At 63.4% G+C, this 115343-nt stretch carries 98 protein-coding genes, 4 tRNA genes and 9 pseudogenes (2 of these 111 running past the window's edge); 81 read left to right on the top strand and 30 right to left on the bottom strand.

Going from position 1 to position 115343, the window contains the following annotated elements; genetic code table 11:
* Positions 1-1097, bottom strand: the 5' portion of a protein-coding gene (locus tag K414_RS0124345) for an inorganic phosphate transporter (RefSeq protein ID WP_027498304.1). 76 nt of this gene lie to the left of the window's left edge; the window shows 1097 of its 1173 coding nt (coding positions 1-1097); it begins with the start codon at positions 1095-1097; the stop codon falls past the left edge of the window.
* 177 nt (positions 1098-1274) lie between these two features.
* Here K414_RS0124345 and K414_RS0124340 point away from each other — a divergent pair, with 177 nt between their 5' ends.
* Both K414_RS0124340 and K414_RS0124335 read left to right on the top strand, forming a co-directional pair.
* The gene (locus K414_RS0124340) at positions 1275-2603 is read left to right on the top strand and encodes a hypothetical protein (protein ID WP_230591124.1); all 1329 of its coding nucleotides are present in this window, start codon (positions 1275-1277) and stop codon (positions 2601-2603) included.
* A 105-nt stretch (positions 2604-2708) separates the two neighbouring features.
* Positions 2709-3980 carry an EAL domain-containing protein gene (locus K414_RS0124335; RefSeq protein WP_027498302.1) on the top strand — a complete coding sequence of 424 codons (1272 nt, stop codon included), beginning with the start codon at positions 2709-2711 and terminating at the stop codon, positions 3978-3980.
* Here the strand turns inward: K414_RS0124335 and K414_RS0124330 are convergent.
* From K414_RS0124330 to K414_RS0124320, 3 genes are all read right to left on the bottom strand, one after another.
* Complete coding sequence (locus K414_RS0124330; protein ID WP_027498301.1) at positions 3977-4357, bottom strand: VOC family protein; 381 nt, start codon at positions 4355-4357, stop codon at positions 3977-3979. The genes K414_RS0124335 and K414_RS0124330 overlap by 4 nt on opposite strands.
* Before the next feature lie 88 nt (positions 4358-4445).
* The gene (locus K414_RS0124325; protein WP_230592923.1) at positions 4446-5567 is read right to left on the bottom strand and encodes a GGDEF domain-containing protein; all 1122 of its coding nucleotides are present in this window, start codon (positions 5565-5567) and stop codon (positions 4446-4448) included.
* 6 nt (positions 5568-5573) lie between these two features.
* Positions 5574-6467, bottom strand: a complete 894-nt coding sequence (locus tag K414_RS0124320; protein ID WP_027498299.1) for a 1,4-dihydroxy-2-naphthoyl-CoA synthase — start codon at positions 6465-6467, stop codon at positions 5574-5576.
* A gap of 68 nt (positions 6468-6535) precedes the next feature.
* On the opposite strand from K414_RS0124320, the gene K414_RS0124315 reads away from it, so the two are divergent.
* From K414_RS0124315 to K414_RS0124305, 3 genes are read left to right on the top strand one after another with little or no spacing between them, the layout of a single operon-like run.
* On the top strand, positions 6536-7180 hold the full coding sequence (locus tag K414_RS0124315) for a PaaI family thioesterase (RefSeq protein ID WP_027498298.1): 645 nt from the start codon (positions 6536-6538) through the stop codon (positions 7178-7180).
* Positions 7177-8148 carry an o-succinylbenzoate synthase gene (locus tag K414_RS0124310; protein ID WP_027498297.1) on the top strand — a complete coding sequence of 324 codons (972 nt, stop codon included), beginning with the start codon at positions 7177-7179 and terminating at the stop codon, positions 8146-8148. The genes K414_RS0124315 and K414_RS0124310 overlap by 4 nt, the downstream gene beginning before the upstream one ends.
* Positions 8149-8200: 52 nt before the next feature.
* Positions 8201-8644: a hypothetical protein gene (locus tag K414_RS0124305; RefSeq protein ID WP_027498296.1), complete on the top strand. Its 444-nt coding sequence runs from the start codon at positions 8201-8203 to the stop codon at positions 8642-8644.
* Positions 8645-8728: 84 nt separating this feature from the next.
* Here the strand turns inward: K414_RS0124305 and K414_RS0124300 are convergent, their stop codons facing one another.
* From K414_RS0124300 to K414_RS0124285, 4 genes are read right to left on the bottom strand one after another with little or no spacing between them, the layout of a single operon-like run.
* Positions 8729-10126 (bottom strand): DUF2252 domain-containing protein, encoded by a 1398-nt coding sequence (locus K414_RS0124300; RefSeq protein ID WP_027498295.1) that lies wholly within the window; start codon positions 10124-10126, stop codon positions 8729-8731.
* 22 nt (positions 10127-10148) lie between these two features.
* Positions 10149-10997, bottom strand: a complete 849-nt coding sequence (locus tag K414_RS0124295) for a siderophore-interacting protein (RefSeq protein ID WP_027498294.1) — start codon at positions 10995-10997, stop codon at positions 10149-10151.
* Positions 10998-11046: 49 nt separating this feature from the next.
* Positions 11047-12111, bottom strand: coding sequence for an AbrB family transcriptional regulator (locus K414_RS0124290; protein WP_027498293.1), 1065 nt, complete (start codon positions 12109-12111; stop codon positions 11047-11049).
* Positions 12108-12695: a flavin reductase family protein gene (locus tag K414_RS0124285; RefSeq protein ID WP_027498292.1), complete on the bottom strand. Its 588-nt coding sequence runs from the start codon at positions 12693-12695 to the stop codon at positions 12108-12110. The genes K414_RS0124290 and K414_RS0124285 overlap by 4 nt, the downstream gene beginning before the upstream one ends.
* 62 nt (positions 12696-12757) lie before the next feature.
* Here K414_RS0124285 and menD point away from each other — a divergent pair, with 62 nt between their 5' ends.
* Positions 12758-14368, top strand: a complete 1611-nt coding sequence (gene menD, locus K414_RS0124280) for a 2-succinyl-5-enolpyruvyl-6-hydroxy-3-cyclohexene-1-carboxylic-acid synthase (RefSeq protein WP_027498291.1) — start codon at positions 12758-12760, stop codon at positions 14366-14368.
* Here the strand turns inward: menD and K414_RS0124275 are convergent.
* Positions 14365-14868, bottom strand: a complete 504-nt coding sequence (locus K414_RS0124275) for a DUF2505 domain-containing protein (RefSeq protein WP_027498290.1) — start codon at positions 14866-14868, stop codon at positions 14365-14367. The two genes, menD and K414_RS0124275, sit on opposite strands and share 4 nt — an antisense overlap.
* A gap of 55 nt (positions 14869-14923) precedes the next feature.
* On the opposite strand from K414_RS0124275, the gene K414_RS0124270 reads away from it, so the two are divergent.
* The 4 genes from K414_RS0124270 (at position 14924) to K414_RS0124255 (ending at position 17737) form a co-directional block, all read left to right on the top strand.
* On the top strand, positions 14924-15406 hold the full coding sequence (locus K414_RS0124270; protein WP_051365416.1) for a hypothetical protein: 483 nt from the start codon (positions 14924-14926) through the stop codon (positions 15404-15406).
* On the top strand, positions 15399-15824 hold the full coding sequence (locus K414_RS0124265; protein WP_037219537.1) for a glutaredoxin domain-containing protein: 426 nt from the start codon (positions 15399-15401) through the stop codon (positions 15822-15824). The genes K414_RS0124270 and K414_RS0124265 overlap by 8 nt, the downstream gene beginning before the upstream one ends.
* A 63-nt stretch (positions 15825-15887) precedes the next feature.
* A complete protein-coding gene (locus tag K414_RS0124260) occupies positions 15888-17027 on the top strand; it encodes a glycosyltransferase family 1 protein (RefSeq protein ID WP_027498287.1) in 1140 nt (379 codons plus the stop codon).
* 14 nt (positions 17028-17041) lie between these two features.
* Entirely contained in the window at positions 17042-17737 is a 696-nt protein-coding gene (locus K414_RS0124255) for a demethylmenaquinone methyltransferase (RefSeq protein ID WP_027498286.1), read from the top strand.
* 12 nt (positions 17738-17749) lie between these two features.
* Here K414_RS0124255 and K414_RS0124250 read toward each other — a convergent pair whose 3' ends face one another.
* Positions 17750-18997, bottom strand: coding sequence for a geranylgeranyl reductase family protein (locus K414_RS0124250; RefSeq protein ID WP_027498285.1), 1248 nt, complete (start codon positions 18995-18997; stop codon positions 17750-17752).
* A gap of 294 nt (positions 18998-19291) precedes the next feature.
* On the opposite strand from K414_RS0124250, the gene K414_RS0124245 reads away from it, so the two are divergent.
* Both K414_RS0124245 and htpX read left to right on the top strand, forming a co-directional pair.
* Complete coding sequence (locus K414_RS0124245) at positions 19292-20311, top strand: polyprenyl synthetase family protein (RefSeq protein ID WP_037219533.1); 1020 nt, start codon at positions 19292-19294, stop codon at positions 20309-20311.
* Positions 20312-20398: 87 nt separating this feature from the next.
* Positions 20399-21268: a zinc metalloprotease HtpX gene (gene htpX, locus K414_RS0124240; protein ID WP_027498283.1), complete on the top strand. Its 870-nt coding sequence runs from the start codon at positions 20399-20401 to the stop codon at positions 21266-21268.
* Between the two features lie 66 nt (positions 21269-21334).
* On the opposite strand, the gene K414_RS0124235 is transcribed toward htpX, so the two are convergent.
* Entirely contained in the window at positions 21335-21835 is a 501-nt protein-coding gene (locus tag K414_RS0124235; protein ID WP_027498282.1) for a YajQ family cyclic di-GMP-binding protein, read from the bottom strand.
* 175 nt (positions 21836-22010) lie between these two features.
* Between K414_RS0124235 and K414_RS0124230 the strand changes: the two genes are divergently transcribed.
* From K414_RS0124230 to rplA, 11 genes are all read left to right on the top strand, one after another.
* Positions 22011-22093 (top strand) — tRNA-Tyr (locus K414_RS0124230).
* 183 nt (positions 22094-22276) lie between these two features.
* Positions 22277-22349 (top strand) — tRNA-Thr (locus K414_RS0124225).
* Positions 22350-22412: 63 nt separating this feature from the next.
* A tRNA-Met gene (locus K414_RS0124220) sits at positions 22413-22485 on the top strand.
* Positions 22486-22566: 81 nt separating this feature from the next.
* A complete protein-coding gene (rpmG, locus tag K414_RS0124215; protein ID WP_027498281.1) occupies positions 22567-22734 on the top strand; it encodes a 50S ribosomal protein L33 in 168 nt (55 codons plus the stop codon).
* 137 nt (positions 22735-22871) lie between these two features.
* Positions 22872-23384 (top strand): (3R)-hydroxyacyl-ACP dehydratase subunit HadA, encoded by a 513-nt coding sequence (gene hadA, locus K414_RS0124210; RefSeq protein ID WP_045840660.1) that lies wholly within the window; start codon positions 22872-22874, stop codon positions 23382-23384.
* Positions 23371-23796, top strand: coding sequence for a (3R)-hydroxyacyl-ACP dehydratase subunit HadB (gene hadB, locus K414_RS0124205; protein WP_027498279.1), 426 nt, complete (start codon positions 23371-23373; stop codon positions 23794-23796). Before hadA ends, hadB begins: the two co-directional genes overlap by 14 nt.
* 189 nt (positions 23797-23985) lie before the next feature.
* A tRNA-Trp gene (locus K414_RS0124200) sits at positions 23986-24058 on the top strand.
* A 30-nt stretch (positions 24059-24088) separates the two neighbouring features.
* Positions 24089-24559 carry a preprotein translocase subunit SecE gene (secE, locus tag K414_RS0124195; RefSeq protein ID WP_027498278.1) on the top strand — a complete coding sequence of 157 codons (471 nt, stop codon included), beginning with the start codon at positions 24089-24091 and terminating at the stop codon, positions 24557-24559.
* A gap of 60 nt (positions 24560-24619) precedes the next feature.
* Complete coding sequence (gene nusG, locus K414_RS0124190) at positions 24620-25444, top strand: transcription termination/antitermination protein NusG (protein ID WP_027498277.1); 825 nt, start codon at positions 24620-24622, stop codon at positions 25442-25444.
* Positions 25445-25508: 64 nt separating this feature from the next.
* A complete protein-coding gene (rplK, locus tag K414_RS0124185) occupies positions 25509-25943 on the top strand; it encodes a 50S ribosomal protein L11 (protein WP_008713829.1) in 435 nt (144 codons plus the stop codon).
* Between the two features lie 89 nt (positions 25944-26032).
* Entirely contained in the window at positions 26033-26752 is a 720-nt protein-coding gene (gene rplA / locus K414_RS0124180) for a 50S ribosomal protein L1 (RefSeq protein ID WP_027498276.1), read from the top strand.
* Between the two features lie 70 nt (positions 26753-26822).
* Here the strand turns inward: rplA and K414_RS0124175 are convergent, their stop codons facing one another.
* Positions 26823-27734, bottom strand: a complete 912-nt coding sequence (locus K414_RS0124175) for an alpha/beta fold hydrolase (protein WP_032399437.1) — start codon at positions 27732-27734, stop codon at positions 26823-26825.
* 10 nt (positions 27735-27744) lie between these two features.
* On the bottom strand, positions 27745-29691 hold the full coding sequence (locus K414_RS0124170; protein WP_027498274.1) for a CocE/NonD family hydrolase: 1947 nt from the start codon (positions 29689-29691) through the stop codon (positions 27745-27747).
* Positions 29692-29900: 209 nt separating this feature from the next.
* Here K414_RS0124170 and K414_RS29825 point away from each other — a divergent pair.
* The 5 genes and pseudogenes from K414_RS29825 to K414_RS0124145 all read left to right on the top strand — a co-directional run bounded on the left by K414_RS29825 (position 29901) and on the right by K414_RS0124145 (position 36206).
* Positions 29901-31544 (top strand): annotated as a pseudogene (locus K414_RS29825) (Mu transposase C-terminal domain-containing protein).
* A 4-nt stretch (positions 31545-31548) separates the two neighbouring features.
* Positions 31549-32487, top strand: a complete 939-nt coding sequence (locus tag K414_RS0124160) for a TniB family NTP-binding protein (protein ID WP_027498273.1) — start codon at positions 31549-31551, stop codon at positions 32485-32487.
* 24 nt (positions 32488-32511) lie between these two features.
* Positions 32512-33720 (top strand): TniQ family protein, encoded by a 1209-nt coding sequence (locus K414_RS27890; RefSeq protein WP_343294193.1) that lies wholly within the window; start codon positions 32512-32514, stop codon positions 33718-33720.
* Positions 33721-33927: 207 nt separating this feature from the next.
* Positions 33928-35094 (top strand): site-specific integrase, encoded by a 1167-nt coding sequence (locus tag K414_RS0124150; protein WP_027498272.1) that lies wholly within the window; start codon positions 33928-33930, stop codon positions 35092-35094.
* Between the two features lie 368 nt (positions 35095-35462).
* A complete protein-coding gene (locus tag K414_RS0124145) occupies positions 35463-36206 on the top strand; it encodes a recombinase (protein WP_228139277.1) in 744 nt (247 codons plus the stop codon).
* A 135-nt stretch (positions 36207-36341) separates the two neighbouring features.
* Here K414_RS0124145 and K414_RS0124140 read toward each other — a convergent pair whose 3' ends face one another.
* From K414_RS0124140 to K414_RS0124130, 3 genes are all read right to left on the bottom strand, one after another.
* Positions 36342-37367: an AraC family transcriptional regulator gene (locus K414_RS0124140; RefSeq protein WP_027498270.1), complete on the bottom strand. Its 1026-nt coding sequence runs from the start codon at positions 37365-37367 to the stop codon at positions 36342-36344.
* A gap of 219 nt (positions 37368-37586) precedes the next feature.
* Complete coding sequence (locus K414_RS27885) at positions 37587-38249, bottom strand: TetR family transcriptional regulator (RefSeq protein ID WP_045840684.1); 663 nt, start codon at positions 38247-38249, stop codon at positions 37587-37589.
* Positions 38250-39362: 1113 nt separating this feature from the next.
* A complete protein-coding gene (locus tag K414_RS0124130; RefSeq protein WP_230593375.1) occupies positions 39363-40595 on the bottom strand; it encodes a helix-turn-helix domain-containing protein in 1233 nt (410 codons plus the stop codon).
* Positions 40596-41046: 451 nt separating this feature from the next.
* Here K414_RS0124130 and K414_RS0124125 point away from each other — a divergent pair, with 451 nt between their 5' ends.
* The 8 genes and pseudogenes from K414_RS0124125 (at position 41047) to K414_RS28730 (ending at position 50747) form a co-directional block, all read left to right on the top strand.
* On the top strand, positions 41047-42798 hold the full coding sequence (locus K414_RS0124125; RefSeq protein ID WP_027498267.1) for a GMC family oxidoreductase: 1752 nt from the start codon (positions 41047-41049) through the stop codon (positions 42796-42798).
* A gap of 225 nt (positions 42799-43023) precedes the next feature.
* Positions 43024-43344: a 2Fe-2S iron-sulfur cluster-binding protein gene (locus K414_RS0124120; protein WP_027498266.1), complete on the top strand. Its 321-nt coding sequence runs from the start codon at positions 43024-43026 to the stop codon at positions 43342-43344.
* 24 nt (positions 43345-43368) lie between these two features.
* Positions 43369-44757 carry a cytochrome P450 gene (locus K414_RS0124115; protein WP_027498265.1) on the top strand — a complete coding sequence of 463 codons (1389 nt, stop codon included), beginning with the start codon at positions 43369-43371 and terminating at the stop codon, positions 44755-44757.
* The gene (locus tag K414_RS0124110; protein ID WP_027498264.1) at positions 44754-45962 is read left to right on the top strand and encodes an FAD-dependent oxidoreductase; all 1209 of its coding nucleotides are present in this window, start codon (positions 44754-44756) and stop codon (positions 45960-45962) included. Before K414_RS0124115 ends, K414_RS0124110 begins: the two co-directional genes overlap by 4 nt.
* A gap of 69 nt (positions 45963-46031) precedes the next feature.
* Positions 46032-46772 (top strand): transglutaminase domain-containing protein, encoded by a 741-nt coding sequence (locus K414_RS0124105; protein WP_027498263.1) that lies wholly within the window; start codon positions 46032-46034, stop codon positions 46770-46772.
* Positions 46773-47166: 394 nt separating this feature from the next.
* Positions 47167-48003 carry an SDR family oxidoreductase gene (locus K414_RS0124095; RefSeq protein WP_027498262.1) on the top strand — a complete coding sequence of 279 codons (837 nt, stop codon included), beginning with the start codon at positions 47167-47169 and terminating at the stop codon, positions 48001-48003.
* Between the two features lie 46 nt (positions 48004-48049).
* Positions 48050-49114 carry a BtrH N-terminal domain-containing protein gene (locus K414_RS0124090; RefSeq protein ID WP_027498261.1) on the top strand — a complete coding sequence of 355 codons (1065 nt, stop codon included), beginning with the start codon at positions 48050-48052 and terminating at the stop codon, positions 49112-49114.
* A 437-nt stretch (positions 49115-49551) separates the two neighbouring features.
* Positions 49552-50747, top strand: a pseudogene (locus tag K414_RS28730) (IS110 family transposase).
* 146 nt (positions 50748-50893) lie between these two features.
* Here the strand turns inward: K414_RS28730 and K414_RS29700 are convergent.
* Positions 50894-51227: pseudogene (locus K414_RS29700) on the bottom strand (integrase core domain-containing protein); the annotation flags it as partial.
* A gap of 257 nt (positions 51228-51484) precedes the next feature.
* Between K414_RS29700 and K414_RS0124065 the strand changes: the two are divergent.
* The 11 genes and pseudogenes from K414_RS0124065 to K414_RS27870 all read left to right on the top strand — a co-directional run bounded on the left by K414_RS0124065 (position 51485) and on the right by K414_RS27870 (position 61369).
* Positions 51485-52192 carry an ABC transporter permease gene (locus K414_RS0124065; RefSeq protein WP_228139276.1) on the top strand — a complete coding sequence of 236 codons (708 nt, stop codon included), beginning with the start codon at positions 51485-51487 and terminating at the stop codon, positions 52190-52192.
* Positions 52193-52202: 10 nt separating this feature from the next.
* Positions 52203-53066 carry an ABC transporter permease gene (locus K414_RS0124060; RefSeq protein WP_027498257.1) on the top strand — a complete coding sequence of 288 codons (864 nt, stop codon included), beginning with the start codon at positions 52203-52205 and terminating at the stop codon, positions 53064-53066.
* A gap of 8 nt (positions 53067-53074) precedes the next feature.
* Entirely contained in the window at positions 53075-54112 is a 1038-nt protein-coding gene (locus K414_RS0124055) for an MlaD family protein (RefSeq protein ID WP_027498256.1), read from the top strand.
* Positions 54109-55116: an MlaD family protein gene (locus K414_RS0124050; RefSeq protein WP_027498255.1), complete on the top strand. Its 1008-nt coding sequence runs from the start codon at positions 54109-54111 to the stop codon at positions 55114-55116. Before K414_RS0124055 ends, K414_RS0124050 begins: the two co-directional genes overlap by 4 nt.
* Positions 55113-56108, top strand: coding sequence for an MlaD family protein (locus K414_RS0124045; RefSeq protein WP_027498254.1), 996 nt, complete (start codon positions 55113-55115; stop codon positions 56106-56108). Before K414_RS0124050 ends, K414_RS0124045 begins: the two co-directional genes overlap by 4 nt.
* The gene (locus K414_RS0124040; RefSeq protein WP_027498253.1) at positions 56102-57151 is read left to right on the top strand and encodes an MlaD family protein; all 1050 of its coding nucleotides are present in this window, start codon (positions 56102-56104) and stop codon (positions 57149-57151) included. The genes K414_RS0124045 and K414_RS0124040 overlap by 7 nt, the downstream gene beginning before the upstream one ends.
* On the top strand, positions 57151-58188 hold the full coding sequence (locus K414_RS0124035; protein WP_032375375.1) for an MlaD family protein: 1038 nt from the start codon (positions 57151-57153) through the stop codon (positions 58186-58188). Before K414_RS0124040 ends, K414_RS0124035 begins: the two co-directional genes overlap by 1 nt.
* Complete coding sequence (locus K414_RS0124030) at positions 58185-59144, top strand: MlaD family protein (protein WP_027498251.1); 960 nt, start codon at positions 58185-58187, stop codon at positions 59142-59144. The genes K414_RS0124035 and K414_RS0124030 overlap by 4 nt, the downstream gene beginning before the upstream one ends.
* A 48-nt stretch (positions 59145-59192) precedes the next feature.
* A complete protein-coding gene (locus K414_RS0124025) occupies positions 59193-59888 on the top strand; it encodes a hypothetical protein (RefSeq protein WP_027498250.1) in 696 nt (231 codons plus the stop codon).
* Positions 59872-60039 carry a hypothetical protein gene (locus tag K414_RS29225; protein ID WP_155288583.1) on the top strand — a complete coding sequence of 56 codons (168 nt, stop codon included), beginning with the start codon at positions 59872-59874 and terminating at the stop codon, positions 60037-60039. Before K414_RS0124025 ends, K414_RS29225 begins: the two co-directional genes overlap by 17 nt.
* Positions 60040-60088: 49 nt before the next feature.
* Positions 60089-61369: pseudogene (locus K414_RS27870) on the top strand (IS3 family transposase).
* A gap of 221 nt (positions 61370-61590) precedes the next feature.
* Here K414_RS27870 and K414_RS29000 read toward each other — a convergent pair.
* The 3 genes and pseudogenes from K414_RS29000 to K414_RS27860 form a co-directional block, all read right to left on the bottom strand.
* A pseudogene (locus K414_RS29000) lies at positions 61591-61957 on the bottom strand (IS30 family transposase); the annotation flags it as partial.
* Between the two features lie 51 nt (positions 61958-62008).
* A complete protein-coding gene (locus K414_RS27865; protein WP_045840685.1) occupies positions 62009-63784 on the bottom strand; it encodes an IS481 family transposase in 1776 nt (591 codons plus the stop codon).
* Between the two features lie 109 nt (positions 63785-63893).
* Positions 63894-64919 (bottom strand): annotated as a pseudogene (locus K414_RS27860) (helix-turn-helix domain-containing protein); the annotation flags it as partial.
* 107 nt (positions 64920-65026) lie between these two features.
* Between K414_RS27860 and K414_RS29695 the strand changes: the two are divergent.
* Positions 65027-65200 (top strand): annotated as a pseudogene (locus K414_RS29695) (IS3 family transposase); the annotation flags it as partial.
* Positions 65201-65415: 215 nt separating this feature from the next.
* Here K414_RS29695 and K414_RS0123975 read toward each other — a convergent pair.
* A complete protein-coding gene (locus K414_RS0123975) occupies positions 65416-65757 on the bottom strand; it encodes a DUF4873 domain-containing protein (protein WP_027498244.1) in 342 nt (113 codons plus the stop codon).
* A 132-nt stretch (positions 65758-65889) separates the two neighbouring features.
* Between K414_RS0123975 and K414_RS0123970 the strand changes: the two genes are divergently transcribed.
* From K414_RS0123970 to K414_RS0123950, 5 genes are all read left to right on the top strand, one after another.
* Entirely contained in the window at positions 65890-66858 is a 969-nt protein-coding gene (locus K414_RS0123970) for a diiron oxygenase (protein ID WP_027498243.1), read from the top strand.
* Positions 66859-67016: 158 nt separating this feature from the next.
* A complete protein-coding gene (locus K414_RS0123965; RefSeq protein WP_027498242.1) occupies positions 67017-68531 on the top strand; it encodes an NAD(P)/FAD-dependent oxidoreductase in 1515 nt (504 codons plus the stop codon).
* Between the two features lie 39 nt (positions 68532-68570).
* Positions 68571-69440 (top strand): SDR family oxidoreductase, encoded by an 870-nt coding sequence (locus K414_RS0123960; RefSeq protein ID WP_027498241.1) that lies wholly within the window; start codon positions 68571-68573, stop codon positions 69438-69440.
* Positions 69437-70507: a ferredoxin--NADP reductase gene (locus K414_RS0123955; RefSeq protein WP_027498240.1), complete on the top strand. Its 1071-nt coding sequence runs from the start codon at positions 69437-69439 to the stop codon at positions 70505-70507. Before K414_RS0123960 ends, K414_RS0123955 begins: the two co-directional genes overlap by 4 nt.
* A complete protein-coding gene (locus K414_RS0123950; protein ID WP_027498239.1) occupies positions 70497-71420 on the top strand; it encodes an alpha/beta hydrolase in 924 nt (307 codons plus the stop codon). Before K414_RS0123955 ends, K414_RS0123950 begins: the two co-directional genes overlap by 11 nt.
* Positions 71421-71459: 39 nt before the next feature.
* On the opposite strand, the pseudogene K414_RS29690 reads toward K414_RS0123950, so the two are convergent.
* Positions 71460-71817 (bottom strand): annotated as a pseudogene (locus K414_RS29690) (AMP-binding protein); the annotation flags it as partial.
* 106 nt (positions 71818-71923) lie between these two features.
* Between K414_RS29690 and K414_RS0123940 the strand changes: the two are divergent.
* Positions 71924-72676, top strand: coding sequence for a TetR/AcrR family transcriptional regulator (locus K414_RS0123940; protein ID WP_027498238.1), 753 nt, complete (start codon positions 71924-71926; stop codon positions 72674-72676).
* Between the two features lie 31 nt (positions 72677-72707).
* Here the strand turns inward: K414_RS0123940 and K414_RS27850 are convergent.
* Positions 72708-73223 (bottom strand): annotated as a pseudogene (locus K414_RS27850) (transposase); the annotation flags it as partial.
* Between the two features lie 572 nt (positions 73224-73795).
* On the opposite strand from K414_RS27850, the gene K414_RS0123930 reads away from it, so the two are divergent.
* A complete protein-coding gene (locus K414_RS0123930; protein ID WP_027498237.1) occupies positions 73796-74350 on the top strand; it encodes a PaaI family thioesterase in 555 nt (184 codons plus the stop codon).
* Positions 74351-74366: 16 nt separating this feature from the next.
* On the opposite strand, the gene K414_RS0123925 is transcribed toward K414_RS0123930, so the two are convergent.
* Positions 74367-75860, bottom strand: coding sequence for an MFS transporter (locus K414_RS0123925; protein WP_080736373.1), 1494 nt, complete (start codon positions 75858-75860; stop codon positions 74367-74369).
* Between the two features lie 186 nt (positions 75861-76046).
* On the opposite strand from K414_RS0123925, the gene K414_RS0123920 reads away from it, so the two are divergent.
* From K414_RS0123920 to K414_RS0123900, 4 genes are all read left to right on the top strand, one after another.
* Positions 76047-76751 (top strand): TetR/AcrR family transcriptional regulator, encoded by a 705-nt coding sequence (locus K414_RS0123920; protein WP_027498235.1) that lies wholly within the window; start codon positions 76047-76049, stop codon positions 76749-76751.
* 344 nt (positions 76752-77095) lie between these two features.
* Complete coding sequence (locus K414_RS0123910) at positions 77096-78334, top strand: SDR family oxidoreductase (RefSeq protein ID WP_027498234.1); 1239 nt, start codon at positions 77096-77098, stop codon at positions 78332-78334.
* Between the two features lies 1 nt (position 78335).
* Positions 78336-78533, top strand: a complete 198-nt coding sequence (locus K414_RS0123905; protein ID WP_027498233.1) for a hypothetical protein — start codon at positions 78336-78338, stop codon at positions 78531-78533.
* Positions 78533-79273, top strand: a complete 741-nt coding sequence (locus K414_RS0123900) for a phosphatidylserine decarboxylase (protein ID WP_027498232.1) — start codon at positions 78533-78535, stop codon at positions 79271-79273. Before K414_RS0123905 ends, K414_RS0123900 begins: the two co-directional genes overlap by 1 nt.
* 86 nt (positions 79274-79359) lie before the next feature.
* Here K414_RS0123900 and K414_RS29685 read toward each other — a convergent pair whose 3' ends face one another.
* Entirely contained in the window at positions 79360-79917 is a 558-nt protein-coding gene (locus tag K414_RS29685) for a hypothetical protein (RefSeq protein ID WP_228139273.1), read from the bottom strand.
* A 1-nt stretch (position 79918) separates the two neighbouring features.
* On the opposite strand from K414_RS29685, the gene K414_RS29680 reads away from it, so the two are divergent.
* Together K414_RS29680 and K414_RS27845 are read left to right on the top strand one after the other, a co-directional pair.
* On the top strand, positions 79919-80419 hold the full coding sequence (locus K414_RS29680; protein ID WP_027498230.1) for a hypothetical protein: 501 nt from the start codon (positions 79919-79921) through the stop codon (positions 80417-80419).
* A complete protein-coding gene (locus K414_RS27845; protein ID WP_032375379.1) occupies positions 80420-82639 on the top strand; it encodes an MMPL family transporter in 2220 nt (739 codons plus the stop codon).
* Here the strand turns inward: K414_RS27845 and K414_RS28380 are convergent.
* Entirely contained in the window at positions 82621-83337 is a 717-nt protein-coding gene (locus tag K414_RS28380) for a hypothetical protein (RefSeq protein ID WP_027498229.1), read from the bottom strand. The genes K414_RS27845 and K414_RS28380 overlap by 19 nt on opposite strands.
* Complete coding sequence (locus tag K414_RS0123875; RefSeq protein ID WP_045840763.1) at positions 83334-83867, bottom strand: sigma-70 family RNA polymerase sigma factor; 534 nt, start codon at positions 83865-83867, stop codon at positions 83334-83336. Before K414_RS0123875 ends, K414_RS28380 begins: the two co-directional genes overlap by 4 nt.
* A 144-nt stretch (positions 83868-84011) precedes the next feature.
* On the opposite strand from K414_RS0123875, the gene K414_RS0123870 reads away from it, so the two are divergent.
* From K414_RS0123870 to K414_RS0123795, 16 genes are all read left to right on the top strand, one after another.
* Complete coding sequence (locus K414_RS0123870) at positions 84012-84788, top strand: CHRD domain-containing protein (protein ID WP_027498227.1); 777 nt, start codon at positions 84012-84014, stop codon at positions 84786-84788.
* Between the two features lie 155 nt (positions 84789-84943).
* Complete coding sequence (locus K414_RS0123865) at positions 84944-85420, top strand: class F sortase (protein ID WP_228139272.1); 477 nt, start codon at positions 84944-84946, stop codon at positions 85418-85420.
* Between the two features lie 328 nt (positions 85421-85748).
* Entirely contained in the window at positions 85749-86330 is a 582-nt protein-coding gene (gene rplJ / locus K414_RS0123860) for a 50S ribosomal protein L10 (protein WP_008713855.1), read from the top strand.
* 90 nt (positions 86331-86420) lie between these two features.
* Positions 86421-86807: a 50S ribosomal protein L7/L12 gene (gene rplL / locus K414_RS0123855; protein ID WP_008713856.1), complete on the top strand. Its 387-nt coding sequence runs from the start codon at positions 86421-86423 to the stop codon at positions 86805-86807.
* Positions 86808-87250: 443 nt separating this feature from the next.
* Positions 87251-88426, top strand: coding sequence for an ABC transporter ATP-binding protein (locus K414_RS0123850; protein ID WP_094718929.1), 1176 nt, complete (start codon positions 87251-87253; stop codon positions 88424-88426).
* A 5-nt stretch (positions 88427-88431) separates the two neighbouring features.
* Positions 88432-89226 (top strand): ABC transporter permease, encoded by a 795-nt coding sequence (locus tag K414_RS0123845; protein ID WP_027498224.1) that lies wholly within the window; start codon positions 88432-88434, stop codon positions 89224-89226.
* A 5-nt stretch (positions 89227-89231) separates the two neighbouring features.
* Positions 89232-90092 carry an ABC transporter permease gene (locus K414_RS0123840; protein ID WP_027498223.1) on the top strand — a complete coding sequence of 287 codons (861 nt, stop codon included), beginning with the start codon at positions 89232-89234 and terminating at the stop codon, positions 90090-90092.
* Positions 90089-91444 carry an MCE family protein gene (locus tag K414_RS0123835; RefSeq protein ID WP_008713865.1) on the top strand — a complete coding sequence of 452 codons (1356 nt, stop codon included), beginning with the start codon at positions 90089-90091 and terminating at the stop codon, positions 91442-91444. The genes K414_RS0123840 and K414_RS0123835 overlap by 4 nt, the downstream gene beginning before the upstream one ends.
* Positions 91441-92508 carry an MlaD family protein gene (locus K414_RS0123830; RefSeq protein ID WP_027498222.1) on the top strand — a complete coding sequence of 356 codons (1068 nt, stop codon included), beginning with the start codon at positions 91441-91443 and terminating at the stop codon, positions 92506-92508. Before K414_RS0123835 ends, K414_RS0123830 begins: the two co-directional genes overlap by 4 nt.
* Positions 92505-93503 carry an MCE family protein gene (locus tag K414_RS0123825; RefSeq protein ID WP_008713869.1) on the top strand — a complete coding sequence of 333 codons (999 nt, stop codon included), beginning with the start codon at positions 92505-92507 and terminating at the stop codon, positions 93501-93503. Before K414_RS0123830 ends, K414_RS0123825 begins: the two co-directional genes overlap by 4 nt.
* Positions 93503-94786, top strand: coding sequence for an MCE family protein (locus K414_RS0123820; protein ID WP_027498221.1), 1284 nt, complete (start codon positions 93503-93505; stop codon positions 94784-94786). Before K414_RS0123825 ends, K414_RS0123820 begins: the two co-directional genes overlap by 1 nt.
* Positions 94787-94815: 29 nt before the next feature.
* On the top strand, positions 94816-96084 hold the full coding sequence (locus tag K414_RS0123815; protein ID WP_027498220.1) for an MCE family protein: 1269 nt from the start codon (positions 94816-94818) through the stop codon (positions 96082-96084).
* Positions 96081-97328, top strand: a complete 1248-nt coding sequence (locus tag K414_RS0123810; protein WP_027498219.1) for an MCE family protein — start codon at positions 96081-96083, stop codon at positions 97326-97328. Before K414_RS0123815 ends, K414_RS0123810 begins: the two co-directional genes overlap by 4 nt.
* Before the next feature lie 84 nt (positions 97329-97412).
* The gene (locus K414_RS0123805) at positions 97413-98162 is read left to right on the top strand and encodes a hypothetical protein (protein WP_027498218.1); all 750 of its coding nucleotides are present in this window, start codon (positions 97413-97415) and stop codon (positions 98160-98162) included.
* Between the two features lie 58 nt (positions 98163-98220).
* Positions 98221-99150 (top strand): hypothetical protein, encoded by a 930-nt coding sequence (locus tag K414_RS0123800; protein WP_027498217.1) that lies wholly within the window; start codon positions 98221-98223, stop codon positions 99148-99150.
* Between the two features lie 223 nt (positions 99151-99373).
* Positions 99374-101950, top strand: a complete 2577-nt coding sequence (locus tag K414_RS0123795; protein ID WP_027498216.1) for an aminotransferase class III-fold pyridoxal phosphate-dependent enzyme — start codon at positions 99374-99376, stop codon at positions 101948-101950.
* Here the strand turns inward: K414_RS0123795 and K414_RS0123790 are convergent.
* Positions 101944-104115 (bottom strand): MMPL family transporter, encoded by a 2172-nt coding sequence (locus K414_RS0123790; protein WP_027498215.1) that lies wholly within the window; start codon positions 104113-104115, stop codon positions 101944-101946. The two genes, K414_RS0123795 and K414_RS0123790, sit on opposite strands and share 7 nt — an antisense overlap.
* A gap of 656 nt (positions 104116-104771) precedes the next feature.
* Here K414_RS0123790 and rpoB point away from each other — a divergent pair.
* From rpoB to K414_RS0123775, 3 genes are all read left to right on the top strand, one after another.
* Entirely contained in the window at positions 104772-108278 is a 3507-nt protein-coding gene (gene rpoB / locus K414_RS0123785) for a DNA-directed RNA polymerase subunit beta (protein WP_027498214.1), read from the top strand.
* Positions 108279-108373: 95 nt separating this feature from the next.
* A complete protein-coding gene (locus K414_RS0123780; protein ID WP_027498213.1) occupies positions 108374-112330 on the top strand; it encodes a DNA-directed RNA polymerase subunit beta' in 3957 nt (1318 codons plus the stop codon).
* 167 nt (positions 112331-112497) lie between these two features.
* Positions 112498-112887, top strand: coding sequence for a VOC family protein (locus K414_RS0123775; protein WP_027498212.1), 390 nt, complete (start codon positions 112498-112500; stop codon positions 112885-112887).
* A 16-nt stretch (positions 112888-112903) separates the two neighbouring features.
* Here the strand turns inward: K414_RS0123775 and K414_RS0123770 are convergent, their stop codons facing one another.
* Positions 112904-114289, bottom strand: a complete 1386-nt coding sequence (locus K414_RS0123770; RefSeq protein WP_027498211.1) for an MFS transporter — start codon at positions 114287-114289, stop codon at positions 112904-112906.
* 67 nt (positions 114290-114356) lie between these two features.
* On the opposite strand from K414_RS0123770, the gene soxR reads away from it, so the two are divergent.
* Entirely contained in the window at positions 114357-114794 is a 438-nt protein-coding gene (gene soxR / locus K414_RS0123765; protein ID WP_027498210.1) for a redox-sensitive transcriptional activator SoxR, read from the top strand.
* 275 nt (positions 114795-115069) lie between these two features.
* Here the strand turns inward: soxR and K414_RS0123755 are convergent, their stop codons facing one another.
* On the bottom strand, positions 115070-115343 hold the 3' portion of the coding sequence (locus K414_RS0123755) for a VOC family protein (protein ID WP_027498208.1). 149 nt of this gene lie beyond the right edge of the window; the window shows 274 of its 423 coding nt (coding positions 150-423); the start codon falls outside the window, past its right edge; it ends in the stop codon at positions 115070-115072.

The raw sequence follows: 115343 nt of genomic DNA, 5'->3' as shown, positions 1-115343 counted from the left end.
GGATCGACGGGTTCGCGGCGCGAGCGGATGTACATGACGGTGGCCAGGCCGACGAGGATGGCGAAGACCACGAGGATGCCGGGCAGACCGCCGATCGTGTGGGCGAGCAGCCAGCATGCGGCGCCGACCACGCCGGCGAGCGGCAAGGTGATGACCCAGGCGACGGCCATGCGTCCTGCGACGTTCCAGCGCACGGCGGCACCGGGCTTTCCGAGTCCCGATCCGAGGATCGAGCCGGTCGCGACCTGCGTGGTCGAGAGCGGGAGGCCGAGGTGGCTCGACGTCAGAATGATTGCGGCAGAAGAGGACTCGGCTGCCATGCCCTGCGGGGATGCGATCTCCACGAGGCCCTTACCGAGGGTGCGGATGACGCGCCAGCCGCCGAGGTAGGTGCCCAACGCGATGGCGAGGGCGCACGTGACCTTGACCCACAGGGGCATCTCGGCGTCCGGCGAGACAGTCCCGTAGGCGACGAGCGCCAGGAAGATCACGCCCATCGTCTTCTGGGCGTCGTTGGTGCCGTGGGCGAGCGAGACGAGTGAGGCCGAACCGATCTGGCCCCACCGGAATCCGCGCTCCTTGGACTTCTCGGGAACTGCGTTGGTGATGCGGTAGATGATCCAGGTACCGACGGTGGCGACGAGGCCGGCGACGATGGGGGCCAGCACGGCGGGCAACACGATCTTGCTCCACACCCCGTCCCACACGACGCCGCTGGTTCCCAGGCCCGCCATGGTGGCACCGATGAGGCCGCCGAACAGTGCGTGCGAGCTGCTCGACGGGATGCCGAGCAGCCAGGTGGCGAGGTTCCACAGGATGCCGCCGACGAGGCCGGCGAAGATGATGGTCAGCAGGGCCTGGCCGCCGGTGTCGCCGAGATTGACGATCCCCTTCGCGACGGTGGCTGCGACCTCTACGGACAGGAAGGCGCCGACCAGGTTGAGGACGGCAGACAGGGTGACCGCGACCTTGGGCTTCAATGCCCCCGTTGCGATCGACGTCGCCATGGCGTTGGCGGTGTCGTGGAAACCGTTGGTGAAGTCGAAGGCCAGGGCCGTCACGACCACCACGAGAAGTACGAGAAATTCAGCGCTCACGGTGGAAAGTGTGGGACACGAACGGCCATTCGCGGAAATTTCTTGCGAAGTGTTCTTCTCGGGTGCCGCGAAGTCGTCTCCAGTTCACCTCCAGTTCACCTTTTTGCCTTATATGTCCACTTCGTCTGTGGCGTAGCGCACGACGGTGGTCTCCTCCGGTCGAAGCATTGTGGAACAGTGGACGACGTGAAGGGATCCGGTATGGATGATGCGGTGTCGGCCGCCCTGTCGTACTTCGATTCCGTCGATCCGGCTCTTGCCGCCGACGCCCGGCTCGGGTGGGACGGACTGGCCGCGGTGTCGCCGCCTGCGGGGCCGACACAGCATTCCGTACAGACATTTCTGTGGATCTATCTGCGCCACGCGGCCGAGGGCCCCGATCGGGCCGTCGACATCGCCCGAGCGCTCGGGGATCTGCTCGAGCGGCTGGGACGCGTCGCGTATGCGGAGATCGCACGCAGCGGCGTGACGGACGAGCTCGTACGTGCCACCGACGATGCGATCTGGCTGCAGCAGTATCGCGCCGCCACCGAGCAATCCGGTATCGGAGCAGTCGACACCGAGTTGGTGACGTGGCAGGACGCTCCGACCGGGGTCGAGCGGGCCATCGTCGAAAAGATCGGTGAGACACTCGAAGTGGCGACCATTGCCGGTGAGTTCGAGCCGTCGAAGCCCGGTGGCAGGCCGCTGGGAGTCACCGCACGGGCGACGCGTCGCCGCGGCGTGACCGACGCGGTGCTGACCTCGGATCAGGGCAAGAACGGCACCGACGACGTTCTGCTCGAACAACTTCTCGACCACCGCATCGAACTGTGGAGCAGTTACAGCGCTCCACGCGCCGAGCTCTACCTGGGCTTGCGCGAGGCGCTGCACGAGGCAGTCGAGCCGGTGTACGGGTGCGTGCGCAGACTCGAGAGCTTCATCGGGTGCATCGGCGACGGCGTGGCGCTGACCGATGCCGGGTATCTGCCGGACGATCTGGTGGCGCGGATCGCTCGCACCGTCTTTCCGGTAGCCGAGCGTCCGCAGTTCGTCGGACGCGAACTCGATACCGACAAGGTTCTCGCTCTCCGGCGCCTGGTGATGCGACTTCGGTTGATGCGTCGATCCGCAGGCAGGCTGGTTCCGACGACGCGCACCCGGCAGCTGAGCTCGGACGGATTGTGGCGCGTGCTCACCGGGGGAATAGTCGGCAGTGACTACCACCCCGACTCGATCGCGGCGGAGGTTCTCCTGGCCCGGATGATCCTGGGCAACGACATCGCCGACGCGCAGGCGACGGCCGACGATTCGGCTCGACTGTTGCGTGCGGAGGGATGGACCCATGCGGGGGAGGAGCCGGAGTCGGAGCACGCCGAGACTCTGGCGGACACGTTGATCGCAGAACTCGACGCTCTCGGAGCGTTCCGCTCGGCCGACAACCGCGTCGCAACCGACGAAGGCGCACGGGTGGCTGCGGCTGTGTTGCGTCATCGGCTCCTGCACACACGCTTCCCGGCATTGTGACGAGCTCGAGATGGGGTTTGCCTGCGGTCTGCCGTTCGTGCACGGTTAAACTCGGTTCCACCCGGGTCGAGAGCGTGCCCGGATGTCGGCTGCGAGGAGATGCTGGTGGACGGTGAGGTGCACGACACCGCACGCTCCCAGTCCCGGCGGCAGAGCGACTCGGCTCGCCGCTACCTCGATCTGGAAGCAACCACACCCGCGTTGCGCTCCACCGTCGAATTCGCGGCACGCAGTGTCGGATTCGCCATCGCCCAGCTGAACGTGTTGGACGAGGACACCCAGTACACATTGGTCAACATCGGTGGTCCACCGATGTCCACCGTGGTGCGGGCCGACACCCTGTGTGACGACGTGGTGCGCACGGGAGTGCCTGCGGTCGTCGCCCACGGCCGGGTCGATGCCACCACCCGGCAACGCGCGCTGCTCGACGAGAACGGCATCGAGTCCTATGCCTCGGTTCCGCTTCGCGGACGAGAAGGTCTGGTGATCGGCACTCTGTGCTTGCTCGACCGCACCTCGAGGCCCCTCTCCAACGACCAGATGCAGGAGCTCGAACAGTTCGCGTCCGTCCTCGAAGAGCAGCTCGATCTGCATCGGCGGGTCGGCTCGGGATCCACCCGACTCGGCAGCGACAACGACATCGCCGACTCCCTCGCCGACGGTCACATCGTCCCGTGGTTCCAGTCGATCGTGGACCTACGGACAGAGGAGATAGTCGGCTTCGAGGCATTGGCGCGCTGGCACCATCCCACTCGGGGTCTGGTGGTGCCCGCGGACTTCGTGCCGTTCGCCGAGGCGAGTGAACTGATCATCGACGTGGATCTGAGCGTGCTCGCGCAGGCAGCCGCGGAGATGAAGAAGTGGCACGTACACCGACCGGACCTGCGGCTGACCGTCAACATTTCCGGACGTCATCTGGCGCATCCGGACGGCGTCGGCCAACTCGAACGCGCGATCGCGTCGACCGAGGTGTCCCCGAAATCCATTTCGCTCGAACTCACCGAGACCTCGTCGGTGACGCCAGGGCCGTTGCTGCGCAAGCACATCGACGACGTGCACCGGCTGGGTTTCCGCGTCCTGCTCGACGACTTCGGCTCCGGCTGGTCGTCTCTCGAACGCTTGGTGACGTTGCAACCGGACGGCATCAAGATCGACGGACATCTGACGCGGTTCATCGACACCGTGGCCGGTCGGGCGATGATCAAGTCGTTGGCCTCGGTCGCCAAGGATTTGGAGCTGACGATGATCGTCGAGGGGATCGAAAGTCGAGCTCAGGCCGACGCCGCTCTCGATCTCGGATGCACTCTGGCGCAGGGATATCTGTGGTCGAGGCCGCAATCGGCGTCGGCGGTACTGCGAACCGTCTCGGGTGGCTAGCGAGTATCCCGGCGGAGTGGGTGGTCCTGCGGAATCTGCACCAGCACGATGGGGATTCCGTCGGGATCCTCGATCCACATCTCGATGAGCCCCCAGGGTTCGGTGGTCGCCGCCCGCACGATCGCAATGCCGGCCTGCTCCAATTCCGCTGTGGCAGAATCGATGTCGCGAACCTGCAGCCACAGTGCCCCGGAGAACGATCCCGGCTCCTCGGTGCCGCCGTGCGCTGCGATCTCGATCAACCCTTGGCCTGCGAACAACACCGTGCCGCCGGGATATTCACGGCACACCGCAAGAGACAGGCCGTCTCGATAGAACTCGAGGGTCTTCCGGTAGTCGACCGGGCGCAGGATGGTACGTGCAGCGAGGATGTCCACCACGCATGGATATCACGCAACCGACCATCACTGCCGCAGGATGGTCACAGCGAGAGTGGAGCCTGCGGAACGACCCGGATCAGTGGCGTCACAGCACCGTCGTGACGATCCGGTTTCCGCCGGCTGCCTTGGCCTCGTACATCATCGAGTCCGCCACCCGCATCGCCCGCGTCACGAGGTCGAGGTTCTGCTCCCACAGGGGTGAACTCGCGTGCAGGATGGCTGCCCCCACACTGACCGTCACGGCGACGCCGTCGTCGGGATCGCGCATGGCTCGTCGAACACCGTGGATCAACGCATCGATGTGCAGGCGCGACGTCGAGACCACGGCGAGGTATTCCTCGCCGCCGGTGCGCGCGATCACGCCGTATCTACCCATGTGTACGCCCAGACGCTCGGCGACGCGAACGATGACGGCGTCTCCCTCCTCGTGCCCGTAGTCGTCGTTGACGGCTTTGAAGCGATCGATGTCCACCACCACGACGGCCGAGCAGCGATCCTCCTCGCGGCCGAGCAACCAGACATCGTGGATCACCGATTCGAGTCCGCGCCGATTCAGCAACCCGGTGAGCGGGTCGAGCAACGAACTACGGGCGTCGTCGGTCAACACGGTGACCAACAGATGCGAGGTGAGCGGCACCCCGGCGATCGCGAGCAACACCACGTCGGTCCGGAAGATCAGTGACGCGACGTCCACGTCGCCGGTGCGGTATGTCGCCGCCGCGGCAGCGACGGTGCACGCCACCGAGAAGATCAGGTGAGCCACCAGCCACCGTGGGCTGACGAAGAACGTGCAGAAGGTGCCGATGACGGCGAACAGCGCGCACGTCAGGATCGCGTCGGCGATCGGGTTGACGAGGATCGACGACGCGGTGCCCAGATCGGCGAACACCGCGAATGCCACCACCCCGAGGCGACCCGGGAACGGCTTGGCGATCCACGCGGCCGCGACCGCCACCGCCATGACGACCAGGAATGCCTTCCAGCCGATTGCCGCGGCGTTCCGCGTGGCACCGTCGGAGAAGAGGGCCACCACCGCCAGAGCGCCGTAGTTCAGCGTCAGGATCGCCATCACCCATCGGATGAGCTTTCCGGTGGGCCGCGAGTTCTGGAAGTCCGCCATCCAGCGGTAGTCGTACGGCTGCGTGAACCAGGCCCACAGAGCACCCGCGGCAGTACCGCGATCGCGGTGATGTGAGTTCGGGGTCACGAAGCGTCAGAAATATCGAGGAAACGGCGACCAGTCGGGCTCGCGCTTCTCCAGGAACGCATCGCGTCCCTCGACGGCCTCGTCGGTCATGTATGCCAGCCGGGTGGCTTCACCGGCGAACAACTGCTGGCCGACGAGACCGTCGTCCTGCAGGTTGAACGCGTACTTGAGCATCCGCTGCGCCTGCGGCGACTTGGCGTTGATCTTCGCGGCCCACTCGATGGCGGTGTTCTCGAGTTCGGCGTGATCGACCACCTTGTTCACCGCGCCCATGCGGTGCATTTCCTCGGCCGAGTACGTCTCGCCGAGGAAGAAGATTTCTCGGGCGAACTTCTGCCCGACCATCTTGGCCAGGTACGCACTGCCGTAACCACCGTCGAAGCTGCCCACGTCGGCGTCGGTCTGCTTGAAGCGAGCGTGCTCGCGGCTCGCGAGCGTCAGATCGCACACCACGTGCAAGCTGTGCCCGCCACCCGCTGCCCACCCGTTGACGAGGCAGATGACGACCTTGGGCATGAAGCGGATCAGCCGCTGCACCTCGAGAATGTGCAGTCGGCCCGCGCGAGCCTTGTCGACCGTCTCGGCCGTTTCACCGTCCGCATACTGGTAGCCACTTCGTCCGCGAATGCGCTGATCGCCGCCGGAACAGAACGCCCAGCCGCCGTCCTTGCTGCTCGGCCCGTTGCCGGTGAGCAGCACCGTTCCCACGTCCGAACTCACGCGAGCGTGTTCGAGCGCGCGGTACAGCTCGTCGACGGTGTGCGGCCGAAAAGCGTTGCGAATCTCGGGACGATCGAACGCCACCCGCACGGTCGCGTCGGACACGTGGCGGTGATAGGTGATGTCGGTCAGATCTTCGAAGCCGGGAACGGGACGCCACAGTGCGGGAGTGAAGGTCACGTGGGCCAGCTTAACGGTGGCGAGGGCTGAATCCGCTGCGGCCGGGCGATGCAGCTAGCGTGCAGGTCATGACCGATCCGATGCAGCTCGACCGCAGTTCCGACCCCGATTACGACCACCACGGCGGCTTCCCGCGTTTCGTTCCGGCGAAGGTGGGGCCGGAATACGGGCAGTTGCTCGAGGCACTGCGCACGGTCCAGGATCTCGCGGTGTCCACGTCGCTGCCCGCAGACGTCACCGAGGCAGCCGCGAGCAAGACTCGGGAATTGATCGAGTTGTTGGAGCCGCACGTGGTCGCCGAAGGCAAGCAGACCGCGGGGCGGGTACCTGCTCTGCCGGGCCGTGGTTCGCTGCTGCTGCCGCCGTGGATCATCGAGAAATTCGCAGCCGACGGCGTCCGTAGCCGTGGCATGTTCCGTCGCTTCCACCTCGGTGGCAACGCCGCCGCGCACGGCGGCACCCTTCCGCTGCTGTTCGACGACCTCTTCGGCCTGATCCAGCACGCCTACGGTCGGCCCATCAGCCGGACCGCATATCTGCACATCAACTACCGCAAGGTGACCCCCCTGAACACCGAGTTGGTCGTCGAGGGTGCCGTGGACAAGGTGGAGGGTCGTAAGACGTTCATCAGCGCGAGGCTGACGGATCTGGACGGCAACCTGCTCGCCGACTGCGAGGCACTGATGGTGCAGTTGCTCCCGGGGCAGCAATGATTCCCCCGATCGACGATCTGCTCGACGGTGCGCACGTGCTCTCGATGCCGATGCGGACGAAGTTCCGTGGGATCACCACCCGTGAGGTGATGTTGATTCGTGGTCCCGGTGGGTGGGGTGAATTCTCTCCGTTCCCCGAGTACGACGACGTCGAGTCCGCCCCGTGGTTGGCGTCGGCGATCGAGGCCGCGTGGGAGGGCCCACCGAATGCGGTGCGTCGACGCATCGCGGTCAACGCGACCGTGCCCGCGGTCGACGCCTCCGATGTGGCGGGCGTGCTGAGCCGCTCACCCGGGGCCGAAACGGCGAAGGTGAAAGTGGCCGAGAAGGGGCAGAGCCTGGCCGACGACGTGGCTCGCGTTCGTGCGGTGCGCGAGCTGGTGCCGCGGGTGCGGATCGACGCCAACGGGGGCTGGACCGTCGACGAGGCAGTCACTGCGTTGGTTGCTCTCACTGCGGACGGGCCACTCGAATACGCGGAGCAGCCGTGCGCCACGGTTGCCGAGCTCGTCGAGCTGCGCCGCCGGGCTCCGGGAGTTCGGGTGGCCGCGGACGAGAGCATCCGTCGGGCCGAGGACCCGATGAAGGTCGTGCGGGCCGGCGGCGCGGACATCGCGGTACTCAAGGTCGCTCCGCTCGGCGGCATGCGCGCACTGCTCGAACTGGCCGGCGAACTGGGGGAGTACGGCGTGCCGGTGGTCGTGTCGAGTGCACTCGATTCGGCTGTGGGCATCGCCTCCGGGCTCGCCGCTGCCGCCGCGCTGCCGCATCTCGAATTCGCCTGCGGACTGGGGACGGGCAGCCTGTTCGTTCGCGACGTCGCACCGGCACCCGAGGTGGTCGACGGAACGTATCCGGTCCAGAGCGTCGAGCCGGATCCGCACGCGTTGATCGAACTCGGTGCCGACGCCGAGCGCACCCAGTGGTGGATCGAGCGAGTGCGGCGCTGCCACGCACTGCTGCGGTAGTGTTGCGCCCGGTCCGCGTGGGGCCGCCGACACATCTGGGAGGAAGTTCGAAGTGGTTGCTGCACTGAAGGATTCGCTGCTCGACGAGTCGAAGGCCGACGCTCTGCGCGTCGACGTATTGGCATTGATCGACGCCGAGGTAGCCGACAAGAAGGGCGCGAGTGGCCTCGCGGTCAAGGGGGGCTACGGCGCAGTGAAGAAGGTCGGTCCGTCCTACATCGACAATGCGGTCTCGGCTCTGTGGCCCGATTTCGTCGACAAGCTCGATCCGTTCTGGCAGTCGTACAACGCTGCCCCGCAGGGCACGTTCGGTGAGTACCTTGCTGCCAACGGAGATGCCGCGTCCGACGCTTTGCTCTCGGTCACCGATGCGCGCATCGAGGAGACGGACAAGTCCGTCGTCAAGAAGTTCTACGGCAGCCTGCGTGGCTCGGCGAAGAAGAACGTCACCGAGGCACTGCCGCGCGTCGGCGATCTGGTCGCCAAGCACGCCTGAGCGGCTTCGCCGCATGTGAGTGGAAACTCGTAGCAGGCTACGAGGTGGGAGTGGAGCCCGCGGAACGACCCGAGGGCTCCACACTCACATGCGCGTAGCGCTCAAACGCTCCCAATCGGCCTCGGTTTGGTCGGCGTAGAGCCGCGCGAAGCGGCACAGTGCGACGTCGAGTTCATCGGAATCGCCCGTGTATCCCGAGATCATCGACGCGCCGCTGGTGCGAGCGTGTCCCTTCGCGAGCAGTCGCCCCACCACCCGCGCATAGTCCACCAGCGCGGGTGCATCGATCGACGAGAGATCGATCGTCCCCTTCATGTTGCGGAACTGCCGCACGTAGTACTGCCGTCCGGCGATCGTGCACCACCCCAGCAGTGGATCGCTGACCGTCTGCAGATCCTGCTGGTACTCCACCACGCGTTGTCCCTGATGGTCGTGCCAGGCCGATTCGCCGTGCACATACGGGGCGAGCACCGACCGTCTGGCCTGCTTGAGCTGCAGGAACACCACGTCGTCCGCGCTGGTGCCTTCGAGCAGTGCCACGTACGCCCGGAGCCCGACACTGCCGACTCCGACGACGCGATGCGCGACGTCGATCAACGTGTATCCCCCCAGTACCCGACGCCAATGCGGGGTGAGGGTGAGCAGGTATTCGTCCAGTCCGACGGCCAGCAATTCCTCGTCCTCGGCCGAGATTCGGGTGGTGATCGGCGGCTCCTCGACGATCCTGCGAGTGCCCTCGTGTTCCTCGGTGAATCGCGGCAGGACGCGGTCACTGGTGCGTCGACGCGCTTTCTTGGTGGCGCGTTTGATCTCCTTGCGCAACGATCCCGCGGTGGCGTCCCGTTGCAGTTTCTCGGCCGTCAACCGTTGGAACGACCGCGACATCAGCGGTTCGTCGGCGAGGCGCGCGACCTCGATTCGATACGCGGACACGCAGGCGGCGACGGCATCGCGGCACCGATCCTCGCTGCGTCCGTTCTGTCGGCCGGCCACCCAGATGCTCGCGGCGAGGCGTCGTAGATCCCATTCCCAGGCACCCGGGTGTGCTTCGTCGAAGTCGTTGAGGTCGATGACGAGGTCGCGTTCGGGGGAGGCGTAGAAGCCGAAGTTTCCGAGGTGGGCGTCGCCGCTGATCACCGGGTTGATGCCGGTGGACGGCAGCATCGCGACGTCGCGGGCCATGACGATCGCGGTCCCGCGCAGGAAGCCGTACGGGGATTCGACCATGCGCTCGAGGCGCGTGGGGATGAGCCATTCGATCCGGCCCTGGTGCGAGTACTCGATCTGCTGCACCGGGTCCGGGCGATCCGGCGGCGGTGTCCAGTCGCCCAGCGATGCGATCGGGACCTTGTCGCGCAGGCGTCGACCCAGCTCGTATCGTTCGGCTCGGGGGAGTGGCCGCGCACGTAACGATGCGTACGGCGCGCTGTCGACTGCTGCCGAGTCGGTGACGACGGTATGACCTTTTCCGGAGCCGGGCATGTGAAGTCACACTAATCGAGGGCTACGGGGCGGCTTTACCGAACTTCCAGTATCCGGTGAAGCAGATCCGAGACTTGGGTACGGAACGCTCGTTCACCAGGTATCTACGCAGACCCGTCGCCAGCCCCTGTTCCCCGGCCACGTACACGTACGGATCGCCGTCCGGAAGCTCGGCTTTCTGCACCGCGGCCAACGCGGCCTCGCCCGGCTTGGCCAGGGGGTTGGGGCGCACGATCCATTCGATCTCGACGCCTGCGTGCACGTCCTGCTTCTGGATGTCGGCCTCGGTGGGCACTTCGACGAAGGCCTTGACCCGAACGTCGGCCGGCAACGACCGCAGAATGCCGAGAATCGCCGGGGCAGCACTCTCGTCGCCGACGAGCAACTGCCAGCTCGATTGTCCCTCGAACGTGTAGATGCGGCCTTCGTCGAAGATCGCGACGCGATCGCCTGGGACCGCCCTGGTAGCCCACGACGACGCCGGACCACTGTGACCACCGGTTCCGCCGGCTCCATCTACTTCGCCGTGCGCCACGAAGTCCACATCCAGCTCCGGGCCGTCGCCGTACGTGCCCTCTCCCGCAGCGCGGTATCGGCTGACCGTGTAGTTGCGGACCGCCGGCTTGGTGTCCTTGGAGAACGTCAGATACTGGGCGTACCAGAGCATCGAGGTGGCGCTGGGGATGCGCGGCTCGTCTTGGCCCGGCTGCGGCAGGAACAGGCGAAACCAGTGGTCGTAGCCCATGTAGCGGAAGTTCGACAACGAATCGCCGCCGAGGGTCACCCGGATGAAGCTGGGGCTGATTCGGTCGCTCCCGAGCACGGTCAGGCGGTAGAACGCGGGGTTCTCCGGTTTGAGGTACTTACCCATGCCGCACAGGTTAGCCGACCCTAAGCTGCGATGGGGTTCCGTCGATCTCTCACTCGGGCCGACCGCGCCGGTAGCGCTGGACCACCTTGGCTCCGACGGGTACTGCGAACAACATCATGAACACGCGGATCACCTGGGCGGCCACGACGAAGGTGACGTTCGCCCCGGTCGACGCGGCGATGGCCAGCACCGCGTACACCCCGCCGGGAGTGGTCGCGAGGTATCCCTCGTAGCCGCTCGTCCCCGTCGCGGACGCCAGCCACAGGCCGAGCATCGCGCAGCAGACGGTGACGGCGATGATCAACATCAGCGATGCGGGCAGGACCCGCGAGATCGACTTCAAGCTGGCGACGGTGAACCGCAGTCCGGCCTGCCAGCCGATGACGATGTACGCCGCCCACAGCAACAGCGTCGGGACGGACGCGTCGAACGAGACGCCGAGCACGTCGGCGAGCGTGGCGATCATCAGCGGGCCGAGCAGGGCGGGGGCGGGCAGCCGGATCATCTTGGCCAGCATCACGCCGATGACGCCGCAGATCACGACGAAGGCGAGGTCGATCCACAGCGCCTCGTGCACGTCGGCGGTGACCGACGATTGTCCGGGTTGGGCGTCGAACACCAGGGTTGCGACCAGCGGCAGCGTTGTGGTCACCAGCACGACGCGCAGGTATTGCACCACCGCGACCACGCGTTCGTCGCCGCCCAACTCCTGGGTGATCGCCACCAGTCCCGAGGCTCCGCCTGCGACCAGCGCCAAGGAGCCGGTCAGTGAATCGATGTCTTTACGAAGCCCCAACAGCGCGCCGGCCGCGATCGACAGCAACAGGGTGCCGATGCATGCCAGCAGTACCGGCAGCCAGGTATCGCCCAGCGAGCTCAGAGTGTCGCTCTGCACCAGCGTGCCGATTTCGACGCCGAGGATTGCCTGCGCCGCCATGCCGAGTCTGCGGGGGAGCGGCGCTCGCTCGGTTCCGGTCGTCGGAGCCCATCCGGCGAGCGCGAACACGATCGCCACCAACAGTGCAACGAACAACGCAGCCGACGGCACGCCGAGCGCATCGGCCCCGACGGTCAGTGCGACCGTGACGAGAACCAGCAGCAGCCAGCGAATCAAGAAGGTCGCTCGATCTCGCGAACCTCGGGCGGCAGTCCCCACTCGGTACGGCCGAGTCGACTGAGCGGAGCGATGGTCTCGAACTCGGGCAGGCCGTCCTCGGCGAGAAATTCCGGTCGAACCGACACCGCGACGACGCTCCCCATGACGACGAAGCAGTTTCCCACCTCGACGACGCGGTGCAGGGTGGCTTCGATGGCGATCGGGGCGGCAGCTACCCGCGGCGGCGTGACGATCGCGCTGGGTTCGCTCTCGATGCCGACGGCCTCGAACTCGCTGACGCCGTGCTCGAAGCTCGCCGAGCTGCCGTTGACCTGATCGACCAACGGTTCCGTGGCCAGATTGACGACGAACTCACCGGTGGCCTCGATGTTGCGCAGACTGTCCTTGCGGGTCACGGACGTGAACTGGACGACCGGCGGTTCCACGGACGAGACGGTGAAGAAGCTGTAGGGCGCGAGGTTCGCCACACCGTCGGCCGAGACCGTGGAAATCCACGCGATGGGCCTGGGCACCACCGACGCGGTCAGTAGCTGGTAGAAGCGGCGGGGGGTGACCTCATCGGGTCGGAAGACTGTGCGCACCACTCAATACTGTCAAAGCCCGGTTGCGGCGGCCGACCGGAGAGTCTGACACTCTGGAATCTGTGAACCCGTCCACCGCTCAGGCCACTGCTGTTGTCGACGAACTGGCACGCAGCGGTATCGAAGACGTCGTGCTCTGTCCCGGCTCGCGCAACGCACCGTTGGCGTTCGCGTTGCAGGAAGCCGATGTGGCCGGACGCCTGCGGTTGCACATGCGTATCGACGAGCGCACCGCCGGATTTCTGGCCATCGGACTGAGCCTGGGCAGCGGCCAACCCGTCCCGGTGGTGATGACGTCGGGAACGGCGGTGGCGAACTTGGGGCCGGCCGTGCTCGAAGCGAACTACGCTCGCATCCCGTTGATCGTCATCTCTGCCAACCGGCCGTACGAGATGCTCGGCACCGGTGCCAACCAGACCATCGAGCAGCTCGGTCTGTTCGGATCACAGGTGCGCGCAACCATCAGTCTCGGACTCGCCGAGGAAGGCCCCAAGCAGAACAGTCAGTGGCGCAGCGCGGTCTCGCGGGTCATCGCAGCAGCCAGGGGTGCGCGCTCGGGCAATGCCGGCCCGGTGCACTTCGATATCCCTCTGCGCGAGCCGTTGGTTCCCGCGCTCGGTGATCCGGGGGCGTGCCCCGAGGGACGCCCCGGCGGGTTGCCGTGGACTTCGACCACCCAGGCGACGCTCGACGTACCGGTCGAACTCGATCTGTCGGTCGACACCGTCGTCGTGTCCGGGCACGGCGGAGCCGTTCGTCCGGAGTTGGCCGGGCTGCCGACCGTTGCCGAGCCGACCGCGCCACTGCACGGAATTGCGTTGCATCCCTTGGCTCTTGCGCAGTTGAAGCCGCGTCAAGCCGTCATCACTGGTCGCCCGACCCTGCACCGGCAGGTGTCGGCACTGCTCGCGGATCCGGCGGTGGACGTCATCGCGCTCACCACCGGCCCGCGCTGGCCCGACGTCTCGGGCAATGTACTGGCCACCGGCACGCGTGCCGTGACCACCGGCGCACCCGATCCCGCGTGGATCGCGCGCTGCGCTGCCCTATCGGAACGCGCCGAAAAGGCTGTGCACCAACAACTTCGAGAGCACCCCAAGCCGACGGGTCTGCATGTGGCCGACGCGGTGATGTCGGCATTGCAGCCCGGAGACCAGCTGGTGCTCGGAGCCTCCAACCCCGTGCGCGACGCGGCCCTGGTCTCGACTCCGATCCCGGGCGTGAAGGTTCTGTCCAATCGTGGCGTGGCCGGCATCGACGGCACCGTCTCGACGGCCATCGGTGCGGCAATGGCCGGAAAGCGCCGCACGGTGGCCCTTCTCGGTGATCTGACGTTCCTGCACGACGCGGCCGGTCTGCTCATCGGCACCGGCGAGCCGCGTCCGGACGATCTGACGATCGTCGTCGCCAACGACGACGGCGGCGGCATCTTCGAGCTTCTCGAACAGGGCGACCCGCAGTACGCGGGTGTGTTCGAGCGGGTGTTCGGAACACCGCACGGAATGGATCTGGGGGCGTTGTGCGGGGCCTACCGCGTGGAGCACCACCTGGTCGACTTGGCCGATCTGGCAACCGAACTCACCGGCCACGCCGACGGAATCCGCGTGCTGGAAGTGACCACGGAACGGTCCGGGCTGCGCGACCTACACGCAGCGATCCGGGCCCGTCTCTAATTCTGTTGCGCAGCAACCCATTCGAGTGTTTCGCCGGTTTCCTGATCGATCATGTCCTTGATCATCTTGTTGATCAGGTCTTCGATCTTGCCGCCGACGAGCGGAATCTTGACCGTCGACTCACCCTTGACGACCAGTTTCGCTCCGGTGCCGTCGGGGCGAAGCGAGAGGGTGCCGTTCACCTTCGCGGGGAGACCCGTGGTGCCGCCGACCAGCGTGCCCTCGGCGTGGTCGCCTTCGAGCGGACCCCAGTGGTCGGTACGCGAGACGATCAGCTTGCCCTTGATGACTTTCGTGACGAACCCGGGCAGTTCGGACGTGCCGACCTCCTCGGTGATGTCCACGGTCAAGCCGCCGTCGTCGTGCTTGGTCATCTCGTACCCGTCCGTCTTCTTCGCCTTGGCGAAGCGAGCGGCCCACTGGTCTTCACTGGTGAGTGCGGCGTGCACGTCAGCGGGCGGATTGGACGATTCGACGGTGAACTCGAAGCTGCGCGACATGAGCACAGAGGCTACCGGAGCGGAGGCGAACCGGCCGCGAAGTAACCTGAATGCTGTGATTGACACCGAGAGGGGCAGCCGAACTCTGCACAGAATCCGGCTGGTCGTGCTCGTGGTCGCGGTCGCCATCTCGGTTCTGTCGGTCCTCTTGGTGGTCGGTGCCTGGCGAAACGACGTCACCATCGACTCCGACAAGGGCGTCGCGACGGCCGAGGTGCTCTCGGCGGGCAAATTGCGTTCGGCGGTCAGTTTCATCACCCCCGACGGCGTGACCCACAACCCCAGACTCGGCGTGCTGTACCCCACCAATCTCGTCGTGGGTCAGCGCATCGAGGTCGAGTACTACAAGGCGGACTCCGACGACAACGACAGCGACCTGCTGGTGCGGGTAGCCGGCCGTGACGCCACCGTGGCCATCGTCCCCGCTGGATCGGTCATCGTCGTCACGTGGCTGATCGCCCTGCCGGCCCTGTTCTGGTTACGTCGCAAGGAGACCCAGCGTATGGGGGCCCAGCGCACGGAGGTACAGAATGCGTAATGCCAGGCAGTGGGTCATCGCTGCTGTCGCCGCGGTGGCCGGGTTCGCGTTGGTGAACTTCGGCAACGTCGCGTCCTCGATCGTGATCATGGTGCTCGTGGTGGTGTTTCTGCTCGTCCTGACGACTCCGGTGCTGTATCCCCGTTCTCTGTCCGACGACGCGTCTCGAGTGTTCGCGACCGAGAAATCGGTGCCGCTGATCTACTGGCGGCCCGGTTGCATCTTCTGCCTTCGGCTGCGGGTTGCGCTGTTGCTCCGCGGAAAGAAGGCCGTGTGGACGAACATCCGCGCAGATGCTGCTGCCGCAGCGCGGGTTCGGTCGGTGAACGACGGGAACGAGACGGTTCCGACGGTGTTGATGCGCACCGAACACCGCACCAACCCGAGTCCGTCGTGGGTCGCCCAGCAATTCGTGTGACGTTGGCCCACACGTAACGTCGTCCATGCCTGGGCGACCGCGTGGCCACCCACACTGAGGACCGTGCGAGTAGCCATCGTTGCGGAATCGTTCTTACCCAACATGAACGGCGTCACCCACTCGGTGATCCGTGTCCTCGAACATCTCGAGAAGACCGGGCACGACGCCATCGTCGTCGCCCCGGACAACCCGTCGGGACCGCGAGCGGCGACCTGGCACAACGGCGTCCCGGTCCACCGAGTGCCGTCCGTGATGGTGCCGAAGGTCAGCTCCCTACCCGTCGGTGTTCCTGGCCTCGGGATGGTCTCGGCGCTAAGGACCTTCGCGCCCGACGTCGTGCATCTGGCGTCCCCGTTCCTGCTCGGAGCGGGCGGCCTGGCCGCCGCCAACCGCCTCGACGTGCCTGCCGTCGCCGTTTACCAGACCGATGTCGCAGGATTCGCCGCGAGCTACGGCCTCGGCTTGACCTCGAAGGCCGCGTGGCGTTGGACCAGGAGACTGCACCGCGGAGCGGCCCGCACTCTGGCACCGTCCACCTCGGCCGTCGACGCTCTCGAGCAGCACGGCATCCCGCGCGTACACCGGTGGGCCAGGGGAGTGGACGCGGTTCGGTTCGCGCCCTCGGCCGCGTCGGCCACCCTTCGCGGCCGATGGGGAGCAGGCGAAAAGTTGATCGTCGGGTTCGTCGGCAGGCTCGCGCCGGAGAAGCACGTCGAGCGGCTCGCCGTGCTGGCCGCAGATCCGTCGGTTCAGCTGGTGATCGTCGGCGGCGGACCCGATACGGCAGCACTGCAGGCGTTGATGCCGAATGCGATCTTCACCGGGCAACTCGGCGGAGACGAACTCGCGCAGGCCTACGCCAGCTTCGACATCTTCGTCCACCCCGGCGAACACGAAACCTTCTGTCAGGCAGTCCAAGAAGCCCTCGCCAGCGGAGTGCCCGTCATCGGGCCCGACGCCGGCGGACCCCGCGATCTGGTCTCGCACTGCCGCAACGGCTACCTACTGCCGGTCGACAAGTTCACCGAGCTGCTGCCCAGTGCAGTCGGCGCTCTCGCCGAACCCACCACCCGCGCCCGCTTCGGCAACGCCGCCCGCCGTTCGGTTCTGCACCGCACCTGGCCGGCCATCTGCGACGAGCTGATCTCCCACTACTACGACGTGCAAGGCATCACAGCGCCACGGGTGACCGAAGCAGCCTGAGTAAGCTGGAGTTCGTGGCCACGACATCGCGCGCAACCCTGGAAAAAGAGCCCCACGAGGTGGCGTCGATGTTCGACGGCGTCGCCCGACGCTACGACATCACCAACACCGTTCTGTCGTTCGGCCAGGACCGCAGCTGGCGCAAGCTGACCCGCCGAGCCCTCGACCTGAAGCCCGGCGAGCGGGTCCTGGATCTCGCCGCCGGCACCGGCGTCTCCACCGTCGAACTCGGACGCAGCGGGGCCTGGTGCGTCGCCACCGACTTCTCCAAGGGCATGCTCCGAGCCGGACTCTCCCGCGGAGTGCCGATGGTCGCCGGTGACGCGATGGCGCTTCCGTACGCCGACGCCAGTTTCGACGCCGCCACCATCTCGTTCGGTCTTCGCAATGTCTCCGACTTCGATGCAGGTCTGCGCGAAATCGCCCGAGTCACCAAACCCGGTGGGCGTCTTGTGGTCTCGGAATTCTCTACCCCGGTCTTCGGTCCGTTCCGCACGGCATACATGGAGTACCTGATGAAGGCGCTCCCCAAAGTCGCTCGCGCAGTGAGCAGCAACCCCGACGCCTACGTCTATCTCGCCGAGTCGATCCGCGCGTGGCCCACGCAGGAACAGTTGGCTCAGCGCATCGCCGACGCCGGCTGGACGGACGTGCAGTGGCGCAACCTCACCGGCGGAATCGTGGCTCTGCACAAGGCAATTCGGCCCTGAGTCCGCGCGCGGCTACGAAAACGGCGGCCGCGAATCGATTTTCAGTGACGTGGTTCCTGCGGTTCGCCACGTACGAGCGACGAGGTCGCTGTCGGCCTCGGTGACCAGGTTGCCCATGCACCGGACGGCAACTTTCATCAGTGCCCGCGAGCGCATGCCCACCGGACCCGCTGCGGGCAGGAACCTCGGCACGGTCAGCAGTCCGGCGAGGCGTCGAGCAATGGAGAAGGCTTGACCGTAGTGCTCACGCAGCAGGGTCGGCCAGGCGTCGGTCAGGTCGGCGTGATCGAGAAGGCCGACGACCATGCGGCCGCCTTCGAGTCCGTAGTCGATGCCCTCACCGTTGAGTGGGTTCACGCACGCTGCGGCGTCACCGATGATCGCCCAGTTCACCCCCGCGACGCCGGAGACCGCCCCGCCCATCGGCAGCAGCGCCGACGCGACCGACCGTAGCTCGCCGGTCAGTTCCCATTCCGACCGCCGCTGCTGGGTGTAGAGGTCCAGCAGGGGACGCAGGGCTCCCGGTGCGGGCCGGGTGGCGGTGGCCAGCGTGCCGACGCCGATGTTGATGTTGCCGTCGTTCAGGGGGAAGACCCATCCGTAGCCGGGCTGCAGCGTGCCTGCGCCGTCGCGCAGTTCGAGGTGTGAGCTGATCCATTCGTCGTCGCTGCGCGCAGACGTGATGTACGCGCGGGCGGCGACGCCGAACGCGGTGTCGCGGTGCCACTGGCGTCCGAGTTGCTTGCCCAGCGTGGACCGGACTCCGTCGGCGACGATCAGAGTGCGGCACGCGACCTCGTGGCTGCCTTCGCCGGTCTGCAGCGTCACCGTTCGGACCGCATTTCCGTCGCGGGTGACGGACACCGCTTTGGCACCCTCGGCCATCACAGCCCCGGCCTCGACGGCGACGCGGCGAATACGGTCGTCCAATTCGGTTCGCGGGACGGCGCTGCCCACCGCCGGGAAAGATCTGCTCGGCCATTCGAGCTCGAGTTCCTGGCCGAACCCACTCAGGCGCAACCCGCGATTGCGCGCGGTACCGCGAACCCATTCACCCAGGCCCAACCGATCGAGTTCGGCGACCGCGCGCGGAGTCAGCCCGTCGCCGCACGTCTTGTCCCGGGGAAAGACGGCCGCGTCGGCGAGTACGACGTCGCGGCCCGAACGCGCTGCCCACGCTGCCGCGGACGATCCTGCGGGGCCCGCGCCCACGACCAACACATCGGTCGAGGAGGGCAGGGCCGGGTTGGATGAGGTCACAGATCCCAGTATCCCGATTGCCGCGGTGCTGCGCCGTCAGGGCCTTCGGTCGACCGTTGTCGAGGCCCTGCTCATCGGGGGTGTTCACCGTCGGAGCGGTGACGTCGTTCACTCATCGGCCCTGCAGGCCGCGTCGGGAAGCGACTCGGGCTCGGTTCGGTGAGGGAATAGTCACCTGTGGTGGGCGGCACCGTCGTGCGAGTGTGCACACTAGGTTCACTACGGTAGTACCCGAGCAGCAGTTTCCGTCATCCATCGCCGCTCGACGCCGACGACAGGACAGGGATCAACATCGTGAGTACAGACGACGCGACCGCAGTAACGGTCGTTGCCGGAGTCGACCTGGGTGACCCGGAGCTCGCTCGATCCGTCGCCGACGGTCTCGCGCGCGTCGAAGAGCTGATGATCAGCGAACTGTCCGACGGCGAAGAGTTTTTGACCGAGGCTGCTCTGCATCTGGCGAAGGCCGGCGGCAAGCGATTCCGACCCCTGTTCACCGTGCTGACCGGCCAGCTGGGGCCGTCGCCGACAGATCCGGCGATCGTCACCGCCGCCACCGTGGTCGAGCTGGTGCACTTGGCGACGCTTTATCACGACGACGTCATGGACGAGGCGTCGATGCGCCGCGGAGCCGAGAGTGCGAACTCACGCTGGGGCAACAGTGTGGCGATCCTCGCCGGCGACTACCTCTTCGCACACGCGTCGCGTCTGGTGTCCACCCTCGGACCCGACGCCGTCCGCATCATCGCCGAGACCTTCGCCGAGCTGGTCACCGGGCAGATGCGCGAAACGATCGGGGCCAAGAGCACCGACGATCCCATCGCGCACTACCTGAAGGTCGTGTGGGAGAAGACCGGGTCGCTGATCGCCTCCTGTGGGCGCTTCGGCGGCACGTTCAGTGGCGGCGATGCCGAGCACGTGGGACGCCTCGAGCGCCTCGGTGACGCTGTCGGCACCGCGTTCCAGATCTCCGACGACATCATCGACATCTCCTCGGCCACCGAGCAGTCGGGTAAGACTCCCGGCACCGACCTGCGGGAAGGCGTGCACACCCTGCCGGTGCTGTTCGCGCTCCGCGAGGAAGGTTCCGACGGCGACCGCCTGCGCGAGATCCTGGCCGGCCCGGTCACCGAGGATGCGCTGGTCACCGAGGCCCTGGAGTTGTTGCAGCGATCACCCGGCATGGTCGCGGCCAAGAAGACCCTCGGCGAGTACGCCGACCGCGCCCACGCCGAGCTCGCACTGCTGCCGCAGGGACCGGCCAACGACGCCCTGGGCCGACTGGTGAACTACACCGTCGAACGCGTGGGGTAGTCGCCCACTCGGTGGTCGGGAACTGCACGTCGGGGTGCCGTCGTTGGATCGGGTAGGAACACCCGGTACGAGGAGGCACCCGTCACGATGAACAGTTACGCCAACGGTGCGAAGACATTCGGCCTGCTGGTCGGGATGTCTGCGCTGATCGTCTTCATCGGTTCGTTGTTCGGTAACTCGATGATTCTGATCGGGTCGATCGTGCTGGCCGTCGGCGTCAACGGCTACGCGTACTTCAACAGCGCGAAGATGGCTCTGAAGTCGATGCACGCGGTGCCGGTGAGTGAGCTCGAGCAGCCGGCGATGTACCGGATCGTGCGGGAATTGGCGACAACGGCGCATCAGCCGATGCCCGCGCTGTACGTGAGCCCGACCAACAATCCCAACGCGTTCGCCACCGGGCGGAACCCGCGCAACGCAGCCGTGTGCTGCACCGAGGGCATTCTTCGGATCCTCGACGAGCGGGAACTGCGAGCGGTGCTCGGACACGAACTCTCGCACGTCTACAACCGCGACATCCTGATTTCGTCGGTGGCCGGTGCCATGGCCTCGGTCATCTCCGGCCTGGCGAACCTGGCCTTCTTTGCGAATGTGTTCGGTGGACGCGGCAACGGGGGACCGAACCCGCTCGCGCTGCTGCTGGTGTCGATGCTGGGACCCATTGCGGCCAGCCTGGTTCGCCTCGCGGTCTCTCGGTCTCGGGAGTATCAGGCCGATCAGTCCGGTGCCGAGCTGACCGGTGATCCGTTGGCTCTGGCGTCGGCACTGCGAAAGCTCGAGCAGGGGGTGCAGCTGGCACCGCTGCCGCCCGAGCCGCGGCTGGCCGCGGAGTCGCATCTGATGATCGCCAATCCGTTCCGTATCGGCGACAAGGCGGGCGCACTGTTCGCCACCCACCCGCCGATGGCCGACCGAATCGAGCGGCTCGAGCGGATGGCCGGCCACCGGCCGTACTGACCGGAGCCTGCGGCATGTGAGTGGAACTTCGTAGCCTGCTACGAGGTTCCACTCACATGCGGCGCTCTACCGGTAGTTGACGAACTGCAGGGCGATGCCGAAGTCCTCGTTCTTGAGCAGCTGCTGGATTGCCTGCAGGTCGTCGCGCTTCTTGCTGCTCACGCGCAGCTCGTCGCCCTGGATCTGGGCCTTGACGCCCTTGGGGCCGTCGTCGCGGATCTTCTTGGAGATCTTCTTGGCGTTCTCGGTGCTGATGCCTTGCACGAGTTTGCCGGTGACCTTGTAGACCTTGCCGGACGCGGCCGGGTCGTTGGTCTCGAAAGCCTTGAGCGATACGTCGCGTCGGATCAGTTTCTCCTTGAAGACGTCCAGAGCTGCCTTGACCTTCTCCTCGGATTCGGACGTGATGACGATGGTCTCGGACTCGCCACTGCCGGACCACTCGATGCTGGTGTCCGATCCTCGGAAGTCGAAGCGGGTCGCCAGCTCCTTCGCGGCCTGTCCGAGAGCGTTGTCCACTTCCTGCCGGTCGACTTTGCTCACTACGTCGAAGGACGAATCAGCCACTTCTCACACTCTCCAGTCGAATCGAAAATTTGTTTCTGCGGTGGTGTCGGTCCACATCCCGCTGGGACTTTATCGGCCCGCTACCGACCGTATCCACCCGGTTTGCGTTCCGGGGGGACGTTCGTTGTATTCTTCTCACCGCGCCGAAGACCAGCACGGACTTCGATCGCAGCACGGCAGATTGCCCGAGCGGCCAATGGGAGCGGACTGTAAATCCGTCGGCTTATGCCTACGTAGGTTCGAATCCTACATCTGCCACACCTGGAACCCCGGCGAGAAATTTTCTCGCTGGGGTTTCCATGTGAAGAGGACATATCAGGGCCGCTGACCTCGCAATTTGGCAGTCGGTGCTCGGAATGTGTAACCTCTTGAAGGCTTCAGCGCACGGCTTGTTCGTGTTCTGAGGTGGAGCCTGCGGAACGAGAGTTCCCGTAGTCACCCGCCCCCTTAGCTCAGTCGGTAGAGCGTTTCCATGGTAAGGAAAAGGTCAACGGTTCGATTCCGTTAGGGGGCTCGCTGGATTGGATGGCTCGACGTCGCGCTCCCGTTCGTGGGATGGTGGACGATGAGCACCTGAGGCGGTGTAGCTCAGTTGGTAGAGCAAACGACTCATAATCGTTGCGTCGCCGGTTCAAGTCCGGTCACCGCTACACAGTAGGCAAGCACGGCAAGTAGCACGCATGAACAGTCCTGATTGACCCAGATCAGATTTACCCGAAAGTAGGCGTCCAGTGGCCTCCTCCACCGATGTGCGGCCCAAGATCACCTTGGCCTGCGAGGTTTGCAAGCACCGCAACTACATCACCAAGAAGAACCGTCGGAACGATCCCGACCGCATCGAGCTGAAGAAGTTCTGCTCCAACTGCGGAACGCACCGGGCTCACCGCGAATCTCGCTAGATTGCACGGCTCGCTGGTTCGCAGTTCCGATCTCTAGTCGGCGCCCGGCGTTAGGTCACTTTTTCTCCCCCTAACGGCTCTTGCGTCCAGGGTAGAAAAGGTTTTCCGTGTCACAAGCTCCACACGATGTCCCGACCATGGATGCATCCGCACACGCGGCGTCCATGGTCGGTTCTCATTTCCGCGTCGACGACTTCTACGAGGTCGGCCGCGAGAAGGTTCGTGAATACGCGCGTGCCGTCCAGGATTTTCATCCCGCGCATCACGACGAGGACGCAGCGAAGGGCCTCGGTTACGACGGTCTCCTCGCGCCCTTGACCTTCGTTTCCCTGCTCGGGATCATGTCGCAGACCCGGATGCTGCAAGAGGTCATCACCGGTTACGACCCGAGCCAGATTCTGCAGACCGACCAACGACTGGAATTCCATCGCCCGATTCAGGTCGGCGATCGAATCTTCTGCGACGTGTACCTCGAGTCCTTCCGGCAGATGAGCGGCAGCGACATCATGACCACGAAGAACATCATCACCGACCAGAACGGTGATCTCGTACAGACCACGTGGACGACCATCGTGGCGCGGACCGGCGGGGAGATCGACGAGAACATCGCCCATGCGGTCAAGGAAGTGATCAGGCATGGCGCTTCGTAGTTTCGACGACGTGTCCGTCGGCGAGGAGCTGCCCGAGCGAGTCGTGTCCTTGACCCGCGGCGACCTGGTGAACTACGCCGGTGTGTCCGGCGATCCCAACCCGATCCACTGGAGTGACGAAGTTGTCGCGCTGGCCGGATTGGACAACGTGATCGCGCACGGAATGCTGACGATGGGCCTCGGTGCCGGCTTCGTCACGTCATGGCTCGGCGATCCGGGTGCGGTCACCGAGTACAACGTGCGCTTCACCAGCTCGGTGTTCGTCCCGGCGGATTCGGCGGCGCAGGTCGAGTTCACCGGCAAGATCAAGACGATGGACGTCGAGGAGCGAACTGCCGTGATTGCCATCGTGGCGAAGTTCGAGGGCAAGAAGATTTTCGGGCGAGCTACCGCAACGGTACGTTTGGCCTGAGCATGTCGATCCGGCAGAAGTAGTTCGTGGCCGGGACGACGGGATTTATCTGTTCCGAAGAGTGTGCAGTACACTGAGATTTCTGGGGTAATCCGGCGCTCTGCGCTGCCCGCGTCCTCTTTCCGAGGTGACGTGGGCTCGAGCGTGTGAGTCGGATCGACACCAGAGCGGCCGAGAAGTTTCGGCCGAAGGGGCGTAGCTCAATTGGTAGAGCAACGGTCTCCAAAACCGTAGGTTGCAGGTTCAAGTCCTGTCGCCCCTGCCCAAGGTGTCAGCAACTGAGAGGAACGACGTGAGCGAGGAGCGCGGTAAGCGCGACGGTCGATCGGGGGAGTTCGAGGACTCTTCGGCCCCAGACGACGTCGTACCTGGCTCCGAGGGCCGTCTCTCCGATGCTGATACGTCTGCCGGTGGATCTTCTGCGGAGGCTGTCGTACCCACCGGTAAGCGATCGTCGAGCAGGGCACGCAGCACCGGTGCTGCCTCGGTGTCGATGACGAAGACTGCGACCGCGTCCACGAAAGCCACGTCCGGCAAGGGACGTTCGGGCAAGGCCAAAGCAGACAAGCGGCCCAACGTTTTTCTGCGGCTGCTGCAGTTCTTCCGCGAAGTTGTTGCCGAACTGCGCAAGGTCATCTGGCCGAACAAGAAGCAGATGGTCACCTACACCACCGTCGTGCTCGTCTTCCTGACGTTCATGGTCGCGTACATCAGCGGTCTCGACGTGTTGTTCATCAAAGGCGTCGGCTGGCTGTTCGGCTGACCGAGACGGCCGACTTTTCGACGATCGAACCGAGCAGGAAACTAGAGAAAGGGTGCTGACGTGAGCACGCCGCACAACGACGCCACCGAAGTGGCCGCATTCGACGCCGATGTCGAGGCGACCAAGCAGGGCCTCGAAGCGGAGCAGGCCGCTCAGGACCGCGAGACCGACGAAGCAATCAAGGCCGACGTGGCCGCTGCCGCCGGGGACGACGTTGCCGCCGAAGGCGACGAGGCCGCTGACGCCGACGTCACGGCAGAGCCCGAGGATCCCGTCGCCGAGATGAAGGCGGCTCTGCGTCGCGCTCCCGGCGACTGGTACGTCATCCACTCGTACGCCGGATACGAGAACAAGGTCAAGGCCAACCTCGAGACCCGTGTGCAGAACCTCGACGTCGGCGACTACATCTTCCAGGTGGAAGTTCCCACCGAAGAGGTCACCGAGATCAAGAACGGCCAGCGCAAGCAGGTCAACCGCAAGGTTCTGCCCGGCTACATCCTGGTCCGCATGGAACTCAACGACGAGTCCTGGGGCGCAGTGCGCAACACCCCCGGCGTCACCGGATTCGTCGGTGCGACGTCGCGTCCGTCACCGTTGACCATCAACGAGGTCGTCAAGTTCCTCATGCCGCAGGAAGGCGCCAAGAAGGACGCGAAAGCGACCGCAGGCGCAAGCGACCAGAGCGGCGACACCACGTCGAAGCCGACCATCGAGGTCGACTTCGAGGTCGGCGAGTCGGTCACCGTCATGGACGGCCCGTTCGCGACTCTCCCCGCCAGCATCAGCGAGGTCAACGCAGAGCAGCAGAAGCTCAAGGTGTTGGTATCGATCTTCGGCCGTGAAACCCCGGTCGAGCTCGGCTTCACCCAGGTCTCCAAGATCTAGAAGCCGCGCGCACAGACTTGCAGTAGCAACCGCAAGAAACCCGAGCGAATACAAGGAAAAAGAAATGCCCCCGAAGAAGAAGAAGCTAGCCGGGATCATCAAGCTTCAGATCCAGGCCGGTGCCGCCAACCCGGCACCGCCCGTCGGCCCCGCATTGGGCCAGCACGGCGTCAACATCATGGAGTTCTGCAAGGCGTACAACGCCGCGACCGAGTCGCAGCGCGGCAACGTCGTGCCGGTCGAGATCTCGGTCTACGAAGACCGCACGTTCGACTTCAAGCTCAAGACTCCTCCCGCTGCCAAGCTGCTGCTCAAGGCTGCAGGCGTGGCAAAGGGCTCCGGCGAGCCGCACAAGACCAAGGTCGCCAAGGTGACCATGGATCAGGTGCGCGAGATCGCCAAGACCAAGCAGGAAGACCTCAACGCCAACGACATCGATCAGGCCGCGAAGATCATCGCCGGCACTGCTCGCTCGATGGGCATCACGGTCGAAGGCTGATTACCAGCTCTCTGCAGTAACCGAAGTACACGTGGGAGAGCCGGCCAGGCTCGTCAACCACACTGAACTCGAACGAAGGACAGCAAGACATGGCAAAGCGCAGCAAGGCCTACCTCGAGCAGGCCGCAAAGATCGACCAGGACAACCTCTACTCGCCTCTCGAAGCCGCCAAGTTGGCCAAGGAGACCGCGTCGAGCAAGTTCGACCCCACCGTCGAGGTTGCAGTGCGACTCGGCGTCGATCCCCGCAAGGCGGATCAGATGGTGCGCGGCACCGTCAACCTTCCCCACGGCACCGGCAAGACCGCTCGGGTTATTGTTTTCGCCGCTGGTGAGAAGGCTGCAGAGGCCGAGGCAGCAGGAGCCGACGTCGTCGGAGCAGAAGATCTGATCGAGCGCATCCAGGGCGGATTCCTGGACTTCGACGCCGCGATCGCCACCCCCGATCAGATGGCCAAGGTCGGCCGCATCGCCCGTGTCCTCGGACCGCGTGGCCTGATGCCGAACCCGAAGACGGGCACGGTCACCAACGATGTGACCAAGGCCGTCAACGACATCAAGGGCGGCAAGATCAACTTCCGCGTCGACAAGCAGGCCAACCTGCACTTCGTCATCGGTAAGGCCTCGTTCGACGAGACCAAGCTGGTGGAGAACTACGGCGCTGCGCTGGACGAGATCCTGCGTGCGAAGCCGTCGTCGGCCAAGGGTCGTTACGTCAAGAAGGTCACCGTCTCGACCACCACCGGACCCGGCGTCCAGGTCGATCCGAACCGCACGCGCAACCTCCTCGAGGACGACGCGAACGCGTAATTTCGTAACTGCGAACGAAGGCCGGTCTCCCCAGGGAGGCCGGCCTTCGTCGTAGGGTCTTGCCGAGGATCTAGGCCGCGTTCGCGCGAGCGAAGTTGGCCAGGACGATGCCGCTGATGCGGTCGAGCAACGCGGCGGGTAGGTCGTGGGCCATGCCGTCGATCAGCGTCAGCTCGGCACCGGGAACGGCGCGGGCGATGGCCTTGCCGCACGAGGGTCGGACCAGTCTGTCGGCGGTCCCGTGAATGACGGTGGTCGGCGCGGTGATCTTCTTCGCGTACGGCCGCAGGCTGCCGGTGCCGGTGATCGCAGCCATCTGCCGCACGACGCCCGAGGGGTTGTAGTTCCGCTCGTACATCACCTGCGCAATCTCCAGTTGTTCCTCGAGCGGAGTGCGGAAGCCGGGAGAGCCGATGGTGGACAACGTCTTTGCCGAATGCGCGATGATTTCCTCTTTCGTGGCGTCCTTCCCGACGCCACCGAGCAGGGGCAGCAGGGCGCGTGGGTCCGGCGGAGGTAGGAACGGCTCGTTGGTGCTCGAGAAGAGAATGCCCACCGATTCGGTTCGTTCGGGGTAACTACCGGCGAAGACTTGAGTGATCATGCCGCCCATCGATGCACCGACGACGTGCACGGTGTCGACCCCGAGGTGATCGAGTACTCCTACGGCGTCGGCGGCCATGTCGACGATCGTGTAGGGCACGTCGGAAGACATCCCGAGCTCGTGTCGGATCATCCGGAGGATCTGGGATCCCCGCACCTTCTGCCCGGTCATCTTCGTGGACAATCCGATGTCGCGGTTGTCGATGCGGATCACTCGGTATCCCGCATCGACGAGGCGGGTACAGAAATCCATGGGCCACAACGTCAATTGCGCGGACAGGCCCATGATCAGCAGGACCGCAGGGTCATCGACCGAACCCATGTCCTCGTACGCGATCTCGACGGAGTTCGCCGGCGCGATGCCTTGTTCGATTCTCATGGTGTCGTTCCTACCAGCCCGGCTCACCGAGTATGGGCACCACCAGGTAGCTCGGGCTTTCCGGGTCGATGCTGATGTCCTGTTTGCGTAGTCGAGTGCGCAGTAGGTCCGGCAAGATCGGGATGAACCGTGTTGTGTCGGTGGCGAATACGTCGACCCGGAGTCGGTGGCCAGTGGCGATGACGGCCTCGGTGGTGAGAATGTCGATATCGAGAACGATGGGTTCGCCGATGGGTACCGGAAGCAGCGCCGCTTCGGTGAGCGGGTGGTAGGGCCGGGTGTAGTCGCCGTTCGGCGCGAACAAGGAACGTTCGTCGTCCACGGCTCGACGCGAGGCCAGAAGAGCGCCGTTGCTGAGCACCGTCGAGGTTCCGTCGGGAGCGACGTCGCAGATCATGATGGCCCACAACGCTTCCCGTGCGTGGCAGATCACCCGAAGATGCAGATTCATCGGACCGGACAGGACGGCGTCCGACTCGGCAGCATCGGTGGTGAAGGTGACTGCGGCGCCCTCGGCGAATCGGTTGTCGTAGGTGAATCCACCACCGAACACGGCCGTCACCCCGGCCAGCACCTGCGTGGTGTCACGCGAGACGACGGCCCGCAACGAGGGCCGCACCGTCAGGACGTCGCGGGCTGTGGCAGGTTCGGTGGTGAGGCTGCCGTCGGCGACGGCATGGGCCGCGGTGCCCGAGGACGCTGCCGACAGGTACAGCCTTCGTGGCTGGGCCCGAGGTGCCGGAAAGCGGCCGTGCGCAGTCCAATTCCCGCCCTGTTGCCGCAGTGTGACGGGACCGTAGTTCTCTATTCCGTTGTCGACGTCGCGCAGCCACTTGTCGAACCAGGCCCGCTCGAGTACGTCGAGGCGCGGTGGAAATCCTGGTTCGCCGAATCCGATACCGGGGTTGCCGTGGTAGCCGTCGCCGACGAGCAACTGCTTCGATCCACGTTCGAGGGGGAGCCGGTTGTAGATGTCGGGAGCGGATCCGCCGAAGATGTCGTGCCAGCACCCGTACAGAAAGGTCGGTACCGCGATGTCCTCGATGACGGCGTCGATGGTGTCGTAGTACTCGTTGTCGTAGATTCGCGGATCTCGGCCTGTGACAAAGCCTTTGGCCAGATCGAGCAAATTGGTGGCGGGGGATCGCACGCGATCGCGGAGCCAGGTGAACGTATCGACTCCGCCGACGGCCGGTGCCCACTTCAACCCGTTGACGGCGGCGAGCCACAGCGGGATGAACGCCGATGTCGCGCCTCCGGTCGCGAAGATTTCGCGGACGATGTCCACCGAGCCCTCGACGGCGAAGATGGCGTCGAGCCCGGCGGGTTGCTTGGCCGCGGCCTGCAGCGAATTGATCGCGGAATACGAAATTCCGGCCATTCCCACCCTGCCGTTGCACCAGTACTGGCGTCGGGCCCACTCGATCACCTCGAGCGAATCGAGTTGTTCCCTGGGTCCCAGCACATCCCAGGTGCCCGAGGAACTACCGGTGCCGCGGACGTCGACGATCATCTGTACGTACCCACTGCGCACGAGGTGACGGTTCACCGAGAAAAGGTCCGCCGCCCCGCCTGCCACCACACGGGTGATTTCGGTGATGCCGTCGAATGCCGTTCCGGTGAGATCGAAGGCGGCCGAGAAGGCTCTGACAGCACGGCCGAGAACCGGCGTTTCGAGGATCGTGTCGATCCCCTTGATGAGCAGTTTGTTGTAGGGCGTGAGATTGAGGACGGTGGGAAAACTGCCCTCCACCGCGTGACCCGCTGCGTCCGCGGGGCGGATGACGTACGCGCGCAGCGCCGTGCCGTCGCTCATCGGGATACGAACGTTCGCCGAGACGGAGACCCTCGGAAAGCGCGGTTGTTCGCGCACGATTTCCGCCCACGCCGCTGCTGCGTCGCCGCCGCTGGGATCGCGTACGGGTTGCAGGAGGGGGTGGGGCTGCACGGCAGTCATGAACGTCGACTAGACCGTCGAACGACCCTGTTTGTCCCGAGGTGTCAACTTCAGAAGACGGCTGCACTCTTTGCAGGCGTTTCGAGGGTGAGTGCACGTGTCTTCTGACATTCTGATGTCAGAAGTGCGGTGCACGGTCGCACGTTCGGCTCTCGGTGACAGGGAGGCTTGTGGTGGACCCCGACAAGCTCGACGTCGTGGAGACCGGTGTGCTGACAGCGTCGGGGGAGCGGTGGTCCCAGGCCGAGGCCCGTTTCGCTGTCCTGGCTCCCTTGCTGGAGATGCATTCGGTGCGTTCGGAAGCGGTCGACGATGCCGCGCAACGGTTGGGATTGTCCAGGCGGCAGGTCTACACGTTGGTCGGCAGGCTCAGGAACGGGACGGGGACAGTCACCGATCTTCTGACGAAGGTCTCGTCGGGAGGGCGTGGCCGCAGCCGAGTAGCGGCTGAGGTCGAGGAAGTGATCGGCGATCATCTCACCCGCTATTTTCTTCACCGCCAGAAGCTGAGTGTCGCTGCGCTGCACCGACGTATAGCACTGGCGTGTCATCGCGCGGGTTTGCCGGTGCCGGCCAGAAATACCGTCACTGCGCGTATCGCCGCGCTCCCTCCGGCATCGGTGGCCAGGTCAGGCGGAGGACCCGATGCCGCCCGCCCACGTCAGTCCGCCGGCGACGTTCCACCGACGGTTTCGGGGATTCTCGATCAGGTCCAGATCGACCACACCGTCGTCGATCTGATGGTCGTTGATGAGTAAGAGCGGTAACCGATCGGCCGCCCCTACCTGACGATCGCCATCGATGTCTTCAGCCGTTCCGTACTCGGGTTCGTCGTCACTCTGGAGCCGCCGTCGTCGATATCGGTCGGGTTGTGCCTGGGCCGCGTGTGCTGCGGGAAGCAGACGTGGCTGGAGGCATGCGAGCTGGCGGAGCAGGTGCAGTGGCCGATGGCAGGGAAGCCGAAACAGTTGTATCTCGACAACGCCTCCGAGTTCAAAAGCGAAGCGCTGCGCCGCGGATGCGCCCAGCACGCCATCACCCTCGAGTACCGTCCTCCGGGTCGACCGCACTACGGCGGGATCGTCGAACGCATCATCGGAACGGCGATGACGGCGGTGCACGAGCTGCCTGGGACCACCTTCTCGAACCCAGCGGACCGAGGAAGTTACGACTCGGACAAGCACGCGGCGTTGACATTGCGTGAGTTGGAGCGCTGGCTGGTCCTGGCCATAGCCTCGTATCACGCGAGCGTTCACGCAGGGATCGGGAACACTCCGGCCGCCGTGTGGGCCGGTGGGGTCGCCGCAGTTGGTCATGCCCCTCGTGTGGTGCTCGGCGAAACCGCGTTCCTGGTGGACTTTCTTCCCGTCATCCGGCGACGTCTGACGCGCACGGGCTTCGTTCTCGATCACGTGCACTACTTCTCGAACGCGCTCAAACCGTGGGTTGCGCGGCGAGAGGATTTGGGGCGGTTCGTGATACGACGTGACCCACGCGATTTGAGCAGAATCTGGGTCCTCGAACCAGACGGTGCCGGCTATGTCGAGGTGCCGTACCGGACGATGTCACATCCCGCGGTGACACTGTGGGAGCACAGAGCTGCTATCACTCGTCTCCGCGAACAAGGTCGGTCGAACGTCGATGAGAGCGCACTGTTTTCGATGATCGAGCAGATGCGCGAGGTCACCGACCGCTCGCAGAAAGCCACCCGCAAAGCCCGGCGCAACCGTGCCCGCCGCACGCATCTCACCGGCGCCGCGTCTGCACCGATCCCCGCGATCCACCCGCCGGTGGAGCCTCGAGCGGACGGCGGCACCGCAACGCCTGTCTTCAGCGACATCGAGGAATGGTGACGCGATGACCGCATCGACAGGAAGCAGCGACGAACCCACCGAGTCGTCCAGCGAGGATTTGGGGCACCTTCGGGAGTCGGTTCGACCGCTCACCGCACTCGACGACGCGGACCGGATCCGGTCGATCCGGTCGGAGAGGTGGATCGGGCATCCGCAGGCCCGTACGGTCATCGACCATCTGGAGTCGTTGCTGTCGTGGCCGGACCGACAGCGTATGCCGAACCTACTGTTGCTCGGTCCGACGAACAACGGCAAGTCGATGATCATCGAAAAGTTCCGGCGCACTCATCCGCCGATCAGCTTGTCCGACCGCGAGCAGATACCGGTGTTGTGCATGCAGATGCCCCCGGACCCGTCACCCGGCCGGTTCTACCTCGCACTGCTCACAGCGTTGGGAACACCGACCAGGCCCCGCAATCGGGTCCACGAACTCGAACAGCAAGCATTGATGCTGCTCCGCGCCACCGGCGTACGGATGTTGATCATCGACGAGCTTCACAATGTTCTCGCCGGCCGCGACAACGTCCGCCGCGAATTCTTGAACGTGCTGCGGTTCCTGGGCAACGAACTACGCATTCCTCTTGTCGCTGTCGGAACCCGCGACGCCTACCTCGCCATCCGGACCGATCCCCAGTTGGAGAACCGATTCCATCCCATGACTTTGCCGGTCTGGACCAACACTGCCGACACCAGATCACTGCTGGCCAGCTTCAGCACGAGCTTCCCCCTCCGCAAACCCTCGCACCTGACATCACCGGAGATGACCGACTACCTCCTTACTCGCTCCGAGGGCACCATCGGTGAACTGACAACGCTGCTCACTGCCGCCGCAGTGACCGCCGTCGACAGCGGAGAGGAAGCGATCACCTCATCGGTGCTCACACGCACTCCGTACGTCGGTCCCACGGAGCGACGCCGCCAGTTCGAGCGCCACCTCGCGTGAACGCGCGGCTCGCTGCGATGCCCGATGATGCGTACGTTCGCCCGTGGCCGCTGCACCCGCAGCCACTGCCAGGTGAGGTCCTCTCGTCCTGGTTGGCCCGGATATGCGAGCTGTATCCGCACATCAAGCCTTCTGACCCTGCTAGCAGACCTCGATATCGATTGTGCTGTCGAGGATCTCGACCGCTACACACCGGAGCCGATACTTATCGAGCTGGCCGGTCGCGGCGCGGTCCCGGTGGAGAGGGTGCGGATGATGACGTTGGCGGGGTGGACACCGTGGCTGCTCGACAGCACCGACCCCGCCGACTGCGACTTCGACACCTACGTCCACCAATTCTCGATCCTGCTACCGGCCGACCTCGCGAGGGAGGATCGACGACGCCGCACACCCACGAGCGAAGCATGGTTGCCGTGGGCGAGCACTCCGCGCAGTCGGGCATGCCCGGCATGTATCGACAGCCTCGAATCCACTGCTGATATGAACATGACTCTGCTGCATCAATATCCGGTGCTGAGCAGCTGCCTCGACCACCGTTGTCGACTCGAACCCTGCTCTGCTTTGCCTGGTCATGCGATTTTCTGGGATCAGGTCCGGTTCGGTTCGGACGAACGGGTCTCGCCCGTTCCGGTTCCCTCAGCGGTCACGGACCTCGATCGGCGCAGTACCGAGGCTCTGACGACGGGATGGGTGGAGCTCGGCCCGGGCCGGGTACATGCCGCTGTGTGGTTCCGGCTTCTGCGCACCGTCGTCGACGAAGTGTCCTCGCCGCTGGTTCGCACCGGACGGTGGGCGACGAGGCTCGTTGCGATCTGGAGGGCCGCCGGTCGTTCTCGCCCGTTGCGGACAGCGTGGGTTCCGTTCGAGGACCTGCACTGGGACGAGCAGGCGAAAGTTCTCGAGGCTGCAGCGATCGGCATTGCGATGGTCGAGAGCGGTGAGATCGATGCCGGCGGTGCGCACGCATCTCTGCTGCGCCCACGACCCTACGAGCCGGTCGATCCCGGGACAGCTCCGACGCGCTCGTCTTATCCCGCACCCGAGGGCGATCTGTGGGCTGACGCGCACGCTGCGGCCGAGGCCGCCATCGCGGCGGCGCGCGTCGATCCTGCATCCGCCAGTTCGTTGTACAACTTCCTGCGCTGGGGGTGGTGCCGCACCGCGGCGGAGCTGGATGAGACGGTGCAACTGTTCCTCGACCACGGGATCCCGCTGCGCCATCCGCCGACGTAGTTCTCGCCCGATGGAGGGGGGTCGTCCGCGATGCACGCGCGGCGACAGCCGAGAAGCGCCGTTTTCGCGGCGGGGTCATAGTCACCAACGTTATTTGTGCGGTGACCGACGAGAATTTTCCTTCCCGCACCGTAGACCCGCAAACCGCCAGCTGAGCGTGGTTTCGAATCCAGAAATGTGTCGGAGCTGCCCGATACAGTCCACCCCATGACAGAACGCCAGCCAGCAGCCGGCTCGAACGCTGTCCCAGCTGTCGTGTCGGGTGGCGCTGCGGTGTTTCCGGACCTGACACCCGAGGTTGCCGCTCGGATCGAGCGGTCGATGGCTGCATCGCGGTCCGCCGGTACCCGCCGGGCTTACAGCTCGGCGTGGCGACGCTTCGAAACCTGGTGCATCGTCCTCGGGCACCAGGCTTTGCCGGCGCATCCCGCAACGGTGGCGGCGTACCTCGTCGGCGCCGCCGACACGCTCACCGTCGACGGGACGCGGGCGTATGCGCCGTCGACGTTCGACAAATGGATCGCGGCGGTCGCGGACCGCCACCGCGCTACTGGACACGACAACCCGTGCGGGCACGAGATGGTCCGCGCCACCCTCTCGGGTATCCGGCGGGATTACGCGTCTGCGGGGGAGCGGCCCCGCAGACCCCGTGCCCCGCTCCTCACCGCTGACATCACTACGATCGTCGACCACGCCCGACGCACTGCAGCGGGCTGGGCGTCGGAGGTCCTCGAACGCCGCGACACCGCGCTACTGCTGATGGGCTACACCGGCGCATTCCGCCGCAGCGAACTCGTAGCGCTCGAATGCCGCGATGTCCACCGCGACCGCCTCGATGGTGCGCATGTACGTATCCGGAAGTCGAAGACCGACCAGGACGGCACCGGAACCGTGAAAGCACTCCCGTTCACCGCCCGCCACGAGTCATGCCCGGTCTGCGCGTGGGTGCGATGGCTGCAGATCGTCGCAGCGTTCGACACCGGCGGCAGAGTTGCCGTCATCCGAATACTCTCCCGCGCAGTGGAATTCGACTCCCATATTTGTCGCGGCACCCTTCCTGTGGTCGAGAAACGGTCCCCTCTGTTTCGGTCCGTCCGCAAGAACGGCAACCTCTCCGACACAGCCCTGTCCGGAGCCGCGGTGCACGCGGCGATCCGCCGCCGCGCTACTCGAGCTGGATACGACCCCGTCACCGTCGCTCAGCTCGGCGGGCATTCCCTCCGTTCCGGCTTCGTCATGCAAGCCTTCCGCAACGGAGCTGACGCGCACGCCATCATGCGCCAAACCGGGCACACCACACCCGCAATGGTCGAAACATACGCTCACGAGAATGCGCCACTGATCGGCAACGCCGTCACCGAGCTCGGCTTATGACCAGGCACCCGACCGAGCCAGTGACCGGCGACGGGACGACCGGGGCAGATGCTGACCACGACGACCGCCCTTGTCCGATACGACCAGCGGACATCACGAACACGTCGATACCGAGGCGGGATCGGCACACGTGGTCACTGTTCGAGGACTGGTGCACCGCCCATGGCGAACCCTCACTGGCGGCCTCTCCGGAGTCGCTTGCTCGGTTTCTTCACGCGCACCCCGCCGCGCCGACGACCCAACGCCGTCGGATCGCGGTGATCGACATCGCTCATCATCGGCATCTATTACCTCCTCCGGGGTGTGCTGAGATCGTTCGGGCTGCGCTGGACGTGGCGCGTACGTCGCGCCTGCAAGAGGTGGCAGCCGTGATCGGCGGAATCATCGCGCGGCTTCCCGAATACGGTTGGCCGTCAGCGTTGTTCGCACGCAGAGACGTACTGATCCTCACGCTCGCTACGACAGGTCTGCCGTACACGCAGATCGCGGCCCTGCGGGCATGCGATGTCACCGCCGATGCCTGTCTCGACGCCCTTCGCGTCGAGGCAGGCCGCGGCGTCCGCACTGTCACTTCCCTCGCGCTGGCGGGGACGGGCATTTCTCCGCGCACGGTGTACCAGCGCTGGTGTGAGGTACTCGGCCATCGGACCCGGTATCCGAGCACCCGAATGCTCGCCGACGCTCTCGATGCCGTGGACGGCACCGGGCTCGGCGGATACGACCGGTATTTCGACCCGGCCGGGAAACAGCCGCTGTCGATTCCTATCGACCGGTGGGGCCACACCCCGTTGGCTGCGACCCCGCTGACCGCCCGTGCGGTCGCGGGCATCGTGCGAATGCACCTGGACGGACGGGCACCCACCCACCTGCAGCCCACTGCGCGGTCACAACATCCGGAGCAGATCGCGGCACCGGATCCAGTACCGCGGGTCCTGCTCGACCCCGGCTACTACGAACGCGGAACGCTTGCGCGTAGACACGCCCACGGTCTTCTCGACGGCGTGGACTCCGTCCTCGCCGATGTCGAAACCCGCGCGGACAGCCTGTTGGAAGCACTCGTCGACTTTCTCGAATCGGAGACCGCACGCGTACCGGCCGACACCGTCGAGTGACAAGTGGTTCGTACTCGGGTCTGCACACACTCTTCTTCTCACGGCAGGGAGGCGGTGACGTCTCCGAAATCTCCGAGACGAAGATCGACCAGGCCGCGAACGAACGATGCATCGATCTGACCCCGTCTGTGTGGTCTACGTCGAATCCGGGTCGTCCGAGAGTCGTGGGTTTCGGAAATCTCTCGGAGAGCGCCCGGTCCAGCGTTTGAAGGCATGAGAGAAGTTGGCGAGGTCGCTGTATCCGAGTTCAGAAGCGATCTCGCTGACCGAAACCGAGCGATCGAGGAGCCGTAGCATCGCGCGTTCGTACAGCAGCGATTGGCGCACCTTTCTGTAGGTGGTTCCTTCTTCGGCAAGCCGCCGTTTCAACGTGCTGCTGGACATCGACAATGCTTGTGCAACATCATGGTTGGTTCGCTGTCCGAGGTCCTTTTCCAACAGTTGCCTCACCTTCTCGGCGGATGACATGGACCCACTCCGATGGGCGAGTGTCCGCTGCAGATCAGCGATAGCGAGACGATATGCGAGAGGGTCCGAGAACCGACAAGCCTTGTTTAGTGTGTCCTCGGGTACGTGGACGAAGGAAATCGGAGCGTCGAAGAACCGGCGATTCGCCGGACCTTTGTCGTGGCTCACCTCGGTCGGCTCCGGCCAGCTCAGATGGAGTGTCACCGGCGATATGTCACCGGCGAGCATGTCCAGCAGTCGTAACAACGCCGACCCGCCGTAGGTGATGACCAAGCAGTCCAGTGCGGAATCGCCTGTGTGCGCAGTGAGCCCGACGATCAGACCGTAGTCGCCAGTGTGGAACTGCGATTTCAACGCCGTGGAGATCAATGGCAGGTATGTCAGGAGATCGACGATCTCGGCGACCGAACCAGCGCTGATCAAAGGTGAACTCAGGGGCCCGAACGATGTCAACTGGGCCTGCTCGGCAAACGCAAATCCGAGTCGAGTGGCCTGGGCGATATCGAGTTCGGGATAGACCTCCCGAAACCACCGTATCGGCGCCTGGACGTCATGCTGAATGAGCGTCGCTTCACTGGTTCCTTCGCGGTGCATGATCGCGCGAAGGCGCGCGGCGGCGTCAGGGTCGAGTGCGCGGCGTTCGAGCAGCTGCACGAACGCAAGCGGTGGCACGCCCTCATCGCTCAGCTTCACGGTGATTCCTTTGACCCGAATTCACAAGTTTATGACTCCACCGAACATAGCCGTCACCCGCGTTTGCGACGACACTTTCGTCAATCACGCCGGAAAACGAGGTGGTGGCAAGCTGGACGGATTCTTGTCCGGAAGTTCGTTTGTCTTGAGAATGGGAATATTGCGTGACACCGACGCTAGCGGCGCTACACCGACGCTAGCGGCGCTACACCGCTGTCGCTACGGTCGACCGAATCGAGTCGTCTTGCTCAACTCTGGATTGGCTTGAAAATCTTGGAACCCCTCGATGTACGGAGCGAGTAGGTCTGCGATATCGGTGGCGGTCTGGGCTGCGTCAGTCGGGGGCCGTGAGACATACGCCAAGGCCATCTGAACGATGGACGTGCTCAGGATATCGGCTTGGCGTTTCGGGGCTTGCACCCAGCATCGCTGAAATGTGGCAGAGAGGTGATCTGCGGCTCGCTCGACAAGCTGGGTGCTGTGAACAGTAATGAGCCGCAGGAGGTCTGCGGATGCGTCTTCTTCTCGTAGCGATCTGACCAATGGGTCACGTTCGGAGACGGCGAAAAACGCAGCCAAACCTCGGCCGAGCGCCAATCTGATATCACCAACGCAAGTGTAGAGTCCATCGTCCACCACACTGACCAGCTGATCGGTCAGTCGTATCGCGTAGCTCTCCGCCACACCGCGCCGGGACCCGAACTCGTTATAGATGGTCTGTCGAGACAAACCGGCTTCCTTCGCGACCTCGGACATGGTCACGGACTTCCAGCTCTGCCGCAGCAGGAGAGCGCTCAATGCGTCTAACGCGGTCGCACGAAGGAGAGTGCTTGCCGCTGTCCGGTAGCCACCATCAGGGCGCGCAGTGTGGACGGAACTCATGAATAGAAGTCTAGGCGCGTTCGGACATTGGTGGTGGGGGATGATGTCGCTGTCGCCAGCGCGTCGATGCTGCCAGAGATGCGACCAGTGGCGTTATCGGCGGGCGAACGAACCAGGCGCAGCGGTGAGCCGAACACCTACGAAGAACTCATCTGTTCTTTCGGTAGGTTTCCCGAGCGGCGTACAGCGAACGCAGAGCATGCAACTCGGCACAACTGCCGGCGTGTGGCGTCAGAAAAGCTCTCCATTGCAGAGGTCGGCTACGCACACCCCTCGTCTGCGTAGCTCGACCTACATCTGGCTGGTTTTCACGTCGCGAATATTTCGGCGTTCGATCAGACTCGCGCACCCATGGTAAGTCAACGAAATCCACGCGGGTGCCAACATGAACAGTAGGAGCGGTGTCAATGTGAAGAATACAAAATCCAGCACGATACCTCGATTTCCACTGCATTCATGGAGGCCTGAAGAAGCCGTCGTCGTGGTGTCGATCGTACTGGATCGGCACCGTTCTGTGATATGTCCAAGTTGGCCAAAGTCGCAAGGAGTCCTTGTTCTTTATGCACAACTCATCCTTCCCTCTTTGACACATGAGGAATGGCTATCGTACAACTAGGTCGTATCGAGTTCGCTCCCGTACTTAAAGGAATCAACCTTGAATCGAGCATTGGACCGTCTCGCAGTTCGTGGTCGGGTGCTGGTCACACCCTGCCAGGGGGAGCCCGAACTGTGGGACTACGAATCCGATCCACCCTACGAGACGGTTGCTCAGCGAGCTGCGCGTCATAAAACTGCAGCGGACTCTTGCATGAAATGTCATATACTGACCGACTGCGAGCAGTATCTTGCTACTGATCCTTCGCCAGTCGGAGTGTGGGCCGGTCGAATCTTGGAGACGTCCGAAGGATCTGTCGAATCAAATGCGGCGAACATTGCGACAAGTGAAGGAATCGAGGGCAAAGAAATGGATATCAATGACCGAATCAAGTCGCTTTCACCGAATGCGGCATTCGATATTCTGATAGCAACAATCGTGAATCAGCATGGCAATGGAGTCTGACGAACGTGGCGCTGGAAACCTGGAAGGTTTGAGCCGGGTCGCAGCCACCCTGCTCAAACCGTCAACCGTGCGTCTACTGAGCCGAGCGGTATGGGTAATTTGAGTACTGTGCTGGGTGTCCACCACGCGGCATCCAGCGCAATCCTGAGGTTCATGAGGATGCTGGCATCGTCCAGCTTGCAACCGCACTCTTTCGCTGCTTGTCGGATGCGGTATTTGACCGTGTTGCGATGGATCGTCATGTCGTGAGCGGTCGCGGTAACGCTACAGTTGTTTGCCAGGTAGACTCGCAAGGTCTCGCGGAGCCAGCGGTTCCGCGCACTGTCCAGAAGCAAGCCTCCGAGTGAGTCTTCCGCTAGATCCCTTAGGCTTTCCGGATCTTCGAGCAGAAGAGTGATGGCTGCAACTTCCTCGAAAGTTACCACCGGACTGATATCGACCTTGCCGTCCGAAACCACGCGGGCCGCGCGCTCTGCCTGCCTGGCTGTCTTCCGAAAACCATTTTCACCACTCTGCACGGTTCCAATTGCTGCTCGAATTCGGCCGTACTTCTGAAGAACGTCTGTAACGCTTTCAAGGCAAATCCTTCCGGCGTGAATTATCGGAAACCAAACCAGGGATCGGGCATCGCCTTTACTGTTGACTTGCGGTCGACCGATCGTACCGAGTCTGACGTTAACGGTATCTACGAGCTGGTGCCAGGACTTGCTCGGGAATGGTTCCCGGTCATTCGTCCAAAACTCAATGGCAATATGGTTTCCTGTGAGATTGTAATATGAATCGATTTTGTATGCGTCCAAAGGATCTGTGCATGATGGCGACATTGCGCGTTCGAGTTCCGTGTTTACAGAACTATTTTCTTCACGTATCTTCGATTTCTCCGCTTCGTATTCTGAACATGCGTCCTGACACACGCGGTCTATGAAGACGGCAGACCTGCTGACCAGATGCGCAAGTTGATTCGCGGCCAACGTGTGCGTAGCTCGCGAGAGCGAGAACAGGACATGCTCAAGAAATCTCGATTGGCCCAGGTGATAAGCGCGGGCGAGCGCCGTCAGCGGGACATGCGTGTGTGCGAGAACGCGAGCATGGCACAGGGCGGCATGCGGAGCTCGCAAGTTGTCGTGCTCAGTCCTGTCGGCCAGGAAGTCGATAGCCGCATTGATGTTGGCTTTCACGCTGGTGTGTAGAAGTCCGGTTGCGTCTGCATTGCCGTTCATTTCATGGATTGATGCACTTATGAATGAAGAGATATTCTCGGTCAACTCTGCCTTCCTGTCCTCCATCTCGTCCACAAGTGTTTCCATCAAATGAGTCGATACCATTTTAGTGTCATACCTACCCTGGTAGTTCAATTCTGGAGCGGCACGCCATTTCGGTGACGATCGCTGCGGATCTAGCTTGTCGATCTCGGGGCTTGCCCCGCCGCCTGTGCACCTCGGCTTCTCGTCAGAGCCCTCCTTGCTGGCTTCTGACGCACCGGCTCCTTTCGGTTCGGCTCGCCGGTGACGGAAGCGTCAGCGGCTTGTGGTTGATGAGCTGCATCACTAGTATCTGTACACGCAGGCTGCATCTGTCAATTAATTGGACAAAAAGCCATCGTCTGTATAGTAGTGTGCCTGTGTAGGCAGGCGGTCGGCTTTGGTCTCACCGTCGAGGGGGCGCACTCTTGCGCTGGGGTCCAGGCCCCTGGGGCGAGGAGCAGTTATCCGGTTTGAAGAACCAGAAGGAGACGCCATGGCGACGCCACCGAGCAGTTCAATCGATTACGACGTTCTGATCGTCGGTTCGGGCTTCGGCGGAAGTGTCACCGCGCTGAGGCTGGTGGAGAAGGGGTACCGCGTTGGGATCCTGGAAGCCGGGCAACGCTTCGAGGACAAGGACTTCGCGAAGAACAGTTGGGATCTCAAGCGTTTCCTGTGGGCACCGAAACTCGGTCTGTACGGCATCCAGCGCGTACACCTGCTGCGCGATTGCCTCATCCTCGCCGGTGCCGGAGTGGGCGGTGGATCGCTGAACTACGCGAACACCCTCTACAAGCCGCAGACACCGTTCTTCGAGGACAAGCAGTGGGCGCACATCACCGACTGGAGCAGTGAGCTCTCGCCGTTCTACGACCAGGCCACCCGCATGCTGGGCGTGGTGCGCAATCCGCACATGACCCCTGCCGACGAGGTGATGAAGTCGGTCGCCGAGGACATGGGCGTCGCCGACACTTTCATTCAGACACCGGTGGGCGTGTTTTTCGGTGACGAGCCCGGCAAGACCGTCCCGGACCCGTACTTCGGCGGCGCAGGCCCCGAGCGCACCGGTTGCATCGAATGTGGTGAGTGCATGACCGGTTGCCGCCACGGAGCCAAGAACACCCTGCTCAAGAACTACCTCGGTCTCGCCGAGCGCGCAGGAGCCGAGATCGTGCCGATGACGACGGTGTCCGGCCTGCGCCCCCGATCCGACGGCACCTGGGATGTCGACACCGAGCGCACCGGCGCTCGGCTCCGCAAGGGCAAGAAGACGTACAGCGCGGCAAATGTCGTTCTGGCAGCCGGTACCTGGGGCACCCAGAATCTGCTGCACAAGATGAAAGACACGGGCGCTCTGCCCAAGCTGTCGGACACACTCGGCGAACTGGCGCGTACCAACTCCGAGTCGATCGTCGGAGCGACCAAATACGAGGTGGACCCGTCGATGAATCTCACGCGTGGCGTTGCCATCACGTCCTCGTTCCACCCCAGTCCCAACACCCACATCGAGCCGTGCCGCTACGGCAAGGGTTCGAACGCGATGGGCATGCTGCAGGCCCTGATGACCGACGGCGGAGGAAAGATTCCGCGTTGGCTCAAATTCGTGTTCGCGATGATCGCGCATCCGATTCAGTTCGTCCGCGTCGTCAATGTCCGGCACTGGAGCGAGCGCACCATCATCGCGCTGGTGATGCAGAACCTGGACAACTCGATCACCACGTTCACCAAGCGTGGGCCGTTCGGCCGCACGATCTCCAGCAGGCAGGGCCACGGGGAGCCGAATCCGACGTGGATCCCCGAAGGCAACGACGCCACCCGGCGGATCGCCAAGAAGATCGGCGGCCTCGCGGCCGGTACCTGGGGAGAGCTGTTCAACATTCCGCTCACCGCCCACTTCCTCGGCGGCTGCGCCATCGCCTCGGATTCGGCGCACGGCGTCATCGATCCGTACCACCGCGTCCACGGCTACCCGACGCTGAGCGTGGTGGACGGGGCGGCCGTGTCGGCAAACCTCGGGGTCAATCCGTCGCTGACCATCAGTGCGCAGGCCGAGCGGTCCGCCGCACTGTGGCCGAACAAGGGCGAGCTGGATCTTCGTCCGGCACAGGGGCTTCCGTATCAGCGGCTCGATCCCATCGCCCCCAACTCGCCCGTTGTTCCGGTGGACGCTCCGGGTGGACTGAGATTGCCTATCGTCGAGATCCGAAATGGCCATCTGGTCGCCGGTGAGACGGCTTCGCGGTGAAAGAAGTACTTGGTGAGCGCGCATTTCGAAACAGGAGCCCATCCGCTCGATGCCTTCGTGCGGAGCGCAGAGTTGTCGCACTCCACATCTGGAGTGGACTCAGGTCGGATCTCTGGGGCGAACCGTCTGACCCGAATTCACAAGTTTTTGACTCTACGTAACATGGCCGCCATTCACGTTTGCGGCGACACTGTTATCAATCGCGAAGAAAATTGAGGAGTTGACATGGCAGTTGTAACTTTCGTCGCCCACGATGGTGGGAAGCACGAGGCGGGCTTGGTCGAAGGTCGATCGTTGATGCAGATTGCAACCGACAATGCTGTGCCGGGGATCGATGGAGACTGTGGGGGCGAAACGGCCTGTGGCACCTGCCATGTGATCGTCGACCCGCAGTGGTCAGGAGAGGTGGGTCTGTCCGGTGCCAACGAGGAGGAGATGCTGGCTATGAACCCCGAGCGTGAACCCACGTCTCGGTTGTCGTGCCAGATGGTGGCCTCGGAAGCGTGGGATGGCCTGATCGTTCGAACACCTGAATTCCAATTGTGATGTGTGAAAGGCAGGCACGACAGCATGAAAGTTTCTGAGTCGATCACCGACAAGGTCCAGTCGACCATCCCTATAGGGCTGCAGATCCAGGGCGCTCATCTGTACGACAAGACCCGACGGTGGGTGACTGGCACGAATGGCAAGAAGATCTTCGTCGAAAGTCCCATTCCACCGGTCGAGGATGTCGAGCTCGCCGACATCGACCTCAGTAACCCCTTTCTTTACAGACAAGGGCGGTGGCAGTCGTACTTCGAGCGCGTGCGGAACGAGGCACCGGTTCATTACCAACCCAACAGTCCGTTCGGCCCGTTCTGGTCGGTCACGCGCCATGCCGATATCGTGGCCGTCGACAAGAACCACGCTGTGTTCTCGGCCGAACCGTTCATCGTCATCGGCGTCCCGCCCCGGTTTCTCGATATCGAGATGTTCATCGCGATGGACCCGCCACGCCACGACAAGCAGCGCGCTGCCGTCCAGGGGGTTGTCGCACCGAAGAACCTCCGGGAGATGGAGGGACTGATCCGATCGCGGGTACGGGAGGTATTGGACGACCTCCCCCTGAACGAGCCGTTCGACTGGGTGCAGAATGTCTCGATCGAGTTGACAGCTCGGATGCTCGCAACTCTTCTGGATTTCCCCTACGAACAACGCCGCAAACTCGTCTACTGGTCCGATTTGGCAACCTCGATGGAGCAAGCCAACGGTGGGCCCTCGGACAACGACGAGGTGTTCGAGGGCATGCGTGACATGGCCCGTGGCCTCAGCGCTCTCTGGCATGACAAAGCAGCCAGGAGGTCTGCAGGGGAAGAGTCCGGTTTCGATCTGATCACCATGTTGCAGAGCAACGAGGACACCAAGGATCTGATCGATCGTCCGATGGAATTTCTGGGCAACCTCGTCCTGCTGATCGTCGGTGGGAACGACACGACGCGTAACTCGATGAGCGGTGGCGTTCTTGCGTTGAACCAATTCCCCGACCAGTTCGAGAAATTGAAGGCCAATCCCGATTTGATCCCCAACATGAACTCGGAAATCATCCGATGGCAAACACCCTTGGCGTACATGCGCCGAATTGCCAAAGCCGACACCGTTCTGAACGGACAATTCATCCGCAAGGGTGACAAATTGGTGATGTGGTATGCCTCGGGTAACCGCGACGAACGCGTTTTCGAGAATCCTGATGATTTCATCATCGATCGTGCCAATGCGCGCAATCACATCGCGTTCGGATTCGGTGTACACCGGTGTATGGGCAATCGGCTGGCCGAAATGCAGCTGCGGATTCTGTGGGAGGAGTTGCTTCCCCGCTTCGAGAACATCGAGGTCGTCGGCGACCCCGAGTATGTTCAGTCGAATTTCGTGCGGGGCATCAGCAAGATGATGGTGCGCCTGACGCCTACTTCCAGCGCATGACATCGCAACGGGCGATCATCGTCGGCGCAAGCCATGCTGGGGCACAACTGGCAGCTAGTTTGCGCCAAGAAGGTTGGGCAGGCGAGATCGTCCTCATCGGTAACGAGTCTGCCGCTCCCTATCAACGCCCCCCGCTGTCGAAGGCATACCTGGCGGGCAAATGCGTACTCGACGATATCGCCATTCGCAGCACGGACTTCTACTCCAAGCAAGGTATTCAGCTCCTGAACGCGCAGGTGGAGGCCATCGTTCGGTCGGAAGGCAACGTCGTTCTCGACACCGGGGAGAAGCTGGCCTACGACAAGCTCGCGCTGTGCACGGGAGCCCGCCCTCGTCGGCTCACCGTTCCCGGGGCCGATCTCCACGGGGTCTACTACCTGCGCACCGCAGCGGACGTCGAGAGGATCCGTATGGCCACCGGCCCTGGCCGGCGGGTGGTGATCGTCGGAGGCGGCTACATCGGACTCGAGACAGCGGCATCGCTGCGCGCACTGGGCGTACAGGTCACAGTCCTCGAGGCAACTGGGCGTGTGCTCGAGCGGGTCACTGCTCCCGAGGTATCGACGTTCTTCGAGCGGATACATCGCGAGCAGGGAGTCGACATCAGAACGAACGCGATGGTCGAAGGCCTGTCCGGTGACCGTGAGGTTCGTGAAGTCAGTTTGGCCAGCGGGGAATCGATCCCCGCAGATCTGGTCATCGTCGGTGTCGGCGTCGAGCCGAACACCGACCTCGCCGCCGATGCGGGTCTTGTCATCGACAACGGCATCGTGATCGACGATCACACTCGGACCAACGACCCCGACATCATGGCGGCGGGGGACTGCGCGAGCCACGACATGGCCCGTTACGGCCGTCGACTACGGTTGGAGTCCGTCTCGAGCGCAGGAGAGCAGGCCAAAGTCGCGGCCTCGACCGCCTGCGGGAAGTCCAGAAAAATCGAAGCGTTGCCGTGGTTCTGGTCAGATCAGTATCATTTCAAGCTGCAGATCGCCGGCCTCAACACTGGATACGACGAAGTGGTTCTCAGTGGTGACCCCAGCCGCGACAGTGATTTCAGTTGCTTCTATCTCCAGGCCGGTGAGCTCATTGCCGCCGACTGCATAGGTCGCCCGCGCGAGTTCATGTACAGCAAACGGGTGATCGCCCAGCGACTCCCCGTCCAACGCGAAGACCTGATGCTCGGCGGACTCGCGCGCAACTGACCGATCCTTCGGTCGTTGTGCACACAACAGCAACCGGTTTGCTCAGAATAGGGAACATCAGCGATGACCATGACAGACCGCCCGCCCGGGGCACATACTACGCAGACACCACACGCGTACCTGGGAGCAACGGACTTCCTCGACATCGAGCACGAATCCGTGCGGGCGTTCACCGCCGCGGCAATCGGGGATGCGAGCAGCGACCGTGACAAGGCCAGACGCCTCTTTGCCGCCGTCCGCGACCGGATCTGGTACGACCCGTACACCGTGTCGGACGATCCGGCCCACTATCGGGCGAGCTTCGTCCTCGAGACTGGGCGCGCTTACTGCGTCCCGAAGGCGGTGCTGTTGACCGCAGTGTGCCGGGCGGCGGGTATCCCGGCACTGCTCGGCTTCGCCGACGTCCGAAATCACCTGCAGACCGAGACGTTGCGCGCGCTGATGGGCGGCACCGATCTGTTCGTCTACCACGGCTACAGTCGCCTCTACATCGAGGGCCGGTGGTTGAAGGCCACGCCGGCATTCAATGTCGAGTTGTGCGCTCGTTTCGGCGTGCCGCCAGTGGAATTCGACGGCGATCGCGATGCTCTCATGCATGCCTTCACCGCAGACGGAGCTCAGCACATGGAGTATGTCCGCGAGCGAGGAGTCTTCGACGACCTACCCTTGAACGCGATCTTGACGGTGCTTCGGCACGCCTACGGCCCCACGATCTTCACGGGCGCTCACCCACTCGATGATGTTTTCACCGGCCGCACCCGGCCGGACGAAACTCCCGGGGATCGAAACTCGCCGCGGGAGTCTCGATGAACACAAGCGGTGAGAACATACGCGCCGAACCCCGTATCGCGGCCGACTGCCGATCGGTCGGAGCTCTCTCCGCGAACAATCGCGATCGTGAACACTCGGACCGCCTCGGACACCTTCGAATCGGGTGAGCCGATACCTGCTGGCAGAGCTGTGCCACATGACTGTCTCGTCGCCGCGGCCGTGGTAAGGCCGACACCGGAAGTTGCACCGAACAGACGAGACCCGTTCTGCCGCTGGGGTTGCGGCTGCGGGCGATGAACGACCGATCCGAACGCCTCCCCGGGCACGAGACGACGCGCGATACCCATATCCCTCTCCCGTGTGCGCAGCCGCTACCGCGAGAGCGGGCCGACAGGCGTCTACCGACGTCTCTCATCTATGCAAGGAGCGCAGCATGACGAACAACGCACCTCACACCCCCGCCAGGACCGTGGCGATCACAGGTGGAGCTCGCGGCATCGGCTATCAGACAGCGAAGGAGTTGATTCGACGAGGCCACCGGGTCGCCATCGGCGACATCGACGAGGCACGTGCGAAGGAGGCCGCCGCCGAACTCGGGGTGAAGGTCGTCACCCGACTCGACGTCACCGAACCTGACTCGTTCACAACGTTTCTGGACCTGGTCGAACGTGAACTCGGACCCCTCGACATCCTGATCAACAACGCGGGCATCATGCCTACCGGCCACGCCCACGAAGAGGACGATGCAGTAACCCGGCGGCAAGTCGAGATCAACGTCCTGGGGGTCATCTTCGGGACCAAACTGGCTCTTCAGCGCATGCTGCCGCGCCGCACCGGACACATCATCAACACTGCGTCATTGGCCGGCGAGCTCGCGGTACCTGGTTTGGCGACCTACTGCGCTACCAAGTTCGCAGTCATCGGATTCACAGAGGCCGCACGACTGGAGTACCGCAAGTCAGGGGTTCGACTGTCCACAGTCCGCCCGACGTTCACCAACACCGAACTCGTCGCCGGAACCGCCGGCGCAAAGGGATTACGCAACGCCGAGCCGGAGGAGATCGCCCGCGCGACAGCAGATCTGATCGAGAATCCACGCCCCTTCGTCCGCGTCACCCGTCTCGCCGGCGCAATGGTCGCGGCGGTGAAATTCGTCCCCCGGCGTCTGGCGACCGGACTGGGTGCGGCCCTGAACACAGATTCGGTGTTCCTCGCGGACGTCGACATGGCTGCTCGCCGAACGTATCTCGACAGAATCCGGAACAGCTGAGCGTGCCGACAAGCGCGCTCGACCAACCACCCGAAAGGCAGCCACAGTGACCCACACGACTCTGATCGAGAACTATCCCCACCGGATGGGAGGGCACTGCGGGTCAGGTGCAATGCGAGACCTTCTCCAGTGGCACGGTCTGGGATGGGACGGACCACCCGACGAGGGGTTGGTGTTCGCACTGGGTGGTGATCTGGGTTTGTCCTACCTGCGATCGGACGACCTGGTCCCACCGATGTACCTGGTCGGCCGCGGTGCCGACTTCGAGATCGACTTACCGCGCAGGCTCGGCGGACAAGTCGAGGTTCTCACGACCGACGATCCCGCTGAGGGATGGTCATGGGTTCGCGACGACATCGATGCGGGACGACCCAGTCTGGTCTGGGCCGATATCGCTGAGCTGCCCTACCTACGGGTGAAACTGCAGATGAGTCGTCACGACATCGTGGTGATCGGCTACGACGAGATCGGGGGGACTGCCTCGGTCGTCGACAACGATCGGGCCGATGTGCAGGAGATCCCGCTCGACGCGCTCGCTCGGGCGCGATCTTCCACCTCGTTCCCGCAACCGACACGTCACTGCACGTACCGAATCACATGGCCGCAGACACTGCCGCCCGTGTCGACTGCCGCGGCCGCGGCCTTCGCCCGATCCGCCGCCAGCATGCGCGCCCCATCGACACCGGGAATAGCCGACCACGTACCAGCGGCCGGTGCCGAAGGATTGGCCGCGGTCGACCAGCTGGCAACCGACGTCAAGAGCTGGGTCGACCTTCCGCCCGATGACCTCGAGACGCTGCTGTTCAGTCTCGGTATCTTCATCGAAAAGGCCGGAACCGGAGGCGGGCTCTTTCGTCGGCTTCTCGCCGACGGCTGTACCGAGATTGCACGTCTGACCGGTGATCCCGCTACCGCAGACCTCGCGGTGGCCGCCGATCACTGCGCCCAGGCCTGGACCGAAACTGCCCGCGCCGGAACACAACGCGGTCTCGATGTGCGAACACGCGCAGCTGCGGTGGCCGTGTCGGCTGCCGAACTGCCTGCACTCGAGCTGATCCTGGTGGAGTCCCTGGAGTCTGCTTCACGCTCGCTGTCCGCCATCACGAGATGATGCCCATCGTCGTTCGACGGCGCGCGGTAGACGGTGCATCGCACTGTGCTGCAGCCGCTCGTGCCGGATCGCCGCAGGCGTGCGGAGGCACCGAACGACCGAAGAGTTGCCGGACGGAACGGTCGAACGCCTCTCGGTGGACGCTGCATCGATGCCGTGTCGTTGCTCGGCAACAGACCCTGATCCCTGCCCCGCGCCGACAACAATTCAGCCGCCAACGGAAGCCTTCGATGTTCGCGGTCACCGTTTTCGGCTCGACGGCCGCGTCGTGTGCGCTATCGGGCCAGGCCCGTTATCTTCTAGCTGATACTTGAAACCGAGGGCTACGGTAGCCAGACCCGGTATGACTTCTCGCCCCTGTCATCGATGATCCGGGGGGTGGGGGGGCTGTCGCCGGGTGTTGACGTCGGATCGGTGACCGGACGAAGGACTGCTTCATGGCCACGAGCTACGCCGTGTTTTGCGGCATCGACGTGGGAAAATCCGAACATCACGCCGTCGGTCTCGCCTTCGACGGAACCCGTCTGTACGGCAAAGCCCTACCCAATGACGAGGCCCGCCTGCGCACAGTGTTCGACCGCCTCGCCACGCGCGGGCCGCTGTTGATCGTCGTCGATCAGCCTAATACGATCGGCGACGCCCTGCCGGTCACCGTCTCCCGATCCTGCGAGCACCAGTTCGCGTCCCTACCGGGTCTGTCGATGCGCCGCATCGCAGATCTGTATCCAAGGCAAGCCAAAACTGATGCGCGGGCCTGCGTTCATCATCGCCGACACGGCCCGGACCATGCCCCACACGCTGCGACGAGTCGATACCGGTGATGACACACTCGCCGAGCTCGGTGTGCTGATCGGTTTTGATGACGATCTCGCCGGTGAAGCAACCCGCGTCAGCAACCGAATCCGCGGACTGCTGACCGGCATTCACCCCGCGCTCGAACGAGTCCTCGGACCGCGTGTGACACACCCGGCAGTGCTCGAGATCCTGTCCCGCTGCGGTAGCCCCGGCGGCATCCGCGCTGCTGGTAAGCGGAAACTGACCGCTTCGCCGCCAAAAACGCGCTCAGGATGGGGCAAGACTGGTTGCGGAGATCTACGCCGCACTCGAGGCTCAGACGGTAGTAGTGCCCGGGTCTGCGGCTGCCGAGACTGTTCTACCCAAACTGGCGGACTCGCTCAAAGAGACACTGCAGCAACGCAACACAGTTGGCTCGGACGTCGAGAGGATGCTCGGTGCCCACCCTCTTTCCTCGCTCCTGATCTCGATGCCAGGCGTCGGAGTCAGGACTGCCGCACGCATCCTTCTCGAAGTCGGTGACGGATCGGCATTCAAATCAGCAGGACACCTGGCCGCCTACGCCGGCATCGCACCCGTGACCCACCGATCCGGCACCTCGATCCGAGGTGAGCATTTAGCGTGATCAGGAAACCGCAAACTCAAACGCGCGTTGTTCCTTTCGGCCTTCGCCGCGCTGCACGACCCCACCAGTCGCGCCTACTACGACCGCAAGCGAGCCGAAGGCAGGAAACACAACGCCGCGCTCATCTGCCTCGCTCGACGCCGATGCGACGTCCTGTACGCCATGCTCAAGAACAAGACCCTGTACCAACCGCCCGCAGCTCACGCAGCTTGACAGAAACCATAGGGACACGTTATTGAGGCGTGAGGTTCACCCCAACGGTACCAACGGCAGCGGTTGTACCCGCGTTCGCCGACGATCACGGTCGGATGCCGTGCGTGGGGTTGATCTGCCGCGAGGATTTCCGACACTGGAGATGACTATTCTGAAGCCGCGTTTGCGGACTGCCCGTAACTGTAGTGGACAGCGTTCGGGGTTCGGTACCCGAGCGCCGAATGGCGGTGTTGTGAACTGTAGAAGCCGTCGATGTATCTGACGATGTCTTGTCGTGCTTTGCTTTTGGTGGAGTAGATCGTTCGGTAGACGCATTCGTTCTTGAAATCAGCGAAGAAACTTTCGGCCATACTGTTGCCCCACAACACCCCGCGAAGACCGCATCCGCGGAGAGCTCACGAGAGCCCGGTAAGCCCGGTAAGCCCGCGAGGTACATACGGCAAGTTCGGAGTGGAAGATCGCTCCCGGCTCGATCCGGGTCAAGGCTCTAAATCGAGATGGCTCCGTTCACTTGGGGACACGCCAACCTCTCAGGTGATTAATCCGACGGGGATTACCCGAAACCATGTACCAGGTACTGCACGTACCTGATACTGTGCGAACACCTTATCGCGACGAGCTGCGCAGACAGAAGAGGAGAGACCGGTATCTATACAGAAATTGCTGGTCGAGCGACAGCCAGTCTTGTGACCTTTGGAAATTCGATTGCCCTCGCCGGCCAGGCATTGCGGTGGGCCGTGCGCGATATTGTCACCGGACGGTTTCCGTTTCGGGAGTTTGTCACACAGACGTGGTTCGTCATCACCGTAACGACGTTGCCAGCGATCCTGGTCGCGATCCCGTTCGGCGTTATCGTCTCGGTGCAGGTCGGAAGTCTAACCCAGCAGGTCGGGGCCACATCTATCGCCGGAGCCGCCGGTGGACTCGGGATCATTCAGCAGGGGGCACCGATCGTCACCGCGCTCCTGCTCGGTGGTGCGGCAGGGTCGGCCATCGCCTCTGACCTTGGCGCACGCACCGTCCGTGAAGAAATCGATGCCATGGAGACGCTCGGACTAAATTCGACACGTCGACTCGTCGCACCTCGATTCGTCGCGGTTCTCATCGTCGCTCCGATGTTATGCATGCTCATCGTGTTTACCGGTCTCGTGGCCGGCTACATCCTTAGCGTCAACGTCCAGGGCATCACGCCGGGGAGCTACGTCGCATCGTTCGCATCGTTCGCATCATCGGCGGACATCCTTGTAGCGCTGATCAAGTCAGTGGTGTTCGGTCTCGTGGTCGTGACAATCGCGTGTCATCGGGGCCTGTCCACGAAAGGTGGCCCCAAAGGTGTGGCCACATCTGTCAACGCCACCGTGGTCCTAGGGGTAGTGGCGTGCTTCGTCATCAACGTGTTCATCACCCAACTGACCATCATGTTCGTCCCGCAGACCATCGGATGACGGAGAACACGTGACCGCAGTACCATCCACCCGTTATAGTTTTGTTACTCGTCCGATCGTGCGTGCTGTGACACCCCTCGCTGAGGTCCCCGCGCAGCTCGGGCACATTACAACATTCACCATCGACACCGTCGCCGGAATTCGGCACGTCGCAACCACCTATCGACGACAGACGTTTTTATTCATACAGGAGTTTGCCTGGGGACGAGGCGCTGTACTGGTCGGCGGGGGTACCGCGATCGTGCTTGTGATTCTCGGAATGGCTGTCGGGGCGTCCATCGGCATCCAGGGCTACGCCTCGCTAGACCTGGTCGGGATGGGGTCTCTTACGGGATTCATTTCGTCATACGCCAACACTCGAGAGTTGGCACCGATGATCGCCGCGATCGGTTTCGCAGCCCAGGCCGGCTGTCGCCTCACTGCGGAAATAGGTTCGATGCGTATCGCCGAAGAGATCGATGCGCTCGAGTCGATGGCGGTGCGGCCGATTCCGTACATCGTCAGCACGCGTGTGGTCGCGGCGATCACTACCATCATCCCCCTCTACATCGTAACGCTGATACTCAGTTTCGGCGCGGCCAAGCTGGTCGTCATCCTTTTACACGGCCAGTCGGGTGGCACCTATGACTTCTATTTCGATGCGTTCCTCAAACCGCAGGATTTGGCGTTCTCAGTAATCAAGGTCCTCGTTTTCGTGGTGTCGGTCGTCATCATCCACAGCTACCAGGGTTACTACGCCAGCGGCGGAGCAGAAGGCGTCGGCCGCGCGTCTGGTCGAGCGATCCGCAGCAGTCTCATCATCATCGTCGTGGAGGACATGATCTTAACCCTGTTGATGTGGGGTTTCGATTCGGGCGTCAAGATTTCGGGCTAGGAGTTCAAGTGGCTGTATTTCAAGATCCATCAGGACGCGCGCCCTCACTGGCGAACTTGACCCTGCGCGGGATCGGGGTTCTCGTCGTAGTGACGGTTGCCGGCTATCTTCTGGCGGGCAACGCGACCGGAAAATATGAAGACAACACGACAGTGACGATCACCACCGACGCGGTTGGTGACGGGTTGAAGGGCGGATCGGAGGTGAATTATCGGGGCTTCACGGTGGGCAAGGTGTCCTCGGTGTCGGGGCGCGACCAAAGTGTAAATGTGAAAATCGAGCTCACCGGAGTGAACGACGACATCCGGTTGCGTCAGGGCATGGCCGTGAATTACACGTCCGCCAGCGCGCTGGGGCCGACGGCACTGGAGATTGTCGACCCCGGGCGGGGAGTCCTCATCCGTGATGGCGGCAGCGTCTATGTGAGCAAGCTGCAGTCCGAACACACTTCGGTATCGACCCTGATTCGAAAACTCTCGAAGCTGGTCGATGCTCTCGATCAGCCGGCGTTCAATTCTGTGGTGAAGTTTGTCGTCGATGATTCCCAAACGTTTGCCGATGCCGGCCAGCTCATGTTCCAGATCGCGCAGCTCACTCGGGACGTTCAACAGCGGCCAGTGGGCCAGGATTTGGCGATCGCGGCAGACCTGTCCCAGGGCGTTGCCGACTTCATGACGCCGTTCGTTCCGGGCATCCTCATAAACGTCGACGTCGCTGACTTCTTCGCCACCGACGAGGCCATCAATCAGGCCACAGGCAACCTCAACAGCACCGGCGAGGTTCTGTTCGGGGGACTGGGAGGACTGTTGAGCGAAAACTACCCGGCGTTGAGTTCGGTACTGGACGTCGGCCTCGATCTGGCGAGGCCGGTCGCCAGATCGGCATCGGGACTCGCGCAGACCATTTACACCATCCCGCAGATCCTGGACAGCATCGACAACGCCACGCCGCAAGTCGGCGAGCGAGTACAACTTCAGGTCGCCCTGGTAGTGCAGACGTCACCTGCGCTGCAGAGCGCGCTTGCAGCAGGAGGACCAAGAAGATGAAGCTCAAGTCGTTAATTCCCACCATCGTCAAGATCGTCGCGTTCGCCGCAGTCATCGGCGTTCTCACCTACGTGATCATCGCCATCCTCGAACCCAGCTCGGACGGAGCGAGTTCTGAACGGTCTGCGGTCTTCTCCGATGCATCTGGGCTCAAGCCTCGCGACGGTGTGCGTTTGGCGGGAGTAAAGGTCGGTTATGTGACGGCGATCGGCCTGAAAGGGCCCACCGCGGTCGTTCATTTCCAACTGAACAACGACGTCGCGATCACGTCGAGCACCACCGCCGCCGTGCGTTATCAGAATCTTCTCGGACAGCGATATGTCGAATTGATCGGTGCGGCACAGGGAAAGACACAGGGGGCGGCGCTCACACAGGTGGCACTCGACAAGACCGTTCCCTCATTTGATGTGTCCACCTTGTTCAACGGGTTCAAGCCGGTGTTCGACACGCTTAACGCCGACGAGATCAATGAACTGCAGTCCAACTTGTTGCGCGTTGCTCAAGGTGATGGGAGGGGTATATCGCCTGTTCTGGAGCAGGTCGCCAACATCACCGCCTACGGGGACCAGCGGTCTGAGATCATCACGAATATCGTGACGAGTCTCGGCCAGGTCTCCGACCAACTCGAAGGCCGCTCGGCGCAGCTGGTCGAACTCGTCGACCAGCTGGGATCGATCGTCGACGCCTTCAGCCGCGTGAGTGACCGGTTGCGGGAGTCGCTGGGCGAGGTCAACCGGTCCATGGAGAAAACTGTCATCGCCGGGGAGCAACTTGACTCAACGTACGACCAGAGTTTCGCGACGATCTATCAGCGTCTGGCGCGAGAACCCGGGGAGTTGGAGGGGCTGCTGAATGGCGCGGTACTGCTCAAGCCCCTTATGGACTCGCTGAACGCTTCGACGAATTCCACGCCGAGTGAGGCACGATGTTCGAAAGGCCTTCTGCCCCTGCCGGATACAGCCACGATTGCGCTTATGGGGCAACGATTGGTGGTGTGTAAGTGAGGTTGTTCAGTCGAAATCGACCGCATCACCAGTCCGAACGCAGACGCGACCTCATCGTCGCCGCTGTGGTGGTGGTGACCGTGGTGGTCGGTCTGGTAATCGCCGGGACCGTGTATATCGCACCGCCCGGCCAAAAGGTGTACTCGGCTCAACTGGTCAACACCGGAGGGCTGGAGTCGGGTGATCAGGTGCGTATAGCGGGGATAAGACAGGGAACGGTGTCGTCGGTGGACCTCGCGGGAACGTTTATCACAGTCGAATTTCGACTCGACGACTCAGTGCCAGTCCGTTCGGATGCCACCGCAGCGGTTCGCCTGATCACGCCGATCGGCGGGCGAGTTCTCGATCTGGACCCAGGGTCAGGACCGACCTCGCTGTCGGGGGCGATCCCCCTTGTTCAGACATCGAGTACTTACGACATTTCGGACACGCTCGAGACGACGACGCCGGTGTTCCGCGATGTAAAGGGCGTCGATCTCCGTCAGACTGCGTCGCTGCTGCAGAATGCGTTCTCCGACGGCAACACAAACATTCCCGACGCACTGAGGAACACCAGCAGTTTGATGGAACTCTTAGAGCGACAGTACGGTCAGCTCGACAAAGCGGTCGCTCTATCCGATGAATACGTCAACGCTTTCGCCGATCAAAAACAGGTGCTGGTCGACTTTCTCCGTCAACTCAGCTTCCTTGCCAGTACGCTGGGACCTGATATCGATAACGTCCGCGGCGGGTTCGACCTTCTCAGTCGTCTGTTCAAACTTCTCACGAGGCCGCTCGTGGCTTACAGCGATGGAATCGAACCGTCTGTCCAACAATACAAGACGCTCCTCGACAAGGTGTCGTCAGAGCTGCCAGGCTACTCCGATGCCCTGGCCCAGGTTGATCAGATCACTCAGCGCCTCGGCGTCCTCCTCCAGGCGCCGGTCGGTGCGTCGACTACCACAGAACCAGAGGTTCGTGTGTGCATTCCGAGTGGTGACGACAAATGTTGACTACATGGATCCGAAGACTGTTGCTCCTGATCGCCGTGGTGGTTGTGGTGGTCGCTAGTGTGGAAATAGGGGGGAGGGTGTCCGACGACACGCGCTCCCTGTGTGCCGAGTTCACCGACGCATCGGGCCTCTTCGAAGGCAACACAGTAGCCATGCTCGGCAAGAAGATAGGCAGCGTCGTCGGGGTGCACCAGAATAGTGATCAGTCCGGTGTAAGGATCGACATGCGGATCGACAAGAGCGTTCCGCTGCCCGCCGACGTCGGCGCGACTCTGGTGTCGACATCCATCGTGACCGAACGTCAAATCGAGTTCACCAAGCCGTACTCTGATGGAGCCCGATACGAGACGGATCAGTGCATTCCGTTGAGTAAGACGAGAACCCCGCTGGGAATCAGTCAGACGCTCGACTCGATCAGCAACTTGTCCGAGGACCTGGTCAAGGACAACGGCAGGAACACCGACGCGATCTTGCAGTCCCTCGAGCTCGTCTCCCGCAATCTAGAAGGAACGCAGGGTGACGTGGCCGGGATCATCAAGGACTCAGCCACGCTCATCGACGACCCGGCAAAGCGGGATATGCAGATTCGCAGCATCGTCGGGAACCTCGCCGCACTGACGGGGGTGGCAACCGAGAACGACAAAGAGGTGACCGCCCTCTTCGACAACTTCGTAGGTGCCATCGAGGTCATCATCGCGTTCGGCCAGACCTTCGGCTCGGCAGTCGAGTACGCGGGGACGTTCGTTCCGATCCTCTCGAGGTTCGCAACAGATTTCGGTCCCCCGATATTCGCGATCGGTGATGCTGCCGTTCCGCTCATCGCCGACATGGGAGAGCAGCCGGACATGGTGGTAGCGATCGCAGCCCGCACGGCAGACCTCATCGTGAAACACCCCGATGCCAAGTCAATTGTGCAGGCGTTCGCAGTGTCGCTGCCTTTGCGAAGCCTGGTCGGTGGCTGCGCCGCGCCGGTGGCAAACGGAGTCTGCGGGTCCAGCGATGTATCGAGGACGATCGCAGGGATGATGGGGGGAGGGGCCTGATGATCTCGGTCAATCGCGCATGCCTCGGACCCATGGTGGTCGCACTGATGGCAACGATAGTTTTCGTGACATCGTGTGGGATCAACGCCGACAATCCGCCGACGATAGCGACCTCCGACGCGGACGGTTACGACATCCAGATGGAGTTCACCAGCGCACTCAACTTGCCTGCCCTCGCAAAAGTTCTCTCGGGGGGAATCAGCGTCGGGTTCGTCGAAGATGTCACGTACGAGAACGGGCATGCGGTCGTGAAAGCTCGCATCGACAACACGACTCAGCTGCCGGGGGAATCGCGGGCTGAGCTGCGTCAGGACACTCTCCTTGGTGAGATCTACGTTGCCATCCTTCCCCCAGCCGAGCCGTCGACGGGTGCCTTGCTGCGGTCGGGTTCGGTGATCCCGTTGGCACGGACCGAGCCGGCAGCAAATGTCGAGGACGTCATGCGCGGGATGTCGAATGTCCTCGGGGGCGGTGAGCTCGACAAGATCCACACCGCGATCTCGACATTGAACACCACGTTCCCCAAGGACTTGCAGCAATTCGACGCCCTATACCAGACAACGCTGGAGACCGTCTCGGAGGTCTCCTCGAATACCGACAAACTCGACGTAGTGTTGAGGTCGGCGGATCAGACTCTGAAAGTGATCTTGGACGATCCGTCGGGAATCGACCGGATGCTGACCAAGGGCGGACGCAACTTTTCTGGCCTCGGCTACTCCCTGATCGAGGTCGCGTTACTCATCGCCAACTTGCGTGATTTCGCAGTGTCCGCGGGCAGGATCGTGGATCCGGAGTACTTACGGATAAAGGAGTCAGTGGCCGGGATCGCCCCGGTGATCGATTCGATCGCCAACTCCGACATCTACTCGAAGTCCGTCACGGAGCAGGCAACGAGCGTCATCCGCGACAAACTCATTCCATTCGTGCGGTCGCCCGACATTAACCTCTCGGACATCTCCATCGATGGTCGGGACCTAGCGCGGCGTGACGCCGAATCCTTCGTAACCGTGTTGAGATCAATCGGAATGATGCCGTGAACCGCAGCAGCACGCTCATATCGATACTGGCTCTCGCCGTCGTGTTCGTCGTAGGGCTCGGCTACCTCGTCGTCGGCGTGGCACACATCAACCCCACCCGCTCCGAGTACTCCTTAACCGCCATCATCGACAGCTCAGGCGGTCTGCTGGACACATCGCCGGTGATGGTGCGGGGGGTACCCGTCGGAAAGGTGTCCTCGATCAACGTCGCGGATTCGGCAATTAAGGTCGAGATGACGATTGATTCCGACCACAAGATCCCCCAGGACAGCGAGATGTCTATCCAGAATCTGTCGCTCGCGGGGGAACAGTACATCAACTTCGTGCCCGCGGGCACGGCAACCGGTGGGTACTTCGATAACGGAGACGTGGTGCCCGCGGACGCGGTGCACGTGTCGCAATCGGTTCCCCAGGTGTTGCCAAAGTTGGCTGCAGTGGCAGATGGGCTCGACCCGGAATCGATCGAGTCCATCAACAAGACCGTCGCCGAGGCCGTCGCCGGACGGCAGGACGACCTCGACACGATCGGCGACATGATGCACCGTGTAGTCGATTTCGTCGGCAAAGATGGGTCCGTCCGGGTGACCGCAGACAACGCCGAGTTCCTGCTCGGCCTCTTGGCCGATGCCGGGGACGTCCTCAGTACGGCATCTGTACGCACCCCTGACGCCGTGAACGGGCTGGCGCGGATTCAACGGGCGTTCATCAGGTTCACAACCACCTCGTACGACAAGTGGCCTCCCGTGTTGAAGCTTGTGGAAAAGCTCAACGGCTATATTCAGATCCTGCAGCCGGATCTGCTGACGATCACCCGGGCGGTGAAACCGGCGACCGAGAAAGTTGCCGACACATACGTCGACTTCGGGTCGATCGGCGACCTCCTCGGCCGGACTTTCCCGGCGTCGCGACCAGGTCGCGCCGAGGTCCCCGTCACCGTGTCGCCGCCACTACGGTGACGCCCCGTCCGCAAGCGACTGTCACCGTTATTACACAGAAGGTCCCACATGACAAATGACGACCGAACGAAACCGCACCCCGAGCCCACTGAAGTCGAGGACAGCGCGGCCGCAGCGACGCCGGATGGCGATCTACTGATGGACGAAAACGCCCCAGCCGCGTCCGCCGTAGCCACGGCTGGGGCTGGAGACAGCGACGTCGACCCCCCCTCGCCAGGTGGGCACCGCTGGTCAGCATCGCCGCGATCACGTGCCGTGGTGGTTTCGGCCGTGATCGTGGTGCTCGCTGTGCTGGCCGGCGTGTTCGCCTACCTCTACCTCGAGGCCGACGAAGCGAAGTCGGTATTGGAAAACGACGCCGCGCAACGGGCCGCCGCGGCGAAGGCCGCCTCGGATTACACGACCAGATCCCTGACCTACAGCTACCAGAACACCGACGCCTTTTTCGCGGCAGTCAAAGAGGACGCGGGTGAGGCTCTAGTCAAGCGGTACGACGAGGTTCGGCCGACGCTAACCCAGATTATCCAGCAGGCCCAGGTGCAGGCGTCGGGACGCGTTCTGGCCACCAGCGTCACCGGTGAAACCGGTGACGCCGACGGAGAATACACGGTGATGGTCTTCGCGAGCCAGAAGACGCAGAACGTGCAGAATCCACAACCGAGTGAACTGCCGACATTGTTGAAGGTGGTCGTGACGAAAACCGCCCAGGGCTGGCAGATTCAGGACTATGGCCCAGCTGAATGAGACGGCTGCTCCGCAGAAGGAGTTCCACGAAGAGCAAGATGCAGGACGGTACTCATTCTTCGACGCGGTCGCAGATGTCGGCGGGGTCGACGCCGGTGAGGAGTTGGGTGATCTCTTCGGGTGGCGGGTGCCCCCTCGATCGGGTCAGTGATCCGTCCCGGTGTTTCCGGAGGGTTCGTCTCAGGGAAAGATGAAACCTCATGGCAGCAGGATCGAAGCGGTACTCGGCGGAGTTGAAGAAGGATGCCGTCGACATGGTGGCTCGGTTGGTGGCGCAGGGCGATACCGAGTGGGCGGCGATGCGCAAGACCGCGGATTTGCTCGGTGTGGGCGCCGCTGAGACCGTTCGTCAGTGGGTTCGGAAGGTACCCGTCGACGGCCCGGGCAGCACTGTCGAGTTACGTGCCGACGCCGAGGTCATCAGGAAGTTGCGTCAGGAGAACGCCGAACTCAAACGGGCCAACGGGATACTCAAGGCGGCGTCAGCTTTTTTCGCGGCCGAAATCGACCGGCCACACCGATAATTGTGGACTTCATCGGCACTCACCAGGGAAACCGGGTGGGTGCCGATGGTCTTGTCTGGGGTGTCGACTCGATGTGCACGGTGCTCTCCGAGCACGGTATGCACATCGCCCCGTCCACGTACTACGACCATGTCACTCGGGTGCCGTGTGCCCGAATACTGTCCGATGCACATGTCATCGATGCCATTCACATGCTCCGGACGCGGCAACCGCTCGCACGGGTTCTCGGTTCGCGGAAGACCTGGATTATGTTGCGCAGCAGCGGTATCGAGGTAGCTCGATGTACCGTCGAACGACTAATGCGGGAAATGAGGTGGCACGGTGCGCTCAAAAAGAAAGCGGGTCCGCACCACCGTCGCCGATCCGACCCACCCGCGGGCCGAGGATCTGGTGAAGCGCCGGTTCACCGCGGTGGCACCGAACCGGCTGTGGGTCGCCGATTTCACCTAATGCCGCACGATGTCGGGGTGGGCGTTCACGGCGTTCGTCGTCGATGTGTTCGCCCGGAAGATCGTCGGGTGGAAGGTCGCATCGGAGATGACCACCAGCCTCGTCGACACCGCCATCACTAACGCGATTGATTCCCGAAAACGTTCTGGTGTAACTGCTTTGAGTAATCTGATCCACCACAGTGGCGCTGGATCCCAGTACACGGCGATCGCATTCGGGCAGCGTTTGGCGCAGGAGGGCATCGCGGCGTCGATCGGAACGGTCGGCGACAGTTACGACAATGCCCTTGCCGAATCGGTGAACGCCGACTACAAGAATGAGCTCGTCGACAACGGCCCTCGCTTCCCCGGTGCCGCGGAATTGTCGTTGGCCACCGCACAGTGGGTCGCGTTCTACAACCGCGAACGCCCCCACAGCTACTGCCACGACCTCACGCCCGACCACGCCGAGCAACTCCACTACGATCGCACGCGCACCCTCAATCCGGAGGAGGCACTCACGCAGTGAGCCCTCCGGAAATGCCGGGACGGATCACAGTTTGCGAGTGGTCGAACACCGACAGAATCGGGAATGTCGGGATTTTGCAGGCCTCCTCGCCGTGCCGACGGTCGAAGACACAGCGATGGTCACCACGGCGCTGAAGACGGCGTTGCGGCGACGAGATCACGGTGGACACCGCGTCGGCTCAGGGCTCATCCATCACAGCGATGCCGGCAGTCAGGGCGGATTTAACCTGTCGTCGCAACACAGTGCCGTGAAGCCGAGTTCATCTGCTCTGCAAGCACTTCCGCTGGGGTTCGCCACCCAAGTGTTTTGCGCGGGCGGTTGTTGAGTGCATCCGTCACGGCCTGAACGTCACTTCGACGGTATCGAGCGAGATCGGTTCCCTTCGGAAAGTATTGTCGCAACAATCCATTGGTGTTTTCGTTCGTTCCCTGCTGCCAGGGGCTGTACGGGTCGCAGAAGTACACACGGATCCCGGTTTCTGCGGTCAACTCCGCATGACGTGCAAGCTCCGCCGCGGTCCCAGGTCACCGATCTGCGCAGGTGCTCCGGCAGCGGTGTCATCGCAGCCTGGAGTGCATCGCAGACCGACTGACATGTATGGGCCCAGGACATCTTTGACCGATTGTCATCGACACATCGTTACCCGCTTCTGGGGCGGTGGGCGTTGAAGTTCCGAATGGGTTTGGTTGAGGTTCGCGCGTAGACGCCGAGCTCGGTGGTTCCGTCGAGGACCCGAAAGTAGTTGTCTTCGACCACGACAGTCACGATGGTTCCGGCATGGGTACGGCCGACCTTGAGCAGCTGACCGGTCACCATGACCCGGCCGTCTTTCGGGACGCGTCGCTGTACGGTCTGCGGTCCGGCCGGCGGCGGCGCGGGCAACGTTCCCGTAGCTTCCCGTGCGCCGGTCAGACCCGCGAGCTGGCTGGCATCGAGCGGGTTCGGCAGTGTCGCGAGCAGGACGTTGTCGACACTGGCGTGGATCAGCCCTGAGGCGATTCGCAGCGTCACTCGTGTTCCCGCTCTGTCGGCTCCGAGGTGAAGTCGGTGACCGGCGAGGATGACGGTTCCGTCTCGTCCTGCGGTTCGGTCGACCTCGATCGGTCTCGGTTTGGTGGGCAGGACTGCGGTGTCTACTGCCGCTGTTGCCGGAGATGGTCGGCCCTGGCGTGTGCCGCGCATGGCGAGGCGTTCGAGGTCGGTGTGGGTCAGTCGCGAGCGCACTGTCTTGATCACGGTGTCGTCGAGGATGACATGAATGCTGACCAGGTCGATCCACAGGGTGACGGTCCGTCCGGCGTGGTTGCTTCCGATCCACAATTGTTGCGCTCCAGCGACATTGGTCACGCCGCTCGGTGGTACCTGGGTGTCGAGCTCGATTGCACTGCTGCTTCTTTCACGGCCCACCGTTGTCAGGCTGGAGCTTGCAGCGGTGAGAGTTGATGACGAATCGGACTGGCCGTTGTCGGTTGTTCCGTCGTGATGCTCGTGGTGGGCTCGCGCACGGAACAAACTCGCGGGTGTTGCCATGTCCAGACTCTGGTGGGGCCGCAGGGTGTTGTAGGCGTGCACCCATTCGTCGAGGGCGGCTTGGGCAGCAGCGATGTCGGCGAATGCGCCTGCCTCATCGAGGAATTCACGACGAAGGGTTCTGTGGAATCGTTCGATCTTGCCAGTTGTGGTGGGTGAATGGCGTCGGGTCAGTCGTGCGGTGATCCCGAATTCTCGGCATGTTCGCTCGAACAGCACTTCGGCCGGCAGCGGCCGAGTGTGTTTACCGGTGAATTGTTTCCCGTTGTCGGTGAGTACCTCGAACGGCGAACCCCACTTGTGGATGGCAGCGATGAATGCTTCACATACTGCGTTCCCGGAGGGGTGCTCGAGGACGGTTGCGGTCACGATGAATCGTGAGTGGTCGTCGATTCCGGTCAGCATTTTGCACTCGCGTCCGCCGACGAGGAACATTCCGCCGACGAGGTCGAGCTGCCATAGGTGCATCGGCGCTTCGCGCTGCCAACGTTTGTAGACTCGTTTATGTTGTTGCTCTTGATGATTGACCAAGCCGTTGCGGACGAGCGTTCGGTGGACGGTCGCGCGAGATGGGGTTCGGTCTCCGATTTCTTTGCTTAGCTCGAAGCAGATGCGGCGTGCGCCCCACCGCCGGTGATGTCGTCGCATCTCGCAGATGAGGGCTTCGATGTCGGGCTGGATACGGTTCGGGCTCGCATGCGGTCGTCTCGACGAGTCGACAAGTCCGTCGATACCCGAGTTTTCGTATCGCTTGCGCCACGCTGTGACGGTCTGTCTGGAGACGCCGAATCGCTCGGCGACGTCGCTGACCGGTGAGCCGTCGTTGACCTCGGTAATTGCTCGGAAAGCGGACCTGGACAGTGAGTCGTTCGGCGATGTTGGCATCGGATTCGAGGGGCTGAGGGGAAGGCACACCCAACGATCACCAAAGCTGGTGAAGCGTCAGATATGTGCCGATGACGTTCCGTCAAAGATGTGTTGAACCTTTACACGTCACCGACTCCGATCCGTAACCGGACAACGCCGGCCTGTTCTTCACCGGGGGCGCATCCCAGTACCCATCCTTACGTGGCAGATGCAGCAACGTGGTGAATCTGCTGGTGCGTTCGACAAGCGTACCCACTGTGGACCTGCCCAGCCCGATGATCAGACCTCCTTCCCAATGCCCTGGCGTTTTGCGATCAGCGACTTCGTCTGGCCGCGAGCCGATGGTGACGTCATCGGTGATGAATCCGGTGCGGAGCTTCTTCGCTCGCGCCCTCGGCTCGCGCAATGCTCGTCCGGTGCGCAGGCACGCCACCAACTCTCTATCCTGCGCTCCACGTCCTTCGATGCAGAGGGATTGGTAGATCGCTTCGTGGGAAATGCGCATCGACTCGTCGTCCGGGAAGTCGATCGGCAGGCGGTTGGCGACCTGTGCCGGGCTCATGCGCTGGCCCATCGTCGGTCCGCTCTCCGTGCCTTGTTGCGTCCCTTCCACGATGCGAACGGGCCGACAACCTCACCGTTTTCGTCGCGGATCACGCCCGAGAGCACTTCCTGTACGTACTCTCGAAGAGGTTCGTGTTCAACGAGTTTGGCTACCTTGGGTCGCCTTGCCGCAAGATCGGCTTCCATTGCGCCACTGATGTGCGGTACTCGACCTTGCCGCCGCGGGTGGCAGCGTTGCGGCGGAGTTCTCGCGAGATCGTCGACGGTGATCGCCCCGATCTGGTCTGCGATATCTCGCATGCTCATACCGTTCGCGCGAAGCAGGGCAATCTCCTCACGTTCGTGAAGGTCAGATACCTCCCCGTGGGCGGGGCCAAGTCAATCGGCGGCATACCTCCAGCGTGACGGAACCACCGTGAACCCACCGGCCCCGACACGCCGCAAGCGGTGCCGCGTCTTCACTGGTCAACCCCAACGCGATCTGCGCCCAGAACTCGCGTTCGAGATCTCGGCGTACCGGCGGACGACCCGGAGATTTCATCACCGCCCGCCCAGTCAACGTCGCCGCCCATTCTGGTGGTCGTCCCATCGAAACACCCTCCATCCCTTGAGGTGTTGCGTCGACCGGTTGAACCTGGTCAGTACACGTCGATCGCGTTCGCGGGAACGCTTGCGCTCGAGGGGATCGCGGCACCGATCGGCAGCGTCGGGGATGTGTAAGACAATGCGTTGGCCGAGAGCACAATTGGGTTGTTCAAGACCGAGGGAGTATCGAAGAGAGGCCCGTTCCTGAACGGCCCGCTAAAGACCATCGACGATGTCGAGTTCGCCACGATGGGATGGGTCGACTGGTTCAACCAACGCCGCCTCCCACAGCACCCTCGACTACCTCACACCAGACGAATTCGAGAAGGCCTACCACAGTCAAGAATCGGCTCTCCGCCCGGAGATGTTGCAAGCGTAGGAGCGGCAAGAAACCCGGGACGGTTCACTGACACGGCGCGCCGTCTGGTGGCGTTGCTTCACCCGCCTGGGCGCTATCGGACTGGATGCTGGGGAACGACCCAGGGCGCAAAGCGGGTCGGTCAACCCTGATGTTCACTCTCTGCTATCGACTCAACTTCCTCGAGCGTGGTGGGGATGTGGTACGGCGGTCTGCTCGTGCCCGAGATGCGATAGCGGTCCCAGAAATCAGGGTCGCCCACGACGCACTCGGCGCGTCCCTCTGGTGTCGCAAAGACGGCAACCGTGCGCCTTCCCGAGAGGGCGGCGTGGAGCGCATCATTCTTGTCGATCCTTCCGTACCAGGTGTATAAGCCGTTGAGGGGCTGGAAATAGCCTTTGATCTTCACCCCGACAGCAATCTCCTTGCCACGGCACACCAAGGTGCCCTCGCCGGAGTAGTCGAGATCGTGGTCGTCAGACACGCAAGGCTCACTTTCTTCACATCAAACATTGACAAAAGAACGCATTGGCGCAGACACTATCAGTATCTGGTACCCGGAGTACGGGTATGAAGTCGAGACTCAGCTCGGCCCGGAACGCAACGGAGGTGTCACATGACCGTTCAAAATGTGGAGACCAAGCCCGACGTCTCAACGGAAGGCGCTGCGCGTGTCAGCGCCCGCAAGCCCGTCGACATGCAGAGATCTGCCGGCCGACTGCTGCGGGCGGCGGCCGAAAAATTCTATGACGCGGAGATCGACATCGATTGGGACTCACCCTGGGAGGAAGGAAAGTACTACCTGCCAGAGCATCGGGTCTCGCTCTACGGCACCAAGCTGTGGGAGAGAATGAGCGACGAGCAAAAGGCGGAACTCGGGCGCCACGAAATCGTCAGCATCCTCAGCTTCGGTATCTACGCGGAGAATCTGCTCAGCTCGGCGCTGCTCCGAACATCCGCCAAAGGCGCCCTGACAGATCAAAGGTCCCTCTACGCCCTTAACGAGATCGGCGACGAGGCACGTCACTCGACGATGTTCGCCCGACTGATCAACAAGACGGGCCTGGCACCGTACAAGTTGCCGAAGGGGTTCTTGAGCATCGCGAAGATCTTGCACTTTGTGCCTCTCGGCCCGTCCGTGTCCGGCGCGACTCTGCTCATCGAGGAGATCCTCGACCGCGCTCAGCGCGAGGCGATGAATGACCCGAAAATGCAGCCGCAGCTGCGCCAGCTCATGAAGATCCACGTTCTCGAAGAGGCCCGTCACATCACGTTCGCGCGGCTGGAAATGGTGGAAGGGATGCAGCGTCGCGGACGCATCTCGCGCGCCTGGCATAGAGGCACGTTGGCGGCCATTGCGAACTTTGCATACCCGTTGCTCATCAATCCGAAGGTATATCCCGATGTCGGAATCAGCCGTCTGCGCGGCCTGTGGGCGCAGCAGACGAGCCCGAACTATCGCGTCAACTTGCAGTTCATGTCCGAGCCGATGATCCGATTCTTCCACGAGGCCGGAATGATGGAGGGGAAGTTCACGATGGCGATGTGGCGCGCAACGCGCAGCCTGCCCGACGATCTGCGCTAACACGCCCGGCCCGGTCCGCGCGTCCCACAGCCCATTCCTCGACCCCACGACCGGATTCCTCGGTTCGTGGGCTTGGGCGGATGACATTCCCACACCTGCCACGCGTCACGGCGCGCCGTGCGGGTCCGTTTTCTGCATTCGATCAGGAGATTTTCACAATGCCGTCCTCCAACGCCAAGTCCGCCGCCACGGCGACAGACCCGGGAATAACCGAGCCCATCACTACCAAAGTTCTCATCATCGGCAGCGGCTTCTCTGGCCTCGGTATGGCCGTCCAGCTCCGCCGACGCGGGTACAGTGATTTCATCGTTCTAGAAAAGGCCGACTCCGTCGGTGGGACGTGGCGCGACAACACCTATCCGGGATGCGCGTGCGACGTACCGTCACTGATGTACTCCTACTCGTTCGAGAGTCGCGGTAGCTGGTCGAAGGTGTGGTCCTCGCAGCCCGAAATCGAGCAGTACCTGAAAGATATCTCCAACAAGCGTGGTGTCACTCAGAAGATCCACTTCGGGCAGAAGTTGGTCTCCGGATACTGGAGCGAGTCCGAATCTCGGTGGCACCTGCGTACCGAGTCGGGCCGGGAGTACGTCGCGCAGTACATCGTGTCCGGTGTCGGCGCTCTGCACATCCCGAATTTTCCGAATATCCCCGGAATCGACGAGTTCGCCGGTCAGGCGTTCCATTCGGCACAGTGGGACCACACGGTGGATCTCCAGGGCAAGCGGGTGGCCGTCATTGGCACCGGTGCCAGCGCGATTCAGTTCGTGCCGTTCGTGCAGAAGGACGCCGGCACACTCACGGTCTTCCAGCGAACCCCGGCTTGGGTACTTCCACGCAAGAACTTCGCGGTGCCGCCGGTACTTCGGACGCTGCTCAGCAAGATCCCCATTACTCGCCGCCTCGCTCGGTGGTCGGTCTACTGGGGCGCAGAGAGCCTGGCCTTCGGGCTCAACGGCCACTCCAACCTTATGCGACCAATCGAAAAGGTGGCGAAATGGAACATCGAGCGTTCTATCACCGACCCCGAGCTACGCCGGAAGCTGATGCCGTCCTACCGCATCGGATGCAAGCGCATCCTGGGATCGAACGACTACTACCCTGCGCTCGCCGCCCCCAACACGACAGTGATCAGCGATCGGATCGAAAAGATCACTGCCGATTCGATCGTCACCCCTGACGGCGTGTCACACCCTGTGGATGTGATCATTTACGCCACAGGGTTCCATGTCACGGACGGGTTCGATCAACTCGCGCTCAAGGGCGCTCGGGGCGAGGACTTGCCGTCGCACTGGCACCGGACGGGCATCAATACCCACCTCGGCATCACCACCGAGGGCTTCCCGAACCTGTTCTTCCTGCTCGGACCTAACACGGGTCTTGGGCACAACTCTGTCGTGTTCATGATCGAGCAGCAGATCAAGTACATCATGAAGGCCATCGACGCCGTCGACAGTCGAGGTGCGGAGCGTGTTGATGTGCGGGCCGAGGTTCAAGAACACTTCAACAAGAGCATCCAACACAAGCTCGCCAAGGGCGTGTGGACCAACGGCGGATGTACGAGTTGGTATCTGGACTCGCAAGGTGTCAACCGTACGGTGTGGCCCGGGTTCACCTGGCAGTACTGGCGAGCGACGAAAGACTTCGAGCCCGCCGAGTACGAGATCGCCTGACAATCCAACCGTAGGTCATCGAGAAGTGAGTATCCGACAGTGAGTAGTTCGACAGCAGGCAATTACGCGACCCAGGTCGCAGTCGTCACGGGAGCCGCCTCAGGGATCGGTCGGTCCCTTGCCCTCCAACTGGCCGAACGCGGGGCCAGCCTTGCCTTGTCCGACGTCGACGAAGTGCATCTCGAGGAGACGGCGGACATGTGCCGTACCGCGCATCGTGCGACCGTGGAGACCGCGGTGTTGGACGTGGCAGATCGTGCTGCGTTCCAGGTTTACGCAGAGAGCGTGCAGTCGTCTTTCGGGCGCGTCAACATGGTGTTCAACAATGCCGGCGTCGCCCTCGGCGCCGACGTTGTCGACATGTCCTGGGAGGATTTCGACTGGCTGATGGGCATCAACTTCGGTGGTGTCGTCAACGGGACCAAGGCGTTCCTGCCTTATCTGATCGCCTCTGGTGATGGTCATCTGGTAAACACCTCCAGCGTCTTCGGTCTGGTCGGGATCCCCAGTCAAAGCGCTTACAACGCCGCGAAGTTCGGTGTGCGTGGCTTCACCGAAGCGCTTCGGCAAGAGATGAAAATCAGTCGGCATCCGGTCACGGTGACATGCGTTCACCCCGGCGGCGTCAAGACTAATATCGTCAACAACGCTCGTGGTGTATCCGATATGGGGGCAGATACCGCCACCATTGCCTCGATGTTCAACAACATCGCCAGGACCACTCCGGAGAAAGCTGCGTGCGCCATCCTCAAGGGAATGGACAAGAAGAAGCCCCGAGTGCTGATCGGCGCAGACGCACGTGGCTTCGACTTTGTCGCACGCGTTGTCGGTCCGCGCTACCAGGACATCTCTGCGCCTGTCACACGCGCGGGCTACGCCTTGGCTCGTAAGCGGGGGATCATCAAATGACCCTCGAACAGGAGAATCGGCCGGGCACCACCGCGCGATCGCGAACGCTGACCGTGTCGGAGGTCGTGCAGGAGACCAAGGACTCCGTGAGCATCGCCTTCGAAGTGCCTGACGAGATCGTCGACGATTTCAAGCATCTACCCGGGCAGTTCATTACGTTGAAGATCCCGTCCGACCAGACGGGCCACGTCGCACGATGCTACTCGCTGAGCAGTTCGCCTCATGTCGATGACTTCCGCCTCGAGATCGGGGTGAAGCGCACCGCTGGGGGGTATGCGTCGAACTGGTTGTGTGACAACGTTTCCATCGGCATGGAGGTGACCGTCCTCACGCCATCGGGAAAGTTTACCGCTAAGAGCCTCGACGTCGACTTGCTCTTCTTCGCTGGCGGAAGCGGCATCACTCCGGTTCTGTCGCTGGTGCAGTCGGCTCTGGTGTCGGGCAGTGGGGAAGTTGTCCTGTTCTACGCAAACCGTGACTCCGATTCGATCATGTACAAGTGCCGGCTTGAGCAGATTAGATCTGAATTCGCCGAGCGGTTCACTTTGGTTGACTGGCTTGAGTCGGAGAACGGGATTCCCACATCAGAGGCTGTAGAAAAGATTATTCGTGAACACAAGGGATCGGCAATTTTCACCTGCGGGCCTTCCCCTTTCATGGATCTTGTGGAAAGCTCTGCCGCCGCATGCGGAGTGGATCATTCGGATGTACATCGAGAGGTATTCCAGTCGCTGACGGGTGACCCGTTCGACACCGCAACACTGCGTCGACTCAGTGACGACGAGGGTGTAGCTACGGCCACGGTTTACCTGAACGGAGAGTGCATCACCACGGAGTGGCCACGTAACACGCCTCTGCTCGATGTGCTGCTCTCGCGAGGGCACAATGCACCGTACTCGTGCCGAGAGGGCGCATGCAGCGCGTGTGTGTGCAAGCTCATCGATGGCGATGTCGAGATGGTGCAGAACAACATCCTCGTAGACGACGACATTGAGGACGGCGAGCGACTCGCGTGCCAGGCACTTCCGCTCACCGACGCTGTGACGGTGAGTTTCGATGACCTCTGACTCCTCGAAAGCTGGCCTATTGTCGCGGCGGTCGCGGGAGGTTCTCTCCAGTGACGGCACGAGGCTGTTTGTCGAGGAGTACGGGCTCGGTGATGATGCGCCGCTGCTGGTGTTCAGCCACGGGTGGGCTTGCCAAGGTCGGTTCTGGAGACCTCAGATCGAGCACTTCGCCACCACACACCGTGTGGTGGTGTATGACCAACGAGGGCATGGCTGGAGCGACCGGGGTCGCGCGCCCTTCTCTTCGTCGGTGCTCGGCGACGATCTCGAGGCTGTCTTGCGCGCTGTCGTCACGTCTAATCGTAAGGCATTGGTGACCGGTCATAGTATGGGCGGGATGTCCATCATGGGTTGGGCTGCCGAGCACCCGGAGTCGGTGCCCGTCTTATCCCGTGGTGCCGTCTTGGCGAGTACCGGCCCCTCGCAGTTGGTGAGTAAATCGACGCTAATTGGGTCGCCACGTCGATTCCGCGCCTCACTGGAGCGGGCATTCGCAGCCGGGCTCGCCACCGCGGGACCGGAGATGCTTGACACTCGCTTCAACCGACGGTTGGTGAAATACGGGACGATGGGTCCACACGCGCCAGCAGACGTTGTGGCTGAGTGTTCCGACATAGTACTGCGGTGCCCCCCTGCGGTTCGGGGAATGTGGGGCAGGGTCCTGGCCACCATCGATGTGAGCAAAGGAATCGACTCACTTACGGTTCCGACGACCGTGATCGTGGGCTCGGCCGACAAGTTGACACCCGCGGTTCATTCCATTGATCTCGCCGACCGACTGCAGCAGCGCCGCCGGTTGCATGAGTTCGTGGCGTTGCCACAGATCGGTCACATGATCAACATGGAGGCACCAAACTATTTCAACGAAGCAGCGGCCCGATTGGACGCAGCCACGGTAGGCGATGGCTTTTGAACCGTCGACCGGACACACATGAGCTCGTGAGACGGCCACGATCGTCGACAGGCCGCGCGTGTCCGAGTTGGGAGGGGTCCATCGAGGCGTACAGCATCGATGGCATCGCCACGGTGATCTTTTTTGCGTCGATGGTGCGCAGCACCTCGGCGGATAAAACTTCGGCAGCACCATCATCGGGCCGCCTTTCGTCAGGGTCGGCACGAAGAACGCGGCCCCAGCATGCGACAGCGGGGTGCACATCGAGAATTTGGGGAACCCGGCCATTCTCACTCCGGAGAGTTGAATCTGCGTCATCGTGAACATTGCCGAAGCCTCCGATGGCTCCCTTCGGCTTTCCGGTCGTGCCGCCGGTGTATGTGATCGACACGGTGCGATCCGGCGGACGATCGGCTGCTTGAGGGAGGGTGCCGAACCGCTGCGAGCGAACCGAGAGGTTTCAGCGAACGGCTCTCCAGCCCGACTCGCTTGAGAGGACCCTTCAGGGTATTGTTAACCCCATAATGTCATTCGTCCGCCGCGTTTCATTTACTCCATCTCAGGTGCAGCGTCGAGTGGCCGATGCCCGTAGCACCCGCTGGGATGAGCATAGAGTCGAGGTACGCGCGCAGCTGGTCGACGCGACCATACGGATCATCGAACAGTATGGTGCAGGCGTCAGCATGGACGACATCGCTGCGGAGGCCCGTGTATCTAAACCAAAGCTGTATCGCTACTTTGGCGACAAAGCGGGCTTGAACGCGGCGGTGGCGGCGAAACTCGGTGCGTTGATGTGGGATTCGGCGAAAGTCACTATTCTCGCCGACCAAGATTATCTTTCGGTTGACGACATGGTTCGCTCGTCCGTCCAGAGCTACGTCGCGCTCGTCGGGCAGTATCCCACTGTCGTCAGATTCCTTATGGCGAATCACTTGTTTCAGTACTCCGGATCGGGAAATGGCGGAGTTGCTGACGAACTGAGGTCGGTGATGGAGGTCGTCGCCGATCGGTTCACTGAAAGTCTTCAGCGTGTTCACGCAGATACTTCGGTCATTCCCTTGGCCGTGGCGTCCATTCTGGGTTCTGGTCTATCTGCGACTCAGTGGTGGATCGACAACGGTCGTGAGCAAGGGGTGGATGATACGTTCTTCGCCGCACACCTATCAGAGACGACGTGGGGAATCATCGACGGCGCGGCCGCAACCGTAGGCGTGGCCTTCTCACGCAGTCTGCCATTCAGCCATCCCGGTTTCGCGTCCCGCCACAAAATGGACTGAATCACCCTAGATATCCAATAATTGTAACTTGTCAAGCTGCGTCGGGTTGTTGCGCGGTGCGGTGTGCCCAAGCGGTGTGTTCGTCGTATTCGGTGCAGTGGCGTACGCACCCGTGCAGGAGCCCGACAAGTCTGTTGGCGAGTGCGCGGAGCGCTTGGTGGTGGAGGTCTCCGGTAGCACGGTGTTGTTCGTAGAACGCGCGAGCGGCCGGACTCTGGCTGAGGGCGCAGAACGCCCACCGGTCGATGGCATCGTAGAGCCGCCGGTTGCGGATATGTCGAGCCAGTACGGCCCGCTTCTTGCCCGACGCAACTGTCAGGGGTGACGTACCGGCGTAATTCTTGCGAGACTTGGCGTTGGTGTAGCGGTCGACGTCGTCGCTGAATTCACCGAGCCCCGGGCGGCGAGGATGACACCGATTCCTGGCAGGGAGAGGTAGATGGCGGCGTTGTGTGTCAGCGTCCGGGTGTGTTTCAAAATGGCGGGTCAGATCGGCTTCGAGGTCGCCGATCTGACGGTTCAACTCCGCGATCAACGCCAAGAGTGCGCCCGGCATCGCGCTCGACCTGCGCTGCGAACGCCTGCAACCACGAAAGGCGAACGCTACCGATCCCGTTTCTGCGCCCGCTGCGCACTCCGCGACGACCTCCATGCAATCTTGATATTCGATAACGAGGACATCGCGCTGGACGCGCTCCTTCAAGCGTTGGGCGCAACAAATCGACCTCAGAGCGCGGTCATCTTGATGCGAGGCGCGCGGGCCTCGCCTGCCGCCGCGGAGCGGCAGAGATTGGGGTCGTCGCAGCATTCGGCCGAGGCAGGTCGGGTGTGAGATAGTTGCATTCGCGAGATGCCCTTCGTGGTGGCTGGAATGTTCCCTAGACAAGAACTCAGTTACGGGCAGTCCGCAAACGCGGCCTCAGAATAGTCATCTCCAGGTCCGAAATCCTCGCGGCAGATCACTTCTCTCTTTAAAGCTATGTCGGCTTGGTCGATCCTTTAGTGCGGTTCACTTCTGACATAGTGCAGTTTATCTTTCGAAACTAACAGCGGTGCAGGCCGAGCGCACGAAGACGCGACAGACTCGGCACAATGTTTTCACGACAGAGAGGTCCGACCATGAAAAGAATTCCAGACGAGGTCAGCGGGTCGGCCGGCCCCGCTATCGAGAACTGGGCGCGCTCGTTCTGGAGCACGAGTTTCGATTCGCCTGATCTACCGCCCCACCACCCCGACTGTCTTGGTTGTGGGCCGCAGAACCCGCACGGCCATGCCCTGTCGGTCCAGCGTGACGAGAACGGCGTGGTGGCTCACCATGTGTTCGATCAACGTCATGTCGGGGCACCCGGGATAGCACACGGCGGCGCGGTGGCGACCGTTCTCGACGATCTGTTCGGCTTCCTGCTCTACACAGTGGGTGAGCTCGCCGTGACGCGGCGTCTCGAGCTCGACTACCTAGCGCCGGTTCTGCTCGGCACTCCATACGTATTGCGTGCTGCCGTTCGGTCTCGTGATGGGCGCAAACTGGATCTCACGGCCACGATGGACGATGCGCAGGGCCGCTCGGTAGCCACCGCTACTGCCCTGTTCGTGGTGGTCGAGGTCGAACACTTCATGCAGTCCCAAGCCCGAGCCCAACTCCGGGCCACAGACACGAATCACACCGAAGAATAGACACCCTGGCCGACCTTCACCGACGTCCGTCACCCGCGGTGGCTGTCGTACGGCTGCGTCTACCTGGCGCAAAGACGGCGAGGACGAGTGCCCCAGCGGCGGTCAGCGCCGCCAACGACAGCGTCGCCTGACCACTTCCGTGTACGAATGCGGCTCTGGCGAACTCGGCCAGCGGCTGACCAGCTGGTCCTGCGCGGTCGGCGACCTGCAACGCGGCGGCCAGAGAATCGGCCACCGGACCACGGGCAGGCTCGGGTAGCTGGGGCAGAGCCGGCTGAATGTGCTGAACGTAACCGGCCGCGAGCACGCTACCGGCTACCGCAATCCCAATCGCGGCACCGATTTCGCGAGCTGCGTCGTTGACCGCGGCAGCCACCCCGTGCTTGGCCTCAGGAGTGTCCGAGACGATGGCGAAAGTCGCAGGGGCGGTACACAACCCCAAACCCGCACTCATGATGAGCAAGGGCCACAGCAGGTCAGGGTAAGTTGCCGCGACGGTCAATCTGCTCACCATCACCAGTCCCGCCGCGATGGTGAGCAGACCTACAGTGGTCATCACCCGCAGGCCAACAATGTTCGACAGCCAGGGTGCAATCACCGAGATCACGATGAGCGGCACGACCATAGGGGTCAACGCCAACGCGGCGGTGAGCGGTCCATAACCGAGAATCAACTGCAGATACTGCACCAACAGCAAGAACACCCCGAAGGTCACCAGAAATTGGATACAGACCGACAGTGCGCCGGCACCGAAGCCACGGCGGGCGAACAACCGGACATCGAGTAGGGGTGCCGAGGAACGTAGTTCTACGACGACGAACACCACAACTGCGAACAAGCCCACCGCAGTGCTGATGGCGACGAGCGAATCCGACCAGCCACGGGCCGGAACCTCGATCACAGCGAAGACGATCGCCCCGACCGCGACAACTACGGTCACCGCGCCCACCCAATCGACCGGTGGATGCTCCTGCTGGCGGGACTCCGCGATACTGCATGCCAACCCGGCCAGAACCGCTCCGGCGACGGTCAACCCGACGAACACCGAGGTCCACGACCACTGTTCGAGCAGCACACCAGCCCCGAGGATGCCCAGGACCGCCCCGGATCCAGCAACCCCGGCCCACACACCTACAGCGCGGCCGCGATGCGCCGGTGGAAATCCCGCGGTCAGTATCGACAGCGTCGAGGGCATGACCAGCGCCGCACCCGCCCCAGCCAACGCGCGAGCAGCGATCAGCCACGCCGGGTCGGCGAGAAACAAGGGCAAGGCCGACGCGAAAGCGAACAACGCCAACCCCGCCACGAGCACCCCGCGGCGACCGTACCGGTCACCGATCGCACCGGCAGGCAGAACGAAGCACGCCAATACCAGCGTATAACCGTCGACTATCCAGGTCAGTTGAGCTTGCGTCGCCCCTGTCGCGACCGCGATCTGTGGCAACGCTGAATACAATGCCGCCATTGCGGCCACCACCAACGCGACCGCCATGCACGACACAATCAACATCCACCACTGGGCACCGCTCCATCGAGCGACGCTGGCAGAGTCGGATCTACGTTCGTTCAACGGCCAGCCTCCCAGTTAGAGACTGATCGTCTCGGTACGAGACTATTAGTATCATAACTTTGCGGGTGTGACAGAATGGTCAAGCGAGGACATGTTTTGTCAGTCAAAATGGAGCGGAGCCCGTTCATGGTCGACCCTCTCGTTGCAGCCGAGGGCCCGGCCGACCCCCGGCTGGCGCGCTCACGTAACCGGTTGCTCGAAGCGGCGGGCCAGCTGCTGTCCACCGGCGGTGTCGAGGCGGTCACCGTGGAGGCGGTCACCCGCATGTCGAAGGTTGCACGTGCCACTCTGTACCGCCACTTCGGAAGTACCACTGACCTGCTTGCTGCAACCTTCGAGCGACTACTACCCCCAGTCGACACCGATATCGATACCGGTCCGCTACGTGAACGTCTGATTTCGTTGCTCACCACCCAAGCCGACCTCATCGACCAAGCTCCGGTGCAGATGACCACGCTGGCCTGGCTGGCAATGGGACCCGTCAACAGCGGCGACGCCAGCCGGCGCGATCTCGATCCTGGCGCGGTGGTCTCGCTTCGGGCCCGTGTCATAGAGCAATACCGCAGGTCCCTGGATCAGATCCTGACGGCCCCTGACGCTCGCGCTGTACTCGGCGAGATCGACACCACCTTCGCCCTCATTCAGCTCCTCGGACCGATAGTGTTCGCTCGCCTCACAGGACTGCGCCACATCCACGCCGACGACTGCATCCAAATCGTCGACAACTTTCTCGCCGCCCATGCCGCAAGTGTCCGATCGAGCACTTCGCGCGACCACAGCCGTCCACGGCCGGCCGCGACGCTAGACCCGCAGCTCACCGACGGCCAATAAAACTTGATGCGAAATTTCACCATCAATGCGCTATCCAGTCAGGGATCGCAGCGCTCACTGGATACGGCCGGACGTGTGCTCGAGAACTCGGAGTTGCACTGCAGTGCACTTCTGACATCGTGCAGCCGTCTTCTGAAACTGACACGAGGAACGCGAATCGGTCGTAATCTGCTCCAATAATCCGCCCGTTCGACTGTGTTCTGTTGGGAACCCTCTCAACAAAAGTTGAGCAACGCTATGGGGCGTACCAGACTTTCCCGGTCACCCGATCTCGAGCCCTCGAAATTGCTACGTTCTGCCGGTCCGAAGTGACATGGGACACCGATCGTTGCAGGGGAGCGAGAATGCACGTAGAAGCACTGTTCGGAGATGGTTCGTTGCGTCCGGTCTGGCCGCACGCGGATGCACTGATCACCAGCGAATGCACGGGGCTTCGCTTCGCCGGCAAGTACGCCGACGTCGTCGCTCTGAGCAACGGTGATCCGACCGCGTTGCGGCCGTTCGTCGACGAGGACACCCGACGCCGGGTGGCGAGCATGGCACCGCCGCGCACCGACACGGCGCTGGTGTTCGGAGCCAACGGATTCCTCGGCGCGCACCTGATCGGCCGACTCACTCGTGATTCCGCCGTCGAGGTCGTCTATGCGATGGTGCGCCCCACCGAGGAGGAGACGGCGTTCGAGCGCCTGCAGCGCACCTTCGACCAGTACGAGATCGAGGTCGACGCCGACAAGATTCGCATCGTCGAGGGCACTCCCACGACGTTCCGGTTCGGCCTCGACAAGGCCGCCTACTACGACCTGGCTGCCGGAGTGGGGCAGATCTTCAACTGCGCCAGCTCCACCGATTACACCGAGAGCTATGCCGAACTGCGCGACGACTGGTTCGTCAGCGTGCTGCGGATCCTGGAATTCAGCATCACCTCCGCCCGTAAGCACCTGACGTACGTGGGCAGCATCGGTGCCCACCTCTATCAGAAGCCCGAGGACTTCCGTCGTCCCGACTCGTGGTGGTACTCCGGATACGCGCAGATGAAGTGGGTCAACGCAACTCTGCTCGGATGGCTGTCGATGTCGGACACCTACTCCGTCACTCTGTGCGAGGCTCCGTACATCCTCGGCAGCACGGAGCTCGGCCGAGATCCCGGTCGCGTGTACAGCTTCTGGCGCATCATCGAACTGGCGATCGCAGCCGGTGCCATCTGGGACGGCCCGGGCATGAACTACGTCCCGGTCGACGTGATGTGCGACGTCATGGCGAGCAACTCGTTGCGCAGTCATCCTCTGACGAGGCTGTTGCCGAGCAATCCCACCGGATACGGGCACGACCTCTACGCCGAGCTGCTCGGGCTCGATCTGGTGAGCTGGGAGGAGTTCAAGGAGCGTGTCAGCGTGCGTATCTCTCCTCGTTTCGCCGAGACGATGCTGGCCGACAACATCGACCAGCTCATGCGCCTGGTGCACAAGCCCGAGGCGATACTCCCACTCGACCACGACATCTCGTGGTGCGACCACCGCCGACTGTTCGAGCTCTATTTCGAGAAAGCACAGCTCAAGACGCTCACGCCCGCCGCCGTCAACTGACGTGGCAGACGGATTCGAGCCCACCTCGGTGCGCCTACGGGACGTACCCATCGGCCGCGAGGTGACCAACGGCGTTCTCTCGCTCGGCTTCTACGTGGTGTGTGGGCTGATCGGACTGCTGCCCGGCCCGGTGCGGAACTGGGCAGCGGATGCCTTCGTGACCTGGTCGGAGAGCGTCGACGAACAGCGGCACAGCTGATGTCGTGGTGTCGGTGGGCCCTCGGCCTCGCTGCGGTGCCGGCGGCTCTCTTCGCGTTGTTCGTGTACTGGCGGACCCGGTTCTTCTTCCGCGATCCGCACCGCGAACCGCCGGCCGATCCGCGGGCGGTGCTCGCTCCGGCGGACGGGTTCGTCACGTACGTCAAGCGTGTGGAGGCGGGCAGTGCCGCGTTCGCCGTCAAGAAGGGGCGGACGATCGTCCTCGACGAGATCGCTGGGGTCGCCTCGACCGACAGCGGCTACCTGATCGGGATCTACATGTCCGAATACTCGGTGCACCGCAACCGAATTCCGGTATCGGGCACCATCGGTATGCGTCGTCATCGGTCCGCGGCACCGTTCAACAAGTCGATGGCCAGAGTCGGTGCGAACCTGTTGACCCGGCGCACTCCCTACGACGAGGGCTGCGACTACCTGCTCACCAACGAGCGGCTCACCATCTCGATCGAGCACGAGTCCGGTGCCGTGGTGACGGTGACGCAGATTGCCGATCTCTGGGTCGATCGCATCGTCGCGCACGTCGCCGTCGGTGACACCGTCGAGCGCGGCGAGCAGTACGGAATGATCCGCTTCGGTTCTCAGTGCGACGTGTTCGTGCCCGACGCACTCGTCGACGAGATCACTGTCCGGCCAGGCAATTACGTGTTCGCCGGCGAGACGACGGTGGTGCGTTCACCGATCCTCGTCGACGGCAGACAACCGAGCGAAGAGGAACGATGATCACGATCGAAGAGGTCGACGGCAAAGCCGGTTGGCGTGAATTCGAGTCCGTCTCGGACCTGGTCTACCAGGGCGATCCGTACCGCCTACCCGACGAGTCGATGGACCTGGGCCGAATTCTCATCGCACCGCCGCCCTCGGTTGCCGCCACCCGCGTCACGAAAGCATTTCTGGCTCGCGAGAACGGGATTGCCGTCGGTCGCGTCGTGGCCATCCACGATCTGTCGTTCACCGAGTACACGGGGGAGCCGATCGGCTTCTTCGGCTTCTACGAGGCGGTCGACGATCACGACGTCGCCGAAGCGCTGCTCGACGCTGCGGCGCACTGGCTTTCGGCGCGCGGACTCGCGACGATTTCCGGGCCCTTCGGTCCGTCGATGTTCTACAGCGCAGGCATCGTCGTCGACGAGGTCCCGGCGCTGCCCCTGGTGGGGATGCCGCACAATCCGCTCTACTACGCGGCCCACTTCGAGAAGTGGGGTCTGATGGCGGTCAAGGACTTCTACAGTTACCTTTTCGACGACCCGTGCATCATCTACAACGACCCCAAATACGCGCGGCACATGCAGATCTTCGAGAAGATCAAGGCGCGATCCGAGGTGACGTTCCGGTCGATGAAATACCGGACGTTGCGACGCGCGCATCGTGCGGGATCTCTACAACAAGACGTTCGTGAACTTCTGGGGCTTCTCGCCGCTGTCCTACACGGAACTGTTCGAGTTGCTGAAGATGATGCTTCCGGTCATCGATCGTCGGCTCACCCTGCTGGCCGAACTCGACGGCAAGCCCGTCGGCTTTCTGATGGGAATCCCGGACGTCAATCAGGCCGCCGCGAAGGCGTCGCACCTGAAGTCGCGCTGGGCACGAGACCTGGTGACGCTGTGGCACGTCAAGCGTCCGGGTCGCACGGAGGTCATCGACGGAGTGCGGGTGGACATGCTGTTCGTCGATCCGGATTGCCCCGATCGAGCCGTGTCCTCTCTGCTGATCATGGAGATGTCGGTGCGTATGCGCGATCTCGGGTTCACGCGCGTCGAAGCGGCTCCCGTGCTCGACGACAGTCCGTGGATGAAGGGCTCGGTCCTGTCCCGGACGAAACTCGCTCCGCACCGCACGTACCGCATCTTCAGCCGGGAGTTGACGTAGATGACCGACACGATCTCGCGAATCGACCCGCAGGTGAGCTGCGGAAACATCGGCGACCGGTGGGGTCGACTGGTCGCGCGGCGACGCTGGGTGGTGCTGGCGATCTGGACGCTGCTGGCGGTGGGATCCGCGATTCTGTACCCAGCGCTGCAGAACTCCCTGGTGGGGGCCAACTTCTCCGTTCCCGGAACCGAATCCAGCCGCGCCGACCAACTGGTCGAGCAGCATTTCGCGTCCTTCGGCTCGGAACAGCTCGTCGTCACGTTCACCTCGGATTCGGTGGACAGCCGGAACCCGGCCTTTCGCGCACGGGTGGCCGAGGTCGCCTCGTCACTGAGGCAGTCACCGGACGTACTGCGTGTCGTCGACCCCTACGAGAGCGCAGGATTCGTCCCGACGATCTCCGACGACGGGACCTCGGCGCTCGCATTCGTCGGCATCGGCGGAGAGGCCAGCGATCGGATCGCAGTGGCCGAACGCGTGCAGGAGATGATCGGCGGTGCGTCCGGTGATGGCGTCGAGGTGGCGGTGACGGGCTACTCGCCGATGACCGTCGATCTCACCCGCGTCGAATCCGAGGACGCCGTGCGGGCCGAGAGCATCGGTCTGCCCATCGCTTTCGTGGTGCTGGTTCTGGCGCTGGGTTCCGTGGTCGCGGGCATCGTGCCGCTGGTCACCACCGGAATCGGAGTGCTGGCGGCGTTCGGCATGTTCGCGTTGCTGTCCAACGTGATGACCTTCGATGTTCTCGTCACCACGGTGGCGGCGATGTTCGGTCTGGGTCTGGGAATCGACTACGCACTCTTCATCGTCAGTCGGTTCCGGGAGGAGATCGGGCGGGCCGGACCCGGTGAAGATTCGGACAGGACCGAGCGCGCGGTGGGGGCGGCCATGGGCACCGCCGGACACATCATCGTCATCTCCGGTCTGGTCGTGTTGATCGCACTCGGAGCCCTCGCGATCGTCGATGTCCCTGCGGTGCAGAGCATCTCGTTGGTCGTCGCGCTCACCATCGCCACCGTCGTCGTGGTCGCGTGGACCCTGCTGCCGGCACTTCTCGCGGTGCTGGGAACGCGCATCGGGGCCTGGTCGCTGCCGCGACGATTCCAACCTCCCTCGGTCGACGAGCACGACGCCGCAGTTCCCACGTGGTGGTCGCGGTGGGCGCAGCACGTCATCGAGCGCCCCTGGCGTTACACGGTCGCATCCGCCGCCGTCCTCATCGTCTGCCTGGTTCCCATCGGTTCGATCTCGTACGGGGTCGATCTCGGTGCCGAGGCGCTGAGCGCGGAACCGTCCGGACGAGCCAACACGGTCCTGACCGAGAAGTTCGCGCCCGGCACCATCTCGCCCATCACCATCGTGTTCACCGGCGAGGACGACAGTCCATTGGGACCGCAGCAGATCGCCACGGTCGACGCGTTCGCGAACTCCGTGCGCGGAGACGATCGCGTCGCCTACGCGTTGGCGCAACCCGAGGGCGGCCGGTCGTTGCTGATCGTGGTCCCGTCGGTCCCGATCGACTCGACGGAGGCCGCCGACCTCGTCGAAACCCTGCGTTCTCAGGCAGTTCTCGCCGGTGACGTGGACGGCACCAGCGTGTCCGTGGGCGGTACCACCGCGCTGGTGGTCGACGCATCCGAGGAGATCTCCGGCAAGTTCGTCTGGGTCGTCGCCGCGGTACTGGCCTTTTCTCTCTGTTACTTGGCCGTCGTGTTTCGCAGCGTGGTGATCCCGCTCAAGGCCGTCGCCATGAACCTGCTGGTCACCGGGGCAGCGCTGGGTGCCACCGTCGCCGTCTTCCAATGGGGTTGGGGTTCGAGCATTCTCGGCTTCGAGAGCCCGGGTTACATCCAGGTGTATCTACCGGTGACGGTGTTCGCCGTGGTCTTCGGTCTGTCGATGGACTACGAGGTGTTCCTCATCGGCCGTATGCGAGAAGTGTTCGTGCGGGAAGCGAGCAACGACGTCGCCGTCGTCGACGGCATCGAACACACCGCCAGGCCGATCACCGCCGCCGCCGCAATCATGATCGCCGTGTTCGCCAGCTTCCTCACCGCAGACGTGCTCGAGCTCAAACAGTTCGGCTTCGCTCTTGCCATCGCGGTGCTGTTCGACGCCGTGCTGGTGCGCATGATGCTGGTGCCGGCGATGATGAAGCTCTTCGGCGAGCGCAACTGGTGGCCCGGTACGCGGAATCGTCAGGTGGTCGGCAACTGAGCCGACGCCAGCAGCGAGCCGTCCGCGCCGCGGATCTCGATCTCGGTGACGTCGCCGCGAAGTACCGCCGCGTTCATGCGGCATTCGATGGTGACGTCGCTACCGAGAAACGTGCCGGACGGGAGTTCGGTGCCCCACCGATCGACGAGGACGACCTCGTACGGGCCTCGATCGGACACGCCGTCCATGTCGAGGAACGTCTCGGTGCCCCACGTGTGCGCAACGAGGCCGCCCTCGATGTCCACGCTCGGCATGCTCGTGGTGAAAGCGACCTGCTCGTAGGCACCCAGGGTTCCCGGAGGTCCGGTGATCGCGGCCGGTGGATCCTCGGGTTGCGGTCGAGAGGCGTCGATACCGAGCACGACGCCGCTGCCGACGACCAGCCCCGCGATCGCGGCGGCGGCCGCCAGGCCGGCCGATCTGCGCGGTCCACGTGTCCGCTGGGGTGGCCACGCAGAGCCGGGTGACGTACCCAGAACTCGGGCGCGGAGGTCGGGTGACGTCGATGCTTCGAGCCACGGTTCGGTCGGACCGCGACGACCGAGAGTCCCGGTCAGCGCGCGCAGTTCGGCGATGTCCCTGTCGACGGTGGGATCGGATGCTGCGAGCTCGCGTAGCTCGGCGGCCTCGGTGTCGTCGAGGTCGTCGCCGACGGCAGCGGCGATCAGTTCGGCTCGGCGATCGTCTCGGGCGTTCATGCTTCCTCCTGTCCGTCGAGATGGTCTCGCAGCGCCCTCAGTGCGTAGAAGGCGCGAGTGCGCAATGTTCGTACGGCAACGCCCGTCGACTCGGACAGTTCCGCATAGGTGGTTCCCGCCAGGTGCACCGCAACGACGACCTGCCGATGATCGGGAGAGAGAAGGGCGAGCGCGGCGATGATGCGCAGTCGCTCGTCCACGTCGGGACTGGTGTCACGCGAGATCGCGACCGATCGTCGGTCGAGGTCCTCGATCCTTTCCGACGCCGGCTTCGGCATTCTGCTCAGAGACCGTTGGACGTCGACGATCACATTGCGCTCGATGGCGAACAGCCAGGTACGCAGCGCTCCTCGGCTGGGCTCGAATCGGGACCGGGCCCGCCATGCGCGAAGGAACGTCTCCTGGACGCAGTCCTCGGCAAGCGCTCGGTCGCGCAGTGCGTTGACGGCGAAACCGAGCATGGCCGACGCATGCTCGTCGTACGCGGCAGCGACGTCGAAGTGCAGTTCGATCACGCTCCCGATGCTCATGACAGTGACTACGTCGACGGACCCCCGGACGTTCATATCCGAGACTGGAGTATTTCTTTACCGAATTTTGAACATCGTGGCATCGACCGTCGTACACCTCTGCACGGGCTCGCCTGCCCGATACTCCCACGGAAGGCCCACGAGATGACCAGACGCTCGATCACCCGCCCGACCATGTCCGTCCGCGGCACCGCCACCGCAGTCGTCGGCGGCACGGCCGCTGCACTGATGCTGTTCACCGCGGCCCCGGCCGGTGCCGATACCCCCGTTGCCGAACCGGACTCGTTCACCAGCGCGTTCACCGCGATGGCAACTCCCGACCAGGTGGTGAACGGCGACGGTGTCGCCACTCCGGGCCAGCCGGGCGCGACGGGCACGTTCACGCTGCGCATCAATTCCGATCTCGACATCGTCTGCTACGACATCGCGCTCGACGGCGTCACCGGCGATTACATGAGCCCGGCCAAGACCGCCACGCACATTCACGAGGCGGCGGCGGGTGCTGCGGGACCTCCGCGTCTGGCGTTCCCGAACCCGACGCCGATCGGTGACGGCCCACGTTCGAGCACCGGCTGCATGCAGGGACCGTTCACCACCGGCCTGACGCCGGCCGGTGCCGACGCCGACAGTGGAACCGGATTCACGCTGGACCAGATCGAAGCAAATCCGGCGGGCTTCGCGGCCGACACCCACACCGTCGACTTCGTGGCCGGAGCGGTACGCGGACAGCTGACGCAGATTCCGGTCGGCTCCGTCGCCACCGGAGGTGGCGGTTCGGCTCTGGCCGCGGCGTCCGATTCGGCCTCCAGTAATGCGGTGCCCGTCGTCGGCGCGGTTGCCCTCGGCGCAGTAGTCCTGGGTGCAACGGCGATCGCGGGAGTGACGTTGGTTGCTCGCCGCAGCGGAACGGCACGCAGCTGAGATCTCGGCTCCTGGTTGCTGTTACGGCAGTGGTGGTGGTGACGGGCTGTACGTCCGCACCGCCGCCATCTGCCGCACCATCACCACCTGCCGCACCAACACCTACCTCGGTACCACCTGCCGCACCAGCGACCGAGTCCTCGACCGCTGGAGATTTGCCGGGACCGGGCCCGACGGCGGATTTCGCGGCGCAGGCACCGACCCGGCTCAGCGTCGAGGCCATCGACCTCGACGAGCCGTTGATCGGCCTGGGTCTCACCGAGAACGGCGAGATGGAGGTGCCGAGCGACTACGACGACGTCGGGTGGTTCACCGGCGGCGGCAGACCGGGCGTGATCGGTAGTCCTACCGTGCTGGCCGGGCACGTGGATTCCACGACCGGTCCCGCAGTGTTCGATCGGTTGTCGGAGCTTCGACCGGGAGATGTCGTGACGGTGGGGGACGGGACGGGTGGTCGAGTCGACTACCGCATCGATCGGGTCGGCGACTACGGCAAAGTGGAGTTCCCGACGGTGCAGGTCTTCGGGGCGGTGCCCACCGACGAGATCAGGCTGATCACGTGCTCGGGCGACTTCGACGCCTCGGTGGGCAGTTACGAGCGCAACCTCGTCGTCTACGGAGTGCGGCAATAGCCCAGCGTTTTGGAGTTGACGCGGAGTATGTTGTAACCTGAACAACGGTTCGGATCACGAGTGCTCGCACTCCGGTCCAGACCGCCCAATCAAGTTCTACCCAAGACCGTTGGTCACCGCCTTCTCGAAGGATTCACTTCCGGGAGTTGCGCGGTTGAAGGTCCGAGATCGTGTCGGACGGCCCACGCAGGAGAACGAGGTAGGGAACCTGTCTGCAGTCCTCGCGACTGCCTGCTCGTTCACGCCCCGTGTGCTTCTTGCGCCGGGGCGTTCGTCGTTTTCCGGCCCTCTCGCGATCGACACAACTTCCCACGAGAGGAGGCGAAGTATGGCAAAGCCCGAAAAGGTCTCAGCAGTATCGGAGATCACCGAACAGTTCAAGGGTTCGACGGCTGCCGTCGTCACGGAATACCGTGGCCTGTCGGTGTCCGGTCTGACTCAGCTCCGGCGTGCGCTCGGCGAAGGTGCCACGTACTCCGTCGCCAAGAACACCCTGGTCAAGCGCGCAGCGGCCGAGGCAGGTATTACCGGCCTCGACGAGTTGTTCGTCGGACCGACCGCCATTGCATTCATCAAGGGCGAGCCGGTCGACGCAGCGAAGGCCATCAAGGCCTTCGCGAAGGACAACAAGGCCTTGATCGTCAAGGGCGGCTACATGGACGGCGCAACGCTGTCCGTGGAAGAGATCAACAAGATCGCAGACCTCGAGTCGCGCGAAATCCTGTTGGCCAAGCTCGCCGGCGCCATGAAGGGCAACTTGTCGAAGGCTGCAGGCCTGTTCAACGCTCCCGCATCGCAGTTCGCGCGTCTGGCGTTCGCGTTGCAGGAGAAGAAGGCTGCCGGCGCACCCGCCGCAGCCGAGGCACCTGCAGAAACAGAAGCACCGGCGGAAGCTCCCGCCGAAAGCTGATCCGCTGGTATTGGCGTACAGCTCAGCTCCACACCATCAACACCATGCCGCGGATCAGCGGTTAGGTACTTACAGGAAGGACCCGCCACCATGGCGAAGCTCAGCACCGAAGAATTGCTCGACCAGTTCAAGGAGCTCACTCTCCTCGAGCTCAGCGAGTTCGTGAAGGCATTCGAGGAGACCTTCGAGGTCACCGCAGCTGCCCCCGTCGCCGTTGCTGCTGCAGGCGGCGGCGCAGCCCCCGCCGAGGCTGCTGAAGAGCAGGACGAGTTCGACGTCGTCCTCGAGTCGGCCGGCGACAAGAAGATCCAGGTCATCAAGGTCGTCCGTGAGGTCGTTTCCGGCCTGGGCCTGAAGGAAGCCAAGGATCTCGTCGAGAGCGCTCCGAAGGCAATTCTGGAGAAGGTTGCCAAGGACGCAGCCGACGCCGCCAAGGAGAAGCTGGAAGCTGCCGGCGCGAAGATCTCCGTCAAGTAGGACCGCTTCGTTGCAGTCGTGCTTCGTGCTCTGAACGCACGAGCGCAAGAAGGGCCGTTCCCACCTCGGTGGGGACGGCCCTTCTTCTGTTCTCGGACACCGCACGGGGTGCACTGTTGTGATCGATCACGGACTCCTGCAAATCGCGTGACACCGGCCTTGTGCCCCTGTTTACTCGGTTTCGCCGAAGTCCAAAGCATTCCGAAGGGTTTCGGCGGTCATTGTTTGTGGCGTGTCACAGCTTTGTGACGCAGGGACTTGTCACAGTTCTGGCGAGTCGCCGACCGTGTCGCGTGAGATGAGCCACACTGATGCAAGCTCTACAGCCTGACTCGGGGAAGTTCTTACTGGGCGGTAAGCTCCCGTGTCGGTGCGGACACGTGCATGGGATACAGTGACACAACCCACATCCGGGTCGATGTGTACGAATTGTGGAGGTCAGCGTGGGAGTCGAGGTTTCGGTCGAGGGATTGACCAAGTCTTTCGGGGTACAGAAGATCTGGCAGGACGTGACGTTGACCCTGCCGAAGGGTGAGGTCAGTGCGCTCCTCGGTCCTTCCGGTACCGGCAAGTCGGTCTTCCTGAAGTCCTTGATCGGCCTCCTGCGTCCCGAACAGGGCAAGATATTCATCGACGGAACCGACATCCTGCAGTGCTCCTCCCGTGAGCTCTACGAGATCAGGAAGCTCTTCGGGGTGCTGTTCCAGGACGGCGCACTGTTCGGCTCGATGAACCTCTACGACAATGTCGCGTTCCCGCTCCGCGAGCACACGAAGAAGTCCGAGTCCGACATCCGCAAGATCGTCATGGAGAAGTTGGAACTGACGGGTCTGCTCGGTGCCGAGGACAAGCTGCCCGGCGAGATCTCCGGCGGTATGCGTAAGCGCGCCGGTCTCGCCCGCGCTCTGGTTCTCGATCCCGAGATCATCCTGGTCGACGAGCCGGACTCCGGCCTCGATCCCGTTCGCACTACGTACATCTCGCAGACCCTGATCGACATCAACGCCGAGATCGACGCCACGATCCTGATCGTGTCGCACAACATCAACCTCGCTCGGACGGTGCCCGACAACATCGGCATGCTCTTCCGTCGCCAGCTGGTCATGTTCGGCCCCCGCGAGGTGCTCCTGACGAGCGACGAGCCGGTAGTCAAGCAGTTCCTCAACGGAACGATGATCGGTCCGATCGGCATGTCGGAGGAGAAGGACGAGGCGCAGATGGCGCAGGAGCAGGCCATGGTCGACGCCGGCCACCACGCCGGCGGCGTCGACGACGTCGAAGGCATCGTGCCGCAGATGAAGGCCACTCCCGGAACTCCGGTGCGCGAAGCCGTCGGGCGTAGGCAGGAGCGCGTCCGCCAGATCATGCACACCCTGCCGCACAATGCCCAGGTTGCGATCCAGGAAAGCCTCGACACCACCGACCCGGGTCAGCGTTACCCCGCGTATGCAGACCAGCAGCAGGGTTACGACCAGCAGGGATACGACCACCAGGGTTACGACCACCAGGGTTACGACCACCAGGGTTACGACCAGCAGGGTTACGACCAGCAGAGTTACAGCGGGCAAGGTCATGATCAGCAGGGCTACCAAGCTCCAACACAAGGTCGGGGTCAATAGCAGACATGGGGGGATCGAAGAAGTCCACGTTCGCTCCGGCGAGCGCCGCTCTGACACAAGCCGGCAATATCGTCGAACTGTTCGTCGAGGTGGTTCGCAACACCTTCCGTAGGCCGTTCCAGTTCCGCGAGTTCATCGAGCAGGCCTGGTTCATCGCCAGCGTCACGATTCTGCCGACGGCGCTCGTCGCCATTCCGTTCGGCGCGGTCGTGGCGCTGCAGACCGGATCGCTCATCAAGCAGCTCGGTGCCGAGTCGTTCACGGGTGCGGCCAGCGTGCTCGCGGTCATCCAGCAGGGCAGTCCGATCGTGACCGCACTGCTGGTGGCCGGCGCTGCCGGTTCTGCTGTGACTGCAGACCTCGGCTCGCGCACCATCCGCGAGGAGATCGACGCCATGCGAGTGCTGGGTATCGACCCGGTACATCGTCTCGTCGTTCCCCGAGTGCTCGCGATGATCCTCGTCGCACTTTTGCTCAACGGCCTGGTCTCGGTCGTCGGCATCGCCGGCGGTTACTTCTTCAACGTGATCCTTCAGGGCGGCACCCCCGGTGCATATCTGGCGTCGTTCTCGTTTTTGGCCCAGCTGCCGGATCTGTATGTCGCCGAGGCGAAAGCAGCAATCTTCGGACTCATCGCGGGCATCATCGCCTCCTACAAGGGCCTCAATCCCAACCCCGGACCCAAGGGCGTCGGCGAGGCAGTGAACCAGACGGTTGTCATCACGTTCCTGCTGCTCTTCTTCGCCAACCTCATCCTGACCCTGGTCTATCTCCAGGTCGTCCCAGCGAAGGGAGCGTAACCGCGATGACGATCGCAAGAGGTCGCGGTGACCGCACGCTGATGCGCGTCAAGCGCGTCGGCAACGCCCCGCTCAACGTGCTCGACCGCGCAGGCGAGCAAATGTCGTTCTACCTGCGGGCCATCGGGTGGATTCCCAAGACCGCAGTGCATTACAAGAAGGAGGTGCTCCGCCTGCTGGCGGAGGTCACCTTCGGCAGCGGTGCGCTCGCCGTCATCGGTGGGACCATCGGCGTGATCGTGATGATGTCCGGCTTCACCGGCATCGTCGTCGGTCTACAGGGCTATGCAGCCCTCGAACAGCTCGGTAGCTCCGTGCTCACCGGATTCCTGTCCGCGTACGTCAACACCCGTGAGATCGCGCCGATTGTCGCAGGACTGGCACTCTCGGCCACCGTCGGCTGTGGTTTCACCGCCCAGCTCGGTGCCATGCGAATCTCCGAGGAGATCGACGCGCTCGAGGTGATGGCCGTACCCAGCGTGCCGTTCCTCGTGACCACCCGCATGATCGCAGGCTTCGTGGCCGTCATCCCGCTGTACATCGTCGGGCTGTTGGCGTCGTACGTCGCATCCCGAGGGATCAGCACCATTTTCAACGGGCAGTCCACGGGGTCCTACGACCACTACTTCAACCTCTTCCTACCTCCGGAAGACGTGTTGTATTCGTTCTTGAAGGTGCTGATATTCGCCTTCGTCCTGATCATGATCCACTGCTATTACGGCTACCACGCCTCTGGCGGACCTGCCGGTGTCGGCGTCGCAGTGGGCCGTGCCGTTCGTACCGCGATCGTCACGATCGCCGTACTGGACTTCTTCTTGAGCCTCGCCATCTGGGGCACGACCACCACAGTGAGGGTTGCGGGATGATCGACTCGCCGTCGCGACTGAAGCGAGTACTCCTCGGTTTGGCGTTCTTCCTGGTGCTCATCCTGTTCCTGGGGTGGAGCATCACGTCCTACAACAAGACGTTCAAAGATGTGGTGAAAGTCAGCCTCGAAACCGACTCGGTCGGCAACGCGCTGCCGATGAACGCGGATGTCAAGGTGCGCGGAATGATCGTCGGCGAGGTGCGCTCGGCGTCCACCGTCGACGGCGTCGTGACCTCGCAGCTCGCCATCGATCCGGACAAGGCACCGCTGATTCCGTCGAACGTGACGGCACGGTTGCTTCCCAAGACACTGTTCGGTGAGCGCTACGTCTCGTTGATCGTGCCCGAGAACGATGCGGCGTCGCCGATCTCCGAGGGCACGGTCCTCAAACAGGACACCAGCGGAAACGCCATCGAGGTCGGGCAGTTGCTCGACGGCTTGCTTCCACTGCTGCAGGCGATTCCGCCACAGGATCTGGCGAACACCCTCGGGTCGTTGGCGCAGGGCCTCAGCGGGCGCGGTGAGCAACTGGGCCAGACCATCGACAACCTGACGAACATCGTGTCGGGTCTGAACACGGAGTTGCCGAACATCCAGCAGACGTTGGTCGGGCTGGCCGACTTCTCGCAGACCTACGCAGACGCGGCACCGGACTTGGTCTCGGCGCTGGACAACTTGCGGACGACGGGCAACACCGTGGTCGAGCGGCAGTCCAGCCTCGACACGCTGTACGGCTCCCTGACCTCGGCGTCGTACACCACTGCGGACTTTCTACAGACCAACTCCGAGAACCTGATCGGATTGGCCGCGAACTCTCGGGAAGCGCTCGAGCTGCTGGCCGAGTTCTCCCCGACGTTCGGCTGCACGTTCACTTATTTCGCCGAAGGTGCCAGGCGCGGAAAAGTCGTACTCGGTGAGGGCGACGAGTACCCCGGCATCAACGTCTCCGCACCGTTCGTCAACCCGAAGGGTCGTTACTTGCCGAACCAGGACGAGCCGCGCTTGTTCGACGATCGCGGAGCCACCTGTTTCGAGCCCGCGGCGCCGGGGGAGTTCTTCCCGCAGTATCCGGGAGGCTCGATCAACGACGGTTCCTACCAGGTGCCGACCCGGAACCCGGGCCCGCAGGTGATCGAAGGACAGGGACCACCGAAGTCTGCCCAGAGTTCCATCGTTCCCGCCGTCTCCGCATCCGCGCAGCCGGCGAGCTACGAGGGCTCCGACTTCGAGCGCGACACTCTGGCCGTGATCTACGGACAGGCGAGTGGTGTTGCACCGGACAGTATTCCGTCGTGGGCGGCCGCTATCGGCGCACCGGCACTGAGAGGAGTGGAGGTGACCGTGCCATGAGAGGCCTTCTCGCGCCGATCATCAAGTTGGTCGTGTTCGCCGTGATTACGATCATTGCTACGGCCACCCTTGCCTTCACCATCGCCAATTCCAGCGGCGGCGGCGGCACCAAGTTCTCGGCTGTGTTCACGGACGTCACGTCTCTCAACGAGGGCGACGAGATTCGTATCGCGGGCGTTCGTGTCGGCCAGGTCGACAAGATCGAGATCGCCAACGAGCGCGAAGCCAAGGTGGACTTCACTCTGAGCAGTCGTGATTGGCTCCCGGCCAGTTCGACGGCGACCATCCGATTCCGGAACCTGGTGGGCCAGCGCTACATCGCCATCGAGCAGGGTTCGGGAGATCAGGGTCGGAAGATCACCGACGGTGCCACCATTCCGTTGGAGCGGACCAAGCCTGCGGTGAACCTGACCACGCTCTTCGACGGCTTCCGCCCGCTGTTCACCACGCTCAGCTCCGATGACGTCAACAAGCTGTCGTACCAGATCATTCAGGTGTTCCAGGGGGAGTCGGGCACCATCAACGAACTGGTCACCAATACGGCGACCCTGACCAACACCGTCGCCGACAAGGATCAGGTCATCGGGCAGGTCATCACCAATCTGAACAACGTGTTGGAGACGGTGAACCAGAACGACGGGCAGCTCGACAGCCTGATCGTCAACACGCAGCAGCTCGTCTCGGGCCTGTCGGCCGACCGTGGTGTCGTCGGCTCCGCCGTGACGTCGCTCGCCGGCCTGACCAACGCGACCGCCGACCTGCTCGAGCCGACCAGGCCGTCGATCCAGGGTTCGGTGACTGCGTTGAACACGTTGGCCGAGACAGTCAACCGACGAAGCGACGACGTGGACACGGTCCTCGGAATTCTGCCCGTCAAACTCGAGAAGCTCATTCGCACGGCCCAGCAGGGATCCTGGTTCACCTTCTATCTGTGCGGTATCGACATCGTCGCCGGACCGGGTAGTTCGCCGAATCTGAATCTGCCGACCGGGCTGCCGACCGTCAACCAGCCGCTGTACACGAACTCCGCAGCGCGTTGCAAAGCTGGGGGGATCAAGCAATGAAATCTCGTCGTAGTCCGGCCACCATCGGTGCGCTAGGTATCGCAATCATCCTGCTCGCCACGATGTCGGTCTTCTTTCTCGACCGGCTCCCGATCATCGGTGCGGGTTCGGTGTACACCGCCGAGTTCAGCGAGGCAGCAGGGCTCAAGCCGCCCAACGAGGTCCGTATCGCGGGCGTGAAGGTCGGCAAGGTCACCGATGTGCGTCTCGACGGCGACCGGGTGCTCGTGGACTTCACGGTCAAGGACGCCTGGGTCGGCAACGAGTCGCGAGCGGCCATCGCCATCAAGACTGTGCTGGGGCAGAAATATCTGGCGCTCGACCCGAGCGGTCCGGAGACGTTGAGCCCCAAGGACCCGATTCCGCTCGAGCGCACCACGTCCCCGTACGACGTGATCGACGCGTTCTCCGCTGCGGCCTCGACCATCAGCGACATCGACACCGATCAGCTGGCGACGAGCATGCGGACCCTGTCCGAGGCGTTCTCCGAGACGCCTGCGAACATCCGTGCCTCGCTCGACGGTGTGACTCGGTTATCGCAGACCGTGGCCAGCCGTGACGAGGAACTGAAGAAGCTGTTCGAGGCCACCGGCGAGACCTCGAAGGTGCTGGCCGACCGCAACGAGCAGTTCAACCAACTGATCACCGACGCGGGCCCGCTTCTCGAAGAGCTCAACAATCGGCAGCAGGCCATCTCGCAGCTGCTCACCGGCACTCAGCGAGTGTCGCAAGAGCTGACCGGCCTGGTTCGCGACAACGAGGCCACCATCAACCCGATGTTGCAGCAGCTCAACGGCACCATCGAGATCCTGCAGCGCAACAACGACAACCTCGACCGTGCGCTGAAGCTGTACGAACCGTTCATTCGGCTGTACACGAATCTGACCGGCAACGGCCGGTGGATAGACATCACGCTGGCAAACCTCACACCGCCCGGAGTTCCGTTGATACCTGGTTACCGCCAGCCCTCGCTCGATACGTTGGCGGGGAACTGATGACAGACACGCAGACAGCACCGAGAAGCAAGAACAAGCTCGCGCTGATCGCCGTCGTCGTGACCGTGGCGCTCGTCCTCGCGGTCGCCGGCTGGTGGCTGTTCACCAGGGCCGGAACGACCAAGATCACCGCCTACTTCGACAAGTCGATCGGCATCTATTCCGGCTCGGAGGTGCGCGTGCTTGGCGTCAAGGTCGGTACGGTCGACTCCGTGACGCCGCAAGGCGAAGACGTGGAGGTCGTCCTCCGCGTCGACCGTGGGGTCGACATTCCTGTGGACGCAAAGGCCGTGCAGGTCACCCCGTCGCTCGTCGCCGACCGCTACGTCCAGGTTTCACCCGCCTACACCGGCGGCGACACCATGGCCGACGGCGCGACGATCGGTCGCGATCGCACCGCAACACCCGTCGAGGTCGACGAGCTGTACAAGTCCATCGACGACCTGTCCACCGCCCTCGGTCCGGACGGCGCGAACAAGGACGGCGCTCTCACAGATCTGGTCAACACCGGTGCAGCCAACCTCGACGGCAACGGTGAAGCGTTGGGCAACAGCATCACCCAGCTCTCGGCCGCCGGTCGAACGTTGAGTGACTCGCGCACCGACGTGTTCGACACGATCAAGAACCTGCAGACGTTCGTCAGCGCCTTGGCCGTCAACGATCAGCAGGTACGCAACTTCAACACCCAGTTGGCCGACCTGACCGGTTTCCTGTCGGGGCAGCGAGAGGACCTCGGAGCTGCACTCCAACAGCTGTCGGTCTCGCTCGGCGACGTGGCGACGTTCGTCGCGGACAACCGGACCCAACTGACCGATGCCGCGAACGGTCTCACGGTTCCGACGCAGACACTCGCCGACAACCGCGAGCAGCTGGTGCAAACGCTCACGTTGCTGCCGCTGGCCATCAGCAACCTGGTAAACGCCTACGACGCCGAGTCGGGAACGCTCGCCACGCGCGCCAATCTCCAGAACGAGACCCAGGATCCGCTCGGCACCCTGTGTCAGCTCATCGATCTCGGAAAGCTGGTTCCCGGTGATCCGCGCTTCGAAGCACTCGGTGCGCAGATTCAGCCGATCATCGATCAGTGCTCCAACATCACCACGATGATCCAGGCCCCGATCAAAGACCAGAACCGGATCGTGCTGCCGTTCGGCGTTCTCACCAACGACATCGAGCAGAACGTGTCCGTGCCGGGCACCGTGCCTGGCGTCGTCTCGCCCAGGCTCGGAAACAGCTCGATGCCCGGACTGGAGCAGTCGTACATCGGAGGTGGGGGACAGTGAGAGCCTCTGTGAATCGGAATCGAGCTCGAGTGAAGCGTTCTTTGGTGGTCGGAGCCGGTGCGTGCGTGGTGGCGCTGTCGGCCGGAGCATGCTCGTCGGCCGGCATCTACGCGATACCGCTGCCCGGCGGTGCCGACGTCGGTGAGAACCCGTTGAACCTGACGGTGCAGTTCGACGACGTACTGGACCTCGTCCCGCAGTCGACCGTGAAGGTCGACGGCGTCTCGGTCGGCCGCGTCGACTCGATAACGGTCCCGAACGACGGCTGGACCGCCGACGTCAACGTCATCTTGAATTCCGACGTCGACCTTCCGGCCAACGCGATCGCATCGGTGCAACAGACCAACCTGTTGGGCGAGAAGTTCGTGCAGCTCTCGGCACCTCCTGGCGACGAGGAAGCAGCGCGTCTGCAGGACGGGGCCACGATCCCGCTCGATCGCACCCGCCATGCCACCGATATCGAACAGGTACTCGGTGCGCTCTCGCTGCTGCTCAACGGCGGCGGTGTCGGGCAGCTCTCGCCGATCGTCAAGGAACTGAGCACGGCGTTCGACGGTCGCGAAGGCAGAACCAAAGAGCTTCTGCAGCAAGCGAACACCCTCATCGACGGCCTCAACCAGCAGCGTGACGACATCACCCGCGCCATCGACGGGCTGGACACTCTCAGCGGCCGCGTCAACACGCAGACCGACAAGATCGACGCAGTGCTGAAGGATTTGCCGATCGCCACCGAGGTTCTCGAGCAGCAGCGCCCGCAGCTGACCGAGATGCTCGGAGCGCTCGACCGTCTCGGAGCCGTCGGCACCGACGTGATCGACCGTTCCAAGGACGATCTCATCGCGGACCTGCGGGCACTACGCCCCACGCTCCAGGCCCTGGCCGATTCGGCGGACGACGTGGTGAGCTCGCTCGCGGTGATCCCCACCCTGCCGTTCGCGGACGGCACCGAGAAAATCATCGAGGGCAACTCGGCGAACCTGTTCCTTTCGCTCGACCTGTCGATCGGAACTGCGTTGCGCAACTTCGGCGTCGGGGAGGGCGATCCGGTCTACATCCAGCCCAAGTACGGCAACACGCTGCCCGTCGTCGACCCGTCGAATCCGTACTACAACGGCAACGGACCGCGCCCGGGTTGGCCGACGATCTCGCTGCTGCCGTTGCCGCCGATCATCCCGTCACCGGTTCCCGGTCCGGGTGCACCTGCGAACGAGCAGGCAGCGGCGGCCGCCGCGCCCGCACCGGCCGATCCGTTCGCACCGTTGAACGATCTGCTCGAGCGATTCGGAGTTGGACAGTGAGATCGAGACTGGTTCGCATTCAATTGGTCCTCTTCGTCGTGGTCGCCGTACTGGGGTCGGTCTATGTCGGTGCCAAGTACGTGCGACTTGACAACATGCTCGGCTTCGGGCAGTACCAGGTCGATCTGAACCTCGCCGATTCCGGTGGCATCTTCTCCAACGCCGAGGTCACCTACCGAGGTGTCCCGGTGGGAACCGTCGGAGATCTGGAACTGACGGAAGACGGGATCCGAGTCGCGCTCATGCTCGACGACGGCGGCCCGGACATCCCTGCCGACACCAAGGCCGTCGTGGCCAACAGGTCGGCCATCGGTGAGCAGTACGTCGACCTGCAACCCGAGACCGACCAGGGCCCGTTCCTGGTCGACGGTTCGCAGATCGCGGAGGCCGACACCACCACACCCGTGCCGGTGGAACAGGTTCTCGCCAACACGAACACGCTGGTTCGGTCGGTACCGCTGGATACGTTGACGCGAGTCGTCAACGAGCTCGGTGTGGCGTTCGACGGAAAGGGCACGGATCTTGCGTCTCTCGTCGATTCGCTCGGGAACATCTCGGAGGCAGGCAACGAGGCGCTGCCGCAGACGCTCGCGCTGGTGCGCGACGCGGTGCCGGTGCTGAACACGCAGTCCGAGCAGTCGGATCTGATTCGGCAGTTCAGCACCAGCTTGGATGAGGTGACGGCTCAGTTGAAGTCCAGCGATCCGGACATCCGTCGCCTGATCGACACCGGCACAGCGGCGGGCGATCAGCTCGGTGGTCTCATCACCGATGCCGGTCCGGCTCTGACGACCGATATCAACAACCTGGCACTTGTTGCTGCGCAGGCCGAACCCCGGTACTTCGCGCTTCGTCCGTTCCTGACGTTCCTGCCTGCCCTCGGTGCCGGCATCTCCACCATCGTCCCGGACGACGGCACGATCCATCAGGGCCTGTTGCTCGAGACCAACAACCCGCCCCCGTGCACGGTGGGCTACGAGGGCAGCCAGGCGATCCTCGACGAGGAGAAGCGCAAGAACCCGAACTTCGATCCGACTCGGGAGAATTACCCGCTGAACCTCGACGCGAACTGCGCCACACCTCAGGGCAGCGTGACGGGCGTTCGTAGTGCGAACCGCATCGTGTTCGCCGATCCGGATGTGCCGCAGCCGTGGGACCTCAAGCCCAAGGTCGATCCCGAGAAGTTGAACCTCAACCCGATCGCCACCCAGTTGGCACCGCTGATCGGCGTCACGCCGAAGTAGTGAAATCGGAGAAACTGCTGCTCAGCACTATCGTCGGGCCGAGAGCGGTTCGGCCAGATATTACCGAGTAGTAGGGTGGAAAGTGTGAACTCGAGCACCGAAGCCCCGGAGTCCCCAGCGACTCCGGGGCAGAACAAGACAGCGAAGATTCTGCTTGCGGTCGTGACCGTGATCGCCGTGGTTGCGCTCGCAGCGGCAGTGTTCTTCGGTTACGGCTGGGGCAAGGCGTTGTTCAGCCAGAAGCCCATGGCGGACACCCGCGACGCGGCTCTCACCGGCGCTCAGCAAGCGGCCGTCAACCTCAACACGGTCGACGCGGCCACCATCGATCAGTCGTTCGACAACATGAAGTCGTCCATCACCGGCGACCTGATGCTCAACGACCTCGAGCAGACGCGGTCGGGCATTACCGACCAGGTTCGTCAGTCCGGTGCCAAGAGTGAGGCAGAGGTTCTGCACGCAGCGATCACCGAGCTCAGTACCGACGAGAACACCGCCGAGGCGCTCGTTGTCATCGCGACGACGACCACCTGGCCCGATCGCGTCGAGCGGAGCAAGCTGACGATGCGATTGGCCATGGAAGAGATCGACGGGGTGTGGAAGACCAACAAGGTCGACCCGATCGGTTCACGGATCTCGCTGGACAACCCGAACACCAACCCCGTCATCCCGACGGAGCCTGGTGCTACCGACCCGAATGCGGCAGACCCCAATGCTGCAGATCCGAATGCGGCAGACCCCAATGCTGCAGATCCGAATGCGGCAGACCCGAATGCGGGCACCCCCAGCGCGGAAGCAACGCCGGCTCCACAGCCGGATTCCGGCGGTAACTGACGTTGCCCGGCAGTGTCGTTTCCGTCTGTAGTGCAGTGAGTTTCGAAGGAGTTCTGTAGTGCCTCCCCAGCGTCGCAAGATCGTTCCACCCACGACCACCAGCAAAGTCCGTCGCAAGGTCGCCGGAGCCGGGAAGTCGGCAGCGCCCGACGCGGATTCGAGCGCCGTGAAGGGTTCGGATGCAACCGACAGCGCTGCGCCCACCACTCCTGCGCCCACCACACCCGCGCCCACCACACCGGCATCGAGCACGCCTGTCGCCGACGAGTCCTCCGCTGCGAAACCCTCGCTCGAGAAGTCCGGTACCGGCAAGGCAGGCAGCGGTAAGACCGCTGTCGACGAGGCCGCAACCGACAAGCCCGCCGTCGACGACACCGCAACCGACACGCCGGCCGCAGGCGAGACCGCAACCGGCAAGGCCGACTCGGAGCCTGCTCTCATCGAGTCCGGAGCGTCCGACGCGAATTCTGCGGATACCACGCAAAGCAGGTCGATGTCGGGAATCGGCTACAAGCACGTGTTTGTCGTCGCGGCCGTTGCCGTGGTGCTCGGTGCCTTCGCTGCTGTGGCGTCGTTCAAGCCATTCGCAACGATTGACAATGCAGCCTGGGTGGATTCTGCAGCCACTCAGGAAGTCACCTCTGCCGCGACCGATGCGCTTCAGACTCTCTACACGTACAAGGCCGAGACGATCGATGCCGATTTCGATGCCGCCCGTGCGGTCCTCAATCAGTCGATGCTCGACGAGTTCAACTCCACCGCCGACACCACCAAATCTGCTGTGGTGCAGACGATGACAGGAACCGAGGCCATGGTGACCGACATCGGCGTCTCGCGGTTGGAGGACGGCAGTGCCGAGCTGATCGCCAATGTGAACATCAGCGCCACACAGAACGGCGTTGCTTCGGGTAGTGCCGAGGGCCCGTTGACGGTCAACATGGAAAAGGTCGACGGCACCTGGAAGCTGTCGGCAATCGACGACCAGTAGTACCGGGATTCGCTGGCCCCGCTTTTCGGATCGGCCCCGTTCGACGCAGTAACGCTGCGCGGATGGGGCTTTTTCGTGCGTTCGTCGCTCATCTGTCGCCGGTGCACGACGGGATTAATATCGCGATTGCGTCCTGGCTTGTGACGAGCCCTGGTTGTTCGGGACAACCATTTCGACGCTCGACAGCCAGGGATGGATCCGATGAATACGGAGCATGCTGGTCATGACTGACACAACTATCGAATTGTCCGTGCTGGAATCGAGGTCCGGTCGGTCGGGCTTCGCCGAGAACGTCAATCCCGAACTGTACCGATTGTTGTCGGCCCTGAATTTGGATCGCGAGTACGTGCGCGGCGACGGAACAGTCCTGTTCGACGCCTCCGGCCGGCGCTATCTGGACTTCGCGGGGGCGTACGGCGCACTGCCGTTCGGGCACGGACCTACGCCGATCTGGCAGGCGATCAATGATGTTCGGTGCAGTGGGGAGCCAATTTTCGTGCAGCCCTCGGTATTGACGGCGGCAGGGGAACTGGCGGATCGGTTGGGGCGCATCGCACCTCACGGGTTGACGCGAACGACGTTCGTCAACAGCGGTACCGAGGCTACGGAGGTGGCGCTCAAGATCGCGCGGTCGCATACCGGACGGTTGGGCGTGTTGACCACCGGGAACAGTTTCCATGGCAAGACGCTCGGAGCACTGTCTGCGACCGGAAGCGTCAAGTATCAGGCCGGGTTCGGCGCACCGGTCGAGGGTTTCGATCACATCGAGTTCGGTGATTCGGGCGCGCTCGACGCGGCCCTGTCGGCAGCGCCGGGCCATTACGCGGTGTTCCTGGTGGAGCCGATTCAGGGTGAAGGCGGAGTGGTGTGTCCGCCCGACGGTTATCTGCGGCGAGTGCGGGAGATCTGTGATCGGCACGGAGTGCTGATGGCGCTCGACGAGGTGCAGACGGGACTCGGCCGGACCGGCCGGATGTTCGCGTCGGAACACGAGGGGGTGGTGCCCGACATTCTGACCGTCGCGAAAGCGCTCGGTGGCGGGATCGTGCCGGTGGGTGCGGTGTTGTGTGCACCGAAGTTGGTAGACGAGAGCTTTGCGCTGCGCCACACGTCGACGTTTGCGGGCAACGCGTTGGCGGCTCGGGTGGGCATCGCGGTGATCGACGAGTTGACCCGGGACGACGGCGCAGTGGTGACGAACGCTGCCGTGCTCGGCCGGCAATTGTCGAAGGATCTGAATGCGTTGGCCGAGAAGTATCCGTCCGTGGTCACCGGTGTTCGTGGTCGCGGGCTCCTGCTCGGCATCGAGCTCACCGCCGACGTGAACTTCGTGGGACGTCAGTCGCTACTGGGTTCGATTGCGCAGCAACACAACCTGACGGCGGTCATCTGTTCGTACCTGCTCGACGTCGAGGGAATCCGGGTGGCTCCGACTCTGTTCGGTAACAGGGTGATTCGGATCGAACCGCCGTTGACTGTGTCGGCGGTGCAGTGCTCGCGGCTGATTGCAGCACTCGACCGTGCGCTGGGTTACGCGGCGATGGGGGACATGGACGGATTGTTCGGGCACCTTCTGGGCCGTCCGACCGTCGGTACCCCACCGTCGCTCGCTGCGCTCCGCCCGGGCCGCATCCCCGATATCGCCGTTCGTCGCACCGATCGGCGGTTCGCGTTCATCGCGCACCCCTTGAATCTGGAGTTCTTCGCCGCCTTCGACCCGGCGCTCGACGTCTTCCATCATGGCGAGCGACAGGATCTGCTCGAGAGGTTCGCTGCGTCGACATCCGAGCTCGACCCTGCGTCGTTCGTCATCGGCAGTGGCCGGGTCGTCGGGGGAGGGGACGCCAAGGCACACGGCGACCTGATCGGGTTGCCCTACACCTCGGAACAATTGCTGCACTTGCCGACCGAGCAGGCGCTGCGCGTGGTGGGCGGCGCCGTCGAACTCGCGATCTCGCGCGGTGCGACGGTCGTCGGGTTGGGCGGCTATTCGTCGGTCATCACCGGTAATGGATTGGGCCTCGGCGCGAGGTCGCGTCCGATCACCACCGGCAACACGTTCACCGCCGCAGCGAGTCTGCGGGCTGTTCGACGCGTGTGCCGGGAACGCGGAATCGACGTAGCGCAGGCCCGAGTGACGATTCTCGGTGCTGCCGGGGCCATCGGTCGGACCATCGGCAAGCAGTTGGCCGGCGAGGTCGGCAGTATCGCCCTGGTCGGTCGGCGGGGTGAGAGCACGGTCGTCGCGCCGAAGTTGTGGGCGGCCGCGCAGGAGATGGTGGCGAGTGCGACGGGCGGGTCCGGCACGGGGAATCTTGCCGTTGCTGCACACGAGATGAACGGCGACATGGATGATCTGATCAAGTCGCGGCACCTCGAGTTCTTCACCGATCCCGTTGCTGCGGTGCAGGATTCGTTGATCGTTATCGCAGCCACATCGGCGCCGCATGCGTTGATCGATCCGACGGACCTGATGGAGGGTGCCATCGTCTGCGATGTTGCGCAGCCGCCGAACATCGGCCGAGACGTGCGCGGTGAGCGGCCGGACGTGACGGTGTTCGACGGCGGCATCGTCAGGGTGCCGTCGGGTTCGGATTTCGGGTTGACCTACGGGTTGGCTCCGGGTCTGACGTATGCCTGCATGGCGGAGACGATGTTGATCGCCCTGTCGGGTGAGTTCGACCTCCGCAGCATCGGCACCACTCTCGACGGTGACAGCGTCGAACGATTGGGTGAGCTGGCCGACGTCCATGGGTTCGCGCTCGCCGAGGCCACTCGGTGGCGCGAAGGTAGTCAGTAGTCGGCGGGGGCCGGGGTTCCCGGGAGTTCGGGAACCCCGGCCCCGTCCCGCCCAGTCCCAGTCGGTCGTGTCGGGGTGGGATGCAACCACCAGTTCGCGTTTCCCATCAGCGCGACGAGGGCGGGCACGAGCATCATCCGCACGATGGTGGCGTCGATGACGAGACCGACGATGATGCCGATACCCACCAGTCGCATCATCGACAGTTCGGACAACGAGAAGAACGCGGTGACGGTGATGAGCAGCAGCGCTGCGGCCGTCACGATGCGTCCGGTGTGAGCGGCCCCGAGGCGGACTGCCTCTCTGGTGCCGGCTCCGTTGTCGTGGGCCTCCACGATGCGTGAAAGCAGAAAGATCTCGTAGTCGGTGGACAGGCCGAACACCACCGCCATGACGAGGATGCTCATCGTGGACTGTAGAGGGCCGGCAGTGACGCCGATCGGCCCGGCACCGTAGCCGTCGTGAAAGATCCAGGTGAGCACACCGAAAGTGGCCGCCAGGCTGACCATCGCCATGGCAATTGCCTTGAGGCTGAGCACGATCGAACGAAAGGCCAGTGTCGTCATCGTGAATGTGGCCAGCACCATGATGGCCAGCATCCAGGGAATGGTGGAGTAGATCGCGTCGATGCCGTCCTCGCTCTGCGCGGTGCTGCCGCCTACGCCGAGCGTCGTCCCGGCAGGAGCGGGGATCGATCGAATCGCATCCAGTGTCGCGAGTGCAGCGGGGGTGCGATCGGCCGAGTTCATGATGGCATCGACCACGGTCAGATTGTCGGTGCTGCCACTGGGAAACGCGGCCGTGACTCCGTCCACGCGGCCGACTGCAGCGGTGACTTCGGAGACCGCGGCAGGGCTCGGCGGTTGGTCGGTGACCGATTCGACGACGACGGTGACGCTGCTGTTGGCGAGGGTGAATTCGGTGATCAGCTTCTGCGTGGCGATCCGGGCGGGTGAGTCCGCCGGCAGACCCGTGTGGTCGAGGTCGCCCAGAGCTACTCCGGAGATGGGTGCGCAGAGGACGGCCAGCACGCCGATGATGGCAACGGCCACGAGGACGGGCCTGCGCATCACGCGGTCTGCGACTGTGCCCCAGAACCTCTGCGCCCGTGCCTCGCCGCGGTCGATCGCACCAGTGCGCCAGCTCAGCGAATCGATGCGGGGGCCGAGGAGGGCGAGTGCGGCGGGCAACGCGGTCAGCGAGATCACGGCGGCGACGGCCACCGCTGCCATGCCGCCGATGCCCAGTGAGCGAATCATTGCCTGCGGGAAGATGAGCATGCCGATGAATGCACAGATCAGCAGCAGTGCCGAGAACGCCACGGTTCGGCCGGCGGTGGACATCGTGCAGCGTACCGCATCCACCGTTCCGTGCCCGTTGCGCAGCTCCTCGCGAAACCGCGTGATCACGAACAGGCTGTAGTCGACGGCCATTCCGAGTCCGACGAGGGATGCAATGTTGGTCGCGAACACCGACACCTCGGAGACGCTGTTCACCGCTCGCAGCACGGCCAGGGAGGCCAGCACGCTCAGTCCGCCGATCACCAGCGGAGTTCCTGCGGCGACGAGTCCGCCGAACACGATCAGGAGCAGGACCAGCAGAATCGGGAAGGTGATGATCTCGGCTCGCACCAGATCTGCCCGCGCTTGCTCGTTGTACGCGTCGAAGACGGCCGAGAATCCACCGAGCTGCACGTCCGCGCCATCGATCGTCAACTTCTCACGCAGGTCCTGGTAGGACTTGACGCGCCGATCCTCGTCGCCGGTCAGAGTCAGCACCGCGAGGGCAGAGTTGCCGTCCGACGATCGAAGTCCGGGAGCAAAGGCGTCGGGCACCGTCCAGTAGGTGACGGGGTCGCGGGCCAGTACACCCGCGTCGATTCCGGCCAGGCTTGCCGCCACCGCGTCCCTGATCCCGTCGACCGTCCGCCCGTCCGTCGGGGTGTAGATCACCGCGATGTCCGGAACGTCGCGACCGAACCGGGATTCGACGAGTGCGTCGATTTTCGCCGACTCGCTCCCGGGATCGCTGTAGCCACCGATGCTGAGTTCGTCGACGACGCCCAGGCCCCAGGTTCCGGCGAGCAGGACGGTTGCCACCACGGCAGCGAGGACCCAGCGCGCACGGGCGATGACGAACTCGACGACGGGCGAACCCCTGCTCACGCGGGGCTGCCGAGGGCTCGACACCTGCATGCAGCGCCGATTTTTACCACCGTGACCATGTTGTCCCCCCGCGAGACGTGATGTGAGTGCTCCGTGAATCTGTCTGTGGCACAGAGGAAGATCTGTCACACAGCACGTCCGATGACAGAACGACGCCGCCCCCGGTTGCGACAGAAGAAATACAATCAGAAGCAGCGGCCGATTGCCATAGCGGCAGCGGATTCCCGCGGACCTCTTGACGAAGGAAGGCGCAGGGGTCACTCTTGTCGTGAAGGAGCACCCCCGTGGTGACCGACCGTTGCCGGTCGTCAGCCACAGTCTTCTGTCACCGTTGCTGTTCGTTCGGGCCTCGGCGAGGAAGGCCGACACGCTGCTGCCGACTCGGCGCGCGAACGGACCTCGGGTGCTACTTTTGATGCCCCCGTTGCGCTGTGCGCACATTTGGGGTACCTTTGGACGTTGCGCTGGCTGCCTCCTGTCCACCTCTCGATCGCTGTTACCCGAAAGCACGTTTTCGGGCCGCTGTGATGGGGATTCGGTCTGGTTGCGACCAGCCGAAATTCGCCCCACATATAGCAAACAGATACAGCGGCGGTCGCCATGTCGTGTCAGCTGACAGGTCCTGTCAGTCGACGGAACGGCGCGACCCGCGTGAGGTGCTGGAAGGACGCATCTTGGCAGTCTCTAGCCAGACCAAGGCAGTTGTCGGAACACCGGGAGCCCCGAGGAGGGTTTCGTTCGCGAACATTCGCGAGCCGTTGGAGGTACCCGGTCTCCTCGATGTACAGACGGATTCGTTCGAATGGCTGGTAGGTGCGCAGAGTTGGCGCGACCGTGCCGCCGCCCGCGGAGACAGTGGTGTCTCCGGCGGACTCGAGGACATCCTGACCGAGCTCTCTCCGATCGAGGACTTCTCGGGCTCGATGTCGCTTTCCTTCTCCGACCCACGATTCGACGAGGTCAAGGCCTCGACCGATGAGTGCAAGGACAAGGACATGACGTACGCAGCTCCGCTGTTCGTCACCGCCGAGTTCATCAACAACAACACCGGCGAGATCAAGAGCCAGACGGTCTTCATGGGTGATTTCCCGATGATGACCGACAAGGGCACCTTCATCATCAACGGCACCGAGCGTGTCGTCGTCTCGCAGCTGGTGCGTTCTCCGGGCGTCTACTTCGATCACTCGATCGACAAGACCACCGAGAAGGACCTGCACAGCGTCAAGGTCATCCCCGGCCGCGGTGCTTGGCTCGAGTTCGACGTCGACAAGCGCGACACCGTCGGTGTGCGTATCGACCGCAAGCGTCGCCAACCCGTCACGGTGCTGCTGAAGGCTCTCGGCTGGTCCACCGAGCAGATCACGGAGCGCTTCGGCTTCTCCGAGATCCTCATGGCCACGCTGGAGAAGGACAACACCGCCGGTACCGACGAGGCTCTCCTCGACATCTACCGCAAGCTGCGTCCGGGCGAGCCGCCGACCAAGGAGTCGGCGCAGACCCTGCTGGAGAACCTGTTCTTCAAGGACAAGCGCTACGACCTCGCTCGCGTGGGTCGCTACAAGATCAACAAGAAGCTCGGCCTCAACTCGGGCCAGCCCATCGTGGCGTCGACCCTCACCGAGGAAGACATCGTTGCGACCATCGAGTACCTGGTGCGTCTGCACGCAGGTGAGACCTCGATGACCGCACCCGAGGGCGTCGAGGTTCCCGTCGAGGTCGACGACATCGACCACTTCGGCAACCGTCGTCTGCGTACCGTCGGTGAGCTCATCCAGAACCAGATCCGCGTGGGCCTGTCCCGCATGGAGCGCGTCGTGCGCGAACGTATGACGACTCAGGACGTCGAGGCGATCACGCCGCAGACCCTGATCAACATTCGTCCCGTCGTCGCTGCGATCAAGGAGTTCTTCGGAACCTCCCAGCTCTCGCAGTTCATGGACCAGAACAACCCGCTGTCGGGTCTGACGCACAAGCGTCGCCTGTCGGCACTGGGACCCGGCGGTCTCTCTCGTGAGCGCGCCGGCCTCGAGGTCCGCGACGTGCACCCCTCGCACTACGGCCGCATGTGCCCCATCGAGACCCCGGAAGGCCCGAACATCGGCCTGATCGGATCGCTGTCGGTGTACGCACGCGTCAACCCGTTCGGCTTCATCGAGACCCCGTACCGCAAGGTCGTCGACGGCAAGGTGACCGACGATGTCGATTACCTAACCGCCGACGAGGAAGATCGCCACACGCTCGCGCAGGCGAACTCTCCGGTCGACGATTCGGGTCACTTCATCGAGGACAAGATTCTCGTCCGTCGTAAGGGTGGAGAGGTCGAGTTCGTCTCGTCCGACGACATCGACTACATGGACGTCTCGCCTCGCCAGATGGTGTCCGTCGCCACCGCGATGATTCCGTTCCTCGAGCACGACGATGCAAACCGTGCCCTGATGGGTGCGAACATGCAGCGTCAGGCTGTCCCGCTGGTTCGCAGCGAGGCTCCGATCGTCGGTACCGGTATGGAGTTGCGTGCCGCTGTCGACGCCGGTGACGTCGTCATCACCGAGAAGACCGGTGTCGTCGAAGAGGTCTCCGCCGACTACGTCACGGTCATGGCCGACGACGGATCACGCAAGACCTACCGGATGCGTAAGTTCGCGCGTTCCAACCAGGGCACGTGCGCCAACCAGCGTCCGATCGTGGACGAGGGACAGCGCGTCGAGTCCGGCCAGGTCCTCGCCGACGGCCCCTGCACCGAGAACGGTGAGATGGCACTCGGCAAGAACCTGCTGCTGGCGATCATGCCGTGGGAGGGCCACAACTACGAGGACGCGATCATCCTGTCGCAGCGCCTCGTGGAAGAGGACGTTCTCACCTCGATTCACATCGAGGAGCACGAGATCGACGCTCGCGACACCAAGCTCGGTGCCGAAGAGATCACTCGCGACATCCCGAACGTCTCCGACGAGGTCCTCGCAGACCTCGACGAGCGCGGCATCATCCGTATCGGTGCCGAGGTTCGTGACGGCGACGTGCTGGTCGGAAAGGTCACGCCGAAGGGCGAGACCGAGCTGACCCCCGAGGAGCGCCTGCTGCGCGCCATCTTCGGTGAGAAGGCTCGCGAAGTTCGCGACACCTCGCTCAAGGTTCCGCACGGCGAGAACGGAAAGGTCATCGGCATCCGCGTCTTCTCGCGCGACGACGACGACGATCTGCCTCCCGGCGTCAACGAGCTGGTCCGCGTCTACGTGGCTCAGAAGCGCAAGATCCAGGACGGCGACAAGCTCGCCGGCCGTCACGGCAACAAGGGCGTCATCGGCAAGATCCTCCCGCAGGAGGACATGCCGTTCCTGCCCGACGGCACCCCGATCGACATCATCCTCAACACCCACGGTGTTCCGCGTCGTATGAACATCGGTCAGGTCCTCGAAACCCACCTGGGTTGGATCGGCAAGACCGGTTGGAACGTGCAGATCGCCGCGGACGGCAGCAAGCCCGATTGGGCCGAGCGTCTGCCCGAGGAGATGCTGGCGGCTCCGGCCGACAGCAACATCGCCACCCCGGTGTTCGACGGTGCCAAGGAGAATCAGCTCGCCGGCCTGCTGGAGAGCACAATTCCCAACCGCGACGGCGAGCAGATGGTCGGATCCGACGGAAAGGCCACGTTGTTCGACGGCCGCTCCGGCGAGCCGTTCCCGTACCCGGTGTCGGTGGGCTACATGTACATCATCAAGCTGCACCACTTGGTCGACGACAAGATCCACGCTCGTTCGACCGGGCCGTACTCGATGATCACGCAGCAGCCCCTCGGTGGTAAGGCCCAGTTCGGTGGACAGCGCTTCGGTGAGATGGAGTGCTGGGCCATGCAGGCCTACGGTGCCGCGTACACGCTGCAGGAGCTTCTCACCATCAAGTCGGACGACGTTGTCGGCCGCGTGAAGGTGTACGAGGCGATCGTCAAGGGCGAGAACATTCCCGAGCCCGGTATCCCCGAGTCCTTCAAGGTGCTCCTCAAAGAGCTCCAGTCGCTGTGCCTCAACGTGGAGGTGCTGTCCTCGGACGGCGCTGCCATCACGATGGCCGACGGTGACGACGAAGACCTCGAGCGTGCCGCAGCCAACCTGGGAATCAACCTCTCCCGCAACGAAGCTGCCACGGTCGACGACCTCGCTCAGTAGTTCCGTGGTCTCCGGGCCTGCGTCACTGCAGGCCCGGAGGCGTTTCTCTCATTTGCTCTTCCAGCACAACACCCATAACGGGGAAAGGAAGTTACGTGCTCGACGTCAACTTCTTCGATGAACTTCGCATTGGCCTTGCCACTGCGGACGACATCCGTCAGTGGTCCTACGGCGAGGTCAAGAAGCCGGAGACCATCAACTACCGCACGCTCAAGCCCGAGAAGGACGGCCTCTTCTGCGAGAAGATCTTCGGCCCCACTCGGGACTGGGAGTGCTACTGCGGCAAGTACAAGCGCGTCCGCTTCAAGGGCATCATCTGTGAGCGCTGTGGCGTCGAGGTCACTCGCGCCAAGGTTCGTCGTGAGCGCATGGGCCACATCGAACTGGCCGCTCCGGTCACGCACATCTGGTACTTCAAGGGTGTGCCGTCGCGTCTGGGCTACCTGCTCGACCTGGCTCCGAAGGATCTCGAGAAGATCATCTACTTCGCTGCCTACGTCATCACCACGGTCGACGACGAGCTCCGTCACAACGAGCTCTCGACGCTCGAGGCCGAGATGGAGGTCGAGAAGAAGGCCGTCGCAGATCAGCGCGACGCCGATCTCGAGGCTCGTGCGCAGAAGCTCGAAGCCGACATCGCAGAGCTCGAAGCCGAGGGTGCCAAGTCCGACGTGCGTCGCAAGGTCAAGGACGGCGGCGAGCGCGAGATGCGTCAGCTCCGTGACCGCGCGCAGCGTGAGCTCGATCGTCTCGAAGAGATCTGGACCACGTTCACCAAGCTCGCTCCCAAGCAGCTCATCGTCGACGAGCTCATCTACCGCGAGCTCATCGACCGGTACGGCGAGTACTTCACCGGTGCCATGGGTGCCGAGTCCATCCAGAAGCTCATGCAGACCTTCGACATCGACGCCGAGGCGGAATCTCTTCGCGAGACCATCCGTAGTGGCAAGGGTCAGAAGAAACTGCGCGCGCTCAAGCGTCTGAAGGTCGTCGCTGCGTTCCAGGCCGGCCGTAACTCGCCGATGGGCATGGTTCTCGACGCTGTCCCGGTCATCCCACCGGAGCTTCGTCCGATGGTGCAGCTCGACGGTGGCCGTTTCGCGACGTCCGACCTCAACGACCTGTACCGCCGCGTCATCAACCGCAACAACCGCCTCAAGCGTCTGATCGATCTCGGTGCTCCCGAGATCATCGTCAACAACGAGAAGCGGATGCTGCAGGAGTCGGTCGACGCCCTGTTCGACAACGGCCGTCGTGGACGTCCGGTCACCGGACCGGGTAACCGCCCGCTGAAGTCGCTCTCCGACTTGCTCAAGGGCAAGCAGGGACGATTCCGTCAGAACCTCCTCGGCAAGCGCGTCGACTACTCGGGCCGTTCGGTCATCGTCGTCGGCCCGCAGCTCAAGCTGCACCAGTGCGGTCTGCCCAAGCTGATGGCTCTCGAGCTGTTCAAGCCGTTCGTGATGAAGCGTCTGGTGGATCTGAACCACGCGCAGAACATCAAGTCGGCCAAGCGCATGGTCGAGCGTCAGCGTCCGCAGGTGTGGGACGTTCTCGAAGAGGTCATCGCCGAGCACCCCGTGCTGCTGAACCGTGCACCCACCCTGCACCGGTTGGGCATCCAGGCGTTCGAGCCGCAGCTCGTCGAGGGCAAGGCCATCCAGCTGCACCCGCTCGTGTGTGAGGCGTTCAACGCCGACTTCGACGGTGACCAGATGGCTGTCCACCTCCCGCTGTCCGCCGAGGCTCAGGCCGAGGCACGCGTGCTGATGCTGTCGTCGAACAACATCCTCTCGCCGGCATCCGGCCGTCCTCTCGCCATGCCGCGTCTGGACATGGTGACGGGTCTGTACCACCTGACACGTCTCGATGCCGGTGCTGTCGGCGAGCGCGTCGACGCGTCGACCGATCAGGCCGAGTTCGGGGCGTACTCCTCCCCGGCCGAGGCTCAGATGGCCGTCGATCGTGGATCGCTGACCGTGCAGTCGCAGATTCGGGTTCGTCTCACCACGCAGCGCCCGCCGCGTGACATCGAGAACGAGCTGTTCCCCGAGGGCTGGAACCGCGGCGATGCATGGACCGCGGAGACGACTCTGGGACGCGTGCTCTTCAACGAGCTGCTTCCGGCGGACTACCCGTTCGTCAACGAGCAGATGCCGAAGAAGCGTCAGTCGACCATCATCAACGATCTCGCCGAGCGTTACCCGATGATCGTCGTCGCACAGACCGTCGACAAGCTCAAGGACGCAGGCTTCTACTGGGCCACGCGTTCGGGTGTGACCATCTCGATCTCCGACGTCCTCGTGCCGCCGGAGAAGCCGCAGATCATGGAGACCTTCGAGGCTCAGGCCGATCAGATCGAGAAGAAGTACCAGCGTGGCGCACTCGACAAGGTCGAGCGCAACTCCGCACTGGTCAAGATCTGGCAGGACGCGACCGAGCAGGTCGGTAAGGCCATGGAGGCCCACTTCCCCGACGACAACCCGATCCCGATGATCGTGAAGTCCGGCGCAGCCGGAAACATGACTCAGGTTCGCTCGCTCGCCGGCATGAAGGGCTTGGTGACGAACCCGAAGGGTGAGTTCATCCCGCGTCCGATCAAGTCTTCCTTCAAGGAAGGCCTGACGGTCCTCGAGTACTTCATCAACACGCACGGTGCTCGTAAGGGTCTGGCCGACACGGCGCTTCGTACCGCCGACTCGGGCTACCTGACGCGTCGTCTGGTCGACGTCTCGCAGGACGTCATCGTTCGGGAAACCGACTGTGGCACCGAGCGCGGCATCGTCACGACGATCGCCGAGAAGACCGCCGACGGCAAGATGATCCGCGACGCTCACGTCGAGACCAGCACGTACGCCCGCACGTTGGCGAACGATGCTGTAGACGAGAACGGGACGGTCATCGTCGCTCGTGGACACGATCTCGGTGACCCGGCCATCGACGCGCTGCTCGCTGCGGGCATCACGTCGGTCAAGGTTCGCTCGGTGCTCACCTGCACCACCGGCACCGGCGTCTGCGCCACCTGCTATGGCCGTTCGATGGCCACCGGCAAGCTGGTCGACATCGGTGAGGCCGTCGGTATCGTTGCCGCACAGTCCATCGGTGAGCCCGGAACCCAGCTGACCATGCGTACCTTCCACCAGGGTGGTGTCGCCGGAGATGACATCACCGGTGGTCTGCCTCGCGTGCAGGAGCTGTTCGAGGCACGTGTTCCGAAGGGCAAGGCTCCGATCGCGGACGTGTCGGGACGCATCCAGCTCGAGGACGGCGATCGTTTCTACAAGATCACCATCGTCCCGGACGACGGCGGCGAAGAGGTTGTCTACGACAAGCTCTCCAAGCGTCAGCGTCTGCGCGTCTTCAAGCACGACGACGGCACCGAGCGCCTCTTGGCGGACGGTGACCACGTCGAGGTCGGCCAGCAGCTCATGGAAGGTGCTGCCGATCCGCACGAGGTTCTGCGCGTGATGGGTCCTCGCCAGGTTCAGATCCACCTCGTCAACGAGGTCCAGGAGGTGTACCGGTCGCAGGGTGTGTCGATTCACGACAAGCACATCGAGACGATCGTGCGCCAGATGCTCCGTCGCGTGACGATCATCGACAGCGGCTCCACCGAATTCCTGCCCGGTTCACTCACCGAGCGCAGCGAATTCGAGTCGAGCAACCGTCGCGTCGTCTCCGAGGGCGGCGAGCCCGCAGCCGGACGTCCGGTCCTGATGGGTATCACCAAGGCGTCGCTGGCCACCGACTCGTGGCTGTCGGCAGCGTCCTTCCAGGAGACCACTCGTGTGCTCACCGATGCGGCGATCAACTGCCGTAGCGACAAGCTCATAGGTCTCAAGGAGAACGTCATCATCGGTAAGCTCATCCCGGCTGGTACCGGCATCAACCGGTACCGGAACATCACGGTGCAGCCGACCGAAGAGGCACGTGCCGCGGCATACGCGGTGCCGTCGTACGACGATCAGTACTACAGCCCGGACGGCTTCGGCCAGGGAACCGGCGCTGCAGTGCCGCTCGACGACTACGGTTTCTCCAACGAATACCGCTAGAGCGACTCCGTCGCACGTGAGCGGAACTTCGTAGCCCACTACGAGTTTCCACTCACGACGACAGGGCGTGACCAACAAAGCCCCGCATCGACTTCGGTCGGTGCGGGGCTTTGTTCTATGTGGAGGGGGCGCGGTGAGTTTGCCGCGGCACTCGAGTCGGTACCGGTATGACCGAGCAAACACCCAGCACAATCGTGAACATCGGCGTGGCCATGTTCACCGTCGCCGATCAGGACGCAGCCCTCGATTTCTACTCCCGCGTTCTCGGGTTCGAGATTCGCGGTGATCTGCGCTTCGGTCCCGAGAGCGAATACCGGTGGTTGGAAGTGGCCCCGCCGGGTTCGACGGCGCGGCTCGCCCTGAACCCGCCGATGGGAGGTACGCCCGGCGGTGGATCCATCGGTGTCGAGACTGCCGATGTCGCGGCCGAGCACAAGCGGCTCAGCGCTCTCGGCGGCGTCGATCTCGACGATTTCATGGAAGAGGTGGACGGCGTCCCGCCGATGTTCGCACTGCGCGATCCCGACGGCAATTCGGTCTGGGTCGTTCAGGCCTGACTCGGTCTACCGGGACTCATGAACGCTGCGATCGCGCCGCCGCTGTCACACCGACGAATGCCAGCGCCGCAAAGGTGAACAGCAGCAACTGCGCCGATCGCAGCGTCGACGGTTCCCCGAGGTTCACCAGGACGCCCGCCAGAGCTGCTCCGAAGGCGTTGGCGATCAGCTGAACAGTGTTGATGGCGGCCGAGGCTCGTGCGCCTTCGCCCGGTTCGGCGACCGATGTCATGGCACCGACGGCCAAGTGTGGCCACGCGATTCCGATTCCGACGCCCGCGACGAGCAGACCCACTACCCACGTGGTGATCGAACCGGGACCTGCCTGCTCGGTGAGAAACGCTGCCACGATGCACAATCCGGCGGCGACGAGGATCGGGCCGGCGATGACGATGCGTCGTACGACGCGTGGAGCGGTGGCCGACGCGCTCGGTATCTCGCCGAGTGTCCACCCGAGCGCCAGGGCGGCTCCGAGGAATCCGGCGGCCAGCGGTGCCAATCCGGCGAGACGTTGGCCGAACAGTGGGATGAAGGTCTCCACCGTGGACGCGACGGCGAGGACGACGATGGTCAGGTATATCCATTTCAGCGCGGACGCGCCGAAGGTCGACGGGGGGAGTACGCCGTGCGCTGCGCGACGGTCGGCGGCCACGAAGGCGATCAGCAGCAGTACTCCTCCCAGGACCATGGCCGCGGTGATCGCGAGGTTGGAGACCACGCCGGCTATGCTCACCAGCAGGGCAGCCGTGGTGAGCAGGGTCAGCGACAGTGTCGGTACCGGGCTGGGTTCGGTGGCTTCAGCGGTGTGGGCGGGCAGTGCTCGCGGGACGAGGGCAGCCATGGCCAGAGCTGCGAGAACGAGCACACCGAAGGCCATTCGCCAGGCTCCGAATTGCGCGAAGATTCCGCCGACGGCCGGTCCGGCGAACGTTCCCACACCCCACATGGCCGAGACCAGAGCCGCACCTCGTGTCCAGAGATGTTGCGGCAGTGCGGCATTGATGACGGCGTAGCCGAGTCCGGCCAGTAGGCCACCTCCTGCGCCCTGAATTGTGCGGCCCACCAGTAAGAGTTCCATCGTGGGGCTGACGGCACACACGACGGTGCCGAGAGCGAAGACCGTCAGGCCGATCAGGTAGGCACCGCGAGGTCCGCGGGCGGCCAGAACTTTGCTGACCAGCATCGAGGAGATGACGGACGCAACGAGGAAAACCGTTGCAGTCCAGGCGTAGTAGCGCTGGCCGCCGATCTCGTCGATGGCCGTGGGGAGCAGGCTGGTCGTCAGGTAGACGTTCGTGGCGTACAGCGCGACGCCGCCGGCGAGAACGGTAGCGGTGCCGAGGTAGCGAGCGCCGAGCAGCTGTCGCCAGGTTCCGGTCGTGGATTCGGTGGGGGAGTGCATGGTGTGGAAGGCTACGATCTCGAGTTCACTTGAGATCAACTCGTCGTGTCGGCTGGGAGGCGGCATGATCCGTATCAGTGACGAACTGTTGTCCATCGGGGAGGTCGCGTCCAGAACCGGCGCCGCAGTGTCCGCGGTCCGGTATTACGAGACTCTCGGGCTCGTTCCCGCCGAGCGGACGGCGGGCAACGTCCGAAAGTTCCCCCGTCATGCCATTCGGCGGATCTCGCTGATTCAGGTGGCGGTACGGTTCGGAATACCGCTCGCCGAGGTGGCCGAGGTCTTTGCGTCCCTACCGTCGGGGCGCACCCCGAACAAGCGCGACTGGGCCAAGATTTCGGTTGCATGGAACCAGCGGTTGGAGGATCGGAAGCAGTCGATTGCGCGGATGCAGGAGCAACTCACCGGCTGCATCGGCTGCGGATGTCTGTCCCTCAACAAGTGCAGTCTGCTCAATCCAGGCGACGAGCTGGGCAAGGCGGGCCCCGGGGCGCGGCTCATCTGACGCGTACGTCGGCGGTGTCGAGGCTTGTGGGTGGCCGGCTATGGCTGTTCGATGAACGTGTACGGCTCGGTGATCAGGTTGTCCTGCACGACGACGAAGTCCTGGCCCGAGACTACGGCGGGGGCGTCGGGCGGCGACAGTGCCCAGGAGATTCGGGCGACGTCACCCAGGGCGGTGGGCTCGGCAGTGACGGCGAATGTCAGACCCGCGGAGGGCCCGACCAGCGCTCGAATCGCCTCGATGACCGACTCTCCAATCTCGGATGACGACCTGGTTCATCCGTGGTGACACACGGCCTCGAGGTCGATGCCGTTGAGGTCCCGCACGAAGGATCCGTAGTAGGTCGCGTGGTATTCCGGCTGTAGTCCTGGAGGCCGGAGTTCGGTCGCGCCCGCCGACAGTGCTGCCGCGTGGAATGCGTCGACTGTGGTGCGGTCCGGGGCGCTGAACGCGAGATGGGTGTGGGGGCCGATGGCCGACCCCGGTGCGTCGACGATCCAGAAGAAGGGCTTCACCTTCGCCCAGCCGAATGCGACCATGGCGAGCTGG

Source organism: Rhodococcus sp. JG-3 (assembly GCF_000482405.1).
Classification (GTDB): domain Bacteria; phylum Actinomycetota; class Actinomycetes; order Mycobacteriales; family Mycobacteriaceae; genus Rhodococcoides; species Rhodococcoides fascians.
Note: the sequence above shows the minus strand (reverse complement) of the source record. Positions and strands in the feature narration are given on the sequence as shown.

Coding starts and splice junctions, on each gene's coding strand:
- K414_RS0124315 (WP_027498298.1), top strand. CDS start 6,536: ATGACCGATCCGATGCAGCTCGACCGCAGTTCCGACCCCGATTACGAC.
- K414_RS0124310 (WP_027498297.1), top strand. CDS start 7,177: ATGATTCCCCCGATCGACGATCTGCTCGACGGTGCGCACGTGCTCTCG.
- K414_RS0124300 (WP_027498295.1), bottom strand. CDS start 10,126: ATGCCCGGCTCCGGAAAAGGTCATACCGTCGTCACCGACTCGGCAGCA.
- K414_RS0124295 (WP_027498294.1), bottom strand. CDS start 10,997: ATGGGTAAGTACCTCAAACCGGAGAACCCCGCGTTCTACCGCCTGACC.
- K414_RS0124275 (WP_027498290.1), bottom strand. CDS start 14,868: ATGTCGCGCAGCTTCGAGTTCACCGTCGAATCGTCCAATCCGCCCGCT.
- K414_RS0124265 (WP_037219537.1), top strand. CDS start 15,399: ATGCGTAATGCCAGGCAGTGGGTCATCGCTGCTGTCGCCGCGGTGGCC.
- htpX (WP_027498283.1), top strand. CDS start 20,399: ATGAACAGTTACGCCAACGGTGCGAAGACATTCGGCCTGCTGGTCGGG.
- hadA (WP_045840660.1), top strand. CDS start 22,872: ATGGATGCATCCGCACACGCGGCGTCCATGGTCGGTTCTCATTTCCGC.
- hadB (WP_027498279.1), top strand. CDS start 23,371: ATGGCGCTTCGTAGTTTCGACGACGTGTCCGTCGGCGAGGAGCTGCCC.
- rplK (WP_008713829.1), top strand. CDS start 25,509: ATGCCCCCGAAGAAGAAGAAGCTAGCCGGGATCATCAAGCTTCAGATC.
- rplA (WP_027498276.1), top strand. CDS start 26,033: ATGGCAAAGCGCAGCAAGGCCTACCTCGAGCAGGCCGCAAAGATCGAC.
- K414_RS0124175 (WP_032399437.1), bottom strand. CDS start 27,734: ATGAGAATCGAACAAGGCATCGCGCCGGCGAACTCCGTCGAGATCGCG.
- K414_RS0124170 (WP_027498274.1), bottom strand. CDS start 29,691: ATGACTGCCGTGCAGCCCCACCCCCTCCTGCAACCCGTACGCGATCCC.
- K414_RS0124160 (WP_027498273.1), top strand. CDS start 31,549: ATGACCGCATCGACAGGAAGCAGCGACGAACCCACCGAGTCGTCCAGC.
- K414_RS27890 (WP_343294193.1), top strand. CDS start 32,512: ATGATGCGTACGTTCGCCCGTGGCCGCTGCACCCGCAGCCACTGCCAG.
- K414_RS0124150 (WP_027498272.1), top strand. CDS start 33,928: ATGACAGAACGCCAGCCAGCAGCCGGCTCGAACGCTGTCCCAGCTGTC.
- K414_RS27885 (WP_045840684.1), bottom strand. CDS start 38,249: ATGAGTTCCGTCCACACTGCGCGCCCTGATGGTGGCTACCGGACAGCG.
- K414_RS0124130 (WP_230593375.1), bottom strand. CDS start 40,595: ATGGAGGACAGGAAGGCAGAGTTGACCGAGAATATCTCTTCATTCATA.
- K414_RS0124125 (WP_027498267.1), top strand. CDS start 41,047: ATGGCGACGCCACCGAGCAGTTCAATCGATTACGACGTTCTGATCGTC.
- K414_RS0124120 (WP_027498266.1), top strand. CDS start 43,024: ATGGCAGTTGTAACTTTCGTCGCCCACGATGGTGGGAAGCACGAGGCG.
- K414_RS0124115 (WP_027498265.1), top strand. CDS start 43,369: ATGAAAGTTTCTGAGTCGATCACCGACAAGGTCCAGTCGACCATCCCT.
- K414_RS0124110 (WP_027498264.1), top strand. CDS start 44,754: ATGACATCGCAACGGGCGATCATCGTCGGCGCAAGCCATGCTGGGGCA.
- K414_RS0124105 (WP_027498263.1), top strand. CDS start 46,032: ATGACAGACCGCCCGCCCGGGGCACATACTACGCAGACACCACACGCG.
- K414_RS0124095 (WP_027498262.1), top strand. CDS start 47,167: ATGACGAACAACGCACCTCACACCCCCGCCAGGACCGTGGCGATCACA.
- K414_RS0124050 (WP_027498255.1), top strand. CDS start 54,109: ATGAAGCTCAAGTCGTTAATTCCCACCATCGTCAAGATCGTCGCGTTC.
- K414_RS0124040 (WP_027498253.1), top strand. CDS start 56,102: ATGTTGACTACATGGATCCGAAGACTGTTGCTCCTGATCGCCGTGGTG.
- K414_RS0124035 (WP_032375375.1), top strand. CDS start 57,151: ATGATCTCGGTCAATCGCGCATGCCTCGGACCCATGGTGGTCGCACTG.
- K414_RS0124025 (WP_027498250.1), top strand. CDS start 59,193: ATGACAAATGACGACCGAACGAAACCGCACCCCGAGCCCACTGAAGTC.
- K414_RS29225 (WP_155288583.1), top strand. CDS start 59,872: ATGGCCCAGCTGAATGAGACGGCTGCTCCGCAGAAGGAGTTCCACGAA.
- K414_RS27865 (WP_045840685.1), bottom strand. CDS start 63,784: ATGCCAACATCGCCGAACGACTCACTGTCCAGGTCCGCTTTCCGAGCA.
- K414_RS0123970 (WP_027498243.1), top strand. CDS start 65,890: ATGACCGTTCAAAATGTGGAGACCAAGCCCGACGTCTCAACGGAAGGC.
- K414_RS0123965 (WP_027498242.1), top strand. CDS start 67,017: ATGCCGTCCTCCAACGCCAAGTCCGCCGCCACGGCGACAGACCCGGGA.
- K414_RS0123955 (WP_027498240.1), top strand. CDS start 69,437: ATGACCCTCGAACAGGAGAATCGGCCGGGCACCACCGCGCGATCGCGA.
- K414_RS0123950 (WP_027498239.1), top strand. CDS start 70,497: ATGACCTCTGACTCCTCGAAAGCTGGCCTATTGTCGCGGCGGTCGCGG.
- K414_RS0123940 (WP_027498238.1), top strand. CDS start 71,924: ATGTCATTCGTCCGCCGCGTTTCATTTACTCCATCTCAGGTGCAGCGT.
- K414_RS0123930 (WP_027498237.1), top strand. CDS start 73,796: ATGAAAAGAATTCCAGACGAGGTCAGCGGGTCGGCCGGCCCCGCTATC.
- K414_RS0123925 (WP_080736373.1), bottom strand. CDS start 75,860: ATGTTGATTGTGTCGTGCATGGCGGTCGCGTTGGTGGTGGCCGCAATG.
- K414_RS0123920 (WP_027498235.1), top strand. CDS start 76,047: ATGGTCGACCCTCTCGTTGCAGCCGAGGGCCCGGCCGACCCCCGGCTG.
- K414_RS0123910 (WP_027498234.1), top strand. CDS start 77,096: ATGCACGTAGAAGCACTGTTCGGAGATGGTTCGTTGCGTCCGGTCTGG.
- K414_RS0123900 (WP_027498232.1), top strand. CDS start 78,533: ATGTCGTGGTGTCGGTGGGCCCTCGGCCTCGCTGCGGTGCCGGCGGCT.
- K414_RS29685 (WP_228139273.1), bottom strand. CDS start 79,917: ATGCGCGCGTCGCAACGTCCGGTATTTCATCGACCGGAACGTCACCTC.
- K414_RS27845 (WP_032375379.1), top strand. CDS start 80,420: ATGACCGACACGATCTCGCGAATCGACCCGCAGGTGAGCTGCGGAAAC.
- K414_RS28380 (WP_027498229.1), bottom strand. CDS start 83,337: ATGAACGCCCGAGACGATCGCCGAGCCGAACTGATCGCCGCTGCCGTC.
- K414_RS0123875 (WP_045840763.1), bottom strand. CDS start 83,867: ATGAGCATCGGGAGCGTGATCGAACTGCACTTCGACGTCGCTGCCGCG.
- K414_RS0123870 (WP_027498227.1), top strand. CDS start 84,012: ATGACCAGACGCTCGATCACCCGCCCGACCATGTCCGTCCGCGGCACC.
- rplJ (WP_008713855.1), top strand. CDS start 85,749: ATGGCAAAGCCCGAAAAGGTCTCAGCAGTATCGGAGATCACCGAACAG.
- rplL (WP_008713856.1), top strand. CDS start 86,421: ATGGCGAAGCTCAGCACCGAAGAATTGCTCGACCAGTTCAAGGAGCTC.
- K414_RS0123845 (WP_027498224.1), top strand. CDS start 88,432: ATGGGGGGATCGAAGAAGTCCACGTTCGCTCCGGCGAGCGCCGCTCTG.
- K414_RS0123840 (WP_027498223.1), top strand. CDS start 89,232: ATGACGATCGCAAGAGGTCGCGGTGACCGCACGCTGATGCGCGTCAAG.
- K414_RS0123835 (WP_008713865.1), top strand. CDS start 90,089: ATGATCGACTCGCCGTCGCGACTGAAGCGAGTACTCCTCGGTTTGGCG.
- K414_RS0123830 (WP_027498222.1), top strand. CDS start 91,441: ATGAGAGGCCTTCTCGCGCCGATCATCAAGTTGGTCGTGTTCGCCGTG.
- K414_RS0123825 (WP_008713869.1), top strand. CDS start 92,505: ATGAAATCTCGTCGTAGTCCGGCCACCATCGGTGCGCTAGGTATCGCA.
- K414_RS0123820 (WP_027498221.1), top strand. CDS start 93,503: ATGACAGACACGCAGACAGCACCGAGAAGCAAGAACAAGCTCGCGCTG.
- K414_RS0123795 (WP_027498216.1), top strand. CDS start 99,374: ATGACTGACACAACTATCGAATTGTCCGTGCTGGAATCGAGGTCCGGT.
- K414_RS0123775 (WP_027498212.1), top strand. CDS start 112,498: ATGACCGAGCAAACACCCAGCACAATCGTGAACATCGGCGTGGCCATG.
- K414_RS0123770 (WP_027498211.1), bottom strand. CDS start 114,289: ATGCACTCCCCCACCGAATCCACGACCGGAACCTGGCGACAGCTGCTC.